Below are 115,343 nucleotides of genomic sequence, written 5' to 3' on the forward strand. Positions count from 1 at the left end.
CTGACACGCCGCTCGGCGAATGAAGAGCGCCCCGTCCACATTGGCCGGGGCGCTCTTTTTGTTGGCCGGGGACTGTCACGCGGCAGGGCTAGAGAAACTGCACCAATTCGATCTCATGCCCCTCCGGGTCATCGATCAGCGCGACGCGCGTGCCCGGAATATTGAAGGGCGCGCGCTTGATCCTCGCCCCGGCCTTGATCGCCCGCGCGACAGCAGCATCGGCATCCTGCGTGACGAAGCCGATGACGCCCGCCGCTGGCCGCTCATCCCCATTTCCACCGCTCTTCCAGTCCAGCAGACCCAGCATGAAGCCATGGCCATCCTGCCGCAGCAGCACTTCCTCGAAATCGGCCTCATCGATGCGGATATGAACCGCCATATCGAAAACCGCCGTATAGAAAGCGATCATGGAATCGAGATCGGCGACGTACAGCTTGATGAAGCTGAACTGCCCCGCGCTCATCGCAGCATCAGCACCCAGCTGAAGGCCGGCTCGGCGGCACTGGCATAGGATAGCGGCTCGCAGCGCTCGATCCCACCGATGGCCAATTCCGCAAACGCCTCCGGCCAGCGCCCGCCAGCCAGCCGCGCCAAGGTTGCAAGCGATGTCGCTTCGGGCACGCAGATCGGCACCATATCGCCTGCGACGCGATGCTGGATCAGCGAAATCCGGCGATAGCCCGCCTCCTGCGCAACCTCGCTCACCATCACCGCATCGGCATGACGGGATACGCCGAAGAAGGCGGCTGGCCGGGTTCGAACCAAGGCCTGCACCTGGCGCACCCGGTCGCCGTCCATCGGCTGAGCCGACCCGTCCAGCCTGCCGACATGGGCGGCAAAGCGCGCGCTTGCAGCGAGACTCGTATCATAGAGCAGCACCGGCTGCCCTTCATGGGCCAGCACGGGCGAACGTAGCGTCGCAGCGGCGGCCGCGGCAATGGCGGCACCCGCAACCAGGCCGCGCCTCGACACCGGCATCATTGCCCGCTCCCCTTTTCGGCCGAAAGATAATCGGCGATCTGCTTGAGTTCCGCATCGCTCGCCTCGCCGCGCGGGATCGCGGGCATATTGCCGATGCCCATCCGCACCGCTTGCATGACGAATTCGGACGTCAGGTCCGTGCGCTTTTCAAGCAGTGGCTGCTCCGTCCGCCGCGCCAGCAGGCCAGTGCCCATCCCTGCGGGGCCATGACACATGGCGCATTTGTCCAGATATAGCCGCTCACCCGGCCCGGCGTTGGGGCGGGATGATATCGTCTCTGGCGCCGGCATGGGCGGTGGCCCCTTGCTTTGCTCGGTCGCGACAACCTTGTTGTCCGCGCCGCTGCTGCACGCGCTGAACCCCAGCAGGATCAGTATCCCTGCCCGCCGTATTGCGCCCACGCCCATGCCGGTCATGCCTTCGCTCCCATCATCGACGTGGGCCAGATGCCGCTCTTGCCCGGCGCGATGATGCCCTGTGGATCGAGCGCATCCTTCACCGTGCGATTGAGCTTGGCGAGCGCGCCCCCATTGAAGTCATAGGTGTCCGCGACGGCATCCATATAATCGAGATGGGTGCGATACTCGCCATAGCCTTGCGCCTTGGCATCCGCGATCAACCGCTTAAGGAAAGGGTCGACCCGCTTCATCATCGCCGGATCATCCTTGTCCAGCAGCACCGCGTTCACATTGATGAGGTGGCGCTCGCCAAAGGCGAAGCTCGCCTGATAATCCATGCCAAACTCCTTGTAACAGGCATAGGTGCGCTGAAACTGCGCCAGTGCCGCCTTGCCTGATTGGGGCAGGATCGGCGAAAAGCCGATATGGCCGCCGCGCCCGCCATGCCAGTTGGCATTCTGCATCGGGAAGGTCAGCGGCGTGCCGGTCCAGCCGGTCGCCTCGATCGGCTCTCCGGTTTTCCAGGTGGTGGGGCGCAGGCTCATCGGCTTGAGCTTGCCCATCTCCCGCTCCAGCACCGCATAGGCCGCCTTGTTCATATCCTCGCGGCCATATAGGCGCAGGCTCACGCCCCACCAGCCAACAGCGAACTTCTTGCGGATCGCCGCAATGACCTCGTCAGACAGGGCGCCCGGCTTGTCCGTCCACTCGCCACGCGTCGTAAGGGTGGCCGCCGCGCGCAGCCAGTTGCCGATGGTCGGCGATTGCTGGAGCAGACCTTCACGCCGCAAGGGCGCTAGCGCATCGACCAACGGACCCAGATCCTCGGGCCGCTCAAATTCGATATCCATGCCCATCAGCGATTCCGGCGCGGGCATCAGCCACAGGCCCATCTTGGTCACGATGCCGAAGTTCGACTGTACGAACATCTGGTCCCATGATGGGCCAAAGCCGAATTTGTAGAGCTGCCATGTCGGCGCGCCATCGAGCGCGCCCATGCCGGTGCGCACCACCATCCCATCGGCCATCACCGCCTCGATGCCGCAAATCTTGGTCGTATGCTCGCCATAGGGCGTGTAGCCAACGCCGCGATCCAACGCATTGCCCAGCACCGACCCCCAGCTATTGCCCGGCACCGACAGCCAGTGCTTCATGCCTTTCGATTTCAGGAAATCATACAGATCATAGAAGCTGACCCCCGGCTCCAGCAAAACGGTGCCATTGGCCTCGTCATAGTCGATCTTCCGCATGCGCGAGAGATCGAGAATGACCGATCCCGCCAGCAAGGGCGCGCTGCCGCCATAGCCCAGATTTTTGCCGCGACTGATCGGCCAGAGCGGCAATTTGCGCTCGCTTGCCACTTTCAGGATCGCCTGGATTTCCTCGACGGTCGCTGGAGCGACAGCACCGGCGGGATGATGCAGGGCATCATCGACCGCGAACTTGTCCTGATAGGAGAGTTGATCCTCCTCATTGAAAAACACATGGTCCGCGCCGACGATCGCAGCGAAGGCTTGGCGTGCGGCGGCGGCTATGGCGGGGTCGAGCGGTTGCATGTCGGAACTGCCTTTCAGGTCAAATCAGGCCGGGGCCGTCCAGCGGGTGCGCGCCGGTGGCCGCGCCCCGCCATCGAGACGCAGCACCTCGGCATTGATGTAAGGATTGCGGATCAGGAACAGCGCCGCGTCTGCAAACTCTTCGGCACGCCCGGCGCGCTTGGGGAATTCAGCACCATCGACCAGTTCCTGCACCAGATCGGGCGGCAAATGGGCCGTCATCGGCGTATCGAAAAAACCGGGCGCAACGCCGACGCACCGAATGGCGTACCGGGAAAGATCGCGCGCCCAGACAAGCGTGAGCGCCGCCAACGCCGCCTTGGACGCGGTATAGCTGCCCATAGCCTCCTGCCCCTCGAACGACGCGATCGAGCAGGCGTTCACGATGATGCCCCGCTCGCCGTCCGCGCTGTCAGGCGCATTGCCGATCATGCGGTGCGCCACCACGCGCGTCACATGCATGGCCCCCATCAGGTTGACGTCCAGCACCCTACGGAAATCGGCGGCATTGCCTGGTGCATCCGGCGTCGCAATCGGACCGAGGCCGCCGATCCCGGCGCAATTGGCGAGAATGGCGATCGCGCCGTCCAGGCCGTCCAGTGCCTTTTCGACAGCCTGCGCGTCCGTGATATCACAGGCCAGAAATTGCGAACCCGCATTGGCCGGTGGGTGAACGTCCATCACGACCGTCTGCGCGCCCTCCGCCTGGAGTTTTGCAGCCAGCGCAGCGCCTAATCCAGACGCCCCTCCAGTAATGACCGCAAGCTTGCCCCTGGGATCCATCTCGCCTCGTTCCTTCGGTCATCGCCGACTCTTTTTTGATAACGATCGTTAGTATGTGAAAGGGCGCATGTGTGTCAAGGCGAGGTGGCCGGTCAGGATCAGACATGACCTCATGGAGAGATTTTCTGCCTGATCCACAAGGCGCAGTGGCCGAGAAGAAACGCTCATCTGATCTGCCCCCACCAAGCAGACCGGCTAGTTGGTAGCGAATATTACGCTCATCACTGCCATATCGGTGGAGCTTGAGCAAAGCGAAGCTGGAGGCTGCAGATGGAGTGAGGTGATTTCCACTCGTCACAGAAAGTGATCCGGCTGGAGGTGCTGATGTATGTCCGCTACCCGCTTAGCCTGCGGTGCGTAGAAGACCTGATCTTCGAGCGCGGCATCGATATCTGCAGACGCAATGGCTGCTTGCCGACAGGGGCCATGATGCCGACGAGTTCAATGATGCTTTGCGTCAAAGGGCATCAAGCCCCGCATTCCTGGCCGAAGATCCCCGAACCGCCCGACCACACCACAAACGCCTCAAGGCGTCTTGATCTTCTGGCTCTTGTCAACGAGCCTTGACCTGAATGAATAGCAATATATTGAAAAGTGGGCATAATGGGTGAGAAGGTGCCGTTAAGGTCGCGGCGGTGGACGGTTCTGCTCGCTATCTTGATCGAGGCGCGCTCCGCCGTTGCTTTGCGCGAGGAGCTTCGTTACCCCCGGCGGAGCACGAGGCGATCGACCGAGCGCTCAATTTAAGGAATAGGGATGTTGCGCGGTACAATGCCTGTTGAAAATAATAATCGAACAGCGATTTTCACGATCAGCTCAAATAATTACATGCCATATACTCGCACGCTGATAAATTCATCAGTCGCGGCGCATCCTGACGCTGATCACTTTCTCTGCCTCGCCGATGCCAAGGTAGGGGCAAAAGACTTCTACCCTGAGAAGTGTCAGATTTTGGAAGCATCCGAGTTAGGAATACCGGATTTTCCCGGTTTTGCTTTTCGGTACGATATTATGGAGATGAACACGGCGGCCAAGCCGTATATGTTTCTGCATCTGTTTGAGCAGAACTATGATCGGGTTGTCTATTTCGATCCAGATATCAAAGTATATCGCGAAATCACGCCTGTTTTCGACGCTCTCGATGCCGGAGCGCGGGCGGTGTTCACGCCTCATCTGACGGAACCTGCCGAGACAACAACGCCGCCTGATGACATTACCATTATGCGCGCCGGGATCTACAATTTGGGCTTCGCCGCGTTTCGCCGCAGCGAAGGCGTCGAAGAGGTACTGCGCTGGTGGGCGCGCCGTCTGCGATACCAGTGCATCAATGCCCAAAATGACGGCATCTTCGTGGACCAGAAGTTCATGGATTTGGTTCCTGGCTTCCTTCCTGATGTCGCTATTTTGCGTAATACGACGCTTAATGCTGCCTATTGGAACCTCTTCCAACGATATCTCGAAGAAGATGGTGACGAAGATTGGCTGATGGATGGAGAGCCACTTATATTTTTCCACTTTAGTGGATATGATCCTCGGAATTCTCAACAGCTTTCTAAGCATACGACAATGTTTTCTGAAAATAATGGCGATGCGTTAATAAGCCTGTTGCATGACTATAAGAATGACCTGAAGAGAAATGGATTATATTCCACTCCAAAGGCAAATTATGTCTACGATTGTTTCAAAAGTGGAGCGAAGATACCAACATTCGTGCGCCAATATTTTCGAAATCAGCATCTTACATGGGACGGAAATCCATTTGAAAATTTCCAAAGCTATTTGGAGCAGCCCTCTCTAGGTACAGCGGAGGCTCCCGACGGGTTAGTATGTACTAATCTCATGCACGCCCTTTGGCAGACATCAGACTATCTGCGAGCCACGTACGATCTCACCACGGCGTCGGGCGTAACTGGCCTTTCTCAATGGTTCGTTCGGCATAGCCACCAATCGGGCATTGATCCTCGCCTTACGCACGCAATCGTAGAGCGGGTCAGCAATGCACGCAGGTGGAAGCAGAAGAATCGTCCTCCCGCAGCCCACTCTTCAGACACTGACATATCCGTTATTGGTTACCTCACGGCCAACACCGGGGTGGGTGAGGTTGGAAGACTGACCCTTAAATCTCTTGCCGGTTCCGGTCGTCGGGTTGATGGCATGGACATTGATCTGAATGTCGCCTCTTCGCGCACTAACATGGAGGTGGAGGCCTTCTTGAGCGATAAGCCGGGCGGTCGTTTGCACCTATTTAATATCAATGCCGATCAACTGCCGTTGGTGCAGAGCAGCTATAACGACCGCTTAGGGAACGACGCATATCGCGTTGCAATGCCATTTTGGGAACTTGCCGACTTTCCCGATGCCTGGATTAGCTCTTTCGATCATGTCGACGAGATATGGGCTCCTTCCCGATTCATCCAATCGGGCCTTGTCATGAAGACAAATAAGCCGGTGATCCACATGCCTGTCTCGCTTGATTTTACGACTGACCAAATCTTTGATCGTAAATCCTTGAGGTTGCCGGAGGAACGCTTCATTTTCCTTTTCTCCTTCGACTTCCTTTCATTCAGAAGTCGGAAAAATCCTGAAGCTGTCATCGCTGCTTTCAGTGCAGCCTTCAAAGGAACTTATTATAGCGACCATGTTTCTCTGGTCATAAAATGCGTGAACTCGCATCATGTACCGGACGAATTGAAGCGTATCCGCGATGCAATAGACAATAGCCTAGACGTGCATATCCTGGAAGCGGAACTAACCCGCGCCGAGATGCTCGGATTGGTGCAGGCTGCCGATTGCGTTGTGTCCCTGCACCGCAGCGAAGGGTTGGGGCTGCTTATTGCCGAAGCTATGGCACTTGGCACGCCCGTCATCGCGACGGACTACTCGGCCACGACCGACCTAGTGACAACCGACACCGGCTATCCGGTCGAATATAAGCTCAAAGAACTAAAGGCCGGCGATTATCCGTTCGCGGCAGGCCAGGTATGGGCAGACCCGGACATCTCCCACGCTGCCTGGCAGATGAGGAAGGCCGTAGATGACGCGAACGACAATGATGAGATGTTGGAACGCGCACGAGCCAAAATCATTGCCAACCATGGAACTGAAGCGGTGATCCGCGCCCAAGAGCGTCGTTTGCAAGAGCTGGGATTGTAAGACAGATGACTAACGGCACAGGTCGATTGAACGATGGGAACAATGAAATTATGGATGAAGGCGAACGTAAAGGCGTGACCGTGCGCAGCGATACGTCAGATAAAAGCCCGACTATCTCGAAAGTCAAACAGGTGGGAGTAGACACACGCAGTCGGGAAGCGTTCGAGTTGCTTAAGCTTGGCGAAGCAATTTGCAACCTCCAGGTAGATCAGCGCAAGATGCGGCTGAACGCCGAGGACATGCGGTTTGAACGGGATCGTTACAAGGCATCGGCGGCGGCGTTTCAGGATAAATTGGCGGCCGCTTTGAATGAAAATGGTAGATTGCGTGATTTGCGTGAAGTGCTCGCGACCTTGTCAATCGAGACCAGTGCAGCCTTGGCGGAACGAGAGAATGAACGTGCCCGCCTGATCGCTGCTTTGGATGAAAGTGAAATGCGCCTTGCTATGATGCAGCAGGAGAATGAGCGTCTGCAAAGCGAGTTGATCGACTCCAGAGATAAGGCCGAAGTCATTCGCCAAAAATATATAGAAATGACAATCAATATTATAAAAGAGGCAAATTCAGGCGACGTCGATAGCTCTGATGGCCATGCCTCAAATTAGATTTCTGCGGGTATAAAATCTACCGCCAAAAAGGCAAATATAGTTATAAATATGAGGGCAGTGATATGGCCATGAGCCGTGAAGATGTGATTTGGATCTACAAAATTTTTCTCGGTCGCGAGCCTGAGAGTGAGGATGCAATCGCGCATCAATTGAATATCGGGACATCCCGTATTGAGATGATTGCGCAAATAATCGAAAGCGAAGAATTTGCAGGAAAACATATAGTACGGTGACCCTGACGGTAGATCTGTCGCACTAGGCTGTCGCTAGTGAAGGTAATCACGCCTTCAAAATATCTAGCAGATACTCAAATATCTAGCAGATTCTCCAGGATCGTAGTCATCATTGATTGCGCCGTGTGACAGGTCATCCACCGTAATAGGATTCATTAGTGCTGTATAGGGGTTTGCACTGGTAACAGAAATGGATTGCTGCGCCAGATGCGGCAGCCCTATTCCCACAAGGCTTTTTAGCAGTGCCGTAGATGATAATTCACATCGCACTCGACGGGTTTGTTAAAAATATATCTGTTTACGAATTATGCATTTCTGCATTATTTTATTTTTCATCCGATAAAATCGTTTAATTGATATTAGTATATAAATATTTCTATCTGCTAATTGATTATCAGGAAAATCAATGACAGTTCGCAAACATGATGATGAAATTTTCAAGCCGATATTCTTGCATTCATCATTCCGAACTGGAAGCACTTGGCTTTGGTCTAAGTTCAGAGAAAATCCCAAATGTTATTGCTACTATGAAATATTCAACGAAATTCTTGAAGATATAAATTTCAAGAATATTCTGCAATCTCCTTCGACTTGGAATTCCCACCACCCAGCAGGTGCGCCCTATTTTTCAGAATTCAGCCCACTTCTCAAGAAAGTCAAAGGCATAGAGGGCTTTGACCAAGAAATGGCGTTTTCAGATTTTTTTCTGGAATTCAATGGCGACCGTGACCGAGTTAATAAAACAAGCGCCTATCTTGCTTCTCTTGTGAATCTGGCACAGCAGAATCGCCGAGTGCCCGTTCTATCTTGTACGCGAAGCATCGCACGCGTTGATATGATAAAGAGCCAAATTGGCGGCACACACATTTTTATCAAGAGAAGCCTTCTTAACCAATGGTTTTCTTACTCAAATCAATCACAAAATTGCAATCCATATTTTTTTAAAACAATTTTGAAAACAGTAAATTCAAAAAATCAGAAAGATTTTATATTAAAAATCAAAAGTTTTTTGGCGGAAAATATTTCCGGTGAAGTTTATTCAAAAGACGATCATGATATCCTACTTATCGGTTTTTTATGTATTCATATTTACATGAACTTTAGATATAAAGATCATTTTGATATAAAAATTGACTTCAGCAAGTCCCCATCAAAATCTGATTTAGACATAGCTGAGCGTATGATCATGGGTCATACATCTTTAAGCGTCGATCTGTCTGACTACAGCGATATCATTTCAGCACCGCAAAGATTGATCGAGGACATAGATCGCGTCGTTAGCATGGTGCGCTCACTGTTTGCGCAAGGTATCGATGGCACCAATGACGATATGCTTCGCCTTGCCGTAGATAGCGAACTTGCAGCCTTTCGGGAAGGGTATGAGCAATATTGTCGCATAGCGGGATCAGCGCATCTTCAACTGGAAATGGGTGACGTTGCTCACAGGCATTTGCAGGAGCGTTTTAATGCCGTTACCGATGAACTGAATGAGACTCAGTCCGCCGCCAACCGACAAGCGGAGGAATTGGCGGCGCGGATAAAGACCGCATCAGACGATCTGGAAAATAGTGTCTTGCGCCTACAAGAAGCAGAACGGGATTTGCAGGCAGAGCGTGCGCTCCATCAATCGCTGACCGATCAATTGGCACAGGCCATGGGGCGGATTGAAACGCTGGAGCAAGAGTTGGCGCAGAGCCGGGCGTATTATGGCGAGCTTGATCGCCGATATGCGGAGAGCGAACAGGGCCGCATATCCGTCGCGGCAGAAATGCAGGCAGCCCAGGAAAAATGCGCTGCCCTCGAACATGATGTTCAGCAGGCAGCGAATAGAGCGCGGGCGCTCAGCGACCAGCTCGATGCGGCAGAGGCTGATAAGCAGGCGCACCATCAGTCGCTGACCGGTCAATTGGCACAGGCCATGGGGCGGATTGAAACGCTGGAGCAAGAGTTGGCGCAAAGCCGGGCCTATTATGGCGCGCTTGAACGCCGATATGCGGAGAGCGAACAGGGCCGCATATCCGTTGCGGCTAAAATGCAGGCAGCCTTGGAAAGATGTTCCGCTCTTGAACATGATGTTCAGCAGGCAAACCATGCGCTCGAACAGCAACGCGGAGAAATGCATCAGGCTCTCGCCGAAATTGAGTTTATTTCTAGCGGAAGGGCAGAAGAGTATGATGCCTTTGATCGCCGATGGTCTACTATGATGAAGAGAATTAGTAACAATTCGTCTAAATAATAATATAAATAGATGATAGACAAAAAAATACGTCATTTTGACGAAAGACTTGATCCATCGTTGTAGGGCAGAGAGATTGTAGACGCTCTCGAACGAGAGGGCAGTCTTGTTATAGCGGGTAGCGATACAACGCTGTTGATTGAGCACGCCCAACATTCGATCGACGCTATTTCAGTCCTTTTAGCGCCGATATCCGAGATGTTCAGGCAGCTTGCGGTTCAAGGTAACCGTCCGATTGTTACCGCGGCTTATGGGCCTTGAAGCGCGCGGCGAGCTCGGGATCGTCGATAAAGTCATCGAGGAATTGGTGCCAGGCCTTGGTCGTGAGACGTGCTTGGCTAAGCATGTCCGTCAGTTCTTCCACGCCGTGATCCGTCAGCGCGGTGATGGACTCGTCCAGACCGGTGTGGACGCTGACGATGGCGCCGTAGGTGAGGTTGTCGTCGTTTGAAACGATGGCTTCCAGCAACTCCACGTTCTCGTCGAGTATCTTGGCGACATAGTCGAGGGTGAGCAAGGAAGTGACGGCGGCCATCAGGCGGCCAGTGCTAGCGGGATGGTGAGCGGCACCCAGTTCCAGGGTAACAGCTCGTCGATCCTGTTGATCTTGTGATCGTGGATGCGATTGAGCAAGTCGGTGATGTATGCTTGTGGATCGAGACCGTTCATTTTGGCGCTTTCGATCAGCGTCATGGCGCGGGCGAGGGTTTCGGCGCCTGTTTCGGAGCCGGCGAATAACCAGTTCTTCTTGCCCAGGCATATGGGCCGGACAGCCCGCTCGGCAGCGTTGTTGTCGATGGCGACGCGTCCATCGTCGATAAAGAGGCTGAAGGCGTGCCAGCGCCCCAGGGCGTAGCGAAAGGCCTTCGCCAGGTCTCCCTTGGTCGAGATACGGGTGAGTTGCTTCTCGGCCCAGCTATGCAGGTAATTGGTAATTGCTCACGGGGTCGGCAATTGGTGGGCTGATCAGGCGACCATGAATCTGCCGTCGACGAGTTCGCGGATGGCTACGAGGGCCGATTTGCCGCTGAGACGAGCGGTTCCGGTGACGGATCGATATCCAGCGTGGATCTGGGCGCCCCAGTCGGACCGGAAGCCGTTGGTGACCTTGCGGAACACGACTGAGGGGCGGATCTCGCGCTCTGATATATTGTTGGTCGCAGGGACGTTGCGGTTGGTGAGGAAGATGAAGAACTTGCTTCGCCAAGCCTTGATTTGTTTGAGCAGAACACGTCCCGCAGGGTGCGCGACAGGCATCTGTACCAGGCGGGTCAGCAGATTGTCGGCCTTCGCAGCGTAGGCGGCCAGCGTTGTGTCCTTCAGGCTGCTTCGTCGCTTGCCGATGCGGATCGCCCAGCGCAGGTGGTCGCGGACTTTGGGGGCGAAGGCGGTATCCCCGCAGTCGATGGCATACTGAACATCGCGCAGGACATGCGCGAGGCAGACCTGATGCTCCTTGCCCAGTTCCTGCTGTCCAGCGTAGCGATCGGAGACCCACACATCAGGTTGGTGGCCGCCCAACACCTCCTCAGCAACACTGCGCGCCCGGCGCGGGGCGATCTTGTGCAGAACCGCGTCTTTCGAGAGGAAGACCCATTGCCAATGGGCAATGCCGTTGGTGCGCGTGGACGTCTCATCGGACGCGATAATCTTTGCCGTGAGCAACTTGTCGGTGATCGCCTTCGTGGCTGCTGTCATTCCGGCCTCCATACGCCTGAACGCGTTGGCGATCGCCCCTTGGGAGATCGTGAGGCCAAACAGCTCCGCAGCAATGCGCGAAAGTCGCTCGAAGCTGACATGGTGGCTGTGATGCAGATAGGCCAGCAGCGAGCGGATGCCGGGGCCAAACGGCGTGCCCGGCTCCATGCCCGCCGGTGCTGCGGCACGGTAGCGACGGCCACATCCCCCGCAGCGCGCACCAAACAATTCGATGCGGGTCACAATCGGACGGATCGGCGGCAGGTCGATATGATCGTAGCGGTGGCGGCAATGCTGGGCCTGCGAGGATATATCGGTCCCGCAATGGCAGCAGCTTGCCGCCATGATGCGTTCGGTTTTGTCCGGCGTCTCGGTCAATGGGCGGTGCTTGCCTTCGCGCGGCGGGCGCTTGCCAGCCTTGGGCTTACCGCCTTTGCCACCGCGCTTGCCAAAGTCGTCCTTCGATGGCGGAATATGCGAATTCCTGGATGTCTTGCGCGGCGTGCCGACCAGGGATTCCAACTCAGAAATCCGCGCTACCAGTCGCTCGATCATCTCGTGCTGCGCGAGCAGCAACTCGTTCTTCTCGGCTTCGGTCAGCACATGAAGCGGCGGCGGTGACATCCGTAGGGTGAATCAGCCAATCGACCTCCGCGCAATACTTTTCTGCCAACCCCGTGAGCAATTACGGTAATTGCTCACGGGGTCGGCAATTGGTGGGCTGATCAGGCGACCATGAATCTGCCGTCGACGAGTTCGCGGATGGCTACGAGGGCCGATTTGCCGCTGAGACGAGCGGTTCCGGTGACGGATCGATATCCAGCGTGGATCTGGGCGCCCCAGTCGGACCGGAAGCCGTTGGTGACCTTGCGGAACACGACTGAGGGGCGGATCTCGCGCTCTGATATATTGTTGGTCGCAGGGACGTTGCGGTTGGTGAGGAAGATGAAGAACTTGCTTCGCCAAGCCTTGATTTGTTTGAGCAGAACACGTCCCGCAGGGTGCGCGACAGGCATCTGTACCAGGCGGGTCAGCAGATTGTCGGCCTTCGCAGCGTAGGCGGCCAGCGTTGTGTCCTTCAGGCTGCTTCGTCGCTTGCCGATGCGGATCGCCCAGCGCAGGTGGTCGCGGACTTTGGGGGCGAAGGCGGTATCCCCGCAGTCGATGGCATACTGAACATCGCGCAGGACATGCGCGAGGCAGACCTGATGCTCCTTGCCCAGTTCCTGCTGTCCAGCGTAGCGATCGGAGACCCACACATCAGGTTGGTGGCCGCCCAACACCTCCTCAGCAACACTGCGCGCCCGGCGCGGGGCGATCTTGTGCAGAACCGCGTCTTTCGAGAGGAAGACCCATTGCCAATGGGCAATGCCGTTGGTGCGCGTGGACGTCTCATCGGACGCGATAATCTTTGCCGTGAGCAACTTGTCGGTGATCGCCTTCGTGGCTGCTGTCATTCCGGCCTCCATACGCCTGAACGCGTTGGCGATCGCCCCTTGGGAGATCGTGAGGCCAAACAGCTCCGCAGCAATGCGCGAAAGTCGCTCGAAGCTGACATGGTGGCTGTGATGCAGATAGGCCAGCAGCGAGCGGATGCCGGGGCCAAACGGCGTGCCCGGCTCCATGCCCGCCGGTGCTGCGGCACGGTAGCGACGGCCACATCCCCCGCAGCGCGCACCAAACAATTCGATGCGGGTCACAATCGGACGGATCGGCGGCAGGTCGATATGATCGTAGCGGTGGCGGCAATGCTGGGCCTGCGAGGATATATCGGTCCCGCAATGGCAGCAGCTTGCCGCCATGATGCGTTCGGTTTTGTCCGGCGTCTCGGTCAATGGGCGGTGCTTGCCTTCGCGCGGCGGGCGCTTGCCAGCCTTGGGCTTACCGCCTTTGCCACCGCGCTTGCCAAAGTCGTCCTTCGATGGCGGAATATGCGAATTCCTGGATGTCTTGCGCGGCGTGCCGACCAGGGATTCCAACTCAGAAATCCGCGCTACCAGTCGCTCGATCATCTCGTGCTGCGCGAGCAGCAACTCGTTCTTCTCGGCTTCGGTCAGCACATGAAGCGGCGGCGGTGACATCCGTAGGGTGAATCAGCCAATCGACCTCCGCGCAATACTTTTCTGCCAACCCCGTGAGCAATTACCTATGCAGAGCCTCAAGCTTGGGTCGGCTCAACTCCTGGCGTATTGCCTGGCGGATATCGGCAGGCTTGCCCGCGATCTTGCGCTCAATGTCGTAGAGTTGCCCGATACGCTCGAGCGCCTCGTGTGCGATCTCGGATTTTTGCGACGTCCAGATGTCATGAAAATCGCGTCGCCAATGCGCAAAGCAGGCCGCTTCCCGGAAGCGAGGCTCACCATCCGCGACGGGTTCGTAGAGCTTAGCATAGCCTTTGTAGGCGTCGGCTTGAAGAATACCGCTTGCGCTGCCCAAGTGCGCCAGCACGTGCTCGGCTTTCCAGTTGGGCGCATAGCGGTAGAGGACGCCAGGCGGCGCGGTGCCGGCCCAAGGCCGCTGATCACAGACATAGCCCCAGATCCGGCCTTGCATCACACCCTTGCCGATACCCTTGGCGCGTCGTTCCGGAGCCAGCACGCGGATCGGTGTATCGTCGGCGTGCAGGATGTCGCTGCCCAGGACCGAGGCCTCGATCCGGTCGATCACCGGCTGCAGGATCCGCATCGAGCGACCACACCAATCGGCCAGCGTGCTGCGTGGGATGTCGGCACCCATGCGCGCGATGATCTCGTTCTGCCGGTACAGCGGCAAATGGTCGTCAAACTTCGAGATCAGCACGTAAGCCAGGAGACTTCCTCCGGCCATGCTACCGGGGATCGGTCGGCTCGGGGCTGGCACCTGGACCATCTTCTCGCAGCAACGGCAGGACTTCTTCGGGCGGACGACTTCGATGACCTGGAGCTTTGCCGTGATCATCTCGAGGATCTCGCTCACGTCTTCGCCGACGAGACGCAGCTCGCCGCCGCACTCCGGACAGGTGCTGCCGGGGTCAAGTTCGTGGCGTTGGCGCGGCGTATCCGCCGAGACGCGTGGGCGCCGAGATGGACGCGGCCCAGGGGTGGTCTCGGCAGACGCGACCGCCGCTTGCGCCTCGGAATCGTCCAGGCCACTTGTCACGAGGCCCTGTTGCGCGACCGAAACAAGCACGTCTTCGAGAGCGAACTCGAGTTGCTCGATCTCGCGTTCGATCTTCTCGGAGGATTTGCCGAAAGCCTGCTTCCTGAGCCTGGCGATCTGCAAACGCAGTGCCTGGACGACCAGGTCATGGGCGCGCAGCGTCGTCGTCAGCTTCTTGTTCTGGGCCTGCAACTGGGCGATCAGCGCCTTGAGAAGGGCCGGGTCTTCGGGAAGATCGGATGCCGCGTTGAGCATGGCTTTTTATACAGGAAATCGGCCGCAAAGCCTAGCAGAACAGCCGCTTTTGCAGAAGAAAAGTTACCCCGCGCGTGTAGGCGGCGCACCCCAGTTCGGACGCCTCCAGTCGATCCCTTCCCACAGCATCGCGAGTTGGGCCGATGTCAGTCGCGCCGCCCCGTCAGCCGCAGAGGGCCAGGGAAAACGGCCGCGCTCCAGGATCTTGTAATAGAGGCAAAATCCCTGACCATCCCAGTAAAGCAGCTTCAGCCTGTCGCCGCGCCGTCCCCGAAAGGCGAATACGGCACCACTGGCCGGCTTCTGTCGCAGCACGGTCTGGGCCAGCATTGCAAGACCCGAAATCCCTTTGCGCATGTCAGTGACGCCGCAGGCGAGATAGACCCTTACGCCGGTGCCCGGTCCGATCATGCAGCTTCCACCGACCGGATAAGCTGGGTCAAGGCAGTAGCCTCGATGCCGGCATCGAAGCGCAGCCGCCGTCCTTGCGCCAGACACAGCTCGACGATCAAGGGCGAGACCACCACCCGGTCATCGAGCACGGGCTCCGCGCTCAGCATGGGCGCCCCGATATCAACCGGCAAAAAGGTCGGCCCGTCCGCCGCAGGCAGCAACCCTCGCTTCCTGAACAGATGGCGCCATTGATAGATCTGGCTTCGCGACACATCGTAGCGCCGCGCGACGCGCGCCAACGTCTCTCCGTTCATTCCCACAGCGGCGACGATCTCGAGCTTCTCCGCGTTGCTCCACCGACGACGCCGTTCCCGGCCCAATATCTCCACCGCCGTCCCTCGCTTTGGCTCAGGACGTCCATAACGACGTCCTTATGGACGTCTCTTACGCGCTCACATCACAGCAAGGCAGGCGGCCTCAACCGGTCGGTTACGGTTCAAGCGTGTCGAGACAGCTTTCCAATCAAGCGCAGCCCGTCTCAGCTAAAATCTGGGTTTCCAACCGGCGGCGAACTTTCAGCGCGCCATTGTCGATCCGCGCGCTGATCTCGATCGGCAGCGTCGCACCCGATTGCAGCACGGCTTCGATTGTTTCGATGGCATCGATGTCTTCGGGCTGGATGCGCGTACCCATTCCCAGGTTCATCGTGGCCAGGGCTGGATTGTCGAGGCCAAAATTGCGTGCGGTATTGACGAAATAGTGCAGCCGGGTCGGCGATGCAGGCGTGATCATGTGCAGAAAATTCTGAATGCCCAGCACGGTGCCACTAGCGGCGTCGCTTATAGCGCCACCGGTGCGGATCAGGCAGGGGCCGAGATATTCTGCATCAAACTGCTGATGGACCGGCCCTTTCTGGTGGGGGAATTGCATCTGGATCAACGGATTGAGCGGCAGGTTCTGACCGTTGCGCTGGACGGTAAGGCTGCGCTCGGTCTCGGCCAGCGTGACCGGAATTTCGACCACCTTGCTCCCGCCCGGAATGGTGTTGGCGTGAATGAAGGTGACATGGCTGAGATCGAGCAGATTTTCGATCAAGAGCGTGTAACGCGCATCGACGGTGGCAAGCGGATGCTGTTCAACGACCCAGTCGGGATGCATCCGGTTTGACTGCGGAACTGTTGCAGTGACCGCAGCAGCGCTGCTATCTGCGCGGTGTCGCAATGGATAGCGGTTCCCTTCTGTCCGACCTCGACACGAATGAGCAGCACGCGAGGGTGGCGCAGTCCCTGCCCCGCAGCTTAACCGAAATTTCCACGCTCATCCGCTCGACCGCGGGCAGCCTCTGGCGACCGATTGCAAGCTAGTCTGAATAGATATTTAGCACCAGAAGGAGAGCGCGGCGAGGTAGTTTTGAGGGATGCGATCATATCTTGTGGATCGTGCCCCACAACGTGGTGCAGGTTCGCTGGGTAGTCACAGCGACCTCCGTCTAAGCCGGATTGATCATGCTACCATGGCAGGCAACCTGATGATGGGATTATCGCTTAATTCTGAGACGCTTTCCAGCGTCATGTAGCGGCAGCGCTGCACGGCCCATTTGATGGCATGGACCACCCCCATGCAAACGATCATATTATATGGTGCCATTAAAGTGGAGGAAGCGCGATGTCAGTTGTTACGATTGGCCTTGATCTGGCCAAAACGGTTTTCCAAGTTCACGGTGTAGATGAGGCCGGCTTAACCGTGCTTCGCCGAAAGCTCTCTCGGGCCGATATGGCGGCCTTCTTCAAAAAGCAGCCGCCGTGCCTAGTCGGAATGGAAGCGTGTTCTAGCGCGCATCACTGGGCGCGCTTGCTTGTGGAGATCGGCCACACGGTCAAGCTCATTCCACCTCAGTACGTTAAGCCGTACGTGAAGCGGAACAAGACGGACGCCGCCGACGCGGAGGCCATATGCGAGGCCGTCGCCAAGCCGAACATGCGGTTTGTTCCTATCAAGACGAAGCAGCAACAGGCGGTTCTGGCTTTGCATCGTGTCCGCAGCCTGTTGGTCCGACAGCGAACGGCGACGATCAATGCACTGCGCGGACTGCTGGGCGAATACGGGCTTATCGCGGGCAAGGGCGTGCGACAGCTCGCGATATTGAGCGAGCGTCTTGCAACCTCGGACAAGACCGTCGTCCCGGACGAAGCGCGAGAAGCGTTGCGATGTCTTTTCCGGCACATCGACACATTAACCGATAAGCTTGGCGAGATGGAGAAGCGGATCGTCGCCTGGCACAAATCAAACCCGGACAGCCAGCGTCTGGCTACTGCTCCGGGCGTGGGCCCAATTACGGCGACAGCGATTGTGGCAGCCGTCGGCGATGGCAGTCAGTTCAAGTCTTCCCGTCATTTTGCAGCTTGGCTTGGCCTGACGCCACGGATTCGAGCGAGCGGGGGAAAAGAGAAGATTGGTCGGATCAGCAAAGGCGGCGATCGATATCTCCGAACGCTCTTGATCCATGGAGCTCGGGCCGTTGTAGGAACAACGTTCCGCAAGGACGTGACACCTCGGCCCTGGCTTAAAGCTTTGGTCGACAGGAGGCCCGTGAATGTAGCCTCAACAGCCGTCGCTCACAAGACGGCTCGCTCGATCTGGGCCATGTTGACCAGGAATGAGGTATACCGCCGTCCATCGCCTTTGCCGATGGCGGCCTAACCAGTTCGGCGCCGATGTGATGGTGCCGACTTGCGAGGGCAACGACAGAGTATGGCGAACCGGTATCACCGGGGATCGACAAAGGTCACTGAAATGATGCGAACCAATTTGAGTTCGTCCATTTGTCCGGCCGTCGATCCGCGGAAACCATAGGGGCCTGCGGCGTGTTATGCCGCACAACAAGGCCGGATACACGACCGCAAGATCCGAAATCGTCGAAATCTGTTGAAAAGCCTTGCAAGGTGGGGGTGGTCCATACACATCATTCTGTTCCAAGAGGATGGCACCGACAAGGCGGGTGATGGCTTCTTCGTTGGAGAAGATGCCTACGACATCGGTACGCCGTTTGATTTCGCCATTGAGGCGCTCAATCGGATTATTGCTATGCAGCTTGGTGCGATGCTGGGCGGGGAACGTCATATAAGCCAGCACATCTTCCTCGGCGCTGTCCATGAGAGCAGCCAGTTTGGGCACGGTGGGACGTAGTTGATCGGCGACACTGCGCCACTGGGCTTTTGCGGCTTTGGGCGTTTCCTGTGCGAAGGCGGTGGCGATGAATGCTGACACGACCCAGCGTCCGCTCCTGCCGACATGGGCCAGCGCATCGCGCATAAAATAAACCCGGCATCGCTGCCAGGTGGCGCTGAACACTTTGGCAACAGAAGCTTTTATGCCTTCGTGGGAATCGGAGATCACCAGCCTCACGCCACGCAGACCGCGACGGGCAAGGCTGCGTAGAAAATCGGTCCAGAAGACCTCAGCTTCGGAATGACCGATCGCCTGCCGAGCACTTCGCGCCGGCCATCGCTGTTGACGCCAACGGCGATGATGACGGCGACCGAGACAATGCGATCGGCCCGCCGCACTTTGATGTAGGTCGCGTCCATCCAGAGATAGGGCCAGTCGCCTTCGATCGGACGATCGAGAAAGGCCTTCACCCGCTCGTCGATCTCCACGCACAGTCGGCTGACCTGGCTCTTTGAGATCCCACTCATGCCCATGGCTTTGACCAGATCGTCCACAGAGCGGGTCGAGATCCCCTGGATATAAGCTTCCTGGATGACGGCCGTCAGTGCCTTCTCTGCCATACGGCGGGGCTCCAGAAACCCTGGAAAATATGTTCCCTTGCGCAGCTTGGGGATCCGCAGCTCGACCGTCCCTGCTCGCGTCTCCCAGTCCCGATCCCGATAGCCGTTGCGCTGCGCGAGGCGCTCAGGATCTTTTTCACCATAGGCAGCGCCGGTCGCACCGCCCACTTCCAGTTCCATCAGCCGCTGCGCGGCAAAGCCGATCATGTCGCGTAGAAAATCGCCGTCGGCTGTCTTCCCAACCAGAGCGTGCAGGTCCATCTTGTCATTGGTCATCGGTGGTCTCCGTAAGTTGAGCTTCGCAACTCCAACTTATCCGAAGTTCGCCGGTGACCACCCGCGACACTGACCGGCCGCTACAGCGCTTTATGGATGAGCGTGCGTCCGGTCAGCTTCGCTAACCCTCAAAACCTACACCACCACCAGCGACACGACCTATTTTGTGACAATGCGTCAAAGTTGTTTGAGACGTCCGATGGTGCGCTCGACGCGGCTTCGCATCCTGCATTTGCCGGGGCCGAAGGCGCGTTTGCGTAGCATGCAGGTCCGTTGCGGGATGATCGGCTGTGCGCCTGACGCTTCGATGTGGTCAAGGATGGCGTGGCTGTCATAGGCTTGTCCGCAAGGACATGGGTGGCATTGAGGCCGGTTAGAAGCGGGATGGCGGATCTGGCATCGCTGGCGTTGCCGCCTGTCAGGATGAAACGGGCATGGCGGCCGAACGTGTCGACCGCGATATGCCACTCGGTCGTCAATCCGCCTCGGGCGCGCTCCATAGCCTGATCGCACGCCCCCCTTTTTGGCCCGTCGCCGCTTGGGCGTGGCCACGGACGATCGAACTTTTGATCATCAGATACTCGCTGCTGCGGTCACTGGTGAGCAGGGTGAAGATGCGTTCCCAAACCCCGGCCTGTGCCCAGTAAGTGAAGCGCTTATGCACCGCCTTGCACTTGCCATAACGGTCCGGCAGGTCCGACCAGCGCTTCAGATCGAAGAACCCACAAACACCGTTGATAAACAAGCGATTATCGTATGCCGTCCGACCAGCATCAGAGGCCTTGCCCGGCAACATCGCTTCAATCCGATGCCACTGTGCTTCACTCAACTCGTACTGCTTGATCCCCATGATCCCTCCGCGATCGCGGAAACTCATGAATCAGGTATCAGCCCTCTTGGGAATCCTGAATGTCGATCCGGCCTAGTCATGTGAATCCGAAGTTCGGCTCATTGTCTTTTGGCAGAAGCGCCTGACGGCGGCGAGGATGTCGTCTGCGGATTTGACCCATCTGTAGGGTTTGGGGTTTTCGTTGTGCGCCTTGATGAATGCAGCGATGTCAGCTTCGAGTTCCGCAGTGGAGCGATGGACACCGCGCTGCAACTGCTTGCGGGTCAATTCTGCAAACCACCGTTCAACCTGATTGATCCAGGAAGCGGAAGTCGGCGTGAAGTGGACGTGCCAGTGTAGGCGGCGCGCCAGCCACGCCTTAATTTTCGGCGTCTTGTGAGTGGCATAGTTGTCCATCACGAGGTGGACGTCCGGCACCTCGGGCATCGCGGCGTCGATGCGCTTGAGGAAGTCGAGGAACTCGGTCGCCCGATGGCGTTTATAGCACTTGCCGATGACGGCACCGGTGGCGATGTCGAGCGCCGCGAACAATGAAGTCGTACCGTTGCGGATGTAGGTATGGGTGCGCCGCTCGGGCACGCCGGGTGCCATGGGCAAGACCGGCTGCTCGCGATCCAAGGCTTGGATCTGTGATTTTTCATCCACGCACAGCACGATAGCCCGATTCGGCGGTGACATGTAAAGGCCGACAATGTCCTGCACCTTGTCGACGAATAGTGGATCAGTGGACAGCGTGAAGGTCTCAGACCGGTGGGGCTGCAGGCCAAAAGCGCCCCAAATCCGGCGAATAGTGGTGTGCGACAGCCCGGCCTCAGCGGCCATGGGGCGGATCGACCAATGCGTGGCATCCTTTGGGGTGGTGTTCAGCGTGCGCTCGACCACCTTAGCCACCTGCGTGTCCGACACCGTTCGTGGCCGGCCCGCACGAAATTCGTCGGTCAGCCCGTCAATGCCATTTTGTACGAACCGCCGTCGCCATTTGCCTACCGTATGCTCATGGACACCGAGGCGTTCGGCAACTTCCTTGCTCTGTAATCCCTCTGCGCAAGCAGCACCATCCGGCATCGGTCCGATAGCGAACGTGGTGCTTTGCGGCGGCGAACCTGAGCTTCGAGAAAACAACGGTCGTCTGCAGTTAAGACAACCAAATCAGCCTGCCTACCCGCCATCACGCCCCCCATCATCGCCAGTGAGGGGTAAATACAATGATGCTTACTTCAGTTCCAGATGACTAGTGTCCTATCCTTCCTGCCCGAAGTGCATCCAGTTGCCCCGGTTCCACTGCGGCCTGACGTCTGCTTATCGGTCGATGTAGATCGGGTTGGAATAGAACCAGAGGTCATCCCAGGGATTTTCGCCCACGGGGTCGGGACCGGGTTCGGTTTGCGTCGTGTTCGTGCCGCGGATGCGGAGGTAGCGGGGCATGTCCTGTGCGCCGATCCGGTGTTCGACGACGTGATAATCGCCTTCCTGCTTCCATTGCTGGGCGGTGAAGCGGCGAATGACCTTGGTCGTCGCGTTGCGATCACCCGCCGTTGCGGAGGGGCCGCCTGCGATGAGGTCGACATGATCCAGCTTTGGCACGTCGCCATGGGCGTTCGCCGTGCGGGCCGGTCGCCATCGGATTGTCACGACGATGTCCTCGCCGCGCGGCACGGCGAGGACATCGCCCATGGCGGCAGGCGGACTAGGCATTCGCACGCGGGCGGCCGTAAAATCCAGTGCGTCGATAAGGTCGCCGGTCGCCGCGAAGACGCGCCCGCTGCGCAAGCCGTCCAGAATGTCCGCGCCGGTCGGTGTCGCCAACACCCATGTCTTGGCATATTCGCCGGGCCAGAAATCGGCCCCGCCCGCTGTCCAGTGGCCATGCGAATCCGACGTGGCCGTGATCGTCCAGTGCATCCCCTGGCCAAGCAGGGCATCCCATCCGCCGCCAAGCGTGGCGACCATCTGATCGAAGCCGCCCATCGTGGGATATCCGCCATAGAGGCCGCGCGACCCGTGGGCTGCGTCCAGTCCTGCCTTGGGGGCAGCCGCTTGATGCCCAGGGGCGCCCTCCATGCCGATCGCGACATGGGGCGCGGCATCATGCCAGGCCCGATATTCGGCGGGTGCATGAAGTCCCCATTGGCCAAGGCCCGTCGCCGTCCGTGACGGATGATTGCCGATGACGACAGGGGCATTCGGCAAGGCGGCCATATAGCCGAGCGCCGCGATCATGCGGGACTTGGTGTTGCGCGCCGGATCAGCCGGGAACGCCTCGCGCTTGCCGAAGCGCGATTCGATGGCGCGCAGCGTATCGCGCTCCTGCGCGTCGATCGGCAGGATCAGGCTTGCATGTTCGCCGCCGGGCACGTCGAACTCGGCACCGTAGAACAGGACCAGGTCCGACACGGCCTTGCGTGCCGCGACGACATCGGGCCAGGCGCGGTCATAGTTGAGGATCGAATGACGGGGTCCGCCATGGTCCGTCGACACCATCCATGACAGGCCGAAACGGCGCGCCATCCGGGCGTTTTCGACAATGGTGTGCGACGAATCGCCGCCGATGATCGGCGCGGGCGGCGCATCGGGATGGGCCGGGTCGGCACGATATTGCGCGCTGTAGATGCTATGCACATGATGGTCGCCCGCAAGCCAGCGGCGACCATCGGCGGGACTGGCCTGTACCGGCCCTGTCAGGGCGCCCAGGGCGAACGCCCCGATGATGAACATGCGGTCCATGCAGCTTCCTCGCCGAAAAATCCGTTTTGGGGGCGTGCCGCACCGTAACGAGGCGATGGCCCCGCCACGGTGCGGCAACAGCGGCCGGGGTCAGAATTTGGCGCGAACGCCGAAGTTGACCGTGCGGCCGAATGTGTGGATTTCGCTGACGTCCTGCTCCGTTCCGGCGAAGGACACCTGGCGCTGGTCGAACAGGTTCACCGCCTGCACGAACATCTCCACATTGGGCTTGATCTGATAGCTGGCGCCCAGATCGACGATACCGAACCCCTTTTGATAATAGGGCACGACATCTTCCGGGCTGGGCAGCGATGTGACCACCGCCCCGGCATCCGTCATATAATCGCTGCGATAGGTGTAGCTGAGGTTGATTTCGAACGGCCCGGATTCGAAGAAGGGCGTGATCGAATAGCTGACGTCGGACACGCCCTGGATACCGGCCGATTGCAGGCCGACGCCCGTGCGATCAAGCTCCAGCTTCGACGTGGCGAAGGTCGCGGTCGCCGTGACCCCCAGGCCGAACGGCAGCTTTTTCGTATAGCCGAACTCGATGCCGGATATGGTGGCATCCCCGACATTGGTCGGCGTCGACACCAGAATATCCACCGGCAGCGTCGAACCGTCGTTGACGGCAAAGGCTAGCGTGCGCGTCTCGAAATCCGACGCGACATAATCGCTGATGTCCTTGTGGAACGCCGCGACGGTGAAGGCGCCGAACTTGTCGAAATACCATTCGAAGGAAACGTCCAGGTTCCACGACGTATAGGGACGCAGGTTCGGATTGCCCGCGGCTGCGGTCAGGTTGAGCGTCGGGTCAGCGAGCGCGGCCGCGCCTTCGTTGAAGATGCTCGTCACGGTCACGCTGTTGGTGTTGATGGAATTGCGCAATTCCGACAGCGACGGCCGCGTCATCGTCCGAGCGACGCCGAGCCGCAACTGCATATTGTCCGCGATTTCGAACATGGCGTTCGCGCTGGGCAGGAACTCGCCATAGCTCGCCTTGGTGGTGGTCGGCGTCACCTGCGTCGTCACCCCGCCCGCGCCATCGGAAACGGGCGCTATCGTCGTGCCGCGAACATTGGTACGGGTGCGCACATAGCGCAGGCCGAAATTGCCGGTGACCGGGACGTTGCCGACAATCGATTCGAAGTCGAGCCGACCATAGCCCGCCAGGATCTTTTCGCCGATCCGATAGGAATTTTGGAGGTCGGCCGCGGTCGGATCAAGGTCGTACGCGCTAGGGCTGACGCCATCATATTCGCTGCCCAGCGTATAGGCCTGATTGAACAACGCCCAATCGACGCTGCCCCAAGTCTGGCGATTGGCGATCGATTGGTCGAAGGCGTTGCTGGCCACCGGATATTGCAGGAACGCATCCGTCCGGGTCGCGCCGCTCCGCAGGACGGCATTGTTGCGATCACGACGCTGATAATCGCGATAGCGATCGGAAAACTGGCCGCCGAAACGCAGCCGCGTGAAGGTCACGCCACCCAGGCCGAAATCGATGTCGCGCGCTATGTTGACGATGGCGCTCTTGTCTTCGTCTTCCGAATTGATCGGCCGGATCGCAAAGCTTTCGAACGGCATGACCGACGGATCGGTCAGGTCGAGATCGGTGTAGAGCGATGTGATGCGCTGATTGCCCAGCACGTCGCCGCGAAAATCGAAGGTCAGATTGCCGCCCGCACCGCTGCGGGTACGATATTGTACCCGCTGGATCGGCGTGTCGAGGCCGCTGCGCGCCCGCGCAGATCGTGTCCCACAGCGTGGTGTAGGTTCGCTGGGATAGCCACAGCGACCTCCGGCTAAGCCGGATTGATCATGCTGCCATGGCAGGCAACGTGATGATGGGATTATCGCTTAAACCTGAGACGCTCTCAAGTGTCATGTAGCGGCAGCGTTGGACGGCCCATTTGATGGCATGGACCACCCCCATGCAAACGATCATATTATATGGTGCCATTAAAGTGGAGGAAGCGCGATGTCAGTTGTTACGATTGGCCTTGATCTGGCCAAAACGGTTTTCCAAGTTCACGGTGTAGATGAGGCCGGCTTAACCGTGCTTCGCCGAAAGCTCTCTCGGGCCGATATGGCGGCCTTCTTCAAAAAGCAGCCGCCGTGCCTAGTCGGAATGGAAGCGTGTTCTAGCGCGCATCACTGGGCGCGCTTGCTTGTGGAGATCGGCCACACGGTCAAGCTCATTCCACCTCAGTACGTTAAGCCGTACGTGAAGCGGAACAAGACGGACGCCGCCGACGCGGAGGCCATATGCGAGGCCGTCGCCAAGCCGAACATGCGGTTTGTTCCTATCAAGACGAAGCAGCAACAGGCGGTTCTGGCTTTGCATCGTGTCCGCAGCCTGTTGGTCCGACAGCGAACGGCGACGATCAATGCACTGCGCGGACTGCTGGGCGAATACGGGCTTATCGCGGGCAAGGGCGTGCGACAGCTCGCGATATTGAGCGAGCGTCTTGCAACCTCGGACAAGACCGTCGTCCCGGACGAAGCGCGAGAAGCGTTGCGATGTCTTTTCCGGCACATCGACACATTAACCGATAAGCTTGGCGAGATGGAGAAGCGGATCGTCGCCTGGCACAAATCAAACCCGGACAGCCAGCGTCTGGCTACTGCTCCGGGCGTGGGCCCAATTACGGCGACAGCGATTGTGGCAGCCGTCGGCGATGGCAGTCAGTTCAAGTCTTCCCGTCATTTTGCAGCTTGGCTTGGCCTGACGCCACGGATTCGAGCGAGCGGGGGAAAAGAGAAGATTGGTCGGATCAGCAAAGGCGGCGATCGATATCTCCGAACGCTCTTGATCCATGGAGCTCGGGCCGTTGTAGGAACAACGTTCCGCAAGGACGTGACACCTCGGCCCTGGCTTAAAGCTTTGGTCGACAGGAGGCCCGTGAATGTAGCCTCAACAGCCGTCGCTCACAAGACGGCTCGCTCGATCTGGGCCATGTTGACCAGGAATGAGGTATACCGCCGTCCATCGCCTTTGCCGATGGCGGCCTAACCAGTTCGGCGCCGATGTGATGGTGCCGACTTGCGAGGGCAACGACAGAGTATGGCGAACCGGTATCACCGGGGATCGACAAAGGTCACTGAAATGATGCGAACCAATTTGAGTTCGTCCATTTGTCCGGCCGTCGATCCGCGGAAACCATAGGGGCCTGCGGCGTGTTATGCCGCACAACAAGGCCGGATACACGACCGCAAGATCCGAAATCGTCGAAATCTGTTGAAAAGCCTTGCAAGGTGGGGGTGGTCCATACACGTCGTTCTGTTCCAGAAGGATAGCGCCGACGAGACGGGTAATCGCCTCTTCGTTGGGGAAGATACCGACAACATCGGTGCGCCGCTTGATCTCGCCATTGAGCCGCTCGATCGGATTGTTGCTGTGCAACTTCGTGCGGTGTTGGGCTGGGAAGGTCATGTAGGCCAGCACATCCTCCTCGGCGCTGTCCATCAGAGTAGCGAGTTTTGGCACGGTAGGGCGCAATTGATCGGCGACGCTACGCCATTGGGCCTTTGCGGCCTCTGGAGTTTCCTGGGCGAAAGCGGTGGCGATGAATGCCGACACGACCCGGCGTCCACTCTTGCCGGCATGGGCCAGCGCATTGCGCATAAAATGAACCCGGCATCGCTGCCAGGTGGCGCTGAACACTTTGGCGACGGAGGCTTTTATGCCTTCATGGGAATCTGAGATCACCAGCTTCACGCCGCGCAGACCGCGACGAGCAAGGCTGCGTAGAAACTCGGTCCAGAAGACCTCCGCTTCGGAATGACCGATCGCCATGCCGAGCACTTCGCGCCGGCCATCGCTGTTAACGCCAACGGCAATGATGACCGCGACAGAGACGATGCGACCGGCTCGCCGCACTTTGATGTAGGTCGCGTCCATCCAGAGATAGGGCCAGTCGCCTTCGATCGGACGATCGAGAAAGGCCTTCACCCGCTCGTCGATCTCCACGCACAGTCGGCTGACCTGGCTCTTTGAGATCCCACTCATGCCCATGGCTTTGACCAGATCGTCCACAGAGCGGGTCGAGATCCCCTGGATATAAGCTTCCTGGATGACGGCCGTCAGTGCCTTCTCTGCCATACGGCGGGGCTCCAGAAACCCTGGAAAATATGTTCCCTTGCGCAGCTTGGGGATCCGCAGCTCGACCGTCCCTGCTCGCGTCTCCCAGTCCCGATCCCGATAGCCGTTGCGCTGCGCGAGGCGCTCAGGATCTTTTTCACCATAGGCAGCGCCGGTCGCACCGCCCACTTCCAGTTCCATCAGCCGCTGCGCGGCAAAGCCGATCATGTCGCGTAGAAAATCGCCGTCGGCTGTCTTCCCAACCAGAGCGTGCAGGTCCATCTTGTCATTGGTCATCGGAGGTCTCCGTAAGTTGAGCTTCGCAACCCAAACTTATCCGAAGTTCGCCGGTGACCACCCGCGAAACTGACCGGCCGCTACAGCGCTTTATCGATGAGCGCGCGTCCGGTCAGCTTCGCTACCCTCAAAACCTACACCACCTCCTGGGACACGACCCCCGCGCATAGCTGACCCGCGGTTCGATCTGCCAGCCGCCAAGGTCCAGCTTCATGGTCGCATTGAGCTGCAGATTCTGGTGCGACTGATCCATATTTTCGCTGTAGTTGCGGATGCGCGCGCCCCGGATCGTGCCCGCGACCAGCCGTCCATCCTCGACCACCGCACTGGACAGGTCGAGCCGCGACAATTCGTTGGGAATATAATAGGTCAGCCGCTGTTCGACCGTCTTGTTATTGAACTGCGAATAGAGGCCGTTAATGTCGATCTCGAACGTGGATGACGGACGCCATTGGACGCCCAGCACCGCACTGATCCGCTCGCGATCCTCAAGCTCCAGATAGGGCTGCGCATCGCCTGGCACGCGCAACTTGCCCAAACCCTCGACCTCCGCTTCCTGCCACCCCATGCGCAGGCGGTCGAACTGCACCTCGCGCCGCGAATAGGACAGCCCGCCCAGCAGGCCGAAGGTGCCGTCCGCGTTGCGCCAGCCGCCCGATATCGTGCCATTGGGATTGACCGTGTCGGTACGCTCTTCATACCCCGCATAGGCGTTGGCGGCGATAAAGGATGGGCGATCGAGCGGCTTGATCAGGCGGATGTCGACCGACGATCCGATCCCGCTTTCGACCAGGTCGGCGGTGGGCGACTTGACCACCACCACGCTGTCGATCAATGTCGCGGGCAGGATTTGCAGGCGGAACTGACGCCCGGATTGGCCCGAATTGCGGATATTTTCGTTATAAGCGAGCGGCATGCCGTCGAAGGTGACCGACTGGAAATTCGGCCCCAGGCCGCGCACGCTGATGAACTGCCCCTCGCCCGCTTCACGGACGATGGTAACGCCGGGCACGCGCTGCAAAGCCTCGGCCACGTTGAACGCCGGCAGTTTGCCGATGTCGGCCGCGACGACCGCATCCGCGATCGAATCTGCTTTGCGCTTCAAATCGAGCGACCGGCCGACGCCTTCGGAAAAGCTGGCCGTCACGACGATATTGTTGCTCGCTGCCGTATCAAGGTTGGCGCTTGCCGGCGTTTCTGCGGCCGCCGCCGTCTGAGGGCGAACGATCAGCGCCCCCGCGCGATCACGCACGACCACCAGCGACGTGCCCGCGACCAGCCGACGTGCCGCGGTTTCGGCGTCGAACATGCCCGACAACGCGGGTGACCGCAGTTACGCCACGGCGTCGCGCGTGAACAGGATGTCCTGACCGCTCTGGCGCGCCAGCTGTTCAAGCGCGCTGGCCATCGGCTGGGCGGCCATCGTCACGCGCATCTGGCGCGACTGGCCCTGCGTCTGGGCCTGCAGCGTGGCCGACATCGCCATGGAGGAAAGCGTGAGGGCGAGCGCCGCCGATCGGCAAAGCTGCCGTTTCAAACTGATCATAATGTGATGTCCCTGTTCGGCGTTCCCCGCGAGCGCCGCTTATATCCTCGTCGCTGGGGGTCGGGATTTCCCCACCCCCCGCATGCAAATAAAATCAGTACATGCTGGCGATGCGGACGGCGTCGGCCTGTGCGGTGACGCGAATGGGCAGCAGGACGGCGAGCGAGCGGGCGAAGGCTTCGGGATCGCCGACGCTGTAGACGCCACTGACGCGCATGGCCGCAGCCTTGGCGTCGGACACGACCAGTGCCCGTTCGGCGTAGCGGTTCATCTCCGCCGCCGCCTCGGCGACCGTTTGATCGCGGAAGGCCAGGCGACCGCTCTGCCACGCCGTCAGGTCTTCCAGTTCCGGCCGGTCGAGTTGATCGGGATGCCCGGCCGTCATGGCGATGCGATGCCCTTGCGACAGCAGGACCGGCGCCTGCATCGCCTCGACACGGGCGCTGCCCTGAATGGCCGTCAGCGTCACATGATCGTCATCGCGGCGCAGATCGAGCCGGGCCATGTCCGCCACCGCCCGCCTGTCACCCGCCTCGATGACGAAGGGACGCGAATCGCGGGCGATATCCAGGTTGATGCGACCCGTTTCGAGCGAGAGCAGGCGCATGGTTTCGCGCGCGCGGAACCGGATCTGCGTATTGGTGTCCAGCATGACGCGGGTGCCGTCATCCAGCATCAGGCGGCGCTGCTCGCCAACGCCTGTCCGGTACACGCCAGCCTGCGCCTGCTGCCATCCGACCGTCAGCCCCGCGGACAGGATGATTCCGACGCCCCCGGCCATGACGGCCCGGCGCGACAATCGCTGCGGCGCGGGCGCGCTGCGTGGATCGTCGCGAAGGCCTCCGACGGCGTCCCAGACGGTGGAGCTGTGATCGAAGGCCAGGGCATGGGACGGATCAGCATTCAACCAGGCGCGAAATGCCGCTTCGTCCTGGGTGGATCGGTTGTCGGCGTGTAAGCGCGCAAGCCAATCCGCTGCCTGCCGGTTCACATTTTCCGGCTTGCTGCGGAAGTTCACGTCACCAATGCTCCATCCATTCGGCCAGATGCGCCATCGCTTTTGCGATATGTTTTTCGACTGCGCTCTGGCTGATCCCCAACTCCTCGGCGATCTCGCGATATTTACGCCCGTCCAGGCGATACATCAAGAAAATCTGGCGGGTGCGGGGGCTGAGTTGCGCGACCCCGCCGCGCACATGGTCCAGACGTTCTCGCGCGATCATCACTTCGTCCTGCAGGGGGAAGCTGTCTGCGACGCTGTCGCTCGTCGTTTCCGCCACGATGGTCGATCCGACCCGCCGTTCCCGGCGATAGGCATCGATACCGCGATTGGTCGCGATCCGCGCAAGCAAGGCTTCGGCATTGTCGGCTTGTGTCCGCCGCGCCGCAACGCTGAGCCACGCATCCTGCAGCAGATCGTCGGCATCGTCGCGCCGGGTCATGCGCGCAATCTGATTGCGCAGCCTGACCCAGCTAAAGCCCAGCGCCCCGTCGCGCGTCGATGCCTTTGAACATTCCATCGCCGCGCGTCTAGGAATGGGGCGATACGATTTAATGACAGATCGGCGTCAGCACCATGACATGCACGGCGAAGAAAGCGCCTGTCGATGTGGGACATCACTGCGCGAGACTTTCGGCGGCAAGATCGATACTGTCTGAGAGCCAATCGAAACGCGATTGACCTATCGGGACGGTCATGCGGCATGACGTCGGTCCAGGTAACTAACAATTCGCATTTTAGCATCAGCGGTTTCAATCGGCAATCGACGCGAACCGCCGTTTAGACCGGCTCCCGCTGCACGGTATGCGGAATATCGAGTAACATCACACCGCATCCGCCTCCTGGGCTTCACTCACGCCGACGACGACCTTCTCCAAAACGCGCGTCGCCAGTTCCATCTCTTCTTTGCTGAGTTTGGCAAATACCGTCGATCGAATGTCCGACAGAACGGGCTGAACCTGCTCGACGACCGCCATGCCCGCTGGCGTGATCTCGATATGGCGTGATCGCTTGTCGTGCGGGTTTTCCGTCCGGCGGATCAGGCCATCGGCTTCCAGGGAATTCAATGTTCGGATCAGCGGTGGCCATTGAATGGCGAGGCGGGCCGACAAGAGCGATGTCGTGACCGGGGGCGTGGCGACGCTCAGGACGAAGAGGGTCTGCCATCGCGACCGGGACTGGCCCGTGGCGGCCAACATGCGATTTTCGACATGCGTCCCCCAACGGCGGGCCGACAGCGACAATATCCGGGTCAGCCGGAATTCGACGTCATCGCGCGATCCTTCGGGAAAATAGGCGCGATATTGCGCTGTGCTGCTGTCGAACGGATCGGCTGGATTCGGATCGTCGGAGGCCATGTCATTCCCATTGCAAAGGCGGGACAGTGGATTGCAGCCCGCATGCCATTCTTAGCGGCGCTGGTAAACAACTGCAAAATATCAGATTTCCCCCAAATTTTCCCCCTGAAAGGAGGGCGTTGACAATCTATGTATCACGATACATAAATTGTTCAGAGGCCGCAGCAGAAGGCCAGGAGAGGGAAATGAAGATGCGATTGAGCACCCAGCGCATGCGCGCAAACGCGAGTGTCTTGGCCATGATCGGGGTAGCGATGGCGCTGCCGACCGGTGTGGCCGCACAGGAGTCCGCCCCGGCTGATCCAACTACCGCCCCGCAATCCGTCGATGCCCAGACGACCGAAGGCGCATCGGGTGCCTTGCCCGTGACTGACATCGTCGTGACGGGCACGCGCCTGGGTTCCAATTTCAACGCGCCGACGCCGGTCACCTCGATCGGCGCTGAACGGCTCGATGCGCTGGGCATCACCAATGTCGGCGAAGCGCTGAACCAGTTGCCCAGCTTCCGCGCGTCGAGCGGTCCGGCGGCGCAGGCCAATCTGGGCGGCAATATCGGCGCTCGGCTGCTCGATCTGCGCGGGCTCGATCCCCAGCGCACACTCGTCCTGGTCGATGGCAAGCGTTTCGTGCCCAGCACCGTGCAGGGTTCGGTCGATACCAACCTGATCCCGTCCTCCCTGTTGCGCAGCGTCGATGTCGTGACCGGGGGCGCCTCGGCCGCTTATGGGTCGGATGCGGTTGCAGGGGTGGTGAACTTTGTCCTCGACCGCAAGAAAGAAGGCCTGGACGGCGAATTTGCCGCGGGCATGTCGCAGCGGGGCGATGACGGCAATCTGTTCGCCAGCCTGTCGGGCGGCATGCGCTTTGGCGATCGCATCCATGTGATCGGCGCGGTCGAATATGAAAAGCTGGAAGGGCTGGGCACCTGCACCAGCCGTAGCTGGTGCGACAGCCAGACCCTGATCCTGGGCAATACGCCCGGTGCCGGTGGCCTGCCCGCCAATCTGATCATCGGCGGGGTCAATACATCGACCATGTCACCGGGCGGCCTCATCAATCGGTCGTACAATGCGGCGGGTCAGGTGATCGGCACGACGGCGACCGATCCGTTGCGCGGCACCAAATTCCTGGCCGACGGCACGCCGGGGCAGTTTCAATATGGTTCGCTGGTCGGTCCGCTATTCATGCTCGGCGGCGAGGGTCAAGGGCGTAACGGCTTCATTTCCGCCCTGCGGCTCAAAGTGCCGCTGGAACGCGTGTCTACTTATGGTGCCCTGACGGCGGACCTGACCGACGATGTCACGCTGACCGCCGACCTGTCCTATGGCCGGGTCAAGGGGACCGTCGACGGCGCCATCTTCCGCGACTTCAACGGGACTTTGCTCGGCCGTATCAAGCGCGACAATCCCTTCATCCCTGCCGCCGTCGCATCGACGATGGATGCCAATGGCGTCGCCTCCTTCATCCTGGGCAAGGCCGCGTTCGACCTTGGCCCCGGCCGGGCGACATCGACCACGGAAACCTATCGCGGCGTGCTGGGCGTCGAGGCGAAGCTGAGCGACAAATGGACGGTCAACGGCTTCTATCAATATGGCCGCACCAATTTCACGCAACGGGCGACGAACCTCGTCAATCAGGCCAATCTTCTGAAAGCCGTAGACGCGGTGCGTTCCGGCGGCCAGATTGTCTGCCGCGTCAATGCCGACGCGATCGCCAGCAATGACGATGCGGGCTGCGTACCGTTCAACCCGTTCGGCGAAGGGCAATTCAGCCAGGCGTCGGTCGGCTATATCACTGGCAACGGCCTGCAGCGAACCGTCAATGAACAGCATGTCGCGGGCGTGGACCTGCGCGGCGAGCTGTTCGACCTGCCAGCGGGGCCGGTAACGGTGGCGGTGGGCGCGGAATATCGGCGCGATACCGTGGACGGCACCGCCGATCCCATCTCGGCGGCGAACGGCTTTTATTCGCTCAACGGCTCCGCTTTGTCGGGCGGCGTGACGGTGAAGGAAATATTCGGCGAGATCGCCGTCCCCGTGTTGCGCAATTCATCGGTCGGCTATGCGCTCGACCTCAATGGTGCGGCCCGCCGCACCGATTACAGCACCACAGGGTCGGTCACGACCTGGAAGGCCGGCCTCGTCTACGAACCGATCGAAGGCGTCCGCTTGCGCGGCACGCGGTCGCGCGACATTCGCGCGCCCAATATTTTCGAACTGTTCGGCCCGCAGACGCTGCGCTCGATCGGCCTGTCCGACCCGTTGAACGGCGGATTGCAGACCAACCCCTTCGTCGTCACCGGGGCCAATCCGAACCTCTCGGTCGAAAAGGCGGACAGCTGGACTGGCGGTTTCGTGATCGCCCCCCGGTCCGGCCTGCTCCAGCGGCTGCGCCTGTCTGTCGACTATTATAATATCAAGGTGGCCGACGCGATCGGTGCCCTGGGCGCGCAGACATTGGTCAATCGATGCGCGCAGGGGGCGACCAATTTCTGCAGCCAGATCACGCGCGACGCCAACAACCAGATTCTGCAGGTCCGCGACGTCATCCTCAATTCTAACGCCCTCAAGACCAGCGGCTATGACATCGAACTCCAATATCGCCAGCCGCTCGGTTCATGGGGTGAGCTGAACGGGCAGTTGATCGCGAACATCACGAAGGAACTGACGACCGTCGATGCCCTGGGCGCGGTCGATCGCGCAGGGCAGACGGGCGTGCGCACCGGGACGATTCCTGGCGTGCCCGATTATGTGCTGGATGGCGTGCTGACCTGGACGGTCGGCAAATTCCGGCTGACCGGTCATGGCCGCTATATTCCGTCGGGCATCTACTGGACCAATTTCGTTGGTCCCGATCAGGATGGCTATGCCGTCACCGCACCGAACAGCGTCGACAATAATAATGTGCCCAGCCGCTTCTACCTCGACATGACGGCGCGGGTGAATGTCGAAGCCGGCAATGGGCGGACCTTCCAATTGTTCGCCACGGTGAACAATCTGCTCGATCGCGATCCGCCCGCCATGCCCGGACCATCGGGCGGCACCAACCAGATCCTGTTCGATCCGGTCGGTCGCGCGTTCAAGGTCGGCGCGCGCTTCCACTTCGGTGCATAAGGCGCAGGAGAGGGACGAGCCACGATGAGCATGACCGCAACCGATCCATCGCCCCCCGTCGTCATCGAGGTGACGGACGTGATCGAACGTCAGCGGATCAATGCGTTCGTCATCCGCCTCGTCGCGATATCGTGGACCGTCACCTTTCTCGACGGTTTCGACATGCTCGTCATCTCCTTCGTCGCGCCCTATCTGCGCGACGGGTTCGGTGCGGACGTCATTTCCCTGGGCGAACTGTTCGCTATGGGTGTGTTCGGCGCGATGCTGGGCGGGATCGCTTTTGGTTGGCTGGGTGACCGCTATGGGCGGCGCCCGATCATCATCGCGTCGGTGGTGGCGTTCGGGGCGACCAGCATGGCCATTGCGCTCGCGCCCAATATGCAGGTGCTGCTGGCGCTGCGTTTCCTGAACGGCGTGGCCCTGGGCGGCTTGATGCCGCTCGCCTGGGCGCTCAACATCGAATATGTGCCGCGCCGCTATCGGGCGACCGTCGTGACCGTCATCATGATGGGCTATACGCTGGGCGGCGTTGTCGCGGGGCCGATGACGGTGTGGCTCGCGCCGCTTTATGGCTGGCAGTCGGTATTCATGGTGTCGGGCGTGGCGACGCTGCTGCTCGTCCCGCTCCTCTTTGCCCTGCTCCCTGAATCCGCTCGCTATCTGGCGGTGAAGGGGCGATCGCCCGACAAGATCGCAAAGGCGCTGAACGCGCTGGAACCGGGGCTTGGTGCGCGGCCGCAGGACCGCTTCATGGTCACGGACGAAACAGCGCCCGCCACAGGAAAGGGCTTCCGTATCGCCACCCTGTTCAAGGGCGATCTGCGGCCGATCACCAGCCTGCTCTGGCTCGCCTATATCGGCAGTTCGATGGCGGTCTATTTCAAGTCCAACTGGGGCCCGATCATCTTCGAGGATGTCGGTTTCACCCGGACGCAGGCGGCGATGATCATGTCCGTCAGCTCGATCGGCGGCTCGCTCGCGGGCCTGGCGCTCATGCGCTTTACCGACCGGCTGGGGCCGATCGCGATCGCTTTCTATCCGATGCTGGCGGCACCGCTGCTGCTGGTCATGGGCCTGGCCCCGGTCTCGCTGCAGGGTCTGGCCGCCTTCTCCCTTCTGAGCATGGCGATGATCAGCGGCACGCATTTCGGCATGCATTCCATCGCGGGCATTTTCTACCCCAGTGCCATCCGCGCCAATGGCGCGGGCTGGGCGACATCGGTGGCCAAGATCGGATCGATCTTCGCACCGCTGCTGGGCGGCTATCTGCTGGCGATGAACATACCCCCCCGCCTGCTGTTCGTCCTGCTTGCGGCGACGCCGCTGCTCTCGTGCGTTTCGCTGCTCCTGCTTGCCCGTGTCGGCAAGCGCCAGGCGGCCCGCACGCCCGTTCCCACCGACAACATCGTCCTTCCGGCGCATGCCGTGGCGACCAAGCCCTAACAGGAAATATGATCATGGCTTTGACTGCGACCCCCATCACCCCGCGCTTTGGTGCCGAGCTTTCCGGCATCGACGTCAGCAAACCATTGAGCGACGCCGATGTCGCCGCCATCAAGGATGCGATGAACCAGTGGGGCGTGTGCGTCATTCGCGGCACCGGTTTCGACAATGCCTCCCATGTCGCTTTCAGCCGCCATTTCGGTCATTTGGAAACGGCGCCATCGGTAAAGAACCGGCCGCGTCGTCACCCGGACACGCCGGAGATATTCGACGCCAGCAACCTGACGCCTACGGGCGAGATACTGGTCGACGAGAATATGGTTCTGCACAAGAAGGGCGACCGGCTCTGGCATACCGATTCCTCCTTCATGGACCTGCGCTCGGCCTATTCGCTGTTGCTCGCCTATGAAGTGCCCAAGGAAGGCGGGTTGACCTATTTTGCCGACATGCGGTCGGCCTATGAAGACCTGCCTGCCGACATCAAGGAAAAGGTCGATACGCTGCAGGCCGAACATTCGCTCTGGTATTCGCGCCTGCTCGCGGGTTTCCCGATCACCGAGGAGGAGATTGACGGCCGTCCCAAAGCCCGCCAGCCCATGGTCATGCACCAGGAAGCAACCGGACGCACCGCCATCTATATCGGCAGCCATGCGATGGACGTCGTTGGCCTGCCACGCGAGGAAGGGCGCGCGCTCATCAAATATCTGATCGAATTCGCCACCCAGCCGCAATATGTATTCGGCGTCTCCTACCAACCGGGCGACATCGTTATCTGGGACAATCTGGCGACCATGCACCGGGGCGGCGATTTCGACATCTATAAGGAAAGGCGCGACATGCGTCGAACGACCGTGCGCGAAGGCGAACCACCCGAACATGCCGACGATCCGTTCACAGCCTATTTCTCCGCTTCGGCACCGCAGAGCTGATCCGTGACGATGCCCGACAAGCCCCGTTTATTGGTGACGCGCAAATGGCCCGAACGGGTCGAGGCGCTGATCGCGGAACGCTATGATGCGACGTTCAACCAGGATGACATCCCGCTGACGCAAGCGGCACTGGCCGCGGCGATGCAGGACTATGACGCCATCTGCCCCACCATCACCGACAAGCTGCATGCCGGCATCGTCGGGACGGCGGGGCAACGCGCGAAGATCATCGCCAATTACGGCGCAGGCGTCGATCATATCGACCTGGCGGCGGCGCGCGGCGCAGGCATCGTCGTGACCAATACGCCGGGCGTCCTGACGGATGCGACCGCCGATATCGCCGTCACCCTGATGCTGATGGCCTCCCGGCGCGCGGGCGAAGGCGAGCGGGAATTACGCGCCGGGCAATGGGCAGGCTGGCGGCCGACCCATCTGCTTGGCACCAGCCTGCGCGGCAAGACGCTGGGGCTGGTCGGTTTCGGCCGCATTGCCCAGGCGATGGCCGAACGCGCCCGTTTCGGCTTTGGCATGGACATCGTCTATTATTCGCGGCGTCCCGGCGCGCAGGACGCAGTGCAGCGCCTGGATGCCCGCTATGTGCCATCGCTGGCCGAGATGGTCGCCCAATGCGATGTCGTCTCGCTGCATATTCCAGGCGGCGCGGAAACCCGCAACATCATCGATGCGGCTATCTTCGCGCAGATGGCGCCCCATGCGATCGTGATCAACACCGCGCGCGGCGACGTGGTCGATGAAGACGCGCTGGTCGATGCGCTGGAAGCCGGGCGGATCGGTGGCGCGGGCCTCGATGTCTTCGTCGGCGAACCCCATGTCTCCCAACGCCTGCGCGATGCGCCGAACACGGTTCTCCTTCCCCATCTGGGCAGCGCGACGCGGGAGACGCGGGAGGCGATGGGCCTGCGCGCGCTTGCCAACCTCGACGACTGGAGAGAGGGGCGGGTGCCCCAGGACAGCCTGTAGTGGCGACCGCCATCGACGATCTCATCGCCGCCGAGCGATTGCCGCCATCCTATGCGGCGATGGTCGATCGCTGGTGGCGGCCGCTCGCCCGACAGATAGCACATTGGCATGCGTCGGCTGGACGGACCCTCATCATCGGGATCAACGGGGCGCAGGGCAGCGGGAAATCGACGGTTTGCCGCTTTCTCCAGGCATCGCTGCTGCCCGAACAGGGGCTTTCGGCGGCGGTCGTCGCGCTCGACGATCTTTACCTGCCGTTGCAGGCGCGGGAACAGATGGCGAGGGACATCCACCCCCTGTTCCGCACGCGCGGGGTGCCGGGCACGCATGATGTCGATGCGGGTATCACTCTGCTGGAGGATATGGTCGCCGGTCGAGACACGCTGATCCCGCGGTTCAGCAAGGCGTTGGACGACCGGTTGCCGCAGGCCGACTGGACGCGCCATGCGGGCAAGGTCGATATCCTGCTGTTCGAAGGCTGGTGCGTGGGCGCGCGACCGCAGGATGCCGCCGCCCTGGAACAGCCGCTCAATGCGCTGGAGGCGCAGGAGGATCCAAACGGCATCTGGCGGCGTCATGTGAACAGGGCTCTTGAGACATGCTATGCGCGGTGGTTTGCGATGATCGATCATCTGGTGATGTTGAAGCCTCCGTCTTTCGACCATGTTCTGAAAAACCGACTGCTCCAGGAACATAAGCTGCGGGCAACCGCGCCGGATGCGCCGGGGATCATGGACGACGCCGCAGTCGCGAGGTTCGTCAGCCATTATGAGCGTGTGACCCGCCACATGGTCGCCGACCTGCCGGATCATGTCGACCTATTGTTCCAGCTAAGCGCCGGGCAGGACGTGATATCCTGTACGGGCCTTGCAAATGAGGATGCCCATGTCTCCTGAAGATGCCGTGCCCGCCGACGCCATTCGACCAGGGTTGGCGTTCGTCTATGCGGCCAGCGCCGAACTGGCCGCGCCCATTCCGATCGGGGAAACGCCCGATGGCAGCCGGCGGATCATCCCCATTCTGTCGGGGACGGTTGAGGGGCCGCATATCCGTGGCCGCATCCTTGGCGGAGGCAGCGATTGGCAACTTCTGCGGTCCGATGGCGTCACCGTCGCGGATGCAACCTATGGCATCGAAACCGATGACGGCACCATCATCCAGATCCGCAATCGCGGCCTGCGCCACGGGCCTGCCGAGGTCATGGCCCGCCTGGCAGCCGGTGATGCCGTTGACCCATCAGCCTATTATTTTCGCACCGTGCCGGAGTTCATCGCACCGCTCGGTCCCTATGCATGGCTCAATAGCAGCATCTTCGTCTGTTCGGGCGCGCGCTATCCCGATTCCATCCGGCTTTGGGTCTGGCGTGTCACCTGATCGGAGGCAATGGCAAGCAAGGCGCAATATGGCTCGCACGCATTGCGGCTGAGCAATTGTGGCGCGGTCCGGCACTGAAACTGACGCGCATTCAGGGCACCAACAACAGCTGTTTTTCGCAGCATTGGTCGCCGACGTGCTGACGGGCCCTGGACCGGGACGCGAATTTCCCGCGATTGCGGCAGAGCTATGCGTTGCAACGGCAGGTCGCGGCAAAGCCGCCTGCGCGTTGATTTCACCCGTCAGCGACCGGCGGCCTCCGCCGGTTGCACGCCACTCGCGTCAATCACGCGCTTTGCCTCTGCCGGCCATTGGTTTCCGACCACCGCCACATTGTCCGTGGCGCGATTGTTGAGATAGGCGCTCCATTCGCCGTTGAGCTTGCCGCTATTATACCAGTTGGCCGTGGCGACATTGTCCAGCGCCGTGCGTCGCGGCGCGATATGCGACTGGGTGTTGAGGTTGAGCCACACGCCACCGACCCGGTCGATGACATTGTGGCGCACGGTGACATAGCGCGACCCTTCGTCCAGATAGATGCCGATCCCGCCCGATCCGGCGATGTCGGATATGTAATTTTCCGCGATCAGCGCGCCGGGATCAGCGGACAGATGATAGATGGCACCGCCGTCGGGGAACCATTGTTTCACCCGGCTGACCCGGTTCCCCATGATCACGGTGTCGCGCAGCGTCGTGGGCGTATCATAGACGATGTTGCCGGGCTGGTCATAATAGCCGCGTTGCTTGCGCCAATATTCGGCGCTGCCACCCGGATCATTGGCACCCCACCCCCAGCCGACATCGATGCCGTCATAGGGCGCGTCGGAGACGTCGTTGTTCAGGATGAGCGTGCCGGACGCATAGGTGACGAGGATCGCCGACTGTTCCTTATAATCGCGCGATACCCCTTCGATCCGGTTGTTGCGGATGATGATGTCGCGCAAGCCCATTTCAGGCCGGGTTGGATGATGGGCGTCCGGCTGCACGCCGCCCGCCATGATGGCACCGCCAGCCAGATCGGCAAATTCGTTGTTCGTGATCTCGATCGCCGATGTGCCAAGGCCCACGCTGCTCTCATTGGCTTCCGGGTTGGTGCCGATGCCGAGCGCGATCTGCCCCAGTTGCGAAAAGCGGTCGTCGTCAAAGATGATGCGCCGGGCCGCAGCGACCTGCACCGCGGCGGGCTGCTGACTCCACCGGTTGCGCATCCGCTCGAACGATGCGCAACCCCAGCTGCAATCGCGGATCGGATCGGCCGGATAATCGACCAGTTCGCCCGCCAGATAGGCACCGCTTTGCTGGCTGGCATAGCCCTCCGGTCCCGATGGCTGCAGCCAGCTCGTATGGCTGAATTGCAAGCGGCGAAATTCGAGGTCGCGGACGGGTTCGTCATAGCTGCCCGCGATCGACACCAGATGTTCCAGCCGCGGCAGGACGATGTCGATCCGGCTCATATCTTCGCCCGGCCGGGGCTTGTAATAGAGTTGCCCGGCCTTCGGATCGACGAACCATTGGCCCGGCTCCCGCAGGAAGGCGAGGGCATTCACCAGGAAGAGGCGCGCGACTTCGGCCGATACCGGCCGTGCCATCGTGTCATAGCCGACCAGATTATTGCGCCACCCCGGTTGCTGCATGATGATCCTGTCGCCTTCGATACGGTCGACCATGGCATGGCGATGGGTGAACCAGCTCATGCCTTCCACTTCGATGCGGCTCTGACCGGGGAGTTGCGCCAGAAAGCGCCATGCCGCATCCTTGATCTCCAGTCCCCAAGGATGGAAAGCGACGGCGGTCCGCGGGATTTCGACCGATGCCCGTGGCGCGAGTTTCCCCGCGACGGTCAATTGCCGGGGGTCCGTGCCCGCAGGAATGCTGGCCGCCCAGATATTTCGCTGCTGGTCGACTTGCCGCCAGCCGGTGACCGGTTGACCGCCCGACAGGATGGCGCGTGTGCCGGGCACACCCTCCCACCGCACCGTATAGCCATTCTGACCGCCGTCCCCCGCGCCAAAGCGCAAGGGGGCGTTCAGGCGGTAGGTTCCCGCCGCCAAGGAGACCGTCACATCATGGTCGCGATTGAGGCTCCGCACCGCCTGCTGCGCGCGGACCAGCGAGGCGAAGGGCTTGCGCGCCGATCCATCGCCCTCGTCCGATCCCTGCGGCGACACATGCAGGATGATCGGCGTCGGTGCCGGGCGGTTCGGGATGACCACCCGGAAATGCCTGTCTTCGGGGCGCTCAGGTGGTGCCACGCGGGGAATGTCCGGCATGGCGGGCAATTGCGTCATCGCAGGACCGCTCGATCCTGCCGAGATGGCGAACAGACATAACCACCGCATCCGCATTCCTAGCATCTCCATCCTTTACCCAACGTCAGCGTCTAAGCGCGATCGTCACAATCGGCCAAGGGTAGCAGCTCAGCGGGCGGAGCCATAGGCATTGGCACGGCAGCGCGACAGAAAAAGGGAGAAACGCAGCCTGCGATGCGAATGGGGTTCAGGCTTCGACTGTAGCGAAGCCAACCGTCCTTCAACTGGCCCCACCGATCGCCCCCGGCGTCAGGATGAGCGTCAGGAGAATGAGGGCGATGCCGACATATCCCCAGGCACCCATGCCCTGCCAGGCGATCTTCAGGCTGCTGGCGTCGGATCGCGCCGATCTAGCCAGCCGCATCGCGTAGATCATCGTGCCGGTGACGGCCATCGCCGTCAGCAGCGCACCGAACAGGCACCAGAGGACTTTGGTCCACAGGCCGCCGAAGGTGCCGAAATGCAGCGGATCGGCCATTTCGGAAATGCGCTGATGCGCGCTCAGGTCGCGTCCATCCAGCTGCGCGACGACGCGCGACGTCGCCGGATCGACGATCACTGCGTTGGCGCGATCGCGCACCAGCCAGGCGGAGGACTGGCCGAGGAAGATGACGCCATTGTCGGGCGTGAAGCGGATTTCGCGAATATCGAGCGCAGGATCGGCGCGGCGCGCGACGGCGACCAGCCGGTCCAGCGCGGCCCCGGTCGGCATCGCACCAGCCGCCACTTCCGGTAATTTGGGCACCTTGGCGTTCCCGCCCAATGTCTCCACCAGATACCAGAGGCCCGTCAGCGTGATCAGCGCCACGAACCACAAGCTCCACAGGCCCATCAGGCGATGCAGATCGCCCGTCATCCGCCGCCCGTCCCCGCCGCGCGGCGCTCGGAAGAAGCCGCGCCACCATTTCTTGTAGGTGACGATGCCCGACACCAAAGAGGCCGCCAGCAGCAGGGCGAGCGAACAGACGATCGGTATGCCTATCTTCGTCGGCAGCATCAGGTGGCGATGGGCCTGCCGCAGGAAGCGGTGGACATTGGCCCAGCCATGCCGGCCTGTAACCTCCGCCGTCCACGGATCGACATAGACCCGCTCCGGCGCCCCCTTGCCGCGACTGACCCAGGCCTCGACCGCGAACCAGGGGTCGATCGGCGCATAAAGGGTCTGGAGCCGGGCATCGGGCGCAGCGCGGGCCGCCGCCTGCGCCAACGCCCCCCAGGATGCGACCGGTTCCGACCGGGGCGATACCCGCATGGCGGGCGTCGCCAGCCAGTCGATTTCATGCGCGAACACGGCAAAAGTGCCCGTCGCCAGGATGAAGGTCAGGAAGATCGACAGTTTGAGGCCGATCCAGCTATGCACCACCCACCAAAGCGACCGACCCTTTTTCACGCGCGCCTGATCCATGGTCAGAATTGAAAGCGCAGTTCGGCCAGGAATGTCCGCGGCTCGCCGGGGAAATGCCCGCTCTGCGCCGAAAAGCCCGATGCCGCATAGACCTTGTCGAACATATTATCGACGCGCAGCATCAGTTCGGCAAAGCCAAGCCCCTTGGTGATCGATGCGTCGAAGATCGTATAGGGTTTCACGGTCTGCCCCGACAGGCTGATGCGCTTCGACACATGTTCGCCGCCGACGGCAAAGGCGGCGTCGATCACCGGCACCTGATAGCGGGTCCAGAAGCCGACCTTATGCTTGGGCGCATTGGCGAAGCGATTGCCGACGGCGTTGGTGATCGCCTGACCCGCGATCGTGCCGGTGATCTTCGTGTCGTTATAGCCATAATTGACCAGCGCCACCCAATTGGCGGTAATGTCGGTCGATAGGTCGATCTCAAACCCCTTGCTTGTCACTTCGCCGATCGGGCGTAGCTGGTCCTGGCCGTTGACGGGCGGCAGGCTGGTATCGGCCTGGAGGATATTCTTGCGGACGATGCGATAGGCGGCCAGATTGGCCTGGAGCCTGCCGTCGAACAGGTCGGTCTTGATGCCGCCTTCAAACTGGTCGCCGGTGACAGGGGCGAAGGGGCCACCAACATCGCCATTCTGGCTGGCGGCCGTCTGCGGCTCGAAACTTTGCGACCAGCTCAGATAGAGGGAGACATCCTTGCGCGGCTTGTAGATCGCGCCGGTGCGGAAAGTGATGTCGTCATCTTCATAAGATCCGGCGTTGACAACCGCGTCCTCGAACTTGTCGTAGCGCACGCCACCGACAAGCATGAAGGCATCGCTCAGGCTGATCTGGTCCTGCAGATAAGCACCCTGACGCTTCGTGCGCGTATCCGTGACGGTAAAGGGCAGCAAAGCGGCCCGCGCCACGTCGCGCGCGCTGTTGGTATAGACGGGATTGCTGAGGCTGAGCGGCGTCACGCCCGCGCGCAAAATGCGCGAATTGAGCACGCTCGTCTCGTCATACCAATCCGCGCCGGTCTGGAACTTATGTTCCATGCCGAGCAGATCGACCCGCGCCGTCAGATTGGCGGAAAAGGACAGGCCATCGACATTGCGGATCTGGTCGCGAAACTCGCGCGCGACCAGATCGTCGCTACCCGCCACCAACCCGCGCGGCTCATGATATTGCTGCGTCTCGGTCGCCTTGAAATAGCGCACCCCCGCGTCGAACGTGACCCGCTCCCCGATCGCGGTCGCATAACGCGCCTGATAGGCCTGCGATTTAAGGTGGAGAAAGTCGGTGGGTTCGTTGGCATTCCAGCGAATGTCGGTGCGGAAAGTGCCGTCATCCCTAGTCAATATGCCGCGCAGGCGGTTGGCCTGGAGATCATTGTCATAGACCGTCGCCTGAAGCGTCAGCTTGCCGCCCTCATTGGTGTTGATCGCCAGGCCGCCATCTCCGATCAGCGACACATTCTTCGTATTGCGCCGATAGGGGTTCATCGCCTCATAAAAGCCGCCGAGGCGGTAAGTGACGATCCCGTCCTTATCCACCGGACCGGTCGCTTCGGCTGATATGCCGCGACGATCATAATTGCCCGCCGTCGCGACCAGGCGCATGGCGCTGATATCGCCGGGCACCTTCGACACATAGTTGATGATGCCGCCGGGCGAACCAGGGCCGAAGAAAAGCCCCGCCGGTCCCTTCAACACCTCCACCCGTTCGATATTGAACAACTGCGGCACGGAAAAGCCGATGAACGGATTACCGCGCATGCCATCATAGAAGGATTGGTCCTGGCGAAAACCGCGGAAGGTGACGCCCGCATAGCTGAAGAAGCTGACACCCGAAATATTGCGATAGATGTCGGTCGCGTCGCGCGCGCCTTGATCGGCAAACAGATCCTTGTTGATCACCTGCAAAGCCTGCGGAATATCGAGCGGATCTTCGGCGCTTTTGCCGACGGTCGTGGTTTCGGTGCGGTAGAGGCGCTGCGCGCGGCCCGTCACGATGATCTGATCGCTATCAGCCATGGCGGCATCGGGTGCCGCCGCAGGAACCTCCTGCGCAGAAGCCACCGACGCCCAAGCCGACAAGGAAACAGACGCAAACAGCGCCGCGCGGAAAATGGACAAGACAAACCCCCATATCAGTTTCGCTAATGATAGTGATTCGCGATAGTGGATTTGAATGATAGGAGCAAGCGGCCAGAGTCCGTTTTACGCATCGCGCCAACGGGACGGTTTACCCATTCGCATAGGCGCGATGCCGCAAAGCGACCGGAAACACTGCGCCCCACGCGAACTGCCCTGTGGAACGAGGCATTGGAGGCTAAGGCCTTGAAACGCTTGCCGGCGACCCTAGCTATAAGGTGTCGCTTCTTTCCCCCTTTGGAGCGACATCTCCCTGAACCTTGGCCCCGCCGTGAGCTAGCTCCGGCGGGGTTATTTTATACGCAATCCCCAGTCCAAAGGGTTCACCGCTAGGTCCGGCCTGAAAATAAGCCAGCCAAGCAAAATGCGTCTTGTTGGACATGGCATTGATGCAAAGGGCAGCGCCTGGATGTCCGACGTGGTAATGTCGCCGTGGTGGTTCTACGGACGATGCATAATCTTACGACATTCAGGTAGATGATGGCCCGCAAACATTCGAAACATGGTTCCTATGATGACTCGCCTGTCGAGGAGGAGGCACCTGCGCCGGTGGCTCCTTGCTGGCTGTGCGGTCGGCCGACGGGTAAGACCATCGTGTGGCATCATCCTGTGCCCAAGAGCAGGGGCGGGCGGGACGTCGTTCCCATGCACCCCATATGCCAGCAGACATTGATCGCGAATTTCACCAATTCCGAGCTGCAGCGCCACGGGATGGTGGTGGATGGTTTGCTGGACAATCCCAACATCCGCAAATTCGTCGATTGGGTGGCGAACAAGGATCCCGATTTCACAGCGACAATGGCCAAGAAACAGCGATAAGGCAGCGCCGCTGCGTCGGCGCGCCTGTTATTCAGTTAATCGGCCCCGGCGCGCCGGTTGCGTCAGGCGACCAGCGGGAAAGCCAGCGCGATCATGCCCACCAGCGTCATGACGATGCACACCGCCGCTGCGGGCAGCAGGGTGAAGCGCTGATGATCGGCCAGGTCGATACCGGCCAGGCTGACCAGCAAATAGGTGGACGGCACCAGCGGGCTGAGCAGATGGACAGGCTGGCCCATCAGCGATGCGCGGGCGATGGCCATCGGCTCCACGCCATAATGGGCACCCGCTTCGGCCAGGATGGGTAGCATGCCGAAATAGAAGGCATCGTTGGAAATGAAGAAGGTAAAGGGCAGGCTGAGCAGCGCCGTGATCGGCGCCATATAAGGGCCGAGCGCAGGCGGAATGAAACCGACGACTTCCTTGCTCATCGCCTCGACCATGCCCGTGCCGCCCAATATGCCGGTGAAGATGCCCGCCGCGAAGATGAGGGAGACGACGGACAGGACATTGCCGGCATGGGCAGCGATCCGCTCCTTCTGCTCGGCGACGCCCGGATAGTTGACGATCATGGCGATGGCGAAGGCGATCATCATCAGGACCGACAGCGGTAAAAGGCCCCAGACCAGCAGGGTGAGCAGCGCCACGACCAGCGCACCGTTGAACCAGATCAGACGCGGGCGGCGCGCCTGCGGATATTGCGAGACCGCCAGGTCGGCCATCGCGTGCGATTGCTGGACGCTGACATGGCCCAAGCGGCGGCGTTCCTTCCGCCCGAACCAGACCGCAAGGCCGACCAGAAAGGCGAGACCCGCGATCATGCCGGGGATCAGCGGCAGGAACAGCGTGGCCGGGTCCAGCTTCAGCGCGCTGGCGGCACGGGCGGTCGGCCCGCCCCATGGCGTCAGGTTCATCACGCCGCTAGTCACCATCAATAGGCAGCATAGATAGAGCCGGTTCATCCCGAACCTTTTGTACAGCGGCAGCAAGGCGGCGATGGTGATGATGTAGGTCGTCGATCCATCGCCATCGAGGCTGACGAGCGCGCACAACACCACGCTGCCGATCAGGATCAGCATTGGATCGCCATGCACGATACGGATCAGCCGCGCGACCAGCGGATCGAACAGGCCGGTGTCGGTCATGATCGAGAAGAAGAGGATCGCGAACAGCAGCATGACGCCGGTCGGCGCCAAATTCTTGATACCCTCGATCATCATGTCGCCCAGCCCCGCCGATTGCCCGGCGATGACGCCGAAGACGGAGGGAATGACGATCAGCGCGACCAGCGGCGTCATCTTCTTGGTCATGATCAGCGTCATGAAGGTGGCGACCATGAGAAAGCCGAGCAGGGCGAGGTTCATCGCTGCGTCCTTGAAAGAACTGGAGGAAGGGGGATCAGAAGGTCACGCCGACGCGGGCGGAGATGGTCTGGCCATCGTCGCTGCCGGTGTAAGTGCCGGCACGATTGTCGCTGTGCCACTGGATGCCGTTGAGCTGAAAGCGGGTGAAGCTGTTGAGATACCAGTTGACCCCTACGGTCGCGGCCCAACCCTCGCCGCCCAGGGCCAGATCGGTATAGTCGAGATTTTCATAGCGTGCGGTCAGCTCGATCGCACCGGTGCCGCCGTCGAGGACGGGATCGAGCACATTGGGCTGGCCGAAGCTGCCAAGGCGAGGGTTGTAAGGCGGCAGTTCGCCGGTCAGGAAAAAGCCGGTCGATATGCTCCAGGCCTTGCTCTTGAAATCAGGCCGACCGGCGTCGAGCCGGGCGATCCGCTGGCCCGCTTCGCCCATCACCCACAGGCCGCCGCTATAGCCGCCCAGTTCGACGCCATAGCCGGTGGTCGACCGGCCGCCGAGCAGGTCGCCCGTACTGACCCGCACCGCGCCGTTGAAGCGTCCGCCGATCACGGTGCTGCGCGTCAGGACGGTCGCGGCGTTCGACAAGGCTTCATCGAAGCCCCAAGCGCCCAGATGCAACAGGGTCTTGTCGGTCTTGACCGGGTTCCAGTGCGCGCGTGCCGACACGGTGCGGCTGTCGTTCGTCGCCTGCTGCCCGTCGACCCGGTCACCAGTGATGGCGACCGATGCGTGCCAATTGGGGCCGAACATCCGGCCCATGATGCCGATGCCGTAGAAGCCGCGTTGTGGAATGATGGCGGTCGATACCGTGCCACGCTCCAGGAATGGCGTGGAGTCGGAGCCGGTACTGCCTTCGAACGCGCGGTCGTTGAACAGGTGGCCGACGCGCACGTCATAATCGATATTGGCGCTGATCTTGTTGCGCCACCCCATGAAGGCGGTGACGATATCGACTTCATTTTCGGAGAAATCGGTTTCGAACTGGTAGAAGAAATGCGGGCCGACGCCGCCTTCAAGACCCAGGCGCAGCGCGCGCATGCCAGTGGTCGTGGTGTTGCGGCCGCCATAGCGCGAACCCATGGTGGAACTGACGTCCACAAGAATACGGCCGCGCGGCTTGTAGGTGAATATACCGTCGGCGCTGCGGAATACCGGCAGGCCCGCGCCCCATTCGGTTTTCAGGCCAACTTCGGCGGCGGCGATGGCGCGCGCTTGCGCCACGTCGATGTCGGCAGGACCAGGCGGCACGATCTGCGGGGCGAATGGGCTGACGATCATCGGCGGCGGCGTGGCCTGCTGCTGCGCCATTTGTGGCGCGGCCATGGCCTGTGGCGCGGCCGTGGCGGCATTCTGTCCTTCCAGCCTGTCGAGCCGCGCCCGCAGCACAGCGATCTCGGCCGCCTGGGCGCGCACCAGATCGGCCAGATCCTGATTGTCGGGCGTCTGACTGTCGGGAGCCTGGGCCAGAGCGGGCGTCGCGACGATCAGCGCCAGCGCGGCGCAACCGCCGCGCAGGAAGGACGAGGTCATTGGCTTTTGGCTCCAGACGCGAGGATATCGTTCCAATCGCGCAGGAAACGCTGGCGTTTGACGCGATCGAGATTGACGAGAAGCTGGGGGCCGACCCGGATCGGTCGGGCCTGGCCAGCAGGCAGGCGGCGGGCGCGGATGTCCGTCCGCACCGGCCACAGGCTGTGCTGGGCCAGCAGCGATTGCCCCTGGCGCGACAGCAGGAAATCGAGAAACAGCTTTGCCGCCGCCGGATGGCGCGCGTCGCGCGCGATGAAGGCGATGCGCGAGGTGACGATCGTATAATCCTGAGGGAAGACCACGCCGATCCGGGGATCGCGCCGTGCCCGCTCCAGCGCGTAGGAGCCGATGACATTATAAGCGATCGCCTGCCGCCCCTGCGCCACAGCCTGCAACATCGCTTCCGTCGTCGTGGCCAGCACGGGCCGGGTCGCGGCTATCGCCTCGGCCAGCGACCGGGTGTCGCGCGTGATCGCGAAATCTTCGGTCAGGTACAGATAGCCGACATTGGACAGCGCCGGATCGAAGGTGGTGACCTTGCCCGTCAGCGCGCGGCGGTCGCGCCGTAACAGCGCTTCAAGCGCGGCATGCGTGCGCGGCACCCGTGCCGCGGGGATAGCTTTCTTGTTGTAGACATAGCCGATCGGTTCGGCCGTGACGCCAAAGCCCATATTCTTCCACACCGCCGACGCGGGCAGAGCGGGCTTTTCCGGGCTGGCATAGGCCTGCGCGAAGCCATCGTTGATCAGCTTGCCTTGCAGGTCCATCGCCGACGACCAGACGAGATCGGCCGACGGCTTTCGCGCGCGTGTTTCGGCCATGAAGCGGCGGGAAATTTCGGCCGAGCCCAGGTCGGCATAATTGACGGTGACGCCGGGATAGCGGCGCTGGAAGGCGAGGATGATCGGCACCATCTCCGCCCGGTCGGCATTGGCGTAGACGCTGACCTGCCGCTCGATGCGGGCGGCGGCGATCAGTTGGTCATAGGAACGCGGATAGCCGGTCGGGCGCTGCTGTGCGTGCGCCGGGATGGCTGGCACGGCCAGGCTTGCCAGTATCGCTATCTTCAGAATAACCCATCGCATCGCTCCATCTCCTCGCTTTCCGCCTCTATGTTCGGATAAGATGCGAGGGTGGGATACAAAAGGAACCTGTCATCAACCTTTCAGCAACCGGTGCCCCATCCGCATTTTGATCATCGAGGACGACGCCGCGCTGGCGCGCAGCCTTTCGGCATTGCTCCGCGCAGGGGGCCATGCCGTCGATCATGTCGCGACCGGCGGGGATGCCTTGGCCGTCATCGGCAGCGAACCCTATGCGCTGGCGATACTCGACGTTGGCCTTCCCGACATCGACGGCTTCACGGTGCTGGCCGAATTGCGCAGGCGGGGCGCGCGCACGCCCGTCCTGATGCTGACGGCGCGCGACGCACTGGACGACCGCGTGCGAGGGCTGGATCTGGGCGCAGACGATTATCTGCGCAAGCCGTTCGAGCCGGAAGAACTGGAAGCCCGCGTGCGGGCGCTGGGGCGGCGGCGCGGCGGCGATCCGACACCCAAACTTGTCGTTGGCGCGCTGACGATCAACCGCTCGACCGGCATGGCGGACATTGCAGGGCGATCACTGGACTTGCGCCGCCGTGAACTGGCGGTGCTCGACGCGCTGGCGACCCGCGCGGGCCAAGTCGTGCCGCGCGAATTGCTGATCGGCGAAGTGTTCGGTTTCGACGAGCCGGTGGGCGGCAATGCGATCGAGGTGCATGTGACCCGGCTGCGCGGCAAGCTGGCACCCGATGGCCCCGGCATCCGCACGGTGCGGGGGGTTGGCTATATGCTCGATGCCGACTGAGACACGCCCTGTATCGCGCCCTGTACCGCGCCAGGCCATTGCGCTGCGCACCCGGCTGCTGGCGGCAATGCTGGGGCCGTTGCTGGCGGTGGCGACGATTGTCGGCATCGGCGGCGCGACGCTGATCGCCGATGTCGTGCGCCGCACCAATGACCGGGTCTTGGGCGGCGCGCTGGGTGCCATAGCCGAAACGGTGCAGGTTGAGCGGGGCGAAGTGACGCTGGACCTGCCGCCCGCGGCCTTTGGCATGCTGGAAAATGGCGAACGCGACAATGTCTATTACCGCATCGCCGTGGGGGGCGAATTGCTGACCGGCTATGCCGACCTGCCCGCACCCGATCCCGAAACGTTGGTGACCGACCAGCCCCGTTTTCGGTTCGCCCGCTATCGTGACCAGGACATCCGCATCGGCGAGGTGAAGCGGATGCTGCCCCGGATCGATCGTCCCGTCATCGTGCAGATCGCCGAAACGCTCGACAATCGCAAGGCGTTGACCAACCGCCTGCTGGGCGCGCTGCTGCTGGCGGAATTGGCATTGGTCGGGATGGCGGCCCTGCTGCTGCGTCCGGCGCTGGGGTGGAGCCTGCGTCCGCTTGCCCGGTTGCGGGAAGCGATCCAGTCGCGAGAGCTGAGCAGTCGGCCGGATTTTTCACCGCTCGACAACGGGCCGTTGCCACGGGAGTTGCAGCCACTGGCAACGGCCTTCAACCAGTTGCTGGCGCAACTCGACACGGCGACCGGCGGCGTGCGGCGCTTCACCGCCGATGCATCGCACCAGATGCGCACGCCCTTGTCCGTGCTCAAGGTACAGGTCGCGCTGGCCCGGCGCGGATCGAGCGGCGCGCTCGACGAAATCGGCGATGCCGTGTCGCGGCTTGAACGGCTGGTGACCCAGCTTCTCGCGCTCGCCCGCGCCGAGGAAGCGGGTGTGTCCGCCCCGCTGGAGGCCGTGGACCTCAAGGAAGTCTGTTCCGCCGTGATCAGCCGCCTGATCAACCAGGCGATCATGGCCGGTGTCGAGTTGGACCTGGAGGCGGATGACGGGGTGGATTATGGCATATCCGGCCACCGCACATTGGCTTTCGAGATCATTGCGAACCTTATCGACAATGGCATCCGCTACAACCGTCGCGGTGGCACCGTATCGATCACATTGTTGCGGCGGCAGGGCGAAACGCTGCTGACCGTCCGTGACGACGGCCCCGGCATACCGCCCGATAAGCAGGAAGCGATATTCGAGCGTTTCGTCCGGCTGGGCGGCGCGCAGGGGCCTGACGGCACGGGCCTTGGCCTGGCAATCGTCCGATCCGCCGCACAGCGCATGGGCGCCCGCGTCGCATTGGGTGATATGCGGGTCGGGACGGCGATCGTCATACGATTTCCGGATGACGCCCATAAGCGAGCGTTAACCATATAACGAAATGAACGTGGCACATGCGGAGCCCTCGCGCATTGATGCTGACGATCCAATTCGCGATAGGAAGGCCGATGCCTCCCCTATCGGCGTCCAAACTAGAACCTAATCAAACCGGCGAAACACGCCTAGTTTATAATGCGGGCAAAGGCCGCCACACCGTCGATTGTCGGTGCGGGCAAGGATGTCGGTTCGACGGTCGGCAAAGGCGGTGCGCCATCGCCCGCGAATATCGCCTCGATCGTGCGGACGCACAGCGCAACGCCATCGTCGGCAAGCATGTACCAGACCTGCTTGGCCTCCTTGCGGTTCTGCACCAGGTCGGCGCGGCGCAGTTCGGCCAGTTGCTGGCTGAGCGCGGGCTGGCCGATGCCGGTGATCTCGGCGATCTCGCCGACATTGCGTTCGCCGCGCAGCAGGCAGGACAGGATCATCAACCGCTGCGGCTGGGCGAAGACCTTGATCTTTTCGGCCGCCAACGCCGCGGCATCGCGATCCACATAAAGCGCGCTCACGTGGACGCCTCGAACCGGCAGAACCAGTCGGGTGCCGCATCGGTCCCGTCGGCGGCGGGCAGCAATAGCGGCTGACCGTCCGTCCAGCCTTCGGGCGTCAGGTGGCTTGCGCCATCGACCCGCTGCAGCGCGCGCAACAGGCGCAGCATCTCGTCCACCGAGCGACCGACATTATGCGGATAGCAGGTGGTTGCCCGGATGACCCCCTGCGGATCGATGAAGAAGGTCGAGCGCATGGCCATGCTGTCGACGGCGGCATCATCGATCATGCCATAGGCACGGCCCACCGCCATGCTGGGATCTTCGATGATGGGAAAGTCGATTCCCACGTCGAACAGATCGCGCAGCGCGCGGACCCAGGCGAGATGGGCATAGAGGCTGTCCACCGACAGGCCCACCAGTTTGCAATCGAGCGCATCGAAATCCGCCTGACGCCGCGCCAGCGCGGCGAATTCGGTGCTGCATACCGGCGTGAAATCGGCGGGGTGGGAGAAAAAGATCACCCATTGGCCACGCAGCGCCGAGAGTTGAAAATCGCCCTTGGTCGATCGGGCACGGAAATCTGGGGCCGTGTCGCCGATCCGCACCGGCCGCCGTCCATCTGTCATCACTTCGTTCATGCCTGTCGTCCTGCAATCCTGGCCACCATGAGGCAACCCCTTGACGGCCCGTCTCTATACATATACATGATTCATGTAAATATGAAACCAAAGGAGAGTCGCATGTCCGACCCCGCATTGACCAAAGCCCAGACGCAGATCCTCGCCGCCCGCGAAGGCGTGCCCGTGATCAAGTCCTTCTTCGATCCGCCGACCTTCACCGTGACCTATGTCGTGCATGACGCGCAGACGCGCCGCGCCGCCGTGATCGACAGCGTGATGACCTATGACCCCGCCTCCGGCCGCACGAATGTCGAATCCGCCGATCCGGTGATCGCCTATGTCGAGGCAGAGGGGCTGACCGTCGATTGGCATCTGGAAACCCATGCCCATGCCGATCATCTCTCGGCGGCTCCCTATCTCCAGCAGAAGCTGGGCGGGAAGATCGCGATCGGCGCGCATATCTGCGAAGTGCAGCATATGTTCGGCAAGCTGTTCAACGTCGGCGCGGAATTTCCGCGCGACGGATCGGACTTCGACCATCTCTGGGCCGATGGCGACAGTTTCGCGATCGGCACCCTGTCGGTCACGGTGCTGCATGTGCCCGGCCACACCCCCGCCTGCGTCGCCTATGTGATCGGCGATGCGGTGTTCGTGGGCGATACCATGTTCATGCCCGATTATGGCACCGCGCGCGCTGACTTCCCCGGCGGCGACGCCCGCACCTTGTTCCGGTCGATGCGCCGGTTGCTGGAACTGCCGCCCGAAACCCGGCTTTTTCTGTGCCATGACTATCTGCCCGCGGGCCGCGACCATTATGTCTGGGAAACGACCGTCGCAGATCAGCGCCGGGCCAATATCCACGCCCATGACGGCGTAACCGAAGACGAATTCGTCGCCATGCGCGAAGCGCGCGACCGCACGCTGGACATGCCGCGCCTCATCCTGCCCTCGGTGCAGGTCAATATGCGCGCGGGCCACCTGCCGGTCGCCGAGGATAATGGCGTCGCTTATCTCAAGATACCGGTGAACCAGCTATGATCCCCGGCTTTCCCGATGCCCAGCCGGTCGCGGGCCTCATCGGCGGGCTGATGATCGGCGTGGCGGCGGCGATCATGCTGCTCGGCCTCGGCCGGATCGCGGGCGTCAGCGGGCTTGCGGCGCGGGCCGTTGGCTTCACGCAGGGCGGCGCACCACGCAGCGTCGCGATCGCCTTCATCCTTGGCTTGCCCTTGGGTGCGCTGGTCGTGGCGCTGCTGTCGGGCGGCGTCCCGGCCAGCTATCCCGCGCCCGGCCTGCTGATCATCGCGGGCCTGATCGTCGGGTACGGCACGCGGCTGGGGTCCGGCTGCACCAGCGGCCATGGCGTATGCGGCGTGTCGCGCCTGTCGCGCCGCTCGCTCACCGCCACCGCTTTGTTCATGGGCAGCGGCTTTGCCACCGTGGCGATCATCCGTTTGGCGGGACTTTTGTGATGCGGGTCATCCTTGCGCTACTGTCCGGTTCGCTGTTCGGCGCGGGCCTTGCCCTATCGGGCATGGCCGATCCGATGCGGGTGCGCGCCTTCCTCGACCTGTTGGGACCATGGGATCCGACGCTGGCCTTCGTCATGGGCGGCGCGATGATCCCGATGGCGCTTGCCTGGCTGGTGCAGAAGCGGATCGAGCGCCCCATCGCCGATCAGCAGTTCAACTTGCCCGAAACCAAAGGGATCGACGGGAAGCTCGCGCTCGGCGCGATCCTGTTCGGCATCGGCTGGGGCATAGGTGGCCTGTGCCCCGGCCCCGCTCTCGCCAGCCTGGCCCTCGCCCCGGCGGCGGTCGCTCCGTTCGTGCTGGCCATGCTGGGCGGCATGGCGCTGCACCGCGTCACGTCAAGACCATAACCGGCACGCCGGACCAAGGAGGATCATCATGGATATCAAGCGGCTGACCCCGGCCTTTGCCACCGCCCCGCAACTGACGCCGCACGATGTCGAACAGGCCGCGCGCCAGGGCTTTCGCGCGATCATCTGCAACCGCCCCGATGGCGAGGAGGATGGCCAGCCGACCGCTGCGGACATCGGTGCCGTCGCCAGAGCCGCTGGCCTCGCCTTCGCGCACATCCCCGTAACCCCCGGCGCGATGACCGATGCCGATGCGCAGGCGATGCGCCACGCGCTCGACACGCTCCCCGGCCCAGTGCTGGGCTATTGCCGGTCGGGGGGCCGCGCCGAAAAACTGGCGGCGATGGCGGACGCACTGGTCGCCGGACAGGACGCCGCCTCTTATGATATACTGATCATCGGCGGCGGCAGCGCCGGGATCGCCACGGCCGCCAGCATCCTCAAGCGCCGCCGGGGCATCCGCCTCGCCATCATCGAACCGAGCGACGATCATTATTATCAGCCTGGCTGGACGATGGTGGGCGCGGGCGTGTTTGACAGCGGCTTTACCCGGCGCAGCGAGGCGCACCTGATTCCGAGCGGCGCGACCTGGATCAAGGGATCGGTCAGCCATTTCCAGCCCGATGACAAGCAGGTGCTGCTCGATGACGGGCGGCGGATCGGCTATGGCGTGTTGATCGTCTGCCCCGGCATCAAGCTCGACTGGAACGCCATTCCGGGCCTCGTCGATGCGCTCGGCCATGATGGCGTCACGTCCAATTATCGCTACGATCTGGCCCCCTATACCAATCGCCTGGCCAAGGCGTTCAAGGGCGGACGCGCGCTCTTCACCCAGCCGCCGATGCCGATCAAATGCGCAGGCGCCCCGCAAAAGGCGATGTATCTGTCCTGCCACCGCTGGGAAAAGGCGGGCGTGCTGGCGCAAAGCGACGTGCAGTTCCACACCGCCGGTCCAGCGCTGTTCGGGGTGGCCGCCTATGTTCCGGCGCTGATGGACTATGTCGATCGCTACGGCATTCACCTCAATTTCGGGTCGAAGCTGGTGGAGATTGATGGCCCGGCCAAGACCGCCATTTTCGAGCAGGCGGACGGCGATGGCGTCAGGCGCGTGGCGGAACGCTATGACATGATCCATGTCGTCCCCCCGCAGGTTGCGCCCGACTTCATCCGCAACAGTCTGCTCGCCGCCCCCTCCGGCTTCGTCGCGGTGGACGAGGCGACGCTGCGCCACCCGCGCTACCCCGATATATTCGCGCTCGGCGATGCCTGTTCCGCGTCCAATGCCAAGACGATGGCCGCCGCGCGCAAGCAGGCGCCGGTGGTCGCGGTGAACGCCCTGGCCGCGCTTGATGGCCATCCCCCGGTCGCCGCCTATGACGGCTATGGCAGTTGCCCGCTGACTGTCGAGGCCGGCAAGATCGTGCTGGCCGAGTTCGGCTATGGCGGCAAATTGATGCCCAGCTTTCCCAACTGGCTGATCGACGGCACCCGCCCGTCGCGTCTGTCCTGGCTGCTCAAGGATACCATCCTGCCGCCGGTCTATTGGCATGGAATGCTCAAGGGCCGCGAGTGGATGGTCAAGCCCCAGCCGATCGAGTCGCGGTCATGATGGACCTGACCCAATATCTGCTGGGCGGCCTGTCGGGCAGCCTGGTCGGCTTCGTGCTGGGCCTGGTCGGCGGCGGCGGGTCCATCCTGGCCGTGCCGCTGATGGTCTATCTGGTCGGCGTGCCCAACCCGCATGTCGCCATTGGCACCAGCGCGCTCGCGGTCGCCATCAATGCCGCGACGGGCCTGGCCAGCCATGCCCGCGCCCATCATGTCAAATGGCGTTGCGGCGGCATCTATGCCGCGGCGGGCATCGTCGGCGCGCTCGCCGGATCGACCTTTGGCAAGATGGTGGATGGCGACAAATTGCTGGCGCTGTTCGCGCTCGTCATGCTGCTGGTCGGCGTGCTGATGCTCAAGGGGCGCGGCAATGCGGGCAATCCGGGCGCAGAATGCAATCGCGAAAAAGCGCCCAAGGTGGTGGGCTATGGCCTTGGGTCGGGCTTGTTTTCCGGCTTTTTCGGCATTGGCGGCGGCTTCCTGATCGTGCCGGGGCTGGTCGCGTCGACGGGGATGCCGATGTTGATGGCGGTCGGCACGTCGCTCGTCGCCGTCACGGCGTTCGGCCTCACCACGGCGGCCAACTATGCCTTTTCCGGGCTGATCGACTGGCCGCTCGCCGCGGTGTTCGTGGCGGGCGGGGTCGTCGGCAGCGTCGGCGGCACGCGGCTGGCCGAGCGGCTGGGGGCCAAGACCGGGCGGCTCACCACCGTCTTTGCAATCCTGATCTTCGTCGTCGCCCTCTACATGCTCTGGCGCAGCGCCGCTGCCTTCCTGCCCGGCCTCTGACAATCTGACCTATCTCTTTATCCCTGCCCATCTGGTACAAGATCGGGCGAAAGGACATTTCCAATGTTCGACTCCTTAGACGCCCTGATCCTCGCCCGCGCCCAGTTCGCCTTCACGGTGAGCTTCCATTTCCTCTTCCCGGCCTTTTCGATCGGCCTCGCCAGTTTCCTGATGGTGCTGGAGGGGCTGTGGCTCGCCACCGGCAAGGGCGTCTATGCCAATCTCTTCCGCTACTGGCTCAAGATTTTCGCCGTCGTCTTCGCCATGGGCGTCGTGTCGGGCATCGTCATGTCCTATCAGTTCGGCACCAACTGGTCGGTCTTCTCCGACAAGGCGGGTCCGGTCATCGGACCGCTCATGGCCTATGAAGTGCTGACCGCCTTCTTCCTGGAGGCAGGCTTTCTGGGCGTCATGCTGTTCGGCATCAACAAGGTCGGGCGCAAGCTGCACTTCACCGCCACCTGCGCGGTCGCCATCGGCACCTTCATCTCCGCCTTCTGGATATTGTCGGTCAACAGCTGGATGCAGACACCCACGGGTTTCGAGATGGGAGCGAACGGCCAGTTCTTGCCCGGACCCAGCTGGATGGCAATCATCTTCAACCCCAGCTTCCCCTATCGCCTGGTCCACACCGTCCTGGCCGCCTATCTGACCACCGCCTTTGCGGTCGGCGGCGTGGGGGCCTGGCATCTGCTCAAGGACCGGACCAACCCCGGCGCGCGGACCATGTTCTCCATGGCGATGTGGATGGCGGCGATCGTCGCGCCGATCCAGATTTTCGCGGGCGACATGCACGGGCTCAACACGCTGGAGCATCAGCCGGTCAAGGTTATGGCGATGGAAGGCCATTATGACAGCCATCCCGACGGCGCGCCGCTGATCCTGTTCGGCATTCCCGACAGCGCCAACAAGCGGGTCGATTATGCCGTGTCCATTCCCAAGGCGTCGTCGCTGATCCTCAAGCATGACCTCAATGCGCCGATGAAGGGCCTCGATACCGTGCCGCAAGCCGATCAGCCGCCGGTCGGGATCGTCTTCTGGGCGTTTCGCGTCATGGTCGGCATCGGCTTTGCAATGCTGGGGCTGGGGCTGTGGAGCCTGATCGCGCGCTGGCGCGGCAAGCTGAATGACTGGCCGTGGCTGCATCGCGCCGCGCTGGTGCTGGGGCCATCGGGGTTCGTCGCCGTGCTGGCGGGATGGATCGTGACCGAAGTCGGGCGGCAGCCTTTCACCGTCTATGGCCTGCTGCGCACCGCACAAAGCGCCTCACCGCTGGATGCGCCCGCGGTTGCGGCCTCGCTGCTGGCCTTCGTCATCGTCTATTTCAGCGTGTTCGGCATGGGCATCTGGTATCTGCTGCACTTGATGAAGAAGCCGCCCGAAGCGCATGAAAGCACGCTGGACGGTGCGCCGATCCGCACCGCCGGCATAACCCCCGCACCCGCCATCGAAGGAGGCGACGCATGATCGACCTGACCGTCATCTGGGCTGCCATCATCGGCTTTGCGATCATCGCCTATGTCGTGATGGACGGGTTCGACCTCGGCATCGGCCTGCTCTTCCCGCTGTTCAAGGTGGGCAAGGATCGCGACACTGCGATGAACAGCATCGCGCCGGTGTGGGATGGCAATGAAACCTGGCTGGTGCTGGGCGGCGGCGGGCTGCTCGCGGCCTTTCCGCTCGCCTATGCCATCATCCTGCCCGCCCTTTACGCGCCGCTGATCGCGATGCTGCTCGGCCTCGTGCTGCGCGGCGTAGCCTTCGAGTTTCGCTGGCGCGACCCGGCGCACCGCGCCTGGTGGGACCGCGCCTTCACCGGCGGGTCCGCCGTCGCCACCTTTGCCCAAGGGATCGCGCTGGGTGCCTTGCTGCAGGGCATCAGCGTCGAGGGCCGCGCCTATTCAGGCGGCTGGTGGGAATGGCTCTCGCCCTTCTCGCTGCTCACCGGCTTTGGCCTGATGGTCGGCTATGCGCTGCTCGGCGCCTGCTGGCTCAACTGGAAGACGGAGGGCGGCTTGCAGCGCCAGGCCGTGACCTATGCCGGGCGGCTGGGCATCGTCATGCTGGTCGTGATCGGCGCGGTCAGCCTCGCCACGCTGACGCTGGAGGGCAGTTATCAAAGCCGCTGGCTGGCATGGCCCGGCGTGCTGGCCACCGCGCAAGTGCCGCTGGCGACGATCATCGTCACCGCGCTCTTCTACCGCAGCCTTTCCCAACGCAAGGATGCGCAGCCCTTCCTCTGGGCGCTCGCCTTGTTCGGCCTATGCCTGCTCGGCCTTGGCATCTCGATCTGGCCCTATGTCATCCCGGAACGCGTCACCATCTGGGAAGCCGCCGCCCCCTATCGCAGCCAGCTCTTCATGCTGGTCGGCGGCGCGGTCCTGGTCCCGATCATCCTCGCCTACACCGCCTGGGCCTATTGGGTATTCCGCGGCAAGGTCGGCAGCGATGGCTATCACTGATGCGTAAACAGCTACGCCAAATCGGCTGGTTCATCGGCATCTGGGCCGCGAGCATCGCGGCCCTTGGGCTGCTGTCCTTAGGCCTGCGCCACTGGCTGCTCTGAGGATTTGAAGGGAGCGACGACCTGATATCGATGGGACAAAATATAGCCGGTTAACGCGGATATCCGTGGCTATCGATCGTCGGCAACGCTGAGCCAGTCCAATATTTCATCGCGATGTTCATCCAGTCGGGGCGGCATTTGGCCCTCCTGCGCGCCTGGCGTCAGGCGAAAGCCAGCACCCGGCGCGCGGATCGCGCCATCCGGCCCGCCGAGGCCATCGAACGACAATAAGGCGTCCGGCCGCGCCAGGGCTGCGGCTTCGTCCACGCGGCGGACCATGCCGCAGGGGATGCCTGCCGCGCTCATGCCCGCTTCCCAATCGGCGGCGTCGCGGGTGGCGATGACCGCTTCCAACTCCGCCTTCATGGCGTCGAAATTCGCGCGTCGCGCTTCCGGCGTTGCAAAGAGCGGATTGCTCAGCCAATCCTCGCGGCCGGTGAAGCGGGCGAGGGCGGCGAACTGGTTGGGCTGCACGACGCCCAGCGACACTTGGCGGCCGTCCCTTGCCGTGAACAGTGATGCGGTCGGCAGGCCGCTATAGCCGGTATTGCCCATGCGCGTCATCGCGCGCCCCGTCACCAGGAAGGGCGTCACCGCCGATGTCATGAACGCCAGGCTGGCGTCGAACATGGAGACGTCGATGAAACTGCCGCCGTCACCCTGCATGCGCCGGATCAGCGCAGAGAGGATGGCGAAGGCGGCAGTCTGGCCGGTCAATGTATCGACGATGGGAAAGCCGACGCGGACAGGCGGATCGCCCTCTTCGCCGCTCAGCATCATCATGCCGCTGGTAGCCTGGACGATATTGTCGATCGCGGGCCAGTCCCGTTGCGGACTGTCCTGCCCATAGCCCGATACCGAGCAGAAGATGATGTCCGGGTTCAACGCGCGGACGGCATCATAGCCAAGCCCCAGACGATCGATCACACCGGGCCGGAAATTTTCGAGCAGGACGTCGCAGCGCGCCACGATACCCTGGGCGATCGCAAGGTCGTCGGCCTGTTTCAGATCAAGGGCGATCGATTTCTTTCCCGCATTGGCGGCGATGAACGCTGGGGACATGCCCTCGAACCGTGGATCGACATTGTAGGACCGGAAGCTGTCGCCCTGCGGCGGCTCGATCTTGATCACCTCCGCCCCCATCAGACGCAAAAGATGCGAGGCGTAGGGACCGGCCATGACATGGCTGAAATCGGCGATGCGGATGCCCGCGAGCGGCTTGTTCATGGTTGCTCCGGGAATTGCTTGCGGATGATGGACCAACTGGGGTCTTGGCAAAGGGTGCAGTCTGCACCGACGAACATCGCGGCGGCACCGGCATCCTGCTTCAATTGCCAGTCGAGCCACCCGACCGCGACCCGGCCATAATCCCCGCCATTGACGAGCGAAAATGTGCCGCCATGCCCCGTATCTTTGTTCGCATAGAAGACAGGGACGTGCGATAGTCGCGCCACATCGTCGCTCCCATTGGGGTAGGCGATGTCGGATGGCCCGCCCAATATATAGGCAACGGGCGTGTGCAGCTTCTTCAAATCATCCTTGGTGATCCAGACACCGCTCAGACCGCCGCCGGGCCGGTTATAGACCCCGCTGTTGAATGCGACGACCGTGTCGATCCTCGGATCGGCGCCTGCGGCCAGCGCCTGCAATCCGCCGCAGCTATGCCCCATCACAGCAATGCGCTGTGCATCGACATGATCGCGATGGATGCCCTGCGTCGCCCAGTCGATCGCCGCCAGCATCTGGCTCACCTGCGTTTCGTCGGCCTTGGCCGGGGGCGGCCCCGCAGGTGCAGGCGCATCATCCTCGTTCGGCAAGGCTGTCAGCGGCGGCTGTTCTTCGCGTGGGGCGCCATTGGCGATCACGATATAGCCGTGACTGGCGATTTCGCGCAGGAAATGGCTGGCCGACAGGCCATTGTCGCGGCAGCCGCCATTGCCCCACAGGACCAACGGCAATCGTTCGCGCGGCCATGTGGCGGGACGGTACAGCGTATAGCCGGGCGCGTCGGCAAAGCCTTCCGCGACCGCAGGCCATCGCCCCGTGCCTGCCGGATCGCCGATCCGGCGCGCGACCTTGTCCTGCGTTGGCTGCGCCGATGCGGTGCCGACGATCATCATTGCCATGGCCGCGATCACGATCAAAGGCGTCATATTTTCCCTCCGCACTGTATATCGTCGCGCCCGCGTACTGCTGCGCGCGCCGTTCGGAACGCCTGCATCCCGTCGATGCCAAACCGCGACAGGCTGCGGGCATTGCCTTCGGAATCGCGCAGATACAGCGCGTCGAAGCGCGCCTGTTCCTGTGCGGACATGCCGGAGATCGTCACCTTCTGCGCCTTGGCTTCCTCCAGCCCCTTGACCAGCGCCGCATGGATTTCGCGCGACAGCGCATCCTCCCACACCGCTTGCGACTGCGTCAGGATCGCCCGCTCCGCCTCGCTCAACCGGTTCCATCGTGTCAGTCCTATCGCTCTTGCCGGATAGGCACCACGCGGGATGGCGAGATTGTTATATTGGCTGGCCACTTCCGCGAAATGCAGCGACTTGAACGTGTCGCCCGGCGCGATCACGCCGTCGATCACCCCCTTGGCCATCGCCGAATAGACATCCGCCATCGGCATGTTGACCGGGTCCGCGCCCAGCGACTCCAGCACCGTGAGCAATTCGGTGGGCGCGCGCAGCCGCAGCCCGCGCAGGTCGGCCAGGTTGCGCACCTGCCGGTCGGTCGTGACGATCCCAGCGAGCGAGCCGCCCTGGACCGCCAGTACCTTCAGCCCATGCAGCTCATGGCCGATCTGCGGGTTGGCCGCGGCGATGCAGCGATAAAGTTTCAGTTGTGAGTCGATGCTGTCCGCCCCGCTGTAGAAACCGGTCTGGATGCGGATCAGATGGGTGCCGCCGCGCACATAGATGGGCGTGATGAGGCCGACATCGGCCACGCCATGGCGCAATTCCTCCATCGACATGTCCGACGACAGCAGCGCGCCCGACCAGATCGGACGAATGCGGATGCGCCCTTGTGACTTCTGTTCGACAAATTCCATCCATGCCTTGTCCGCTTTGCTGAACGGATGGTTCGGGCTGTAGGGCGTCGCATAAGTCAGTTCGGTCACGCCGGGCGGTAGCGGCCGGGCGCACGCCGCCATCAGGCACAGCGGCACCAACAGGGACAGCAGCGCGCGGAGCGTCACGCTAGCCCCCGCGCGGCCAGAAAGTCGGCAACCATCGCGACCATCGCGTCATGGTTCCAATTGGCCGCATCCACCATGTCCGCGTCGATCGCCAGCACCGGAACGCCCGCTGCTTCCAGCGAAAGCGCCGTCAGTTTCGTGCCCGATTGCGACAGGCGGTTGTCGGGCGGCAGCAGGATGACGCAGGCGTCGATGCCGCACCGTTCCGCTTCGCTGGTCATCCACCCGTTCATCCATGGCGGCAGATGCAGCACTTCGTTCATCGAACAGATGCGGCTGGCCAGCGCATCCATCGGCTGGCCCTGCAGCTCGCGAATATATTGCGGCCCGGCAAAGGGCATATACATCGACCAGACGAAGACCGCGCCCAGTCGCTCTTCCAGCGCCTGATAAAAGCCCGGATCATGCCACACGCCCGCACCGATCCACATCAGCCTTATGCGTTCATTGTCGGCCGCACCCGCGCCGCTCGCCACTCGTTCCATGACTTCGTCGCGAAAGCGCCTGGCATGGGCGACGGCCCAGTCCGACCCGCGATGCCATTGCGGAATCATCGTATTGGGCATCTGCTCGGCGATCGACACCGGGCAGGGGCGCGCGCTGCCGATCGCCTGCGCGGCTTCCCAGATATAGCCTTCCTGTTCGTTGATCCGCTCCATCAGGTGATGCAGCTTCGCCTCGTCGAAGCGGCGGCCGGTGCGATTTTCCAACAAGGTAATGAGATCGCGCATTTCCGCGACCATCAGCGCGATGCGATCCGGCTCATAGACCCGTCGCCACGCGCTGCGGCTGTGCTGGAACCAATGGGCTTCCTTATGCTCCCATGCTGGCGCTTCCATCGGGAAAAATTCGCTGCCCAGCGCCTGTGCCCATTGGCCAAAGACATGCTGGATGCAGTCGCAGGTCAGGCGTGCGACCAGCACGGTTGGCTTGGGCAATCCGCCCCAGGGCGCGGTCTTTGGATCATTCGCCAGCGTGCAGGCGAGGCCAAGCGAGCAATATTTGCAACTATTTTCAGGATAGCCATGCCGCGCCATCACGTCGAAATAATGGCCCGACAATTGTTTGGCGGAGATATAGGCCGACCACCATTGGTTGGTGATGATGGGGATGTCCATCACATGGAAAATCTCGTGCGGCGTGTCGGCCTGGACGATGGCGAAGGGTTCGCCTTCGTCCACGACCCGCCGTTTGAGGTCCGCGCCAAATTGCTTCTGATACGCGCTGGCGACGGCGGTGCAGGCCAGATCCTTGCGGCTGCGCTGGCCGGTGGCGCGCGGAGCTATTATGTCGTTCATTGAAAAACTCCTGCCGCTTCCAGTTCGGCGATGCGCGCATCATCAAGCCCGCACAGGGTCCGGGCGATGGCATGGGCATGCTCGCCCATGCCGGGCGCGCGGAAGGGCGCAAACCTGTCGCGGGAAAAGGATATGGGCGTCGCGATATGGCCGAACGGTCCCAGGATCGGATGATCGAGCGTCACCAGCGCGCCGCGTCCGGCCAATTGCGGATCAAGGTCGATCATATCCTCGCAATCCTGCACCACGCCGCAGGCGATACCCGCCGCTTGCAGCGCAGACGCGATGGCATGATCCTCGCGCTGCGCGGTCCATGCCCCGACATCGGGGCCGGTCATAGCGTGCAGGCGCACACGATCGTCTTCATCGAACAGGCTGATCGCGATCCAGCGGTCTTCGCCCCGTGCCGGAAACACATCCTGAAAGAAGACGCCCGGATCGGCATTGCCCGACCGTTGCGGTCGCTCGCCGCGCCGCGCCGCGGACAGGCTATCGCGCATCTGCTGCACGCAAATTTCGTACATGGATGCGTCGATATGCGCGCCACGTCCCGTTTCGCGCCGATGCTGGAGCGCGGCCGCCACGGCGCCTGCCATCACGAACGGCACGATCACATCGCCATAGGGCACAGCGCCGGGTATCACCGGGTCGCGCGTCGGATAGCCGGTCAGGAAGGTGCGCCCCGACAACGCGCCACCCGTGCCATCGACGCCCCATTCCTGCGCCAGCGGCCCCGTCTGCCCGAACACGCTGCCCGACACCATCACGATGCCCGGATTGCGTTGGCAAAGCGCGTCATAGTCCAGCCCCAGCTTCTTCATCGTGCCCGGCGAGAAATTTTCGACCACCACGTCCGCCCAGTCGATCAGCGGATCGATGAGTTCGCGCGCCTCCGGCTTCTTCATATTGAGCGACAGGCTGTGCTTGGACGAGTTGAGATGGGCGAACCAGGGCTTGTCGTCCCAATTGCCGGGCTGCGATGCGGACACCTGCACATCCAACCGGGCAAGATCCGGGCGCGTGCGGCTTTCGATCTTCACGATCTCCGCGCCCAGGTCGCCCAGCGTCTTGGTCGTGATCGACCCGACCAGTGCCCAGGCGAAATCAAGTACCCGGACACCTGCCAATGGCCCCGGCCGATCGCCTGTATGAATGGCAGGCGCGGCAACCGCCGAACCCGCGCGGATCGCGGCAAATCGTTCCGGCAGGCCCGATGGCGTGTCGAAAAAGCCGCGCGCGGCGAGATGCCGGTCTGCCAGCACATCGGCCGGTTCGTTCGCGACACAGGCATTGATCCCCCGGCGCAGCCCTTCGGTCGCGATCTCCGCCTTGGTGCGCGACCGGAAGAAGGCGTCGATGGCTGCTTCCCACACCGCGCGCGTGTCGGCGGGCAGGGTGGAACGGTTATAGCTGAGCCAATCGGTGCCGTGCAGCGGGTTGGGTGCGCCGACCGCATCCATCCAGTCGGACAAGGCCTGGTTGGCGGGCGCACCCAGTCGCCCTGTCATCAGCGAATGGAAACACCATCCATCGGCCAGCCGCCAGATCGCGCGCACAGTCGCCTTGCCATAGGCAAGCGCGCCGCCCACCCGTTTCAGTTTGCGCCGGTCGAACTGCCAGCACAATATCCCGTTGAAATTGCGGCTGAAGGCCACCTGCTGAATGGATATGTCGACATGCTGCCCCTTGCCATGGGTGCCTCGTGCATAATGAGCGGCCATCGCACCACTCGCCGCGACCATGTCCGCATGGAAGGTGCAGGCATCGCTCGCTTCCTTGACCGGCGGCAGGTCGGGTTCACCCGTCACCCGCAGCGCGCCGCCCATGGCCGACGCGACGAACTCGCCACCCTTCCAGCCGGATCGCGGCCCGCCCGACCCGAAGGTGGTGACCGAGACATGCACAGCCGTCTCCGGTATCGCGACGTCTTTCAGGCTTTCCAAGCCGAGATCGTCGATGACGAAGGACGCGCCTTCGACCGCTCCGCCCAGTTCAGCGCCCAGCGACGCCAGGAAGCGCGCCAGTGGGCGATCCGCCATGCCGCCCAATGTGGCGACGCGATGACCTGCAAGCGGGGTCATGCCTTTAACTCCTTCAAAAATGTCGCAATCTCCTCTGCCACCCCATCGTTCGCGCGCCAGTCGCGGCGGGTGAGGATGAGCGTCGGTATATTGGCGTCGGCCAGTGCGTCCCGCTGCGCGGGCAAGTGCCAGATGCGTGCCTCATCCTCTTCCGCGAACCATAACAGGACCGCCGATGCGCGGGTGTGCCGCGCTTGCGCCGCCAGTGCATCGGCATGATCGCGAAAGGCCCGGCTGCCTTGCGCGGCCTCATGCAACTGGCGCGCGATCGCAGCGCACGGATCGCCGCTGCCTTCGTCCACGCGAAGGTCGCCGGGATTCTGCCAGCTTTGCGCCAGCGTGGGTCCGGCCGCGCGCCATCCGGCCGCCTCGATCATCGCATGGATGCGGGCATCGGGCGGCGGTGTTCCCGCCAGCAGGCACAATGGCGCGCCGCCGCCGAATTGCGGCGCAGCAATCCGCAGCGCGTTGGTCGCCACAATCCCTTGCTCCAGCGCGTCATCGTCGATGCCGAGGTGCGCGGCCAGTCGTCTGATCGCCTTGCCCATATGCGCGACGCTGCTGGCGCGCTGGATTGTGGCCGTGTCGAAGATCATCGGCTCGGGACCAGCAATCTCGCCCCGCTGCCGCAATTCGCAGATATAATAATAGAGCCGCTGCGCCGCATCGTCGCCGCGCGAGAAGAGTACGGCGTCCAGCCCATTCAGCGCGCCATCCGCCCAATCCTGAAGGATGGACCGCGTCCAGAGCGGAAATTTGCTTTCCAGCCAGCGATCCGCCGCCGGAAAGGGCCGATCGACATTCCATCCCACCGGGCCGGAACAGGCACCCGTGGCGGTCAGCACATCTTGCGGCAGGTCGGGGCCGACATAGGCAATCATGGTCATTGTCCAATAACAGTGGGCAGCCACAGCGCCATGGCCGGGAACAGGATGATGAGGAGCAGGTGGATGAGATCGCTGCCGAGGAAGGGCAGCACGCCCTTGAAGATCCGTCCCAACGGCACGTCCTTCGCCACCCCCTGGATGACATAGAGGTTCATCCCCAGCGGCGGGTGGACGAAGCCGATCTCCATGGCGCGGGTGATGAAGATGCCGAACCAGATCGGCGACATGCCCACCCCTTCGACGATCGGCAGCAGGATGGGCGTGGTCAGCAGCATCAATGCCAGCCCGTCCAGCACCGATCCCAGCAGCAGCAAAAGCAGCGCGACGACCAGCAGGGTCGGGATGGTGCCCATGTCCATGGCCGACAAGACAGTACCGACCGCTTCGGTCAGCCCGGTCACGCTGATGAAGACCGAAAAGATGATCGCGCCGATGATGACCAGGAAGATGAGGCCCGTCGTCCGCAAGGTTTCGGAAAAGGCGCGGAACAGCACCTCGCGGTTGAGCCGCCCCCGCCATGCGGTAATGGCCAGCGCGCCCGCCGTACCGATAGAGGAGGCTTCCGATGGGCTGAACCAGCCCAGTACAATCCCGCCCAGCACCACGGCCAAGAGCAGCAGCATGTCGGCGATGCGCAACATCGCCCGGCCGCGCTCTGCCCAACTCGCCCGCTCGCTCGGCGGGGCAATCGAAGGACGCCAGCGCACGAGAAGCCACACAACCAGGCAATAGAAGAGCATCTGCGAAATGCCGGGAATGAGCGTGGCGGTGAACAGCGTGCCGATCGATTGTTCGGCAATGATGCCATAAACGATGAGCGCTCCCGATGGCGGCAGCATCTGGCCCAATGTGCCACCGGCAGCGACGGTGCCGGTCGCCAGCGCATCGCTATAGCCGCGCTGGCGCATTTCGGGCAGCGCGACCAGGCCGATGGTCGCCGCCGTCGCCAGGCTGGAACCGTTGATCGACCCGAAACCGGCACATCCGCCGATCGACGCATAGGCCAGGCCGCCGCGCCGATGGCCAATCATCTTGGCGGCGGCATCGAACAGATCCCGACTGGCATTGGCCGCAAAGAAGAGATGCGCCATCAGCATGAACAGCGGCAATGTGCCCAGTTCATAGCGGGTCAGCGTCTCGACCACGACGACGCCCGCCTTGATGAGCGCGCCCTCCGGCCCAAGCGCGACCATCAGGCCACCAACGCCGACAAGGCCCAGCGAAACGCCGATCGGCACGCCGCACAACAGCATGGCGAACAGGGGGATAAGGCCGATCAGCCCGGTTTCGGGCGTTGCGAGGATCATGGTCGGCGCCCTTCCACCAGTTGGCGGACAAGCAGCGCGATGATGACGACCAGCGTTATGTTGAGGAAGGCGCGCATCGCCCACCAGGGCACACCGACCAGTTCGCTCACCTCCTGGCTGCCCCACAAATCCGCGGCCAGCCAGCAGGAGCCGCCGAGCAGCATCAGGTAGAACAGGATCGACAGCGCGGTGCAGACCCATTCGGCGACATCGCGGTTGCTGCCGGTCAGCCGATCGAGGATCAGGTGAACGCGCGCATGGTTGCGGCCCAGCGTCGCGGCGACCAGCGCCAGCGATCCGCCGATGAGGACGACGACCTGCACCAGTTCGATCGCGCCCTTGAGCGGCAGGCCGGTGTGCCGACCGATCACCGCCAGCAGATTGAGCGCGGCGGCGATGATCAAGGCGACCCCGCCCGTCCATATCATCATGGTCCTGGCAGCATTCATGCAGTCACCTCTTCGACCCGGCCGTCGTTGCTGATTGTGATCGCCGGTAGCCCGGCAGCGTGCGTGATCTGTTCGACATAGGCGCAAATCTCCGCCGCGCGCGTCGCCGACGCTAGTGTTGGACGACCGGGCGGCTCGACATCGACCGGAATGATGCGGACCCCGATGGTCCGGTCCGCATCCCATGTGACATGGCCCAGAAAGGCATTGACCGCTTCGGGGTGAAAAGGCGCGAGCGGATAGGCCGGGTCGGGTTCGAACCCGAACAAAGTCCGCCGCCGCGCCGCCCATTCCGCCCGCGCCGGATGGTCCTGCGCCGGGCTGAGCGCGCTCGTCACGACGCAGCCATTGCCAAGCCCGTGGAAGATCGGCTTGCCCCGGTAAAATTCGATGCCCCGCACGATATGGGCGTGATGGCCGATGACGACATCCGCGCCCGCATCGATCGCGGCATGCGACACCGCCCGCTCATAGGGCGCCAACTGGACGGGGGTATGGACGATGCCCTTGTGTAGCGCGACCAGCACGATGTCGGCCTGGTCCCGAACGGCGGCAATGTCGCCCTTGAGCATGGCGCGTGCCTCGTCCGTCAGCGTGGCGAGCGCAGCCGCTGGCGCGATCGGCGCGCCGTCGGCCGTCTCGATCCGCAGCCAGGCGCATCCGGCTTTATCCTTGCTCGCCCAGCTTGCGACCGGACCCACGCAATTATAGCTGAGCAGTGCGATCCGATGTCCGCCACGCGTGACGATGGCCGGTGCGCGTGCGGCGGCGAGCGTCAGCCCCGCGCCGCAATGCGCCACGCCCAGCGCATCCAGTCCCGCTATCGTATCGGCTATGCCCTCCGCGCCGCAATCGGCGATGTGATTGCCCGCCAAGCTCAGCATGGCAAAGCCCGCATCGGCAATGGCGGCCAGATTTTCGGGCGGTGCGCCGGGTGCGGGGACATCGCCTTTCAACTCCGCCCCGCGCACCGTATGCGGCACCTCCAAATGGCCGATCGAAAGGTCCGCAGCGCGCAGCGCGGGCGCGATCCCGGCCAGCCAATAGGCGCCATCCGGCTCGTCCAGAACCAGATCGCCTGTCAGCACGATCGAGATCGCATCCTGTGTCACGCTGTCATCCGCTCCGCGTCAGAAGGACTTGCGCACGCTGACCGCGAACAGCCGCCCGATCGGGTCGCTCGCCGTCGCGTCATAGCCGCCGCCGCCATTGCCATTGGGCGCCAGGTTCACATAGGGCGGCGCGATATCGAACATGTTGCGCACCTCCAGCCCCAGCACGAGTCCCTTTTCGAAGAAGCCGTCGGCCTGTTGATCGCCAACCTTCCAGTTCAGCGTCAGATCGACCGGCGTATAGCTTTTTACCGACTGCACCGGCCTCGACAGATTGTTGCGATAGCCCCCGACATGGGTCGCCAGCACTCGTGCGCTGAACGGGCCATGATCCCATGTCACGCTTGCGCGCGCTTTCAGCTTCAACGGGTTGAAGATGATATTGCGCCGATCGACCAGAGGCGCCGCAGGTGTCACGGCGACATTATATTTGGTCAGATAGGTGCCGGATATATTGACCGTCAACGCGTCCTTCGCGCCCAGCCGGGTGTTCCAGGTGCCGGTAAAATCGATGCCGCGCGTCACCGATACGCCCAGATTCTGGCTGCGCCCATCGACGAACAGCGTGACGTTCGCCGGATCGCCGCCGGGGAAGGAGCCGCCTGCCAGCGCCACGCCCTGCGTCAGCAATTCCTGTACTCGCGCCGCCGCGGCCGCCCCGCGCAGGATGATGTCGGTCCCGGCATATTCCGCTTCATTGCCGAGGATGGTCAGGTTCGACAGATTGGCGAGCACCTGATTTTCATATTTGACGTCCCAATAGGTGATGCCAAAACGCAGGTTGGGCAAAGGATCAAAATCCGCACCGATCGACCAGGTCGTTGCCGTTTCGGGTTTCAGGTCCAGATTGGGACCAGACAGAGCATAGCCCTGCAGCGGCGCGCCACCGGCCGGATTCTGGTAGCTCTGGCCGAAGATATTGTTGGAATTGCCATAGATTTCCGGAATGGTCGGCGCGCGGAAGGATGTGCCGTAACTGGCGCGCAGCTTGGCCCAGCGCACCGGTTGCCAATTGATGCCGAATTTGGGGTTAGTGGTCGATCCGACGTCGCTATATTTGTCGTGGCGCACCGCTGCGTTCAGTTCCAGCCGCTCGAACCCCGGCATCGCATTGTCCGCGCCGAAAATGGGGATGTAGAGTTCGCCATAGACCGAATCCACCTTGCGGCCGAAATGGCGGAAGGTGATCGGGTTGGTCGGCGCGCCTCGCGCAGACCCCAGGGCAACGGTGAAATCCTGCCGTTCATAGCCCGTCGCCAGCTTCACCGCGCCGCCGGGCAGGGTGAAGAGCGGTCCGTTGAGCCGGGCCTCATAGGTTTTCAGGCGACCATTGGTGGGGGCGAGGAATATCTGGTTGGCGATCGTCGCCAATAGCGTCTCGCTGGTGCGTCCCAGCCCATAGGGATCGAACGCCGTGGCAGGATCGCTGCTCGCCAGTGCCGCGTTGAGCGCTGCATTGTTGATGCCATGATAGGAACCGGAAAAATCATTGGTCTTGCCATAGCCGAACAAGGCTTCGGCTTCCCAATCATGGGGCAGCTTGGCGCGCACGCCGGGCGTGATCTGCCAGCTTTCGGCCGATCCGAAACTGTCATTGGTCGGCACGTCGTCGCGGAAATTATAATCGAGCGTGTAGCTGGTGCCGGTAAAGCCTGCGGGCCGCACGAAAAAGGCATTGGTCTGCGGTACCGTCAGCCGGGCGTTGGAATAGGCCGACTGGCGATAGAAGTTCCGCTTGGAATAAAAGCCATCGTAGAAGACGCTCAGCCAATCGTTAAATTCGAACCGGCCCGTGCTGTTGACCGAGTCATAATTCTGTTCCGGCATCAAATCCTGATTGGCCAGCTCATCGCACCGGTTGATCGTGCCTGCCGCCAGCGATCCCGCATTGGCCTGCGTCACGCCACCTGTCGGAATGGCATAGGTGGTGCCATTGGCGTTGATGTTGCCGGGTGCGCAGCGCGCGATCCGGTAATCGCCGCCGCCTGACGCCCGCTGGTCACTGGTGAAGAAGGACCGATCATCGCCGCTCAGGTTCGATCGTTCGACATGCTCATAGGCGACCATGATCTGCCCGCGGTCGAACACTTTGCCGATGGCTGCGCCGAGCGTCGTTTCATGAAAATCGCCGCGTGAGGCGATGCCCGACCGGGCAAAGACTTCGCCCCCGTCCAGCGACCGGCGCGGGATCAGATTGACCACGCCAGCCACGGCATCCGACCCATAGACGGCCGATGCACCATCCGCCACGACCTCGATCCGCTCGACCCCCAGAGAGGGCAGGACCGAGGGGTCGATCGACCGGCTGTTGTTGGTCACGCGATGACCGTCGATGATGACCAGCGTGGCATAGGGGCCGATGCCGCGCAGATTGACCGAGTTGCCATAGGTGATGTTGCCGCTGCCGCCCGATTGGCCGCGTGAATTTTCCGACACGCCAAGGTCAAAGACCTGCGGAATTTCCTTGATCATGCGATCGACCGTGACGGCGCTGGACGCTTCCATTTCGGCCCGGCCGAGCGTTGTGACGGTGGAGCCGACGGGGGCCGCGCCGCGCACGCGGCTGCCGGTGACGACGATGTCGGCGGTGCTCGCCTCCTCCTGCGCTGCCGCCACAGCTGATAGACCTACAGCGATCCCGCAGCAGCCGATCTGCAAAGCGGCCCGCAGGCTGATCCCACCTTTACGATTCCTGTTCATGCCATCCTCCCTTGCCGCGTTGCGCGGCCATTATCATTGCGCCGTCGTTCAATCCGCGACCGGCAGTTCGATCCACGATGCCCTCGTTCCGCCCCGCTGCACGGTGATGACCGGTGCGGGTTTCTGTTCGATATCCTTGAGGTTGCGCTGGCGCGGGTCTGCACCCGCGATCGTCACGCGCAGCCGCGCCCCGGCCGGCACGACCCGCGACACCGGCGTCAGGTCGATCGCCAGGTCCGCCTGCTGCCCCGGCGGCAATGGCGCGACATCAGCGCACAAACCAGAATGCCAGGGCAGGCCCATCGTCTCATAGGGTGGCTTGCCCGTCTTGCGATGCGACAGGGCCAGTCGCCCGAAGGCGACGACTTCCGTCGTGCCATCGGCAGCCACCTGGTCGAGATAGGCAAAGATATTGGCGTCGGGCTTGTCCGCCGAAACGCGTAACCGCACAACCGGATAGCCGATCAGCTTGGTCGCCTCGGCCAAGGGCGCGCTGGTATAGCTCAGCCCCTTGTCATCCATCGGCTTGGCCCAGAAGGCGAAATAGTCGGCGGGCGGCAGGTCGTAGCGCACGGTAAACCGGTCTGTACCTGCCTTGCCCGTCTGGGTGCCCAGTTGTCCGTCATTGACCGACCGGGCCGTGCCGCTCCGCCCCGCGTCGAAAAACCAGCGGATCGGCTTGGCGCTTTCGCCCGGCAAACTGTTGGACCGCACATAGCCGCCCTTGCCGTCCAGCCCCTCGACCCAATAGGTCGCGCGCGGTTCGGCGGCGATGCCATTGGCGACGCCTTTGAGATGATGGTCGAAATAGCGCACGACCTCTCCGGTAAAGTCGAACCCCGGCGGCGGCACGCAATGGCTGCCCGGCCCGGCCAGGAACTTCGATCCCGCCATGTTCGCTGCGCTCAGGATCGACTGGGCGGTTGGTTCGTCCTGCCAATTGCTCCAGAAATAGGTGGCGATCCCCGCCTGCCGGATCGCATCGAGATAGCGATAGACGCCGACCTCTTCCCAGAAGGCGTTCCCGGTCAGCGGCGACACGCTGTCGCGATACGGCATGCCATACCATAGCGCCGCCATCGGCGTGTTCTTCGCATGTTGCTGCACCGCCGCCTGCAATTGCGCGCCGTCGCGGTCGCCATCGACCGGCAGGCTCGCCAGATCGTCGCTCAGCGGCTCGTCCGGACGGGTGTTGAATTGCGCCGTGATTCCGCCGCGCCGAACGAAGGCATATTTGTCGAGGTCGGACGCGCCGACGAACACCGCCTTGAGCGACGGCGGCGCGGTGGTGGCGGTGTGGAAGGTGGTGCCGCCCAGATAGGAGCAACCGATCATGCCGACCTTGCCACTGGAAAAGGGCTGGCGCGCCAGCCATTCGACCAGATCATGGCCGTCGCGCGCTTCGGTCCTGTCCTGAAAACCGTGACGGCGACCAGAGGACGCGCCCTTGCCGCGAATATCCGCGACAGCGACGACATAGCCCGCCTTGATCAACGATCGTAATGCCAGCCGATCGTCGAGGGCGACTTCCTTGATCGCGCCATCCTTGTCCCGAAACCGTGCCCGATAAGGGGTGAAGACGAAGATCACCGGCAGCTTATCGGCCGCGACCTTGTCCTTGTCGCTGGGGCGATACAGGTTGACGGCCAGCTTCGTGCCATCGCGCACCGGCACATAGACCGAACTGCGCTGCACATCGGCATAGTCCCTGGCCAGCCCCGGCATGGCGACCCCCAAGGCCGCCAGCATTGCGATTGATCGCGCCGCCTGCATCGCTCTCTCCTATTGTTGACAATTTCATCAGCGATCAGGCAGGCCGATGCAACCAAAAACTCGCTGACAATATTGTTGACAATATTGTCCGATGGCGAGACTATCTGCCCATGGACGGTATGGAAAAACGCGCGCCAACGGGCGTGGAAGTGGCGGACTGGGTCCGCAACCGCATCAGAAACGGGCGTTTTTCGCCGGGACAGCGGCTCGTGGAGGTCGACATCATCCGCCAGACTGGGGCCAGCCGGTCAAAGGTGCGCGAGGCGCTGCAACGTCTGGAGGGGGAAGGCCTTGTCCAGATCGAGGAGTTTCGCGGTGCCTCCGTCAAGAGCACGGGCCTGGAGGAAGTCGCGCAAATCTATCGCGCTCGCATTGCGTTGGAAGGGATCTGCGCCGCGGATTTTGCGCGCAATGCCTCGGACGAAGATAAGCGCCAACTATGCGCGGTGCAGGACCAACTGGACCAGTGCGTGATCGATCGCGCGCCCGACCGCTTTGGCCGGTTGAATCTCGAATGGCATCGGATCATCGTGCAGGGGTCCGGCAACAGCGTCATCGCCGAATTGCTCAAGCGCCTGAACGTCCCCATCCACCGGCTATTGTTCGAAAGCTTCTACGACGAAAGCCGCCTGCGCACCGCGAACGCCGATCACAAGAAGATGGTCGCCTTGCTGCTGGCGGGCGATGCGGAAGGCGCCGAAGCCGCCATGCGTGGCCATATCGCCGATGGCTTCGACACGCTTTCGAAAATCGAGAGCGAATTTTACGGGTGATCGTTCGACGGCCTCCACCATGCGCGACGGAGACGGCGTTATTTTAAACATCTTGTCTTGGTAGCTGCGCACAGCCCATGGGGATTAAAAGCCAGGAACGGCGCGATGGATATGTGGACATAATGACTGAGACTTTGGAAGAGCTTGGATGGCGGTCCTTTTTCAGCACCCAGATGGCGACCCATGAGGCTGCGGAATGCCATCCCGTCCGAGTCATGGCCGTTCATCGCGGCAAGATCGCGGTGGCGGGTGAGCGAACGACGCGGCTGATCTCCCCCTATATCGCCGACGCCACGATGGCCGAAGAACATCCCACGGTCGGCGACTGGCTGCTGATCGACAATGCCACGTTTGAGATCAAGCATGTCCTACAACGCGCCAACTTGTTCAAACGACGCGCGGCCGGCCACGATAAAAGGACGCAATTGATCGCCGCGAACGTGGATACGCTATTTGTCGTTGCTTCCTGCAATCAAGATTTCAGCGCTCCGCGGCTGGAACGCTATCTTGTGCTGGCACGAGAGGTCGACGTGCAACCGGTCGTGATTCTCACCAAGATCGACCTGACGGACACGCCAGACGCTTTCGTTGCAGCCGTGCGGGATTTGCAACCGGGGTTGGCGGTCGAGGCCATTGACGGGCGGGATCGGGATAGTGTCGCGCGTCTTTCCAGATGGTGTGGAAGGGGACAGACAGTCGCGCTTCTGGGGTCATCGGGCGTCGGCAAATCGACGTTGGTGAACAGCCTTCGCGGTTCCGATAGCATAGCGACGCAGGCCATCCGCAAGGGCGATGATACAGGGCGGCACACGACCACAGTACGCGAGATGCACCGGCTGGAAGGTGGCGGCTGGTTACTCGACACGCCTGGCATGCGGGAATTGCAATTGGTCGATGCGGGAACGGGCATTGCGGAGGTTTTCGACGACATCGTCGATATGGCGGACCATTGCCGCTTTTCCGACTGCACCCATGATGTCGAACCGGGCTGTGCGGTTCAGACCGCTATCGCCAGCGGACAGCTTGAGCGCACACGTCTGGAGCGCTGGCGCAAATTGGCGAGCGAAGAGACCTACAATAGCGCAAGCCAAGCCGAACGCCGCGCCCTCGACCGTATCGCGGGCCGGGGCGCGGGCAAAAAAAAGTGAGCGGTCCGCCCTCACCCATCAAGTGATCATGGGCCGACAGTCCATCACGCAAAAAAGCGGCCCGTTGCGGGGCCGCTTCTTATGCCGAAACGAATCGATGAAATCAGGCGGCGGTGGCAGCCTGCTTCTTGACGATATCGCGCTTGAGGCGACGGGCCTTGAGCGACAGCTTGTCGTCGCTGGTCTTGACCAGCCAGTTGTCGAGGCCGCCATTATGTTCGACCGAACGCAGACCATGGGTCGACACGCGCAGCTTCACGCTGGATTCCAGCGTTTCGGAGATCAGCGAAACATTCTGCAGATTGGGCAGGAACACCCGCTTGGTCTTGTTATTGGCGTGGGAAACATTGTGACCCACCTGGCGACCCTTGCCGGTCAGCTCGCAAATGCGCGACATAGTCAATCAACCTTGTAATTCGGGTTCGTTCGGAAAGTCGCGCCGATAATGGGATTCGTGGCTCCCGTCAACCCGCGCGCGTCGGATGCAACCCTTTGGGTGAGGCCTGCGTTGAGCCGTTGTTATCCTAAGGGAGGTCGAAATGCGATTCATTGGTGGTCTACTCGTCATTATCCTGCTGGTCCTGGCCGGGGGCATCGCCACGGGCTTTATCGACCTGCAAAAGACGCGCGACGGTCAGCTGCCGCAGATCGCGGTCAAGGAGGGCACGCTGCCCAAATATGAGGCCAATGTCGCCAAGGTCGATGTCGGCAGCCGCACCGAAACCGTCGAAGTGCCGACGGTGGACGTGAAGAAGCCCTGATTCTTCCCCTCCCCCGCCTGATCCTGTAACGGGCGGAGCCATGGCTCCGCCCTTTCCCTTGCCCGCCCCGATGCGCCGCGCGCTCGATCTTGCCAGTTTGGCCGAGGCGGCGGGCGAAGTGCCGATCGGTGCCGTCGTAACAAGGGACGGCGTGATCATCGGCGAGGGCGAGAATCGCAACCGGCGCGATTGCGATCCGACCGCCCATGCCGAAATCGTGGCGATGCGGGCGGCGGCGGCGCATCTCAATGACTTTCGCCTGACGGGGTGCGACCTGTGGGTGACGCTGGAGCCCTGCCCGATGTGTGCGGGGGCAATCTCCCACGCGCGAATCGCCCGGCTCTATTATGCGGTGGGCGATCCCAAGGGTGGCGCGATCGAGCAAGGGCCGCGCCTGTTCGCCCAGCCGCAATGCCTGCACCGCCCGGACGTCTATGGCGGCTTGGCGGAAGCGGAAGCCTCAGCGCTGTTGCGGGACTTTTTTGCCGCCCGGCGCTGAATAATCGATGCGGTAGAGTTGATAGGGCAAGGTCATGCCCGTGTTGAGCGGCACCGGCACCAGCCAGTCGGGCAGTTTGTCGCGCATCAGGTCGGCATAGAAACCTGTGGGATTGCGCGACTGATAGATGGTGCCTTCGGGGAACCAGGGACAGACCAGCAGATAGGTCGCATGATGCTTCGCCGCGATAGCGCGGAAGTCGCGCGCCGGGCCGTCGAACGCATGGTGGATGTCGAGGATCGTCGCGCCATTGCGGTGATAGGGTCCGGCGAGCGCGCTATGATGTGTGGTCGCGATCAGGCGCGGCCCCAGATCGACCATGGTGAAGATGGTCGCGGGCGGGAGTTGATCCAGCACCGCGAGCGCAGGCTGGGTCCGGCAGCGCCCGTTCGCTTTCTTGATCGCATCCGTGCGCGCCACGGCGGACGGGCGCCAGGGACGCGGCGTCTTACCGGTCGCCTGTTGATAGAGTTTCACGACTTGCGGATAGAGCGGATAGGCGCAGGCGATCGCTACGAGCAGCGCCGCCCCTGCCCCGCCTGCAATCTTCGCCCGGCGCGATCCGGTCAGGATGGCGGCGACCAGCCGATGCGCGGCCCAGGCGGCAGGCGGGATCGCCAGCAATTGCGCTGCTGGTCCTGCGCGCAACTGCCAGAAGAGCAAGGCGATGGCGAAGATCATCATCAGCCCCACGGTGGCCCAGGCCCAGAGCCGCTCAGCGTCGCGCCGCGCATCCCACAAGGCCCAGAGCAGCCCGACGAGCCCGGCGAGCGGAATCGCCAGTAACGGCACCACCATCGACTGGGCCTGCGCGGTGATCGGCTTGGCCTCGCGGATGTTGGCGAGCCACAGCCGCTCCAGTTCGGGCGAAATCTGATAGGGGCTGAGGCATTGGGGCCAGTTGAGCCAGAAGAACAATGCCACCGCGCCGCCCACGATCACGCCTGCGCCCAGCCGGGCGATCCAGCCGCGCAAGGGCGCGAGCGCCAGCAGCACCATGCCCGCCGACGCCGCGCCGAATATCGCGACCCAGATCGGCGAGAGCGCATCGCAGACCTGTTCGCGGTTGGCGGTGCTGGCAAAAACCAGATAGCAGAGCGAGGTCGCGCCACCGAGGCTGAGCGCATAGGGCAGCATCCGCCGCTCCGCGCCGTCGCGAAATACCCAGCGCAGCGCAATCAGCCCGCCGCCCGCCGCCAGATAGACGATCATCTCCATGCCGATCGTGATCGACAGCGCGCTGCTAACCCCGGCCATGATGCCACCGCGCAACCGGTTGGTGTCGATCACCCCGGCCAGCATCGTCAGCGCCAGCGCCAATTGCCAGCCATGATGGTCGATCCGCATCGGCGCATACATGCCAAAGCCCATTTGCGCGGCGAGCGGCGCCAGTACGGCCAGCAACCAGCCATTCGGCCCCGCCAGCCGTCGCCCGATAAAGCCGAGGCTGAGCATCAGCAGCAAGAGCGGCAGCAAGGGCGCGACCCCGCAGGCCAGCCGATCGGCCATGCCCTGATCGACGAAGGCACGGAAGAACAGCATCAGTCCGGCGAGCGGAATATCAACCAGCCGCGACCAGTGGATATTCGCCCCGCCCGGCGGATCGAGCCGATATTGGCGCAGGTCGTACCAGCCCTGCCCCGCCAGCCAGTCCTTGACCTGGACATAGCGGATATTGTCGTCGGTATCGCCCAGCACCAGCCAGTGAATGGCGGACCAGCGCGTCGCCACCATCGTCACGGCAATGGCGATCCAGATCAGAAAGGTCAGCCATTTCCAATGGCGTGCGCCATAGGCGGACAGGAAGGCCGCGATATGGCAGGCGCGGGCGCGCAGGGTTTCGCCGCTATGCAAGGTCATGCCCGTGGATTAGAGGCTGCGCATCAAAGCGCAACGGGGGCCAGCCATGAAATTCGCGCAACGCGTGTCGCCGCAGCACCGGGCGCTATTCTGGCAGGTCGTGCGCTATGGGCTGACCGGCCTGTTCGTCACCGCCTGCCAAGCCGCGATCTACTGGTCGCTCGCCACCTATGCCGGGCTGCATGTCCAGATCGCCAATCTGATCGGCTATGGCGCGGCGGTCGTCATCGGCTATGTCGCGCACAGCGCTTTCACCTTTCGCGGTCAGGGGGCGAATGACGGCCATGCGGCGCGCGGGGCGAAATTCGTGGCGGTGTCCTTGGTCAGCTATGCACTCAATGCGCTGTGGGTGTGGTTGTGCGTCACCCATATGGGCTGGCCCGCCTGGTCGCCGATCCCGGCGATGCTGTTCGTGACGCCGGCTTTGGTGTTCGTGCTTAATCGGCAGTGGGTGTTTCGGTGATCGGTAATTCTCCCCTGTAAGGGGAGGGGGACCGCCGAAGGCGGTGGAGGGGTGTCGCCCTATCGATGGGGCGACACCCCTCCGTCTGGCCTACAGCCAGCCACCTCCCCTTACAGGGGAGGATTTTTGGGGTGTTGCGCCAGCACCGCGTCACTCCGCGCCAGGACCACCAGTGGCAGGCCCGCCGCCGCCGCGCGGTCTGCTGCCAACTGGGTTGGGGCGGAGATGGTGACGAGCAACGGACAATTGGCCAGCACCGCCTTTTCCACCAGTTCATAGGAACAGCGTGAGGAGAGCAGGGCGAAGCCGCCGTCCCAGTCCGCCCCCCTGCGCGCCATAGCGCCGATCAGCTTGTCGAACGCATTATGCCGCCCGACATCCTCGCGCACCAACCGGATCGCGCCGTCCGCGCCGACCCAGGCGGCGGCATGGACCGCGCCGGTCGCTGCATTTAACGGCTGATGATCGCGCATCGCCGCCAGTGCGCGGAAGATCGCCGCCCGGTCGGCCCTGCCCTGCGCCGTCACGCGCGGCAGCGGCCGGATCGCCTGTTCCAGATTTTCGATGCCGCACAGGCCGCAGGAGGAATCCGAAGCGCGATGGCGCACCCGGTTCAGCAGCCGCTCGACCCGTTCGGGCGGCAGGGTGGCGCGCGCCACCAGTCCCTGCAGCGTTGCATGGACATCGACCGCGAACGCCCCGTCGCCCGGCTCGATCAACCGTTCGGCCAGCGCAAAGCCCAGCACCAGATCATCGATGTCCGCGGGTGTCGCCATCAGCACCGCATAGCCGATGCCGCTCAACTCGATCGCGACCGGGACTTCCTGTGCCAGCACGCGATCAATCGGATGCGTCGCGCCATCGGGCGTCAGCCGGTCGAACCGCATCGTCCCATTGTCGGCTGGCCTGTCCATCATCGGGTGGGGGTAGCGATGGTCAACCCGCGTCGCAATGCCCGGCTTCATTCACCGCGTTGAATGGCGTCGCCTGATCCTGCGGCACCGGCCTGCCGCCTGCAAGTCGGGCGACGGCCGCCGCGACGACAGGCGAAAAGCGATCAGGCTCGTCCTGCGCCATGGCGATGATCCGCTCTTTCATCCGGGGATCCCAGAAGCTCGCCAGATGCTCGGCCAGGGTTTCGGTCGCCTTGGCCTCGCCCATCGTCGCCAGATTGCGGGCGATCTGATGCGCCATATAGACCAGCCGATCGGCTGTGGACATGATCTGGGGTTCGTCGCTCATCGGCCTGGTCCTATTCCGCCGCTTCCAGCGGCGCGATGCGACGGCTCCTCTGCGCCTGGCTGGCATAATCCTGCTGCCAGTCGCTGGGGCCGTTGGATGGCATCACCTGCACCGCCGTCACCTTATATTCCGGGCAGTTAGTGGCCCAGTCGCTATAGTCGGTGGTGATGACGTTCGCCTGCGTCTCTGGATGGTGGAAGGTCGTATAGACGACGCCCGGCGCGACCCGCTCGGTCACTTGCGCGCGCAAGGTCGTCTCGCCCGCGCGGCTGCGCAATGTCACCCAGTCGCCATCCTTGAGGCCGCGATTGTCGGCGTCGGAGGGATGGATTTCCAGCCTGTCCTCCGGGTGCCAAGCGGTGTTGGCCGTCCGCCGCGTCTGCGCCCCGACATTATAGTGGGACAATATGCGCCCGGTGGTCAGCAGCAGCGGGAAGCGCGGGCCGGTCTTTTCGTCGGTGGGCACATAATCAGTGACGACGAACTTGCCCTTGCCGCGCACGAAGCCATCGGCATGCATGGTCGGCGTGCCGTCGGGCGCGGCGTCATTGGCGGGCCATTGCAGCGACCCTTCCGCTTCCAGCCGGTCATAATGGACGCCCGCAAAGGTCGGGGTGAGCGCGGCAATCTCGTCCATGATCTGCGCAGGGTGATCATAGGTCCAATTGAGGCCCATGGCGTTGGCGACCAGTTGCACGATTTCCCAATCGGCATGGCCGTTGAGCGGGGCCATCACCTTGCGCACCCGCTGGATGCGGCGTTCGGCATTGGTGAAGGTGCCGTCCTTTTCCAGGAAGGTCGATCCCGGCAGGAAGATATGCGCATAATTGGCGGTTTCGTTGAGGAACAGATCCTGCACCACCACGCATTCCATCGCCGCCAGGCCCGCCGCGACATGATGGGTATTGGGGTCGGACTGAAGGATGTCCTCGCCCTGCACGAACAGCCCCTTGAACGTCCCGTCGGTCGCGGCGTCGAGCATGTTGGGGATGCGCAGGCCGGGCTCGGCGTCGAGCGACACGCCCCAGGCCCGTTCGAACAGGCTGCGCGTGGCCGTGTCGGACACATGGCGATAGCCACTGAATTCATGCGGGAAGCTGCCCATGTCGCAGGCGCCCTGGACATTATTCTGGCCGCGCAGCGGATTCACGCCCACGCCTTCGCGCCCGACATTGCCGGTTGCCATGGCGAGGTTGGCGATCGCCATGACGGTGGAGCTGCCCTGACTATGTTCGGTGACGCCGAGGCCATAGTAGATCGCGCCATTGCCGCCGGTGGCATAGAGGCGGGCGGCCGCGCGCACTTCGTCCGCCTTCACGCCGGTCAGCGGCTCGATCGCTTCGGGCGAGCGGGCCGCTTGCGACACGAACTCCGCCCAGTCGGCAAATTCGTCCCAGTCGCAGCGTTCACGGATGAACGCTTCGTCGTACAGTTTCTCGGTCACGATCACATGCGCCATCGCGGTCAGCATCGCGACATTGGTGCCGGGGCGCAGCGGCAGGTGGTGATCCGCCTCGACATGGGGCGATTTCACCAGATCGGTGCGGCGCGGGTCCATGACGATCAGCTTTGCGCCTTGGCGCAGGCGCCTTTTCATGCGGCTGGCGAATACGGGGTGGCCGTCGGTGGGATTCGCGCCGATCACCAGGATCACATCGGCCTGCATCACGCTGTCGAAATCTTGCGTGCCGGCCGAGGTGCCGAAGGTCTTGCTCAAGCCATAGCCGGTCGGCGAGTGACAGACGCGCGCGCAGGTATCGACATTGTTGTTGCCGAAGCCCTGGCGAATCAGCTTTTGAACCAAAAAGGTTTCTTCATTAGTGCAGCGGCTGGACGTGATGCCGCCGATCGAACGGGTGCCATATTTCGCCTGGATGCGGCGAAATTCACTGGCGGTATGGGCGATGGCCTCGTCCCACGATACTTCGCGCCAGGGTTCGCTGACCGACGCGCGGATCATGGGATTGAGGATGCGGTCCTGATGCTGGGCATAGCCCCAGGCGAAGCGGCCCTTGACGCAGCTATGGCCGCGATTGGCCTTGCCGTCCTTCCATGGCACCATGCGGACCAGTTCCTCGCCCCGCATTTCCGCGCGGAAGGTGCAGCCGACGCCGCAATAGGCGCAGGTGGTGACGATGGCGCGATCGGGCGTGCCGACCTCCACCACCTTCTTTTCGATCAGTGAGGCGGTCGGGCAAGCCTGAACGCAGGCCCCGCAGGAGACGCATTCGGAGCCGAGGAAATCCTCGCCCTGCGACGCGGCGACCTTGGAGTCGAACCCCATGCCCTCGATCGTCAGCGCGAACGTCCCCTGCACTTCGTCGCAGGCGCGGACGCAGCGGGAGCAGACGATGCATTTGCTGGGATCGAAGTCGAAATAGGGGTTCGACTGGTCCTTCGCCTGGCCCATATTGGTCGCGCCATCATAGCCATAGCGCACGTCGCGCAGGCCGACGGCGCCTGCCTGATCCTGCAATTCGCAATCGCCATTCGCGCCGCAGGTCAGGCAATCGAGCGGATGGTCGGAGATATAGAGTTCCATGACCCCGCGGCGCAGCTTTTTGAGCCGCTCGGTCTGGGTGCGGACCACCATGCCTTCGGCGACCGGCGTGGTGCAGGAGGCGGGATAGCCGTTGCGGCCCTCCACCTCGACCAGGCACAGGCGGCAGGAGCCGAAACTCTCGACATTGTCGGTCGCGCAGAGTTTCGGGATGGAGCCGCCGAGCAGCGAGGCGGCGCGCATGATGCTGGTGCCTTCGGGCAAGGTCACGGCCTGCCCGTCGATGGTCAGCGAGACGCTTTTGCCCGTGGCGACTGCCGCCGGGGTGCCATGATCGGTTTCGCGGGTGTAGGTCATTCCGCAGCCTCCTGAACGGACTTGGCCAAGCCAAAATCCTCTGGAAAATAGTCGAGAGCGCTCAGCACCGGATAGGGGGTGAAGCCCCCCAGCGCACAGAGCGAGCCATATTTCATCGTATCGCACAAGTCGCGCAGCAGGGTGGTCTGTGCGTCGAGGGAGGTGTCGATGCGGGATGGGGAACGGGAATAAAGGGCTTTATCGATATACCCCTCCCCCGTTCGCCCTGAGCCTGTCGAAGGGCCTTCCTTTCTTGAAGAAAAGGACAGGGCTTCGACAGGCTCAGCCCGAACGGATTGAGAGGATGGTCGCGCCGCCATGATCCGATCGACAATCTCCACCCCGCGCGTCGATCCGATCCGGCAGGGCGTGCATTTGCCGCAGCTTTCCGCGGCGCAAAATTCCATCGCGAAACGGGCCATATGCGCCATGTCCACGCTATCGTCGAACACCGTGATCCCGGCATGGCCGATGAGGCCACCCGCTGCCGCAAAAGCTTCATAATCGAACGGCAGATGGAACATGCTGGGCGGGAAATAAGCGCCGAGCGGCCCGCCCACCTGCACCGCGCGGACCGGACGACCGCTCGCCGTGCCACCGCCAATATCGTTCACCAACTCGCCCAGCGTGATGCCAAAGCCGATCTCATAGAGGCCCCCATGCCGAACATTGCCCGCCAGTTGCACCGGCATCGTCCCGCGCGACCGGCCGAAACCGACGCCCGCATAGGCCTCCGCCCCTTCCGCCAATATGAACGGCACGGCGGCGAGGCTCAGCACATTGTTGATGACGGTCGGCTGGCCGAACAGGCCTTTCAGCGCAGGCAGAGGCGGCTTGGCGCGCACTTGGCCGCGCTTGCCCTCGATCGAATCGAGCAATGCCGTTTCCTCGCCGCAGACATAGGCCCCCGCCCCCTCGCGCACTTCCAGCGTGAAGGGCGCGATCCGCTGCGCCGCGCGCTCGATCGCCAGCCGCATCGTGTAGATGGCGAAAGGATATTCGGAGCGGATATAGATATAGCCATGGTGCGCGCCGACGGCATGGGCGGCGATCGCCATACCCTCGATCAGGCAATAGGGGTCGCCCTCCATCAGCATCCGGTCGGCGAAAGTGCCGCTGTCGCCCTCGTCCGCGTTACAGACGATATATTTTTGCGTACCCGGTGCATCCAGCACTGTTTGCCATTTGATCCCGGTCGGAAATCCCGCCCCGCCGCGCCCGCGCAGGCCCGACGCCTTGACCGCATCGACCACCGCCTGGGGGGCAAGCGCGCGCGCCGCGTCCAGGCCCTTCCAACCACCATGCGCGGCATAATCGTCCAGGCAGACCGGATCGATTACGCCGCAGCGGGCGAAGGTGAAGCGCTGCTGCCCGGCAAAGAAAGGCAGCGCGTCGATCGGTCCCAGCCGGTTGGGGTGGGTGCCGTCCAGCACCGCCGCCACATCGCCCGGCCCCACCGGGCCATAGGCAATGCGGCCGTCCGCCCTCTCGACCTCGACCAGCGGTTCGATGCTGAACAGCCCGCGCGATCCGGTGCGGGTCACCGCGCAACCGGCTTCGGCGAAGGCGTGGGCGACGTCATCCGCGCCCAGCGCGACCGAGGCCATGTCGCGGCTTATATAGATTTTCATGCCGCCACCTCCGCCGCGATCCGCTCCAGCGCCGCACCGTCAATCCGCGCCACCGGGCGGCCATCGACCAAAGCATTCGGCCCGATCGCGCAGAGGCCCAGGCAATAGACCGGCTCCAGGCTGACCGCGCCATCGCCGCGCGTTGCCCCCATCGCCACGCCGAGCCGCTGCGCCGCCGCCACCTCGATCGCCGCGCCGCCGCGCGCCTGACAGCTTTCGGCCCGGCACAGCTTGACGACATGGCGGCCCGAAGGGGTCCGGCGGAAATCATGGTAGAAGGTGACGACGCCATGCACATCGGCGCGGGACAGGTTGAGCGCGCGCGCGATCAGCGGCACGACAGCGTCCTGAACATAGCCCGCCTCTTCCTGCACCGCATGGAGCAGCGGCAGCAACTGATCGCGGGTCGCGCCATGGCGCGCGGTCCAGCCTTCGATAAACTCGTCCATTCCGATACCCTGCCTTTTGGCCCTATTTTTACGCGATAGTGCGGCGGCAGGGCGCTTCGGTCAAATCGAAGCCAGCCATGCTTGATAGGGATTGTCTATCAAATCGGGCCAAAGCCCGGCGGCAGGCGCAACCCGCGCACGACCGCCAGCACCGCCTGCGCCAGCGGTCCCATCGGCGCGCTGTCCGACACGATGACGCCGACCCGGCTGCCCTCCCCCATGTCCGGCAGCGGCGCGGTGCGAGCCCAGCGCAATCCGTCCAGCAAGGCGGCATGGCTGTCGGGAATGATCGAACAGAGCCGCCCCCGCTGCACCAGCCCCAGCAGTGCGACATAGCTGTCCGCCGTGACCAGCGGTCGCAGCGCCAGCCCGCGTGTCGCCAGCCGCGCGTCCAATATCCGCCGGTTCTGCATCCCCTGATGCAGCAGGCAGAGCGGCAGGCCGGCGAGATCCGCCCAGTCGATGACGGCGGGGATCGGCACGCCGCCCACCGCGCTTACCAGCATCGCCCGCTCGGCATAGAGCGGCACCGACAGCGCATGGGCGGGCGGCTCGAAATCGAGATAGGTCAGCCCTGCGTCCAGCTCGAACGCCGCCAACTCGCGCTCGATCTGGCGCGAGGTCAGCGCCCGCACCGAGATATTCAGCCCCGGATAGCGTTCCAGCATCGCTGTCGCCAGGCAACCGATGGCGGGCATGGCGGCGGGGATCGCGCCCAGCCGCAACTCGCCCTTCAATGGTCCGCGCGCGGTTTCCGCCGCCTGCCCTAGCGCCTCAGCCGCAGCCACCAGTTGCCGCGCCCAGGGCAGGATCGCTTCGCCTTCCGGCGTCAATCCGCCATATTTGCGATCGCGGCGAATCAAACGCTTGCCCAGTTGCGTCTCCAGCGTCGCAATCCCCGCCGACAGCGTGGGTTGCGACACATGGCATAGCGCCGCCGCCCGCGCGAAATGGCCTTCGCGCTCCAGCGCCAGAAAATATTCGACAAGGCGGGTCTGCATCGCTTTGCTATAAGCTTTATAGAGCGAAGCTATCAAGGAAGCGCTATGGCGGCAGGACGGATATTGGGCGCGGTGCTGGCGGGGGGGCGGTCCAGCCGCTTTGGCAGTGACAAGGCGCTGGCGCAGATGCCCGATGGCCGCACCCTGATCGACCATGCCATCGCGGGCCTTACCCCGCATGTCGCGCAGGTGGTGATCTGCGGACGCGCGGGTGGCCTGCCTGATCGGCCCGCGCCGGACATGGGGCCATTGGGCGGTCTCAATGCCGCGCTCCATCATGCGCAGAACCACGGCTTTGCGGGGGTTTTGACGACGGGGTGCGACATGCCACTCTATCCGTCGGAGCTGCCCGCCATGCTGATCGGCGAAAGCGCAGCGATCTTGAAGGGGCAGCAATTGCTCGGCTGGTGGCCGGTATCGCTGGCGGGCGCATTGGACGCGCATCTCGCGGCGGTCAATAACCGCTCCATCCATGGCTGGCTCGACCGCATCGGCGCGCGGGTGGTGGAGAGGCCGGGAATGATCCTCCCTAACATCAACCGGCCGGAAGATCTGGAGGGGTTGTAACGCTCAACGCCCGTTCGTTTCGAGCGAAGGGAGTTAAGCTGGCAAAGCCACGCTCGCCGCAATCTCCGCCAACAGCCCCGTCCCCGCCACCGCCTCACCGATCAGCAGCAGCGTCGGATCCTCATCACTGATCGTGGCCACCAGAAAGGCCAGCGCCGACAGCTTCCCCCGGATCAGCCTTTCGCTCGGCAGCGAGACATTCACCGCGACCATCACCGGCGTTTCCGGGTCGCGCCCCGCCGCGATCAACGACCGGGCAATCTCGCCCGCCGCCGCCCGACCCATATAGATGCCGATCGTCCCGCCCGGTTGCGCCAGCGCGGCCCAGTCGAGCTTCAACGGTTCGCCTGCCTTCAAATGCGCCGTCACCAGCGTCAGCCCGCGCGCCTTGCCGCGCAGGGTGAGCGAGGCATGGCCGCTCGCCGCCGCCGCGCTGGCCGTGGTGATGCCGGGGCAAATCCGCACCCGCACGCCGCCTTCGCCCAGATGCGCCATCTCCTCCGCCGACCGGCCGAAGATCGACGGATCGCCGCCTTTCAGCCGCACGACACGCTTGCCCGCCCGCGCCGCGGCCAGCAGCAGGTCGTTGATGCTCTCCTGTTGCTTGCTGTGCCGCCCCGATCGCTTGCCGACGCTCACCCGTTCGACCCCAGCGGGGATCAGCTCCAGCACGCCCGGCCCCACCAGCGCATCGTAAAAGACGACATCCGCCGCGCCGATCAGCTTTTCCGCCTTGCGCGTCAGCAGGTCCGGGTCGCCCGGCCCCGCGCCCACCAGCCAAACATCACCCGGCGCGATCAGGTCATTCGGCTGCATGCAACGTCTCCTGCGAGGTCTGGGTCAGAATATTGGCGAGCGCGGGACGGCACGATCCGCAATTGGTCCCCGCGCCGATCGCCTTGCCGATCGCGGGCACATCGACCAGTTGCTGGTCGCGGATCGCCGCGACGATCTGGTTAAGGCCGATGTCGAAGCAGACGCACACCACCGCGCCCTTGTCGAGCTGGCTGCCCGGCCCCCGCGCGGCCAGCACCGAAGCGCCGACGCCCTCGACCGCGAGTTGCCCGATCAGCCAGTCGCGTGTCGGCAAAAGGCCACTGCGCGTCACGATCAGCACGCCCGCGAGTTTCCCTTCGCGGATGATCGCCACGCGCCGCGTACCGCGCGTCTGGTCGATCGCCTCGACCCGGTCGCCCTTGGGCAGGCAGGCTTCCAGCCGCGCCGGATCGCCATTGCCCGCCACTTCATACAGCGCGCCGCCCGGCACGGCTATCCGCGTGGCCCACAGGCACGGCACGCGCACGGGTTCGGCCCCGCGCAGGATCAGGAATCCCCTCCACTCCGTCTTGACCTTTTCGACCCGAACGGGCGTGGATTTGAACCCCGGCTGGCCCGAATGGGGATCGACCAGCGGGCGCGGCAACAGGCCGGTGCGGCCGCCGCTCGATTGCTGGTCGGTCCAGTGAATCGGCGTAAACACTTCACCGCGGCGCTGCCCCTCGCTGATCCGCGCGCGGAAGAGGCTCTCCCCCTGTGCCGTCGCGACGCGTGCCAGATCGCCATCCGCGATCTCCAACGCGGAGGCGTCTTGCGGATGCAACTCGACCAAAGGCTCCTCGCGATGCCGCGCCAGTTTCGGCGACAGGCCAGTGCGCGTCATCGTATGCCACTGGTCGCGATAGCGGCCGGTGTTGAGCGTCATCGGCCAGTCGCGCAGCGGTCCCTGCAACGCCATCTGCGTCACCGGCACCAACCGCGCCTTGCCATCGGGCGTTGGAAACCGCCCGTCGGCAAAGGGCGTGCCGCCCCAGCGGAACGGTTCCATCGCTTCATAGGCCTCATTGCCGATCGTCGCCTGCGCACGCAAATTGAGCAGCCGCGCGCCATCATTCTGATAGGCGGTCAGCCGCGCATGTTCGCGCCAGATGTCGGCGGGCCGGTCATAGGCGAAGGCATTGCGCCACCCCATCCGCCGCGCAACCTGGGTAACGATCCACCAGTCGGGCTTGGCCTCGCCGGGCAGCGGCAACAGCGCCCGCTGCCGGCTGATCGTCCGGTCGGAGTTGGTGACGGTGCCATCCTTCTCGCCCCAGGCGGCGGCGGGCAGCCGCACATGGGCATGAACGGTGGTATCGGTGGTCGCCATCACGTCCGACACGACCACGAACGGGCAGGCCGCCAACGCTTCGCGCACGCGCCCCGCATCAGGCATCGAGACGGCGGGATTGGTGGCCATCACCCACAGCGCCTTGATCCGCCCCTCATCGATCGCGCGAAACAAGTCGACGGCCTTCAGCCCCGGCTTGCTCGCCACGTTCGGCGCGGCCCAGAAACGCCCGACCCGCGCGACATTGTCGGGTCCAAAATCCATATGCGCAGCCAGCGTCGTCGCCAGCCCGCCCACCTCGCGCCCACCCATAGCATTGGGCTGTCCGGTGATCGAGAAAGGCGCCGCGCCGGGCTTGCCGATCCGCCCGGTAGCGAGGTGGACGTTGATGATCGCATTGACCTGGTCGGTGCCACGGATCGACTGGTTGATCCCCTGGCTGAACAGCGTAACCGTGCGCGGGGTCGCGGCAAACATCTCGTAAAATTGCTGTAATTCGGTGGGCGGCAGATCGCACGCCTTGGCCGTCGTCCATAAATCATGGCCCGCGCGGATCGCGTCCCAGAAGCCATCGGGCGCAGCAACGCTATCGCGCAGAAAGTCCGCATCCAGTTGCCCCGCCTGATCCATCCAGGCCAGCAAGCCGTTCATCAGCGCCACGTCGCTGCCGGGCTTGAGCGGCAGATGCAAGTCCGCCCCTTCGCAGCTTTCGGTGCGACGCGGGTCGATCACCACCAGCTTGGTGCCACGCGCGGCCCGCGCCGCCTGTATCCGCTGATAGACGACCGGATGGCACCAGGCGGTGTTGGACCCGACCAGCACGATCAGGTCGGCCTCATCCAGATCGCCATAGCTGGCGGGAACGACATCCTCGCCGAACGCGCGCATATGCCCGGCCACCGCGCTCGACATGCACAGGCGGCTGTTGGTGTCGATATTGGCCGACCCGATGAACCCCTTCATCAGCTTGTTGGCGACATAATAATCTTCGGTCAGCAACTGGCCGGAGACGTAGAAAGCGACGCTGTCTGGCCCATGCTTGGCGATCGTCTCGCGAAAGCGCTTGGCCACCAAATCGAGCGCCTTGTCCCAGCTGGCCCGTTTCTCGCCAATCATCGGGTGGAGCAGTCGCCCTTCCAACCCGACCGTCTCGCCCAGATGCGTGCCCTTGGAACAGAGCTTGCCGCCATTGGCCGGATGCGCTGCATCCCCCGCGATCGTGACGGCACGCGGCCCGGTGGGCGTCGCGGAGATGCCGCACCCGACGCCGCAATAGGCACAGGTGGTGCGGATGGGTGCCGACATTATAGCCCCTCCCCTTTAGGTTCAAACGAGTCACGTGCCTCGTTTGAAGGGTTGGGGTGGGGGCGTGCCCCAAGCATCAGGCCAAGACGATAGCCCCACCCCCCGACCCCTCCCCTGAAGGGGAGGGGTGATTTCAGTTCGACCCTCACGCCGCGCGCTTCCCGATGACGGCATCGCGCAGCAGGAAGATGCGCCCGGCATCGACCTTGAGCGGGATCACCGGCACGCACCCCTTATCCTCGCCAAGCGCCTCGCCGGTCTTGAGCGAGATGTTCCAATTGTGCAGCGGACAGGTGACGACCCCGCCATGGACGATCCCTTGGCTGAGCGGCCCATGTTTGTGCGGGCAGCGATTGACGAGGGCATGGAAATCGCCGCTCGTCGTGCGGAAGATCGCAATCTCCTCGCCGCCCAGCACTGGCAGGGTGCGGGCATTGCCCGGCGTGATCTGATCCACCGAACCGATATCGAGCCAGTCTCCGGTCATCATACGGTCTCCAACGGGCGCACTTGCGCGATATGCTGATGCAGTTCGGCATGCTGGCCCGCGGCGCGCTCCGCCCACGGATCGTCCTGCATAAACTGTTGCGAAAAGAGGAAGCGCGCGCGCAGCGCTTCGCGGCCTGCGTCATCCTCGACGATGCGCGCCTTCACATAATCGACTCCGACCCGCTCGATCCACGGCGCGGTGCGCTCCAGATAGCGGGCCTCTTCGCGGTAAAGCTGCGTGAAGGCGGCGCAATAATCGAGAGCCTCCTGCTCGGTCGCCACCTTGCACAGCAGGTCGGTGACACGGACATGGATGCCGCCATTGCCGCCGACATGCAGCTCATAGCCGCTGTCGACGCAGACGATGCCGAAATCCTTGATCGTGGCTTCCGCGCAATTGCGCGGGCAGCCCGACACCGCGATCTTGAACTTGTGCGGCATCCACGATCCCCAGGTCAGCCGCTCGGCCTTGACGCCCAGGCCCGTGCTGTCCTGCGTGCCGAAGCGACACCATTCGGACCCGACGCAGGTCTTCACCGTGCGCAGCGACTTGCCATAGGCATGGCCCGACACCATCCCCGCCGCGTTGAGATCGGCCCAGACAGCGGGCAGATCCTCTTTCTTGATCCCGAAAATATCGAGCCGCTGGCCCCCGGTGACCTTGACCATCGGCGCGTTGAACTTCTCGACCACGTCCGCGATCGCGCGCAATTCGCGGGGATTGGTCAGGCCGCCCCACATGCGCGGCACCACCGAATAGGTGCCGTCCTTCTGGATATTGGCGTGCATCCGTTCATTGACGAAGCGGCTTTGCTGGTCATCGACATAGGCACCGGGCAGCGCGCAGAGCAGATAATAATTGAGCGCCGGGCGGCAGGAAGAACAGCCGTCGGGCGTGGACCAATGCAGCTTCTGCATCACTTCGGGGATCGACGTCATGCCCTGCGCCACGATTTCGCGGCGCACATCGTCATGGCCGAAACTGGTGCATTTGCACATCGTCTTCGGCCCGGACTGGACATCCTCACCCAACGTCAGTGCCAGGATATTTTCCACCAGCCCGGTGCAGCTTCCGCAGCTTGCCGATGCCTTGCACCCGGCCCGCACCGCGTCCAGGCTGCACGCGCCTGCGTTGATGCAGGCGACGACCTGACCCTTGCTGACGCCGTTGCAGCCGCAAATCTCGGCATCGTCCGAGAGCGCTGCAACGGCCGACTTAGGGTCCAGCGCGCCCCCTCCAGAGGCGAAGGCTTGGCCAAAGATCAGCAGGTCACGAATGTCGGCAACATCTTCGCCGCGCTTGAGCAAGTCGAAATACCAGCCGCCATCGGCCGTATCGCCATAAAGCACCGCGCCGATGACGCGATCCTCCTTCACCACGACCCGTTTATACACGCCCCGCGACGCATCCCGCAGGACGATGTCCTCACACCCCTCGCCGCCCGAAAAGTCACCGGCGGAAAAGACGTCCAAACCGGCGACCTTCAGCTTGGTCGATGTCACCGACCCCTTATAGCCCGTATGCCGGTCAGTCAGGCCATCGGCCAAACTGCGGCACATGTCCCACAGCGGCGCGACCAGGCCATAGACATTGCCGTCATGTTCGACACATTCACCGACCGCCAGAACATCGGGATCGCTGGTGACCATATGGTCGTCCACCTTGATCCCGCGCCCGATCTCCAGCCCCGCCGCCCGTGCCAGCGCGACGCAGGGGCGGATGCCCACCGCCATCACCACCAGGCTGGCGGGGATCAGCGTGCCGTCCTTCAACCGCACGCCCTCGACCTTGCCATCGCCGCAGATTTCCGCCGTGTCGGCCCCGGTCAATATCGTCTGGCCGCGCGCTTCGAGCGCGCTCTTGAGCAGCCAGCCGGCCGCCTCGTCCAATTGCCGTTCCATCAGCGTCGGCATGATGTGCAGCACCGTGACCTTCATGCCGCGCAGCGTCAGGCCATGCGCCGCTTCCAGCCCCAACAGCCCGCCGCCGATCACCACCGCGTCCCCGCCGCGATTGGCGGCGTCCAGCATCGCATCGACATCCTTCATGTCGCGAAAGCTGATGACGCCCGGCAGATCCTTGCCCGGCACCGGGATGATGAACGGGTCGGAGCCGGTCGCGATCAGCAGCTTGTCATAGGCGACCGTGCGGCCCGACTGGCTGGTGACGGTCTTGGCGCTGCGATCGATCGCCATGACCGGATCGGCGACGATCAGGTCGATGCGATTGTCCGCATACCAGGCGCGATCATTGATGATGATCTCGTCAAACGTTTTTTCGCCCGCCAGCACCGGCGAGAGCATGATGCGGTTATAGTTCACATGCGGTTCCGCGCCGAAGATGGTGACGCGATAGCGCCCCGCATCGCGCGCCAGCAGTTCCTCGACCGCGCGGCACCCGGCCATGCCGTTGCCGATCACGACCAGATGCTCGCGCGCCTCGTCGGCAGGGACGAAGATCGCCGCCTCGCTGCCCGCCATCGGCTCCGTTCCGATCTGAAATTCCATATTCGTGACTCCAGAAAACAAAAAAGCCGCCATCCTGACCCCCGGTGAGAACCGGAAGTCAGGATGGCGGCTTTGCCATCATATGCGCCTTGTCGATCCGTCCCTGGATCGCTTTGGCTATGGTTGGAAGGACAGCTTTGTCCTCTTGCACTGCACCATAACAGAATCGCCCGATGCCTCAAGCGATTCCTGTCCATGGCCCCATCAATAGGCCCAGTCGGCCTGCACCCATAATTTCTGCGTATCGGTCGCCATCGTCTTGGCTTCGTAACGTGCATAGCGGACCGACAGCGCGGTCTTCCTGACCTTCGCCGAAGCGATCAGGTTGATCTCATCACCATAATGCTGGTCCAGCCGGTCGCTATCGAATCGATGCCACACCGCCTGCACCGATACGGTGCTCAGCGGCCCCACCTGTTTCCAGCCATAGCCGCCGCCGACATAGAGGTCGCGAATGCCATTGGCGGGCGTGGTCAGGAACTTGTCGGCCCAACCCTGAAACTTGAAATTGGTGCCAAGCGGCGTCTGGAAACTCGTCAGCGGCGTGCCGCTGCTCGCGCCCAGCACCTCATAGCCTGCATTGAGCTTCCAGCCCTTCACGTCCAACGTCAGGTCCGCCAGCCAATAATCCGCGCTATAGCTGTTGGGATTGCGGTGATAGTCCGACTGGCGCGCATAGCTGAGCTGGTAGCTGAGCTTCGCCGCCCTGGACAAAGGCCGCGCCCCCGCCAGCCGCACGCCATAGGTCTGGCTCGACAGCCGATAGCCCTGCATCGCCGCCTCATCCTGATCGACCAGATAGGCAAAGCCCGTCAGGGCGCCGACCGGCGTGGCATAGGAGATGTTGGCGAGGATCGTGTCGCCGCCCACCGCCTGCTGCCGCGCACCGCGCCCCTGAAAGCCCCAGATCGTCCGCACGCTCCACACATAGGACAGGTCGAGTTTCAGTCCCTTGGCCGGGGTCAGTTCGGCGCGCACAGCATCGAACGTCTGGCCATTATCACGAAAGGCGACATTGCCGACGAACCGCTCGTCATCCAGCACGATTCTTTGCCGCCCCCCGGTCAGCGTCACCGCCTTGGTCTTATATTGAAGCTGGGCGATATAGAGCGCGATATTCTCCGGGTCGGCGATGATCGGCCGAGTCGCGGCCCCGTTCAGCCCGTCATAATAGTCATCGATGGCAGCCAGCGACCCCTGCCCCACGGCCATCGCGGAAATGGCACCGCTGCTGGCCGACAGCCCGGCCCGCGCCCGGATGGTGAGCGCATCGGATGTCTCGGTCGCCAGCCCCGCCTGATCGGCCTGTTCATAGCGCAACCGCGCTTCGGCGATCGGTTTAAGCGTCAATTCCTGGGCACAAGCGGTCCCTGCGACGGCCAGAGAGGCCGCCGTTGCGAATAGATAATGCATGGAAATCTGTCCCCCTCGGACTTCGCGATAACGACTTGGGGCGGCCTGGCTATGCCGGTCCGCCCCCGCCCCTCCAAAGTCAGATGCGCGCGCCGCTGGTCCAGGTCGCCCGCCACCGCGCCTTGACCAGCGCGACGCCGACAAAGGCAACGACCGCAAGGCCAGCGAAGATCAGGAACCCGGCCGAAAAGCTGCCGGTCAATTGCTTGGCAAAGCCGAGCGAACTGGCGAGGTAGAAGCCGCCGATACCGCCCGCCATGCCGACAAGGCCGGTCATCACGCCGATTTCCGCCTGAAACCGCTGCGGCACCAGCTGAAACACCGAACCATTGCCCGTGCCCAGCGCCAGCATGGCGAGGACGAAGAGGCCCAACGCCGTCACCAGCGTCGTGGCAAAGGCGACGCCCGCCAGCGCGATCGCGGCAACGATGTAGACGATCATCAGCGCCTTCACGCCGCCGATCTTGTCGGCGAGCGCCCCGCCGATCGGCCGAACCAGCGACCCGGCGAACACGCAGCCTGCGGTGCAATAGCCCGCCATCACCGGCGTTAGGCCGAACTGGTCGGTGAAGTAGATCGGCAGGCTGGCGGCGAGGCCAACAAAACCGCCAAAGGTCACCGCATAGAAAGCCATCAGCAACCAGGCATCGGCCTGTTTCAGCGGCTGGAAATAGTCGATCATCTTCTTGGGTGGCGGCGCGTTGGGCGCGTCCTTCGCCATGACCATATAGACGATGAACACGATGGTCAGCGGGATGCAGGCGAGGCCCAGCACCGCATTCCAACCGAATAACTTGGCCAGCCCCGGCGCGAACAGCGCTGCCAGCACGGTGCCCGAATTGCCCATGCCAGCCAGCCCCATGGCCTTGCCCTGATGCTCAGGCGGATACCAGCGGCTCGCCAGCGGCAGCGCGATCGCGAAACTGGCCCCCGCAAAGCCCAGCACGACACCCAGCGCCAGCGTGCCTTCAAAGCTGCTGACCCCCATCAGCCAGGCCACAAACAGCCCGGCGATCACGATCAACTGGCTGATCGCGCCCGACATTTTCGGCCCGATCCGATCGACCAGCAGGCCGTTCACGACGCGCAGCAGCGCGCCCATCAGCGTCGGCGTGGCGACCATCAACCCTTTTTCGGCCGGGGTCAGCGCCAATGTCTGCGCGATCATCGGTGCGAGCGGGCCGAGCAGCACCCACACCATGAAGGCGAGATCGAAATAGAGAAAGGCGGCGATGAGCGTTGGCGTGTGGCCGGCCTTCCAGAAGCTGATAGCGGCGGCGGGCTGTTCACCCTCCTTGTCGCGATCCCAATAAGCGGTAGCCATGATACGTCCCCCAATAAACGGAAATGGACACGAAAAAAGCCGCAGGCCGGACGCACGCACGAAGGGCGTAGTCCGGTCAGCGGCTTTGCTGCGATGTGGATGGGGATGGCGGTCCCGTCCTTGGGAGAGCGCATCCAAATATAGGCGCGCTTCATCGCGCGACGCCTATACTATCTCCCGATTCGCATCATGTTGCAAGGCACAATTTTGCGCCTGCTTTCAACGTAGCGGCGTAAAGCTCGCGAGAAACTCGTCGATCCGTTCGGGGTCGAACACCCGCCCGTCGAAGAATCGATCCGGCCCCAGCGTCAGCTCGCCCCGGCGCGATCCCACTGCCAGCGGCATACCCACCGCCCCCTCCAACTTCATGCTCGCACCCGGCATCGGCACATCGCTGTCGGCCAGCGCGCGGCGGAAGATATCGGGCCGGAACACCGCCGCCGCCTTCGCCACCGTTGCCGGATCGTGATCGACCATCCCCCAACGCACCAGTTGCGAATAGATCCACAGCGCCTGGCTGCGCCACGGAAAGGGCGTCGCCTCACGCGCGAACAGCATGAAATCGGGACTGGCGATCGGCGCTTCACCCGCCCGCGCGACGATCTGCCCCGACAAAGCCCGCGCGATCAGATCGGCGGGTTGATCGACATAGGCAGGCGCCGCCAGCAACCCGGCCAGATCGGCATGATTGGCGGGATCATCGCACCAGGCCGCCGCCCGCACCAGCGCACGCAGCAGGCGATCGACCGTATCGGGATTTTCCTCCGCCCACGCCTCGCGAAATGCCAGCACCTTCTCGACGCCCCGCCGCCAGATCCGCTCGCCGATCGCCACGGCTTCGGCCAGACCCGCCTCGACCGCCGCGCTGCCCCACGGTTCGCCCGCGATAAAGCCATCAATCTCGCCCGCCTGCATCGCCTCGACCGTCAGCGACGGCGGCAGCACGCGCAGCACCACGTCGCGATCCGGGTCCACCCCCGCGCTTGCCAGCCAATAGCGCAGCATGATTGCATGGCTGGAAAAACGATGGACGACGCCGATCACCGGCTTGCGCCGCCACAGCCCGATCGCGGCGGCGAAATCATGCGCCGTCCCCAGCGGATCGGCCAGCCGCGCCGCCACATCGGGCTCCAGCGCAGCGGCAAAATCGCAGGTCATAACCAGCATATTGCCGTTGACGTTGAGCTTGTAGGGCGCGGCCAATGCGGCGGGCTGCTGGCTCAGCCCCAGCGTCACCGCAACCGCCAGCGGAGCGAGCATATGCGCCGCCTGCACCTGGCCATAGACCAGCCGGTCGCGCAACGTCGCCCAGCTTGTCGTCCGCACCAGATCGAGCGCAATGCCCTCGGCCTCCGCAAAGCCCCGCTCGCGCGCCGCGACCAGCACGGCCGCATCGGTCAGCGGCAGGAAGGCGATCCGCAGGCTCGTCGTCATACTCCCCCTCCCAACAACTCGCTGGCGGTGATCAGCGCCTGTGCCACCTCCACGATCTTCTTGCCCTGGTTCATCGCCGCCGACCGCAACAGCGCATAGGCATCCTGCTCGCTCAACGACCGCTGGTTCATCAGGATCGACTTGGCGCGGTCGATGATCTTGCGATCCGACAGCGCCGTGCGCGCCTCGTCCAACTCGCTCTGCATCTTGGCAAAGGCGTTAAAGCGCCGCACAGCCAACTCCAGCACCGGCTTGACCCGCTCCTTGCGCAACCCGTCCACCACATAGGCGGACACCCCGGCATCGATCGCCGCGCCGATCATCGCATCGTCGGACTGGTCCACGAACATCGCGATCGGCTTGGCCAGCGCCCGGCTGACGATGAGCATTTCTTCAAGCGTATCACGGCTGGGGCTGCCCAGATCCATCAGCACGACATCGGGCGCCATGCGTTCGAGCCGCGCGACGAAAGCGCCGCGCGGTGGCACGATATGAATATCGTCATAGCCCGCCTCGCGCAGCCCCTCCTCCAGAACCGTCGCGCGCAGCCCGCTGTCGTCGATGATGACGATTCGCATCAATCCAAAGCCTCTTCGCCCCTGAGTGACGCCAATGCTGCACCGCGTCAATCGGGGTGGAAAGCGGAAGGCTCGGTTGGTGGCGGCGTTAATTAACAAGCTACCGTTAGAGACGGGGTTCAGGCCGCTTTGCGGGTGGCGAAAGTTCAGCCTTTTCTTATTGTGAATGATGGAAATTATGAGTCCGGGTTGCCCGTCCTGAATGTCGATCTTGGCTCCCAACTGATCGGCGAGAGCTTCGACAATACTTGTTCCAAGTCCTGATTTCGCGTCACCCAATGTATCGACTGTGCCGATGCCGTCGTCGCTGACGGACAGATTCCAGTCCGATCCTCGGAATGATAATCGACTTCGATCTTGCCCTGCCGGTCTCCTGGGAAAGCGTGCTTGAGGGCATTGATGACGAGTTCTGTGACGATCAGGCCAAGGCTCACGGAAATATCCGCACTCACCCGGCTTTCATCGACGGTGACACCCAGCGACAGTCTTTATGATCGTGGATCATCGAAGCGCCAAGGCTCTGGCAAAGTTGGGTAAAGTAGCTGCGCAATTCCACCTCCCCAATCCGCGAGGCCGTGAGCTGTTGCTGAACGGTCGCAATCGACATGACACGGTTGTGGGCGTCGGTCAGATGGCCGCGTGTTTCCTCGGATTGCACCTGACGCGCGCTTTGCATCAGGACACTCGCGATGATCTGGAGGCTGTTGGCGACGCGATGCTGGATCTCTTGCAGCAATATGGCTTTTCGCGCAGCAGATCGTCTTTGAGCTTCTCACTGATCCGTGCCTCCGTGACATCGGTGATGGTCAGCAGAAGGAGGGTTTGATCGGCACTGCCATAATCGAGCTTGCGGGCATTCAACACGAGGCGGCGCGGGTGCCCGATCCGAAATCCATCTCATAGGCCTCGATCCTCGCATAACCGCCAAGGGTCGCATTCATGAGCGATCGAAGCTGCGGCACGTCCCATTCGCCTGCCCCAACTCAAAAGGCTGTGTCCGGCGACCTTTTCAGGCTTCAAAGGAAAGGCGAGATAGAATGACTCGCTGGCACCGATGACGCCCATGTCGCCATTCAACAGAAGGGCAGGTGCGTTGGAACAGGCAAGAAGAGCCAAGCCTAAATTCTGCGTCAGGTCGGGATGGTGGTCGGTCGTCATATCATTCCCATTGCGCCTGACCGGCAAGCTTGCGGAGGTGAAAGCTGATCCGGGAGTGGCGCTTCTTCAGGAAACGCTTGTCGACTTGCGCCACTCCTATCATGAATTCGCAACAAGCGTTGAGTATTTTGAAATCGCTTCCCCTCATCCGTTGCGGCTTAACATGTCGCGCTACCCTCCGGCTGGCAGGAGGGATTGGGGATGGAGGTCCGCAACGCCCACGCTGCGGACCTCCCCTTCCAATGTAGGATTTCCTCTGCTTTATCCTGGCCGATGAAGCAGCATGACCCACCCTTCGTCCGCGACCGTCCAGCCCGATCGCGCCCATTGGACCCGGCCCGGCAGCGCCTCTTTCTCGCGGCGCTGCTTGAAACCGGTAATGTCTCCCGCGCGGCGCGAGCGGCGGGCATGTCGCGGTCGACGCGCATCGCCTCCGCGCGCGGCTGGCCGGGACCGTTTTCGAACGCACATGGGACAAGGCCCTGGCCCTGCACGCCGATCGCATGGCCGATCCCTTCGCCACTGGCGCCGTTCCCGACACCCGCACAAAGCGCGCTGATGCCTGTCGCGTCCCTGGCGCCAATGGGGCGCCCCTGTCGCGCTGGTGTCGCGCCGCCAGTACGTACCCGTGACTGCCCTGCCGCTTCCTGTCCCAATTTCTGCGATCGGCCCGACCACCCCTGACGACGGTGTGAACTTCGCCCTGTCGCGTCCCTACGTCCCCGCCGCAGGACAATCAGCCCTCTTTCCTTCCCCGCCCTCGATCCCCATAGAGATCAGCCATGACTGACAGCCCGCCCCCGCCCCACCCCGCGATCGCCATTCGCAACCTCACCAAAGTCTATAAGGGCGGCAAGCGCGCGCTGGACGGGATCAACCTGTCGATCCCGCGCGGGCAGATTTACGGGCTGCTCGGCCCCAATGGCGCGGGCAAGTCGACCACGATCAACATATTGGCCGGGATGGTGAACAAGACCGCCGGGTCGGTCAGCATCTGGGGCTTCGACATCGACGCCAATCCGCGCAACGCGAAGAACAGCATCGGCATCGTGCCGCAGGAAATCGTGTTCGATCCCTTCTTCACGCCGTTCGAGACGCTGGAAAATCAGGCGGGCTTTTATGGCGTGCCCAAGGACAAGCGCCGGTCGATGGAATTGCTGCGCGCCGTCCATCTGGAGGACAAGGCCAACGCCTATGCCCGCACGCTGTCGGGCGGCATGAAACGCCGCCTGCTGGTGGCCAAGGCGATGGTGCATAGCCCGCCGATCCTGGTGCTGGACGAACCGACCGCTGGCGTAGATGTGCAATTGCGCCAGCAGCTTTGGGACTATGTCCGCGAATTGAACGCGCTCGGCGTGACGATCGTGCTGACGACCCATTATCTCGAAGAAGCCGAGCAATTGTGCGACCGCATCGGCATCATCAACCATGGCCAACTCATCACCGACAAGCCCACCCGCGAGTTGCTGGCGATGGCGCAGGAAAAGGTGGTGCAGGTCACGGTCGACCGCGACGTGACCCTGGTGCCGGATGCCCCCTGCTTCGAAAAGATCGAACTGACAGGCGAGCGCACGCTGACCATCACCTACCTCAAGGACCGCGCCAATGCGGGCCAGGTACTGAGCGCCGTGCAGGCGAGCGGGCTGGCGATCGTCGACGTGGTGACCCGCGACCCGGATTTGGAAGATGTGTTCCTGAATTTGACGGCGGCGGCGTGACAGGCGAGCCACCTCTTGTTCCCCCTCCCGCAGGCGGGAGGGGGCTAGGGGGTGGGCCAGCGCGACCGTTTAAGCAGCGCGCAACCCTTCGCGCCAAGGCATTACGCAATAGCTCTACCACGCCGGAACAATTGCTTTGGCAATGTTTGAAAGGGCGAAAATTAGGGCAGAAATTCAGCCGCCAAATGCCGGTTGGGCCTTATTTCGCTGACTTTCTCTGTCGAGAACTGAAATTCATCATCGAACTTGACGGCACGAGCCACGATCAAAACGTCCATCGTGACATACAGCGTGATGCTTATTGCCGTTCACTCGGCTTCCAAATCTTGCGCATTTCCAATGACGATGTGATGACAAACCTCGAAGGCGTGGTGTCGCACATCAAAGCGATCCTTGCGCAAGCCCACCCCCAACCCCTCCCGCCTGCGGGAGGGGAGTAAGTAAGAAGCAGCAAGAACGCTTATGCCCATCACCACCTACGACGTCGTCATCATCGGTTCGGGCGCGGCGGGCCTCACGGCCGCCATCAACCTGGCGCAGGACCGCAAGGTGCTGGTGTTGGCCAAGGGCGCGTTGGATGGCGGGTCGACCAACTGGGCGCAGGGCGGCATTGCGGCCGTACTCGACGCCGGTGACAGTTTCGAGGCGCATGTCCATGACACGATGGTTGCGGGCGCGGGCCTCAACGATCGGGCGACGGTCGAATTCGTCGTGTCCGAAGCGCCCGCCGCGATCGACCGGCTGGCGGCGCTGGGCGTGCCCTTCAACGGCGGCGAGGAATTTGGCGAACGCTGGCATCTGACGCGCGAGGGCGGGCATAGCCACCGCCGCATCATCCATGTCGACGACGCGACCGGCCATGCGGTGCAGGTCGCCTTGCTGAAGGCCGCGCGGGCCAATCCCAACATCACGCTGATGGAGGATATGGTCGCGATCGACCTGATCACCTCCCGCCATGGCGAGCGTTATTCGGGCGCCGGCCATGTCTGGGGCGTCTATGCCTTCAACAAGGCGACGGGGCGGGTCGATGCGCTGCTCGGCCGCGCGACCATCCTATGCACCGGCGGCGCGGGGCGCACCTATCTTTTCTCCACCGCGCCGCGCGGCGCGACCGGGGACGGCATCGCCATGGCCTGGCGCGCGGGATGCCGCGTGTCGAACATGGAGATGAACCAGTTTCATCCCACCTGCCTCTACAATTTGGAGGTCAAGAATTTCCTGATCACCGAAGCGGTGCGCGGCGAAGGCGGGCATTTGAAGCTTCCCCCCGGCGTGCCGGGCGGCGGCGAGCGCTTCATGCCGCGGTTCGACCCGCGCGAGGAACTGGCCCCGCGCGACGTGGTGGCGCGCGCCATCGACCATGAGATCAAGCGGCTCGGCCTCGACTATGTCCATCTCGACATCAGCCACAAGCCGCCGGAATTTGTGAAGCATCACTTCCCGACCATCTATGCCCGGCTGCTGGACCTGGACATCGACATCACCAAGGAGCCGATCCCGGTCGTGCCCGCGCAACATTATACCTGTGGTGGCGTGGTGATCGACCTGGACGGCCGCACCGACCTGCCCGGCCTTTATGCGGCGGGCGAAGTCAGCGAGAGCGGCCTGCACGGGGCCAACCGCCTCGCATCCAACTCGCTGCTCGAATGTTTCGTGTTCGGGGAAGCGGCGGCCAAGCATATCCGCGCCAATTGGGACGAGCTGCCCGCCCCGCCGCCGATCCGGCCGTGGGACGAAAGCCGCGTCACCAATGGTGACGAGGAAGTCATCGTCCAGCACAACTGGAAGGAAATCCGCCGCTTCATGTGGGATTATGTCGGCATCGTCCGCACCACCAAGCGGCTGGAACGCGCCCAGCATCGCATCGACCTGCTCTCGCGCGAGGTCGATGATTATTACGGCAATTTCCGGGTGACGCCCGACCTGATCGAACTGCGCAACCTGCTGGAAGTCGCGCGGCTGGTGGTACGTTCGGCGCTACATCGCAAGGAAAGCCGCGGCCTCCACTATACGCTCGACTATCCCGACATGCTGGACGCAGCGGTCGATACGGTGCTGGCGCCGTAAAAAAGCGGCGCGGTCGCCGGGGGGCGCCGCGCCTTGAGGGGGAGGGGAACATGCTGAAAGCCTGTCCGGGATCTTCGGTGTACCCCGTGGCCCTCTCCTCAGCTTTGACGCCCGTCAAATGCGCTTCAAAAAATCACCCAGTGCGGCATGGAAGCGCGCCGGTTGATCGGCCATCAGCATATGGCCGCTGGGACCGATGGCGCGCAGCAGCGCATCCTTCTTGGGCGCATAGGCGGTGCGGAAGCGGCTGGCGATGGCGGCGGCCTGTTCGCGATCCGATCCGATCGCATAGACGACCTCCAGCGGCACACTAAGGCGCGGCAGTTGCGGGCCGAGATCGACATGGGCCAGATCGCGCAGCGCCTGGGCGATGACATCGGGATCGCTGCCCTTGGCCCCTGGCGTCTGCGCCACCATCTGCCCCAGATAGCGCCGCCCCGCCGCCGTGCCGGTCAGATAGCCACCGATCTGGTCGGCGAGATAGCCAAGACCGCTCGCCGTGCCGCCGACCATGGCGGCCCCGGCAGGCAGCATGTCGACCACCATGACCCGGCTTGCCAGCCCTTTGAGGCCCAGCAGCATGGCCAGCGTGCCACCCATCGAATGGCCGACGATCGCCGGACGCTTCAATCCCGTGGCGCTGGCATAGCGCGCAATTTCATCGGCGATCGGCTGGAGCAGCGCATTGCCACCCGCATTGGCCTCCGCCGCCAGCCCGGCAAAGCCGCGCACATGGACCAGGTGAAAGCGATAGCCAGGAACCGCCGCCAGCACGCCGTTCCAGATGCCGGGGCCGCTGGCGAGGCCGGGGATGAGCAGCACGTCGCGACCCGTGCCCCGCACCGTCACGGCGATCCGGCGCGAGGCAAAAGGTGCGGCCTGCGCGACGCCCGCCCGGAGCAAGCCGCCGGTGGCCAATGCGCCGAGCAGCCAATTGCGCCTGTTTATAGCTTTCATCGTCATCCGCCCGCTATTGCCCGCCATCGGCTGAACCGCAACTGAGCGATCGCGCTCCTAATCAAAGGGTTGCATCCATCGGGCTCCTATCATCGCATTTGTGGACTCATTCGTCGCATCGCTCTTGCTCGTCCGGGCGGTGGCCGCCCCTATGCTCGCTCAAAGTGCGGGGATTATATGGCATCGAATGACAACCGGGGCGGGGTCGCGCGCCTGGTCCTTCTGGTTATGGCCCTGTCGGCCTGTGTGAGCGCGCCTGATCCACGCCCGGCCCAGGCGGCGGCGAGCCCGCCCCAGACGTCGCGACCGGCGACCAACAGTTGGCCGATCCGCCAGGTGCCCAATCCACCGCTGCCCTATCGCGCGGTCAGCCAGAATGATGCGCCATCGCCGACCCTGGTCAGCGCGATCCGCAATCTGGGCCAGGGATTTCGCGGCAAGGTCGGCATCGCAGTCCGCCGGATCGATGCCGACTGGACCGTCGCCTGGAACGGCACCGCCCTGTTCCCGCAGCAGAGCGTATCGAAATTCTGGGTAGCGCTGACGTTCCTGGACGCGGTGGACCGGGGCAAGCTGCGCCTGACCGACACGACCACGATCACGAAAAACGACCTGACACTGTTCCATCAGCCCTCCGCCGCGATGGTGAAGGCGGGCGGTTGGACTACCAGCTATTCCGACCTGATGCGCCGGGCGATGACGCAGAGCGATAATACCGCCAACGATACGCTGTTGCGGGCAGTGGGCGGCCCGGAAGCGGTGCGCAGCTATTTGGCGCGGCGGATGATCAAGGATGTTCGCTTCGGCCCTGGCGAGCGGCTGTTGCAGGCGACGACGGCGGGCCTCGACTGGCGGCAGGATTATTCTATCGGGCGCAATTTCTACACCGCGCGATCGCGGCTGCCGATGGCGGCGCGAGTCAAGGCGCTCGACAATTATCTCGCCAATCCGCCAGACGGCGCGTCCCCCACCGCGATCGTCGGCGCGCTGGCGAAGCTGAAGCAGGGCGACATGCTGTCGGCTGAGTCCACCCGCCTGTTGCTGACCGTCATGGCCGAAGCAAAGACCGGGCCGCAGCGGATCAAGGGCGGGGTGCCGCCGGGCTGGTCCTATCTGCACAAGACCGGGACGGGCCAAGATCTCGCCCCGCGCTCGACCGGCTATAACGACATCGGCATCATGACCGCGCCCGATGGCACCAGCTATGCCGTGGCCGTGCTGATCGGGTCGACCACCGTGTCGATCCCCGAACGTTGGGCCTTGATGCAGGGCGTCGCGAAGGCGGTGGCGGCGAACCATCAACGCTGAGGATGATCGATCGGTGAGGGATGGTGTGTTTGTGCTATCGCGGGATAGGTTGGCTATGACGCGCTTGCAGGTATGGCGAAGCCGATGGTCAACGCGATCCGCAGTGTCGCTAGGAGTGGGCCTTTCGCAAACGAGCAAACTCGGAAGCTAAGACCGCCGACCTAACATTTTCGTAAGCGGAAGTTGCGATACCATCATGCCAATTGCGCCGGGCATCACCAATACCTTCACGACGCCGAACAGCGGCCTCGTTTGTGCTTCATTGGTTGCTGCGGCGGCTATGAGAATTCCTCCCCAGAAAGCGATCGTCGAATAGATTCCGATCTCGCCTTCTATCCAGTCGTCTCCCAAAACTGCATGGAAACGCGGTCGGTCCGACACGCCACCGGCGATCCAAGCGATGGATGCTACGGCGACAACTATCGCACTTACTATTGCCAATGGATAATATTGAGCCGCCGCCGCCGTCACGATCAAAAGAACCGCATTCAAAATCCAGAAGGTCGGTCCGCGCATAAACATCGCTACTGTCTGCCATGAGGCATTTATAAATTCCAGCGCAACCTTTTCCTGAATTTCAGTTGGAGCGCGGACTGACCGCAACCCACCCCTTCTCCCCGCCGGGGAGAAGGATATGCAGCCTTGGTGCCGAAGGCACTTAGGCGCAGTTGGATGAGGGGGGGCGACGCTGAGGCGGCGCGACTCCTCGATGGTTCGCTTACGAATGGCGCGGTTACCGCGCTACTGGAGCGGGGCAGCGTTACCGGCTATCCCCTGCCCCATGACCCAGAATCACCTCTATCTCGTCGATGGCAGCGGCTATATCTTCCGCGCCTATCATCAGTTGCCGCCGCTCACCAACCAGCATGGCCAGCCGGTCGGCGCGGTCTATGGCTATACGACGATGTTGTGGAAGCTGGCCGAGGAATTGGGCAAGGCGGAAGGGCCGACCCATATGGCGGTGATCCTGGACAAGGGGTCGCACACGTTCCGCAACGACATGTATGACCAGTATAAGGCGAACCGTCCGCCCGCGCCCGAAGATCTGGTCCCGCAATTCCCCATGATCCGAGACGCAACCCGCGCCTTCTCGCTGCCCTGTATCGAGGAGGCGGGCTATGAGGCGGACGATCTGATCGCGAGCTATACCAAGGCGGCGGTCGCGGCGGGATGGCATGTCACCATCGTCAGTTCCGACAAGGATCTGATGCAGCTGATCCAGCCCGGCGTCGACATGTACGATACGATGAAGAATGAGCGGCGCGGGGCCGACTATGTGGTCGGCAAGTTCGGGGTGCAGCCTGAGCAGTTGGGTGATGTCCTTGCGCTGATGGGTGACAGTGTGGACAATGTGCCGGGGGTGCCGGGCATCGGCCCCAAGACGGCGGCCAAGCTGATCATCGAACATGGCGGGCTGGAAGCCGCGCTGGATGCCGCGCCGTCGATGAAGAAATCGAAGATGCAGGAAAATCTGATCGCCCATGCCGACATGGCGCGGCTGTCGCGGCGGCTAGTGGCGTTGCACGACAGTATGGACCTGCCCGAACCGCTTGAAGATTTGGCGTTGAAGGGCATTCCCAAGGAACCGTTGCAGGACTTTCTGACGCATCATGGCTTCAAGACGCTGCTCAATCGGCTGGGTGCGCCTGCGGCTGCGGTGGCCGTTGCTGCTGCCGCTGCGGGCGTGGCCGAGCCTATCGCCGCGCCGGTTGCGCCGCAAGCGCCGCCGATCGACCGCAGCCTCTACGAAACGGTGGTCAGCGAAGAGGCGCTCGACCGCTGGATCGCGCAGGCGCGGGCCGAAGGGGTCTTCGCGGTGGACACCGAAACCGACATGCTCGATTGCGTGTCATGCCAACTGGTCGGCATCAGCCTCGCCACCGGCCCCAACCAGGCCTGCTATATTCCGGTCGGCCATGGCGGACGCGACATGTTCGCGGAAAAGCCCGTGCAGCTCGACAAGGCGCTGGTGCTGGCGAAACTCAAGCCGCTGCTGGAGGATGATGCGGTCCTCAAAGTCGGCCAGAACCTTAAATATGACATGACCGTGCTGCGCCGCCACGCCATCGAGATCACCCCTTATGACGATACGATCGTCATGAGCTTCGATCTCGACGCCGGGCAAAGCCTGTCGGGCCATGGCATGGACGAGGCCGCGCGAACGCATCTTGGCCATGACTGTATCAGCTTCAAGGAGGTGGTGGGCACCGGCAAGAACCAGATCAGCTTCGGCGAAGTGCCGCTCGACAAGGCGACCGCCTATGCCGCCGAGGATGCGGACGTGACGCTGCGGCTGTGGCGCCTGTTCAAGACCCGCGTCGCCAATGAAGGCGCAAACCGGGTTTATGAGCTGGTCGATAGGCCGCTGGTATCCGTGATCGCGCGGATGGAGCTTCGCGGCATCAAGGTGGATCGCGAGCATCTGGCGCGGTTGTCGGGCGAGTTCACCGCGGGCATCGCGGCGCTGGAGACGGAGATCCACGAACTGGCGGGGCAGCCTTTCGCGATCGGATCGACCCAGCAACTGGGCGCGATCCTGTTCGACAAGATGGGCTATAAGGGCGGCAAGAAGGGCAAGTCCGGGGCTTATTCCACCGATGTCACCATATTGGAGCAGTTGCAGGCACAGGGCGCGCCGATCGCCGCCAAGATATTGGAATGGCGGCAATTATCGAAGCTAAAATCGACCTATACCGATGCGTTGCAGGCGCAGATCAACCAGGATACGGGCCGCGTCCATACCAGCTATTCGCTGACCGGGGCGCAGACCGGGCGACTGTCCTCCACCGATCCCAATCTGCAGAATATCCCGATCCGCACCGAAGTCGGGCGGCAGATCCGCCATGCCTTTGTCGCCGAACCCGGCAATGTCATATTGGCAGCGGACTATAGCCAGATCGAATTGCGACTGGCCGCGCATATGGCTGACGTGCCTGCATTGCGCGATGCGTTCGCGGCGGGCGAGGATATTCACGCCGCGACCGCCAAGGAACTGTTCGGCGAGGTCAATCGCGACACGCGCGGCCGGGCAAAGACGATCAACTTCGCGATTCTGTATGGTATTTCGCGCTGGGGACTGGCCGGACGGCTGGAGATCAGCGCGGACGAGGCGCAGGACATGATCGCCAAATATTATGAGCGCTTCCCCGGCATCAGCATCTACATCAACGAGACGATCGAAAAGGCCCGCGCCTGCGGTTATACCGAGACGCTGTTCGGGCGAAAGACATGGTTCCCGCGCATCAAGGCATCGGTCCAGCATGAACGGCAAGGCGCCGAACGCGCCGCCATCAACGCGCCGATCCAGGGGACGAGCGCCGACATCATCAAACGGGCGATGGCGCGCATGGAACCGGCGCTGGACGCGGCGGGGCTGTCGGGCGTGAAGATGCTGTTGCAGGTCCATGACGAACTGGTGTTCGAGGTGCCGGAGGGGGATATTGAGGCCGCCAGCGCGGTGATCCGGCGCGTCATGGAAAGTGCGGCTGAGCCGATCGTGAAGTTGAGCGTGCCGCTCGGCGTGGAGATTGGGACCGGGCCGAGTTGGGGCGCGGCGCATTAACAGGCGAGTTCAGTCGGTTACCTGCGCCGTCCATGTAGGAATCCAGTGCCAGACGCCACGGCATTCGCCCATGCTGGTCGCTTCGACCAGACGGAAACGGGTGCCGTCCCAGACATAGGCTTCGCTACCGCCGCAGTCGCCGATGCCGCGGCCCTTGGCGAAGCTGTCGAGGCGGGATTTTTCCGGGGTCCAGCCGACATTGACCAAGGTGGGATGCTTGTCATCGCTGAGCCAGCCGGGCGCGGCGTCGAAGGGCGCGAAGCGGAAGGTGCGACGACCGGCGATGCCGGTGGCGATGACCGGAACCGAGGTGAAATTATAGGCACCCGATCCACAGGGCACGAGAATTAAGGTTTCGGTCTTGCTGAGGCGATGCAATTCCGGCGTCTGGTCGCTGCGCATTTCGTGGGCGCAGCCCGTGAAGGTCACGAGTTTGGCCAGTTCCTCGCGCCAGAGCGGGGCTGGCGCTGTACCGCCGGGCACCGGTGCGCGACGGATGACCGGGGGGGTGGGTGCAGGCTTGACCGCCATCACGCCCATGGGACCGGTCGCGACCAGCGCGGTCATCGTACCCGCCCTGCCCTGACGCGCGTCCATGTAGCGCAGCGCAGCGCCTGATCCGGCCAGCGAAGGCGTGCCCCATGACCGGTTTACGGCGCGGACGTCCATCGTGGTGCCGCGTGCCATGGCGATGGCCAGGGCGGAGGCCTGCGGTCCCCGGACCTTTGCCTCGCCATCGCGGGCGCGGGCGGTTGCCACTGTGCGGCCATCGACCAGGAAGCTGACATCCGCCACGCCCTTGCTTTCACGGCTGATCCAGACTTCGGTCGCTGCGTCCGGCCCGGCCTCACGCGCAACGCCGATCATCAGCGGAACCTCCGGCCAGTCGGCGCCTTCGGGCATCAGCGCGACCGCCTCGCATCGGTTGCGATTGTCGCAGCCGATGGTCCAATCCTTGTAGGTTTCAAGCGCGCCCGGTTTTGGCGCCTGCGCCAGACTAGGCGACGATGCCAACAGAGCCGCTAGTGCGGCTGCGGAAAGTGTCTTTGCCCCCATGGGTTAACCATAACCGATTTGGGCGGGCGATGGTAGCATTTCCGTTACGATAGCAAAAGGACTGCCCCTTAGCGCAGGCTGAGCATCAGGCCGGCAAGCGCGGCGCTCATGAGGTTGGCGAGGCTGCCTGCCACCAGCGCCTTCAGCCCCAGACGTGCGATCATCGGCCGTTGATTGGGCGCGAGGTTGCCGGTCACCGCCATCTGGATCGCGATCGAGCTGAAATTGGCGAAGCCGCATAGCGCGAAGGTGACGATGGCGATGGTCGCGGGCGACAGCGCGCCCTGCACCTGGCCAAGGTTGATATAGGCGACGAATTCGTTGAGGACGACCTTCGTCCCGAACAGGCCGCCCGCAACCTGCGCTTCTTCCCAAGGGATGTTGAGCAGATACATGATCGGCGAGAAGACATAGCCAAGCAGCATCTGGAAGCTAAGGTCAGGATAGCCGAACCAGGCACCGATGCCGCCCAATATGCCGTTGGCGAGCGCCACAAGCGCGACGAAGGCCAGCACCATCGCGCCGACCGCGACAGCGAGTTTCACCCCGGTCTGTGCGCCCTGCGCGGCAGCCATGATGAGGTTGGCGGGCTTTTCCTCGTCATGGCTGGCGACCGGCATGGGTTCGCCCGGCGTGCCTTCGGGGAGTAGCGCGGCCGGGCCGACGCCGCTGATCCGCGTTTCGGGCAGCGGGACATCGGGCGTGTCGCCGAGCGGCAATTCGCCCTGCACAGGGACACGCGGATCGGGCATCATGATCTTGGCCATCAGCAACCCGCCGGGTGCCGCCATGAAGCTGGCGGCGAGCAGATAGTCGATGCGGATGCCCATGGAGGCATAAGCCGCCAGGATCGTGCCCGCGACCCCAGCCATGCCGCTGGTCATCACGGTGAAGAGTTGCGAAGGGGTGAGTGCGGCCAGATAGGGGCGGATCACCAGCGGGCTTTCGCTCTGTCCCACGAAGATATTGGCCGCCGCGCAGAGGCTTTCGACCTTCGACACGCCCGTCACGGCTTCGATCGCGCCGCCGACCCAGCGGACGATGAATTGCATCACGCCCAGATAATAGAGGATCGACACCAGGCTGGCGAAGAAGATGATGACCGGCAGCGCTGCGATGGCGAAGCTGGCGCCGCCGATTTCGGGACTGGCGAGCGGGCCGAAGATGAAATCGGTGCCCGCCTGCGCATAGCCCAGCAGGTTCGACACGCCCTTCGACATGCCGCCGATGATGGCGCGACCGGCAGGCACATAGAGGACCAGCAGCGCGATCCCCGCCTGCAACAGAAAGGCCGCGCCGACGACGCGCGGCTTGATGGCGCGGCGATCGGACGAGAGGGCGAGGGCAACGGCAAGAATGAGCAGGATGCCGGCTAGGCCGATAAGAAGATGCATGAAGCGCTTTCGCGGGGGAGGACAATCAGGCGCGACTATATGAGCGGGGCAGCGGCATGGCCAGCCGCTTTGCCGTGCGTGTGGATCATAATAAATGAGATACTATAGTTTTTTCTCCAATTACTTGGCATCATCCGCCACAACGACGGACGCGAAGCGAGAGAGGCAGGACCATGGCAGAGACAGGCGCAGCAATGACGGCCGGGGCGGAATGGCGGCGGGCGCCGATCCTGCCGATCGCGGCCGGGCTAGGCTACGCCACCAGCGTCATCCATATCTATGGACTTGGCCCCTATATCGAGCCGATCAGCCAATCCTTTGGCTGGTCGCGGACGCAAACCACCATCGGCCTGACGCTGGCGACATTGGTGCAAGCGCTGTTTTCGGTGCCGATCGGGCTGATGGTCGACCGGCTGGGACCGCGCCTGTTCGGGCTGGTCGGTGTGGTCCTGACCTGTGCTGCCTTTGCCATGCTGGGGACAGCGACCGGGGACAAGGCCCAATGGCTGATGCTGTGGAGCCTGTTGGCCTTGGCGACATTGCCGGTGCAGGCGACGGTGTGGACCAGTGCGGTGGCGACCCGCTTTGCTGCGTCGCGGGGGCTAGCGTTTGCGGTCACATTGTGCGGCGCTTCTTTGGCCGCCGCCCTGTTTCCGCTGCTGGGTAGCTGGCTCATCGCGCGCCATGGCTGGCAGACCGCGGCGCCGATCCAGGCGGCGATCTGGGTTGCAATCGCCTTTCCGATGATCTTCCTCTTCTTTCGTGGCGCGCACGACCGACGGGCGAAAGTCGCACTGGCGGAACGGCCGACGCTCGAGGGCGCGACGCTGGGCGAAGGCGTGCGCTCTTCCATCTATCATCGGCTGCTGCTCGCCAGCCTGCTCTTCACCTTCACCATCATCGCGTTGGTCGTACATTTCGTGCCCATCCTGACCGATCGCGGCGCGGAGCGCATGGAGGCTGCGGGGATCGCGGCGCTGGTGGGCATCTTCTCGGTCATCGGGCGGCTGGCGACGGGGCTGCTGCTCGATCGGTTTCGCGGGTCGATGGTGGGGGCGGTCGTGTTCCTGCTGCCGGCCATCGGCTGCCTGCTGTTGCTGATGGGCGGGGATAGCTGGGGCGCGCAGGCGGCCGCCGCCGCTATGGTCGGGCTGACATTGGGCGCGGAGGTCGACGTGATCGTCTATCTCACCACCCAGCATTTTGGGCTCAAGACCTTTGGCGGGCTTTATGGCGGGTTGCTGATGGCCTTGTCGGTCGGCACCGCGACCGGGCCGCTGGGGGCTTCGGTGCTTTATGACGCGACCGGGGGCTATGGCCCGTTCCTGTTGCTGACCATCGCGCTGATGGTGGCAAGCAGCCTGACATTGGCGAGCCTGCCGCGTCCGGCTTATGCGAACGGTAAGCCTTAGCCATGACGGGAATCATCATGACGCGACGTTTGCTGTTCCGACCAAGCTTGCGTGAGGAGCAAACGAGTGACGACTATAGCAGATGCCCATGATCACGGCCTGATCCATGACCTGAGCCATATGAGCGTTCTGTCCCGCCAGGCAATCGGTCGGCGGCGCACTTTGCGGCTCCTTTTGTCGGCGGGCGGTGCAGCGATGGTCAGCGCCTGCGGGGGCAGCGACGCCAGCGGCTCGGTGGAAACGACCAGTTCGACGACAACCACCACAAACACCACGACGACATCGACAACCGGAACGACCAGCACATCCAGCGAAAGCTGCATCGCCGATCCGACCGAAACCAACGGACCATATCCGGCTGATGGGTCCAATAGCGTCAATGGCAGTGTGGTCAACGCTCTGGACGACAACGGCATCGTTCGCGCCGACATCCGCTCCAGTTTCGGCACGGCGTCCGGCACGGCTGCCGGGATTTACATGCAATTGACGATCACTGTCGTGAATGTGAACAGCGGTTGTGCGCCGTTGGCTGGTTATGCAGTCTATCTGTGGCATTGTACGCGCGATGGCCAATATTCGCTATACGATATCCCTGGCGAGAATTATCTGCGCGGTGTCGGCGTGACCGATGCCAACGGACAAGTGACTTTTACCAGCATCTTTCCAGGATGTTATGCTGGACGATACCCGCATATCCATTTCGAGGTCTATCCCAGCCTAGCGCGTGCGACGACCTACGCCAATCGCGTGCTGACGTCCCAATTGGCGATGCCGACAGCGGCCTGTACCGCCATCTACGCCACAAGCGGCTATGCCAGCAGCAGAAGCAATTTCTCCAGCACGACGACAGCCAATGACAATGTGTTTGGCGACAACACGGCAGAGCAGATCGCAGCGATGACGCCCGCCATGACCGGCGACATCACCAACGGCTTTACCGGGTCGGTGATAGTCGGGCTGGCTATCTGATCACAAGGGTGCCTCAGGCGCCCTTCGCGTCCTGCTTGGCCTTGTGCGCGGCCAGCAGGGCGTCGATTTCGACGATGCGCAGGCGTTGGGGGGTGTCCTTGGCCAGCCCCTTGAGACGGCATTCGGCCCAGAGCGCGCGGCGTTCGGCGGTGAGGGCCTTGAGATAGAGGTCGGCCATTTGGGGCTCCTGTAAAAAGATCGGGGGCGGTGCGTTGCCGCCCGCCCCCTCCACCATCGGCTGTACCGATGGTTCCCCTCCCCGTACCGGGGAGGAATTATCGTCAGGCTGCCTTCGAGCGGCTCATGCGCTTGCGCTCGTTCGGATCCAGATAGCGCTTGCGCAGGCGGATCGTCTTAGGCGTGACTTCGACCAGTTCATCATCGTCGATATAGGCAATGGCCTGTTCCAGCGTCAGCTTCCAGGGCGGGGTCAGGCGGACGGCGTCGTCCTTGCCGCTCGCGCGGAAGTTGGTCAGCGCCTTGGACTTCATCGGGTTGACTTCGAGATCGTCGGGCTTGGCGTTCTGGCCGATGATCATGCCCTCATA

General features: G+C 62.8%; 100 protein-coding genes and 7 pseudogenes (2 of these 107 only partly in view). 39 read left to right on the forward strand and 68 right to left on the reverse strand.

All coding sequences use genetic code 11. From position 1 onward, the window contains the following. A protein-coding gene (locus OVY48_RS08280; protein WP_313922468.1) for a TonB-dependent receptor domain-containing protein crosses the window boundary here: on the forward strand, positions 1-4 show its final stretch. Its footprint begins 2,315 nt before the window's first position; the window shows 4 of its 2,319 coding nt (coding positions 2,316-2,319); its start codon lies beyond the left edge, outside the window; its stop codon occupies positions 2-4. Positions 5-88: 84 nt separating this feature from the next. Here OVY48_RS08280 and OVY48_RS08285 read toward each other — a convergent pair whose 3' ends face one another. From OVY48_RS08285 to OVY48_RS08305, 5 genes are read right to left on the reverse strand one after another with little or no spacing between them, the layout of a single operon-like run. After that, a complete protein-coding gene (locus tag OVY48_RS08285) occupies positions 89-463 on the reverse strand; it encodes a VOC family protein (RefSeq protein WP_313922469.1) in 375 nt (124 codons plus the stop codon). Beyond that, the gene (locus OVY48_RS08290; protein ID WP_313922470.1) at positions 460-981 is read right to left on the reverse strand and encodes a hypothetical protein; all 522 of its coding nucleotides are present in this window, start codon (positions 979-981) and stop codon (positions 460-462) included. The genes OVY48_RS08285 and OVY48_RS08290 overlap by 4 nt, the downstream gene beginning before the upstream one ends. Next, positions 978-1,397, reverse strand: a complete 420-nt coding sequence (locus tag OVY48_RS08295) for a cytochrome c (RefSeq protein WP_313922471.1) — start codon at positions 1,395-1,397, stop codon at positions 978-980. Before OVY48_RS08295 ends, OVY48_RS08290 begins: the two co-directional genes overlap by 4 nt. Further along, positions 1,394-2,935, reverse strand: a complete 1,542-nt coding sequence (locus tag OVY48_RS08300) for an FAD-binding oxidoreductase (protein ID WP_313922472.1) — start codon at positions 2,933-2,935, stop codon at positions 1,394-1,396. Before OVY48_RS08300 ends, OVY48_RS08295 begins: the two co-directional genes overlap by 4 nt. A gap of 24 nt (positions 2,936-2,959) precedes the next feature. Further along, complete coding sequence (locus tag OVY48_RS08305; RefSeq protein WP_313922473.1) at positions 2,960-3,718, reverse strand: SDR family NAD(P)-dependent oxidoreductase; 759 nt, start codon at positions 3,716-3,718, stop codon at positions 2,960-2,962. Positions 3,719-4,113: 395 nt separating this feature from the next. Between OVY48_RS08305 and OVY48_RS08310 the strand changes: the two are divergent. From OVY48_RS08310 to OVY48_RS08330, 5 genes and pseudogenes are all read left to right on the forward strand, one after another. Beyond that, positions 4,114-4,226 (forward strand): annotated as a pseudogene (locus OVY48_RS08310) (IS5/IS1182 family transposase); the annotation flags it as partial. Positions 4,227-4,474: 248 nt separating this feature from the next. Next, a complete protein-coding gene (locus OVY48_RS08315; RefSeq protein WP_313922474.1) occupies positions 4,475-6,871 on the forward strand; it encodes a glycosyltransferase in 2,397 nt (798 codons plus the stop codon). Between the two features lie 5 nt (positions 6,872-6,876). Then, a complete protein-coding gene (locus tag OVY48_RS08320) occupies positions 6,877-7,476 on the forward strand; it encodes a hypothetical protein (RefSeq protein ID WP_313922475.1) in 600 nt (199 codons plus the stop codon). 71 nt (positions 7,477-7,547) lie between these two features. Continuing rightward, entirely contained in the window at positions 7,548-7,712 is a 165-nt protein-coding gene (locus OVY48_RS08325; RefSeq protein ID WP_237748795.1) for a DUF4214 domain-containing protein, read from the forward strand. 406 nt (positions 7,713-8,118) lie between these two features. Continuing rightward, the gene (locus tag OVY48_RS08330; protein ID WP_313922476.1) at positions 8,119-9,948 is read left to right on the forward strand and encodes a hypothetical protein; all 1,830 of its coding nucleotides are present in this window, start codon (positions 8,119-8,121) and stop codon (positions 9,946-9,948) included. A gap of 238 nt (positions 9,949-10,186) precedes the next feature. Here the strand turns inward: OVY48_RS08330 and OVY48_RS08335 are convergent, their stop codons facing one another. The 9 genes and pseudogenes from OVY48_RS08335 to OVY48_RS08370 all read right to left on the reverse strand — a co-directional run bounded on the left by OVY48_RS08335 (position 10,187) and on the right by OVY48_RS08370 (position 16,653). Then, entirely contained in the window at positions 10,187-10,483 is a 297-nt protein-coding gene (locus tag OVY48_RS08335) for a hypothetical protein (protein WP_313921605.1), read from the reverse strand. Next, positions 10,483-10,872, reverse strand: a pseudogene (locus OVY48_RS08340) (transposase); the annotation flags it as partial. The pseudogene OVY48_RS08340 and the gene OVY48_RS08335, both read right to left, overlap by 1 nt. 42 nt (positions 10,873-10,914) lie before the next feature. Then, positions 10,915-12,270 carry an IS66 family transposase gene (gene tnpC, locus OVY48_RS08345; protein WP_037477692.1) on the reverse strand — a complete coding sequence of 452 codons (1,356 nt, stop codon included), beginning with the start codon at positions 12,268-12,270 and terminating at the stop codon, positions 10,915-10,917. Positions 12,271-12,371: 101 nt separating this feature from the next. Next, complete coding sequence (gene tnpC / locus OVY48_RS08350; RefSeq protein WP_037477692.1) at positions 12,372-13,727, reverse strand: IS66 family transposase; 1,356 nt, start codon at positions 13,725-13,727, stop codon at positions 12,372-12,374. A 76-nt stretch (positions 13,728-13,803) separates the two neighbouring features. Continuing rightward, positions 13,804-14,718, reverse strand: a pseudogene (gene tnpC, locus OVY48_RS08355) (IS66 family transposase); the annotation flags it as partial. Between the two features lie 12 nt (positions 14,719-14,730). After that, positions 14,731-15,039 (reverse strand): annotated as a pseudogene (locus OVY48_RS23880) (transposase domain-containing protein); the annotation flags it as partial. A gap of 63 nt (positions 15,040-15,102) precedes the next feature. Next, positions 15,103-15,450 carry an IS66 family insertion sequence element accessory protein TnpB gene (gene tnpB, locus OVY48_RS08360; RefSeq protein ID WP_096064158.1) on the reverse strand — a complete coding sequence of 116 codons (348 nt, stop codon included), beginning with the start codon at positions 15,448-15,450 and terminating at the stop codon, positions 15,103-15,105. Then, positions 15,447-15,821, reverse strand: coding sequence for an IS66-like element accessory protein TnpA (gene tnpA, locus OVY48_RS08365; RefSeq protein ID WP_313921603.1), 375 nt, complete (start codon positions 15,819-15,821; stop codon positions 15,447-15,449). Before tnpA ends, tnpB begins: the two co-directional genes overlap by 4 nt. A 133-nt stretch (positions 15,822-15,954) precedes the next feature. Further along, on the reverse strand, positions 15,955-16,653 hold the full coding sequence (locus OVY48_RS08370; protein ID WP_313922477.1) for a hypothetical protein: 699 nt from the start codon (positions 16,651-16,653) through the stop codon (positions 15,955-15,957). A gap of 444 nt (positions 16,654-17,097) precedes the next feature. Here OVY48_RS08370 and OVY48_RS08375 point away from each other — a divergent pair, with 444 nt between their 5' ends. Beyond that, the gene (locus tag OVY48_RS08375; RefSeq protein ID WP_107126479.1) at positions 17,098-18,132 is read left to right on the forward strand and encodes an IS110 family transposase; all 1,035 of its coding nucleotides are present in this window, start codon (positions 17,098-17,100) and stop codon (positions 18,130-18,132) included. A gap of 261 nt (positions 18,133-18,393) precedes the next feature. Here OVY48_RS08375 and OVY48_RS08380 read toward each other — a convergent pair. The 5 genes and pseudogenes from OVY48_RS08380 to OVY48_RS08400 form a co-directional block, all read right to left on the reverse strand. After that, a pseudogene (locus OVY48_RS08380) lies at positions 18,394-19,496 on the reverse strand (IS256 family transposase); the annotation flags it as partial. A 475-nt stretch (positions 19,497-19,971) separates the two neighbouring features. Beyond that, entirely contained in the window at positions 19,972-20,346 is a 375-nt protein-coding gene (locus OVY48_RS08385) for a transposase (protein ID WP_313922478.1), read from the reverse strand. 72 nt (positions 20,347-20,418) lie between these two features. Beyond that, positions 20,419-21,515, reverse strand: a pseudogene (locus tag OVY48_RS08390) (IS630 family transposase). Positions 21,516-21,645: 130 nt separating this feature from the next. Beyond that, positions 21,646-23,070 (reverse strand): phosphoesterase, encoded by a 1,425-nt coding sequence (locus OVY48_RS08395; protein WP_313922479.1) that lies wholly within the window; start codon positions 23,068-23,070, stop codon positions 21,646-21,648. A gap of 90 nt (positions 23,071-23,160) precedes the next feature. Beyond that, positions 23,161-24,927: a TonB-dependent receptor gene (locus OVY48_RS08400; protein ID WP_313924721.1), complete on the reverse strand. Its 1,767-nt coding sequence runs from the start codon at positions 24,925-24,927 to the stop codon at positions 23,161-23,163. A gap of 124 nt (positions 24,928-25,051) precedes the next feature. On the opposite strand from OVY48_RS08400, the gene OVY48_RS08405 reads away from it, so the two are divergent. Next, positions 25,052-26,086, forward strand: a complete 1,035-nt coding sequence (locus OVY48_RS08405; protein WP_107126479.1) for an IS110 family transposase — start codon at positions 25,052-25,054, stop codon at positions 26,084-26,086. Between the two features lie 261 nt (positions 26,087-26,347). Here OVY48_RS08405 and OVY48_RS08410 read toward each other — a convergent pair. The 6 genes and pseudogenes from OVY48_RS08410 to OVY48_RS08435 form a co-directional block, all read right to left on the reverse strand. Then, positions 26,348-27,451: pseudogene (locus OVY48_RS08410) on the reverse strand (IS256 family transposase); the annotation flags it as partial. A gap of 127 nt (positions 27,452-27,578) precedes the next feature. Beyond that, complete coding sequence (locus OVY48_RS08415) at positions 27,579-28,760, reverse strand: TonB-dependent receptor plug domain-containing protein (protein WP_313922480.1); 1,182 nt, start codon at positions 28,758-28,760, stop codon at positions 27,579-27,581. A gap of 24 nt (positions 28,761-28,784) precedes the next feature. Then, on the reverse strand, positions 28,785-28,997 hold the full coding sequence (locus tag OVY48_RS08420) for a hypothetical protein (protein WP_313922481.1): 213 nt from the start codon (positions 28,995-28,997) through the stop codon (positions 28,785-28,787). Positions 28,998-29,091: 94 nt separating this feature from the next. Further along, positions 29,092-30,015: a FecR family protein gene (locus tag OVY48_RS08425; protein ID WP_313922482.1), complete on the reverse strand. Its 924-nt coding sequence runs from the start codon at positions 30,013-30,015 to the stop codon at positions 29,092-29,094. Between the two features lies 1 nt (position 30,016). Further along, the gene (locus tag OVY48_RS08430) at positions 30,017-30,517 is read right to left on the reverse strand and encodes an RNA polymerase sigma factor (protein ID WP_313922483.1); all 501 of its coding nucleotides are present in this window, start codon (positions 30,515-30,517) and stop codon (positions 30,017-30,019) included. Positions 30,518-30,821: 304 nt separating this feature from the next. After that, a complete protein-coding gene (locus tag OVY48_RS08435) occupies positions 30,822-31,355 on the reverse strand; it encodes a MarR family winged helix-turn-helix transcriptional regulator (protein ID WP_037476121.1) in 534 nt (177 codons plus the stop codon). Positions 31,356-31,540: 185 nt separating this feature from the next. Here OVY48_RS08435 and OVY48_RS08440 point away from each other — a divergent pair, with 185 nt between their 5' ends. From OVY48_RS08440 to OVY48_RS08465, 6 genes are read left to right on the forward strand one after another with little or no spacing between them, the layout of a single operon-like run. Next, a complete protein-coding gene (locus OVY48_RS08440; protein ID WP_313922484.1) occupies positions 31,541-34,468 on the forward strand; it encodes a TonB-dependent receptor domain-containing protein in 2,928 nt (975 codons plus the stop codon). A gap of 24 nt (positions 34,469-34,492) precedes the next feature. After that, positions 34,493-35,911 carry an MFS transporter gene (locus OVY48_RS08445; RefSeq protein ID WP_313922485.1) on the forward strand — a complete coding sequence of 473 codons (1,419 nt, stop codon included), beginning with the start codon at positions 34,493-34,495 and terminating at the stop codon, positions 35,909-35,911. A gap of 14 nt (positions 35,912-35,925) precedes the next feature. Then, positions 35,926-36,840 carry a TauD/TfdA family dioxygenase gene (locus OVY48_RS08450; protein ID WP_313922486.1) on the forward strand — a complete coding sequence of 305 codons (915 nt, stop codon included), beginning with the start codon at positions 35,926-35,928 and terminating at the stop codon, positions 36,838-36,840. Positions 36,841-36,849: 9 nt separating this feature from the next. Next, on the forward strand, positions 36,850-37,821 hold the full coding sequence (locus tag OVY48_RS08455; RefSeq protein ID WP_313924722.1) for a D-glycerate dehydrogenase: 972 nt from the start codon (positions 36,850-36,852) through the stop codon (positions 37,819-37,821). Then, a complete protein-coding gene (locus OVY48_RS08460; RefSeq protein ID WP_313922488.1) occupies positions 37,821-38,717 on the forward strand; it encodes a kinase in 897 nt (298 codons plus the stop codon). Before OVY48_RS08455 ends, OVY48_RS08460 begins: the two co-directional genes overlap by 1 nt. Then, positions 38,707-39,195 carry a DUF3237 domain-containing protein gene (locus tag OVY48_RS08465; RefSeq protein ID WP_313922490.1) on the forward strand — a complete coding sequence of 163 codons (489 nt, stop codon included), beginning with the start codon at positions 38,707-38,709 and terminating at the stop codon, positions 39,193-39,195. Before OVY48_RS08460 ends, OVY48_RS08465 begins: the two co-directional genes overlap by 11 nt. 242 nt (positions 39,196-39,437) lie before the next feature. On the opposite strand, the gene OVY48_RS08470 is transcribed toward OVY48_RS08465, so the two are convergent. The 3 genes from OVY48_RS08470 to OVY48_RS08480 all read right to left on the reverse strand — a co-directional run bounded on the left by OVY48_RS08470 (position 39,438) and on the right by OVY48_RS08480 (position 45,029). Beyond that, positions 39,438-41,534, reverse strand: a complete 2,097-nt coding sequence (locus tag OVY48_RS08470; protein WP_313922491.1) for a right-handed parallel beta-helix repeat-containing protein — start codon at positions 41,532-41,534, stop codon at positions 39,438-39,440. A gap of 190 nt (positions 41,535-41,724) precedes the next feature. Beyond that, positions 41,725-42,894, reverse strand: a complete 1,170-nt coding sequence (locus tag OVY48_RS08475; protein ID WP_313922492.1) for a PepSY-associated TM helix domain-containing protein — start codon at positions 42,892-42,894, stop codon at positions 41,725-41,727. A 17-nt stretch (positions 42,895-42,911) separates the two neighbouring features. Beyond that, a complete protein-coding gene (locus OVY48_RS08480; RefSeq protein WP_313922493.1) occupies positions 42,912-45,029 on the reverse strand; it encodes a TonB-dependent receptor in 2,118 nt (705 codons plus the stop codon). 498 nt (positions 45,030-45,527) lie between these two features. Between OVY48_RS08480 and OVY48_RS08485 the strand changes: the two genes are divergently transcribed. Beyond that, on the forward strand, positions 45,528-45,866 hold the full coding sequence (locus tag OVY48_RS08485; protein WP_313924723.1) for a hypothetical protein: 339 nt from the start codon (positions 45,528-45,530) through the stop codon (positions 45,864-45,866). A gap of 62 nt (positions 45,867-45,928) precedes the next feature. On the opposite strand, the gene OVY48_RS08490 is transcribed toward OVY48_RS08485, so the two are convergent. From OVY48_RS08490 to OVY48_RS08500, 3 genes are read right to left on the reverse strand one after another with little or no spacing between them, the layout of a single operon-like run. Next, positions 45,929-47,230 carry a CitMHS family transporter gene (locus tag OVY48_RS08490; protein ID WP_313922494.1) on the reverse strand — a complete coding sequence of 434 codons (1,302 nt, stop codon included), beginning with the start codon at positions 47,228-47,230 and terminating at the stop codon, positions 45,929-45,931. 34 nt (positions 47,231-47,264) lie between these two features. Beyond that, the gene (locus OVY48_RS08495) at positions 47,265-48,761 is read right to left on the reverse strand and encodes an OprO/OprP family phosphate-selective porin (RefSeq protein ID WP_313922495.1); all 1,497 of its coding nucleotides are present in this window, start codon (positions 48,759-48,761) and stop codon (positions 47,265-47,267) included. Beyond that, positions 48,758-49,846 (reverse strand): ABC transporter substrate-binding protein, encoded by a 1,089-nt coding sequence (locus tag OVY48_RS08500; RefSeq protein ID WP_313922497.1) that lies wholly within the window; start codon positions 49,844-49,846, stop codon positions 48,758-48,760. Before OVY48_RS08500 ends, OVY48_RS08495 begins: the two co-directional genes overlap by 4 nt. A gap of 97 nt (positions 49,847-49,943) precedes the next feature. Between OVY48_RS08500 and OVY48_RS08505 the strand changes: the two genes are divergently transcribed. Together OVY48_RS08505 and OVY48_RS08510 are read left to right on the forward strand one after the other, a co-directional pair. Next, the gene (locus OVY48_RS08505) at positions 49,944-50,609 is read left to right on the forward strand and encodes a response regulator (protein ID WP_409593653.1); all 666 of its coding nucleotides are present in this window, start codon (positions 49,944-49,946) and stop codon (positions 50,607-50,609) included. Next, positions 50,599-52,026 carry a sensor histidine kinase N-terminal domain-containing protein gene (locus tag OVY48_RS08510; RefSeq protein ID WP_313922498.1) on the forward strand — a complete coding sequence of 476 codons (1,428 nt, stop codon included), beginning with the start codon at positions 50,599-50,601 and terminating at the stop codon, positions 52,024-52,026. The genes OVY48_RS08505 and OVY48_RS08510 overlap by 11 nt, the downstream gene beginning before the upstream one ends. 125 nt (positions 52,027-52,151) lie before the next feature. On the opposite strand, the gene OVY48_RS08515 is transcribed toward OVY48_RS08510, so the two are convergent. Then, positions 52,152-52,538, reverse strand: coding sequence for a metalloregulator ArsR/SmtB family transcription factor (locus tag OVY48_RS08515; protein ID WP_313922499.1), 387 nt, complete (start codon positions 52,536-52,538; stop codon positions 52,152-52,154). Further along, positions 52,535-53,158 (reverse strand): peroxiredoxin, encoded by a 624-nt coding sequence (locus tag OVY48_RS08520; protein WP_313922500.1) that lies wholly within the window; start codon positions 53,156-53,158, stop codon positions 52,535-52,537. Before OVY48_RS08520 ends, OVY48_RS08515 begins: the two co-directional genes overlap by 4 nt. Before the next feature lie 102 nt (positions 53,159-53,260). Between OVY48_RS08520 and OVY48_RS08525 the strand changes: the two genes are divergently transcribed. The 8 genes from OVY48_RS08525 to OVY48_RS08560 all read left to right on the forward strand — a co-directional run bounded on the left by OVY48_RS08525 (position 53,261) and on the right by OVY48_RS08560 (position 59,985). Next, complete coding sequence (locus tag OVY48_RS08525; RefSeq protein ID WP_313922501.1) at positions 53,261-54,178, forward strand: MBL fold metallo-hydrolase; 918 nt, start codon at positions 53,261-53,263, stop codon at positions 54,176-54,178. Beyond that, positions 54,175-54,612, forward strand: coding sequence for a YeeE/YedE family protein (locus OVY48_RS08530; protein ID WP_313922502.1), 438 nt, complete (start codon positions 54,175-54,177; stop codon positions 54,610-54,612). Before OVY48_RS08525 ends, OVY48_RS08530 begins: the two co-directional genes overlap by 4 nt. Next, entirely contained in the window at positions 54,612-55,022 is a 411-nt protein-coding gene (locus OVY48_RS08535) for a DUF6691 family protein (RefSeq protein ID WP_313922503.1), read from the forward strand. The genes OVY48_RS08530 and OVY48_RS08535 overlap by 1 nt, the downstream gene beginning before the upstream one ends. Before the next feature lie 28 nt (positions 55,023-55,050). Then, entirely contained in the window at positions 55,051-56,631 is a 1,581-nt protein-coding gene (locus OVY48_RS08540) for a TIGR01244 family sulfur transferase (protein ID WP_313922504.1), read from the forward strand. Then, a complete protein-coding gene (locus tag OVY48_RS08545; RefSeq protein WP_313922505.1) occupies positions 56,628-57,419 on the forward strand; it encodes a sulfite exporter TauE/SafE family protein in 792 nt (263 codons plus the stop codon). The genes OVY48_RS08540 and OVY48_RS08545 overlap by 4 nt, the downstream gene beginning before the upstream one ends. Before the next feature lie 63 nt (positions 57,420-57,482). Continuing rightward, positions 57,483-58,886: a cytochrome ubiquinol oxidase subunit I gene (locus OVY48_RS08550; RefSeq protein ID WP_313922506.1), complete on the forward strand. Its 1,404-nt coding sequence runs from the start codon at positions 57,483-57,485 to the stop codon at positions 58,884-58,886. After that, positions 58,883-59,881, forward strand: coding sequence for a cytochrome d ubiquinol oxidase subunit II (cydB, locus tag OVY48_RS08555; RefSeq protein WP_037474943.1), 999 nt, complete (start codon positions 58,883-58,885; stop codon positions 59,879-59,881). Before OVY48_RS08550 ends, cydB begins: the two co-directional genes overlap by 4 nt. Then, complete coding sequence (locus tag OVY48_RS08560; protein WP_076605484.1) at positions 59,881-59,985, forward strand: DUF2474 family protein; 105 nt, start codon at positions 59,881-59,883, stop codon at positions 59,983-59,985. Before cydB ends, OVY48_RS08560 begins: the two co-directional genes overlap by 1 nt. Before the next feature lie 69 nt (positions 59,986-60,054). Here the strand turns inward: OVY48_RS08560 and OVY48_RS08565 are convergent, their stop codons facing one another. Genes OVY48_RS08565 through OVY48_RS08615 form a run of 11 tightly spaced genes read right to left on the reverse strand, consistent with a single transcriptional unit; the run spans position 60,055 to position 74,785 of the window. After that, positions 60,055-61,212, reverse strand: a complete 1,158-nt coding sequence (locus tag OVY48_RS08565) for a CoA transferase (protein WP_313922507.1) — start codon at positions 61,210-61,212, stop codon at positions 60,055-60,057. Beyond that, positions 61,209-62,138, reverse strand: a complete 930-nt coding sequence (locus OVY48_RS08570; RefSeq protein ID WP_313922508.1) for a hypothetical protein — start codon at positions 62,136-62,138, stop codon at positions 61,209-61,211. Before OVY48_RS08570 ends, OVY48_RS08565 begins: the two co-directional genes overlap by 4 nt. Then, positions 62,135-63,178, reverse strand: a complete 1,044-nt coding sequence (gene dctP / locus OVY48_RS08575; RefSeq protein WP_313922509.1) for a TRAP transporter substrate-binding protein DctP — start codon at positions 63,176-63,178, stop codon at positions 62,135-62,137. Before dctP ends, OVY48_RS08570 begins: the two co-directional genes overlap by 4 nt. Further along, the gene (locus OVY48_RS08580; RefSeq protein ID WP_313922510.1) at positions 63,175-64,476 is read right to left on the reverse strand and encodes a 2-hydroxyacyl-CoA dehydratase family protein; all 1,302 of its coding nucleotides are present in this window, start codon (positions 64,474-64,476) and stop codon (positions 63,175-63,177) included. Before OVY48_RS08580 ends, dctP begins: the two co-directional genes overlap by 4 nt. Continuing rightward, complete coding sequence (locus OVY48_RS08585; protein ID WP_313922511.1) at positions 64,473-66,557, reverse strand: CoA transferase; 2,085 nt, start codon at positions 66,555-66,557, stop codon at positions 64,473-64,475. Before OVY48_RS08585 ends, OVY48_RS08580 begins: the two co-directional genes overlap by 4 nt. Continuing rightward, complete coding sequence (locus tag OVY48_RS08590; RefSeq protein WP_313922512.1) at positions 66,554-67,438, reverse strand: hypothetical protein; 885 nt, start codon at positions 67,436-67,438, stop codon at positions 66,554-66,556. The genes OVY48_RS08585 and OVY48_RS08590 overlap by 4 nt, the downstream gene beginning before the upstream one ends. Positions 67,439-67,440: 2 nt before the next feature. After that, positions 67,441-68,751 (reverse strand): TRAP transporter large permease, encoded by a 1,311-nt coding sequence (locus OVY48_RS08595; protein ID WP_313922513.1) that lies wholly within the window; start codon positions 68,749-68,751, stop codon positions 67,441-67,443. After that, positions 68,748-69,182 carry a TRAP transporter small permease gene (locus OVY48_RS08600; protein ID WP_313922514.1) on the reverse strand — a complete coding sequence of 145 codons (435 nt, stop codon included), beginning with the start codon at positions 69,180-69,182 and terminating at the stop codon, positions 68,748-68,750. Before OVY48_RS08600 ends, OVY48_RS08595 begins: the two co-directional genes overlap by 4 nt. A 14-nt stretch (positions 69,183-69,196) precedes the next feature. After that, the gene (locus OVY48_RS08605; protein ID WP_313922515.1) at positions 69,197-70,312 is read right to left on the reverse strand and encodes a CapA family protein; all 1,116 of its coding nucleotides are present in this window, start codon (positions 70,310-70,312) and stop codon (positions 69,197-69,199) included. An 18-nt stretch (positions 70,313-70,330) separates the two neighbouring features. Further along, positions 70,331-73,012, reverse strand: a complete 2,682-nt coding sequence (locus OVY48_RS08610; RefSeq protein ID WP_313922516.1) for a TonB-dependent receptor domain-containing protein — start codon at positions 73,010-73,012, stop codon at positions 70,331-70,333. A gap of 48 nt (positions 73,013-73,060) precedes the next feature. Further along, on the reverse strand, positions 73,061-74,785 hold the full coding sequence (locus tag OVY48_RS08615; protein WP_313922518.1) for a CocE/NonD family hydrolase: 1,725 nt from the start codon (positions 74,783-74,785) through the stop codon (positions 73,061-73,063). Positions 74,786-74,895: 110 nt separating this feature from the next. Here OVY48_RS08615 and OVY48_RS08620 point away from each other — a divergent pair, with 110 nt between their 5' ends. Further along, the gene (locus OVY48_RS08620) at positions 74,896-75,558 is read left to right on the forward strand and encodes a GntR family transcriptional regulator (protein ID WP_313922519.1); all 663 of its coding nucleotides are present in this window, start codon (positions 74,896-74,898) and stop codon (positions 75,556-75,558) included. Between the two features lie 122 nt (positions 75,559-75,680). Then, entirely contained in the window at positions 75,681-76,706 is a 1,026-nt protein-coding gene (gene rsgA / locus OVY48_RS08625) for a ribosome small subunit-dependent GTPase A (protein ID WP_313922521.1), read from the forward strand. 103 nt (positions 76,707-76,809) lie between these two features. On the opposite strand, the gene rpmB is transcribed toward rsgA, so the two are convergent. Then, complete coding sequence (gene rpmB / locus OVY48_RS08630; RefSeq protein WP_043151934.1) at positions 76,810-77,103, reverse strand: 50S ribosomal protein L28; 294 nt, start codon at positions 77,101-77,103, stop codon at positions 76,810-76,812. Positions 77,104-77,245: 142 nt separating this feature from the next. Here rpmB and OVY48_RS08635 point away from each other — a divergent pair, with 142 nt between their 5' ends. Together OVY48_RS08635 and OVY48_RS08640 are read left to right on the forward strand one after the other, a co-directional pair. Continuing rightward, positions 77,246-77,467 (forward strand): hypothetical protein, encoded by a 222-nt coding sequence (locus OVY48_RS08635; protein WP_043151936.1) that lies wholly within the window; start codon positions 77,246-77,248, stop codon positions 77,465-77,467. A 40-nt stretch (positions 77,468-77,507) separates the two neighbouring features. Beyond that, positions 77,508-77,966: a nucleoside deaminase gene (locus OVY48_RS08640; RefSeq protein ID WP_313922523.1), complete on the forward strand. Its 459-nt coding sequence runs from the start codon at positions 77,508-77,510 to the stop codon at positions 77,964-77,966. Here the strand turns inward: OVY48_RS08640 and OVY48_RS08645 are convergent. After that, on the reverse strand, positions 77,928-79,826 hold the full coding sequence (locus OVY48_RS08645) for a hypothetical protein (protein ID WP_313922524.1): 1,899 nt from the start codon (positions 79,824-79,826) through the stop codon (positions 77,928-77,930). The genes OVY48_RS08640 and OVY48_RS08645 overlap by 39 nt on opposite strands. 46 nt (positions 79,827-79,872) lie before the next feature. Here OVY48_RS08645 and OVY48_RS08650 point away from each other — a divergent pair, with 46 nt between their 5' ends. Next, a complete protein-coding gene (locus tag OVY48_RS08650; RefSeq protein WP_313922525.1) occupies positions 79,873-80,289 on the forward strand; it encodes a GtrA family protein in 417 nt (138 codons plus the stop codon). Between the two features lie 110 nt (positions 80,290-80,399). Here OVY48_RS08650 and fdhD read toward each other — a convergent pair whose 3' ends face one another. The 6 genes from fdhD to OVY48_RS08680 all read right to left on the reverse strand — a co-directional run bounded on the left by fdhD (position 80,400) and on the right by OVY48_RS08680 (position 87,469). Continuing rightward, entirely contained in the window at positions 80,400-81,203 is an 804-nt protein-coding gene (gene fdhD, locus OVY48_RS08655; protein ID WP_409593655.1) for a formate dehydrogenase accessory sulfurtransferase FdhD, read from the reverse strand. A gap of 22 nt (positions 81,204-81,225) precedes the next feature. Further along, positions 81,226-81,531 (reverse strand): formate dehydrogenase subunit delta, encoded by a 306-nt coding sequence (locus tag OVY48_RS08660; protein ID WP_313922526.1) that lies wholly within the window; start codon positions 81,529-81,531, stop codon positions 81,226-81,228. 10 nt (positions 81,532-81,541) lie between these two features. After that, positions 81,542-84,388 (reverse strand): formate dehydrogenase subunit alpha, encoded by a 2,847-nt coding sequence (gene fdhF, locus OVY48_RS08665; protein WP_313922527.1) that lies wholly within the window; start codon positions 84,386-84,388, stop codon positions 81,542-81,544. After that, positions 84,385-86,019: an NADH-ubiquinone oxidoreductase-F iron-sulfur binding region domain-containing protein gene (locus tag OVY48_RS08670; RefSeq protein WP_313922529.1), complete on the reverse strand. Its 1,635-nt coding sequence runs from the start codon at positions 86,017-86,019 to the stop codon at positions 84,385-84,387. Before OVY48_RS08670 ends, fdhF begins: the two co-directional genes overlap by 4 nt. After that, complete coding sequence (locus OVY48_RS08675) at positions 86,016-86,468, reverse strand: NAD(P)H-dependent oxidoreductase subunit E (RefSeq protein WP_313922530.1); 453 nt, start codon at positions 86,466-86,468, stop codon at positions 86,016-86,018. Before OVY48_RS08675 ends, OVY48_RS08670 begins: the two co-directional genes overlap by 4 nt. Before the next feature lie 98 nt (positions 86,469-86,566). After that, the gene (locus tag OVY48_RS08680) at positions 86,567-87,469 is read right to left on the reverse strand and encodes a LysR family transcriptional regulator (protein ID WP_313922531.1); all 903 of its coding nucleotides are present in this window, start codon (positions 87,467-87,469) and stop codon (positions 86,567-86,569) included. Positions 87,470-87,514: 45 nt separating this feature from the next. Here OVY48_RS08680 and OVY48_RS08685 point away from each other — a divergent pair, with 45 nt between their 5' ends. After that, positions 87,515-88,036, forward strand: coding sequence for a molybdenum cofactor guanylyltransferase (locus OVY48_RS08685; RefSeq protein ID WP_313922532.1), 522 nt, complete (start codon positions 87,515-87,517; stop codon positions 88,034-88,036). A 33-nt stretch (positions 88,037-88,069) separates the two neighbouring features. On the opposite strand, the gene cobA is transcribed toward OVY48_RS08685, so the two are convergent. The 8 genes from cobA to OVY48_RS08725 form a co-directional block, all read right to left on the reverse strand. Further along, positions 88,070-88,852: a uroporphyrinogen-III C-methyltransferase gene (gene cobA, locus OVY48_RS08690; protein ID WP_313922533.1), complete on the reverse strand. Its 783-nt coding sequence runs from the start codon at positions 88,850-88,852 to the stop codon at positions 88,070-88,072. Then, on the reverse strand, positions 88,839-91,448 hold the full coding sequence (locus tag OVY48_RS08695) for a molybdopterin-dependent oxidoreductase (protein ID WP_313922534.1): 2,610 nt from the start codon (positions 91,446-91,448) through the stop codon (positions 88,839-88,841). The genes cobA and OVY48_RS08695 overlap by 14 nt, the downstream gene beginning before the upstream one ends. 145 nt (positions 91,449-91,593) lie before the next feature. Further along, positions 91,594-91,935, reverse strand: coding sequence for a nitrite reductase small subunit NirD (nirD, locus tag OVY48_RS08700; protein ID WP_037477883.1), 342 nt, complete (start codon positions 91,933-91,935; stop codon positions 91,594-91,596). Then, positions 91,935-94,445 (reverse strand): nitrite reductase large subunit NirB, encoded by a 2,511-nt coding sequence (gene nirB, locus OVY48_RS08705; RefSeq protein WP_313922535.1) that lies wholly within the window; start codon positions 94,443-94,445, stop codon positions 91,935-91,937. The genes nirD and nirB overlap by 1 nt, the downstream gene beginning before the upstream one ends. Positions 94,446-94,649: 204 nt before the next feature. Beyond that, positions 94,650-95,858, reverse strand: a complete 1,209-nt coding sequence (locus tag OVY48_RS08710) for a hypothetical protein (RefSeq protein WP_313922536.1) — start codon at positions 95,856-95,858, stop codon at positions 94,650-94,652. Between the two features lie 79 nt (positions 95,859-95,937). Continuing rightward, a complete protein-coding gene (locus OVY48_RS08715; RefSeq protein ID WP_313922537.1) occupies positions 95,938-97,182 on the reverse strand; it encodes a nitrate/nitrite transporter in 1,245 nt (414 codons plus the stop codon). A gap of 219 nt (positions 97,183-97,401) precedes the next feature. Then, positions 97,402-98,616, reverse strand: coding sequence for a CmpA/NrtA family ABC transporter substrate-binding protein (locus OVY48_RS08720; protein ID WP_313922538.1), 1,215 nt, complete (start codon positions 98,614-98,616; stop codon positions 97,402-97,404). Further along, positions 98,613-99,194, reverse strand: a complete 582-nt coding sequence (locus OVY48_RS08725; protein WP_310221194.1) for an ANTAR domain-containing response regulator — start codon at positions 99,192-99,194, stop codon at positions 98,613-98,615. Before OVY48_RS08725 ends, OVY48_RS08720 begins: the two co-directional genes overlap by 4 nt. A 338-nt stretch (positions 99,195-99,532) precedes the next feature. Between OVY48_RS08725 and OVY48_RS08730 the strand changes: the two genes are divergently transcribed. Further along, on the forward strand, positions 99,533-99,688 hold the full coding sequence (locus OVY48_RS08730; RefSeq protein WP_313924896.1) for a hypothetical protein: 156 nt from the start codon (positions 99,533-99,535) through the stop codon (positions 99,686-99,688). Here the strand turns inward: OVY48_RS08730 and OVY48_RS08735 are convergent. Next, the gene (locus OVY48_RS08735) at positions 99,643-99,870 is read right to left on the reverse strand and encodes a histidine kinase dimerization/phosphoacceptor domain -containing protein (protein ID WP_313924728.1); all 228 of its coding nucleotides are present in this window, start codon (positions 99,868-99,870) and stop codon (positions 99,643-99,645) included. The genes OVY48_RS08730 and OVY48_RS08735 overlap by 46 nt on opposite strands. Positions 99,871-100,091: 221 nt before the next feature. Next, on the reverse strand, positions 100,092-100,352 hold the full coding sequence (locus OVY48_RS08740) for a hypothetical protein (protein ID WP_313922539.1): 261 nt from the start codon (positions 100,350-100,352) through the stop codon (positions 100,092-100,094). Between the two features lie 782 nt (positions 100,353-101,134). On the opposite strand from OVY48_RS08740, the gene OVY48_RS08750 reads away from it, so the two are divergent. From OVY48_RS08750 to nadB, 3 genes are read left to right on the forward strand one after another with little or no spacing between them, the layout of a single operon-like run. After that, the gene (locus OVY48_RS08750; RefSeq protein WP_313922540.1) at positions 101,135-102,070 is read left to right on the forward strand and encodes an ABC transporter ATP-binding protein; all 936 of its coding nucleotides are present in this window, start codon (positions 101,135-101,137) and stop codon (positions 102,068-102,070) included. After that, a complete protein-coding gene (locus tag OVY48_RS08755; RefSeq protein WP_313922541.1) occupies positions 102,067-102,510 on the forward strand; it encodes an endonuclease domain-containing protein in 444 nt (147 codons plus the stop codon). The genes OVY48_RS08750 and OVY48_RS08755 overlap by 4 nt, the downstream gene beginning before the upstream one ends. 22 nt (positions 102,511-102,532) lie before the next feature. Further along, positions 102,533-104,137 carry an L-aspartate oxidase gene (gene nadB / locus OVY48_RS08760; RefSeq protein WP_313922542.1) on the forward strand — a complete coding sequence of 535 codons (1,605 nt, stop codon included), beginning with the start codon at positions 102,533-102,535 and terminating at the stop codon, positions 104,135-104,137. A gap of 114 nt (positions 104,138-104,251) precedes the next feature. On the opposite strand, the gene OVY48_RS08765 is transcribed toward nadB, so the two are convergent. Then, positions 104,252-105,100, reverse strand: coding sequence for an alpha/beta hydrolase (locus OVY48_RS08765; RefSeq protein ID WP_313922543.1), 849 nt, complete (start codon positions 105,098-105,100; stop codon positions 104,252-104,254). 171 nt (positions 105,101-105,271) lie between these two features. Between OVY48_RS08765 and OVY48_RS08770 the strand changes: the two genes are divergently transcribed. Further along, the gene (locus OVY48_RS08770; RefSeq protein WP_313922544.1) at positions 105,272-106,402 is read left to right on the forward strand and encodes a serine hydrolase; all 1,131 of its coding nucleotides are present in this window, start codon (positions 105,272-105,274) and stop codon (positions 106,400-106,402) included. 147 nt (positions 106,403-106,549) lie between these two features. Here OVY48_RS08770 and OVY48_RS08775 read toward each other — a convergent pair whose 3' ends face one another. Next, positions 106,550-107,005, reverse strand: a complete 456-nt coding sequence (locus OVY48_RS08775; RefSeq protein ID WP_313922545.1) for a hypothetical protein — start codon at positions 107,003-107,005, stop codon at positions 106,550-106,552. Between the two features lie 178 nt (positions 107,006-107,183). Here OVY48_RS08775 and polA point away from each other — a divergent pair, with 178 nt between their 5' ends. After that, positions 107,184-109,964 carry a DNA polymerase I gene (polA, locus tag OVY48_RS08780; protein WP_313922546.1) on the forward strand — a complete coding sequence of 927 codons (2,781 nt, stop codon included), beginning with the start codon at positions 107,184-107,186 and terminating at the stop codon, positions 109,962-109,964. A 9-nt stretch (positions 109,965-109,973) separates the two neighbouring features. Here the strand turns inward: polA and OVY48_RS08785 are convergent, their stop codons facing one another. Both OVY48_RS08785 and OVY48_RS08790 read right to left on the reverse strand, forming a co-directional pair. Then, positions 109,974-111,020, reverse strand: coding sequence for a DUF1176 domain-containing protein (locus OVY48_RS08785; protein WP_313922547.1), 1,047 nt, complete (start codon positions 111,018-111,020; stop codon positions 109,974-109,976). 68 nt (positions 111,021-111,088) lie between these two features. Beyond that, positions 111,089-112,414 carry a NupC/NupG family nucleoside CNT transporter gene (locus OVY48_RS08790; protein WP_069065952.1) on the reverse strand — a complete coding sequence of 442 codons (1,326 nt, stop codon included), beginning with the start codon at positions 112,412-112,414 and terminating at the stop codon, positions 111,089-111,091. Between the two features lie 173 nt (positions 112,415-112,587). Between OVY48_RS08790 and OVY48_RS08795 the strand changes: the two genes are divergently transcribed. Together OVY48_RS08795 and OVY48_RS08800 are read left to right on the forward strand one after the other, a co-directional pair. Then, the gene (locus OVY48_RS08795; protein WP_313922548.1) at positions 112,588-113,826 is read left to right on the forward strand and encodes an MFS transporter; all 1,239 of its coding nucleotides are present in this window, start codon (positions 112,588-112,590) and stop codon (positions 113,824-113,826) included. Between the two features lie 120 nt (positions 113,827-113,946). Further along, positions 113,947-114,795, forward strand: coding sequence for an intradiol ring-cleavage dioxygenase (locus tag OVY48_RS08800; RefSeq protein WP_409593657.1), 849 nt, complete (start codon positions 113,947-113,949; stop codon positions 114,793-114,795). Between the two features lie 13 nt (positions 114,796-114,808). On the opposite strand, the gene OVY48_RS08805 is transcribed toward OVY48_RS08800, so the two are convergent. Together OVY48_RS08805 and typA are read right to left on the reverse strand one after the other, a co-directional pair. Continuing rightward, positions 114,809-114,973, reverse strand: coding sequence for a hypothetical protein (locus tag OVY48_RS08805; RefSeq protein ID WP_171899246.1), 165 nt, complete (start codon positions 114,971-114,973; stop codon positions 114,809-114,811). Positions 114,974-115,076: 103 nt separating this feature from the next. Next, a protein-coding gene (typA, locus tag OVY48_RS08810; RefSeq protein ID WP_069065948.1) for a translational GTPase TypA crosses the window boundary here: on the reverse strand, positions 115,077-115,343 show its 3' end. The gene runs 1,554 nt beyond the window's last position; only the last 267 of its 1,821 coding nucleotides appear in the window; the start codon falls outside the window, past its right edge; it ends in the stop codon at positions 115,077-115,079.

The organism is Sphingobium sp. SA2, assembly GCF_032227065.1.
Taxonomy (GTDB): domain Bacteria; phylum Pseudomonadota; class Alphaproteobacteria; order Sphingomonadales; family Sphingomonadaceae; genus Sphingobium.

Bases quoted from the DNA above. Each gene is read 5' to 3' on its own strand.
- OVY48_RS08285 (WP_313922469.1), bottom strand. From the start codon at position 463: ATGAGCGCGGGGCAGTTCAGCTTCATCAAGCTGTACGTCGCCGATCTC.
- OVY48_RS08290 (WP_313922470.1), bottom strand. From the start codon at position 981: ATGATGCCGGTGTCGAGGCGCGGCCTGGTTGCGGGTGCCGCCATTGCC.
- OVY48_RS08295 (WP_313922471.1), bottom strand. From the start codon at position 1,397: ATGACCGGCATGGGCGTGGGCGCAATACGGCGGGCAGGGATACTGATC.
- OVY48_RS08300 (WP_313922472.1), bottom strand. From the start codon at position 2,935: ATGCAACCGCTCGACCCCGCCATAGCCGCCGCCGCACGCCAAGCCTTC.
- OVY48_RS08305 (WP_313922473.1), bottom strand. From the start codon at position 3,718: ATGGATCCCAGGGGCAAGCTTGCGGTCATTACTGGAGGGGCGTCTGGA.
- OVY48_RS08315 (WP_313922474.1), top strand. From the start codon at position 4,475: ATGTTGCGCGGTACAATGCCTGTTGAAAATAATAATCGAACAGCGATT.
- OVY48_RS08320 (WP_313922475.1), top strand. From the start codon at position 6,877: ATGACTAACGGCACAGGTCGATTGAACGATGGGAACAATGAAATTATG.
- OVY48_RS08325 (WP_237748795.1), top strand. From the start codon at position 7,548: ATGAGCCGTGAAGATGTGATTTGGATCTACAAAATTTTTCTCGGTCGC.
- OVY48_RS08330 (WP_313922476.1), top strand. From the start codon at position 8,119: ATGACAGTTCGCAAACATGATGATGAAATTTTCAAGCCGATATTCTTG.
- OVY48_RS08335 (WP_313921605.1), bottom strand. From the start codon at position 10,483: ATGGCCGCCGTCACTTCCTTGCTCACCCTCGACTATGTCGCCAAGATA.
- tnpC (WP_037477692.1), bottom strand. From the start codon at position 12,270: ATGTCACCGCCGCCGCTTCATGTGCTGACCGAAGCCGAGAAGAACGAG.
- tnpC (WP_037477692.1), bottom strand. From the start codon at position 13,727: ATGTCACCGCCGCCGCTTCATGTGCTGACCGAAGCCGAGAAGAACGAG.
- tnpB (WP_096064158.1), bottom strand. From the start codon at position 15,450: ATGATCGGACCGGGCACCGGCGTAAGGGTCTATCTCGCCTGCGGCGTC.
- OVY48_RS08375 (WP_107126479.1), top strand. From the start codon at position 17,098: ATGTCAGTTGTTACGATTGGCCTTGATCTGGCCAAAACGGTTTTCCAA.
- OVY48_RS08385 (WP_313922478.1), bottom strand. From the start codon at position 20,346: ATGGGGATCAAGCAGTACGAGTTGAGTGAAGCACAGTGGCATCGGATT.
- OVY48_RS08395 (WP_313922479.1), bottom strand. From the start codon at position 23,070: ATGGACCGCATGTTCATCATCGGGGCGTTCGCCCTGGGCGCCCTGACA.
- OVY48_RS08405 (WP_107126479.1), top strand. From the start codon at position 25,052: ATGTCAGTTGTTACGATTGGCCTTGATCTGGCCAAAACGGTTTTCCAA.
- OVY48_RS08415 (WP_313922480.1), bottom strand. From the start codon at position 28,760: ATGTTCGACGCCGAAACCGCGGCACGTCGGCTGGTCGCGGGCACGTCG.
- OVY48_RS08420 (WP_313922481.1), bottom strand. From the start codon at position 28,997: ATGATCAGTTTGAAACGGCAGCTTTGCCGATCGGCGGCGCTCGCCCTC.
- OVY48_RS08430 (WP_313922483.1), bottom strand. From the start codon at position 30,517: ATGGAATGTTCAAAGGCATCGACGCGCGACGGGGCGCTGGGCTTTAGC.
- OVY48_RS08435 (WP_037476121.1), bottom strand. From the start codon at position 31,355: ATGGCCTCCGACGATCCGAATCCAGCCGATCCGTTCGACAGCAGCACA.
- OVY48_RS08440 (WP_313922484.1), top strand. From the start codon at position 31,541: ATGAAGATGCGATTGAGCACCCAGCGCATGCGCGCAAACGCGAGTGTC.
- OVY48_RS08445 (WP_313922485.1), top strand. From the start codon at position 34,493: ATGAGCATGACCGCAACCGATCCATCGCCCCCCGTCGTCATCGAGGTG.
- OVY48_RS08450 (WP_313922486.1), top strand. From the start codon at position 35,926: ATGGCTTTGACTGCGACCCCCATCACCCCGCGCTTTGGTGCCGAGCTT.
- OVY48_RS08455 (WP_313924722.1), top strand. From the start codon at position 36,850: ATGCCCGACAAGCCCCGTTTATTGGTGACGCGCAAATGGCCCGAACGG.
- OVY48_RS08465 (WP_313922490.1), top strand. From the start codon at position 38,707: ATGTCTCCTGAAGATGCCGTGCCCGCCGACGCCATTCGACCAGGGTTG.
- OVY48_RS08470 (WP_313922491.1), bottom strand. From the start codon at position 41,534: ATGCGGTGGTTATGTCTGTTCGCCATCTCGGCAGGATCGAGCGGTCCT.
- OVY48_RS08485 (WP_313924723.1), top strand. From the start codon at position 45,528: ATGGCCCGCAAACATTCGAAACATGGTTCCTATGATGACTCGCCTGTC.
- OVY48_RS08490 (WP_313922494.1), bottom strand. From the start codon at position 47,230: ATGAACCTCGCCCTGCTCGGCTTTCTCATGGTCGCCACCTTCATGACG.
- OVY48_RS08495 (WP_313922495.1), bottom strand. From the start codon at position 48,761: ATGACCTCGTCCTTCCTGCGCGGCGGTTGCGCCGCGCTGGCGCTGATC.
- OVY48_RS08500 (WP_313922497.1), bottom strand. From the start codon at position 49,846: ATGCGATGGGTTATTCTGAAGATAGCGATACTGGCAAGCCTGGCCGTG.
- OVY48_RS08510 (WP_313922498.1), top strand. From the start codon at position 50,599: ATGCCGACTGAGACACGCCCTGTATCGCGCCCTGTACCGCGCCAGGCC.
- OVY48_RS08520 (WP_313922500.1), bottom strand. From the start codon at position 53,158: ATGAACGAAGTGATGACAGATGGACGGCGGCCGGTGCGGATCGGCGAC.
- OVY48_RS08525 (WP_313922501.1), top strand. From the start codon at position 53,261: ATGTCCGACCCCGCATTGACCAAAGCCCAGACGCAGATCCTCGCCGCC.
- OVY48_RS08530 (WP_313922502.1), top strand. From the start codon at position 54,175: ATGATCCCCGGCTTTCCCGATGCCCAGCCGGTCGCGGGCCTCATCGGC.
- OVY48_RS08535 (WP_313922503.1), top strand. From the start codon at position 54,612: ATGCGGGTCATCCTTGCGCTACTGTCCGGTTCGCTGTTCGGCGCGGGC.
- OVY48_RS08540 (WP_313922504.1), top strand. From the start codon at position 55,051: ATGGATATCAAGCGGCTGACCCCGGCCTTTGCCACCGCCCCGCAACTG.
- OVY48_RS08545 (WP_313922505.1), top strand. From the start codon at position 56,628: ATGATGGACCTGACCCAATATCTGCTGGGCGGCCTGTCGGGCAGCCTG.
- OVY48_RS08550 (WP_313922506.1), top strand. From the start codon at position 57,483: ATGTTCGACTCCTTAGACGCCCTGATCCTCGCCCGCGCCCAGTTCGCC.
- cydB (WP_037474943.1), top strand. From the start codon at position 58,883: ATGATCGACCTGACCGTCATCTGGGCTGCCATCATCGGCTTTGCGATC.
- OVY48_RS08560 (WP_076605484.1), top strand. From the start codon at position 59,881: ATGCGTAAACAGCTACGCCAAATCGGCTGGTTCATCGGCATCTGGGCC.
- OVY48_RS08565 (WP_313922507.1), bottom strand. From the start codon at position 61,212: ATGAACAAGCCGCTCGCGGGCATCCGCATCGCCGATTTCAGCCATGTC.
- OVY48_RS08570 (WP_313922508.1), bottom strand. From the start codon at position 62,138: ATGACGCCTTTGATCGTGATCGCGGCCATGGCAATGATGATCGTCGGC.
- OVY48_RS08580 (WP_313922510.1), bottom strand. From the start codon at position 64,476: ATGAACGACATAATAGCTCCGCGCGCCACCGGCCAGCGCAGCCGCAAG.
- OVY48_RS08585 (WP_313922511.1), bottom strand. From the start codon at position 66,557: ATGACCCCGCTTGCAGGTCATCGCGTCGCCACATTGGGCGGCATGGCG.
- OVY48_RS08590 (WP_313922512.1), bottom strand. From the start codon at position 67,438: ATGATTGCCTATGTCGGCCCCGACCTGCCGCAAGATGTGCTGACCGCC.
- OVY48_RS08595 (WP_313922513.1), bottom strand. From the start codon at position 68,751: ATGATCCTCGCAACGCCCGAAACCGGGCTGATCGGCCTTATCCCCCTG.
- OVY48_RS08600 (WP_313922514.1), bottom strand. From the start codon at position 69,182: ATGATGATATGGACGGGCGGGGTCGCCTTGATCATCGCCGCCGCGCTC.
- OVY48_RS08610 (WP_313922516.1), bottom strand. From the start codon at position 73,012: ATGAACAGGAATCGTAAAGGTGGGATCAGCCTGCGGGCCGCTTTGCAG.
- OVY48_RS08615 (WP_313922518.1), bottom strand. From the start codon at position 74,785: ATGCAGGCGGCGCGATCAATCGCAATGCTGGCGGCCTTGGGGGTCGCC.
- OVY48_RS08620 (WP_313922519.1), top strand. From the start codon at position 74,896: ATGGACGGTATGGAAAAACGCGCGCCAACGGGCGTGGAAGTGGCGGAC.
- rsgA (WP_313922521.1), top strand. From the start codon at position 75,681: ATGACTGAGACTTTGGAAGAGCTTGGATGGCGGTCCTTTTTCAGCACC.
- rpmB (WP_043151934.1), bottom strand. From the start codon at position 77,103: ATGTCGCGCATTTGCGAGCTGACCGGCAAGGGTCGCCAGGTGGGTCAC.
- OVY48_RS08635 (WP_043151936.1), top strand. From the start codon at position 77,246: ATGCGATTCATTGGTGGTCTACTCGTCATTATCCTGCTGGTCCTGGCC.
- OVY48_RS08640 (WP_313922523.1), top strand. From the start codon at position 77,508: ATGGCTCCGCCCTTTCCCTTGCCCGCCCCGATGCGCCGCGCGCTCGAT.
- OVY48_RS08645 (WP_313922524.1), bottom strand. From the start codon at position 79,826: ATGACCTTGCATAGCGGCGAAACCCTGCGCGCCCGCGCCTGCCATATC.
- OVY48_RS08650 (WP_313922525.1), top strand. From the start codon at position 79,873: ATGAAATTCGCGCAACGCGTGTCGCCGCAGCACCGGGCGCTATTCTGG.
- fdhD (WP_409593655.1), bottom strand. From the start codon at position 81,203: ATGGACAGGCCAGCCGACAATGGGACGATGCGGTTCGACCGGCTGACG.
- OVY48_RS08660 (WP_313922526.1), bottom strand. From the start codon at position 81,531: ATGAGCGACGAACCCCAGATCATGTCCACAGCCGATCGGCTGGTCTAT.
- fdhF (WP_313922527.1), bottom strand. From the start codon at position 84,388: ATGACCTACACCCGCGAAACCGATCATGGCACCCCGGCGGCAGTCGCC.
- OVY48_RS08670 (WP_313922529.1), bottom strand. From the start codon at position 86,019: ATGAAAATCTATATAAGCCGCGACATGGCCTCGGTCGCGCTGGGCGCG.
- OVY48_RS08675 (WP_313922530.1), bottom strand. From the start codon at position 86,468: ATGGACGAGTTTATCGAAGGCTGGACCGCGCGCCATGGCGCGACCCGC.
- OVY48_RS08680 (WP_313922531.1), bottom strand. From the start codon at position 87,469: ATGCAGACCCGCCTTGTCGAATATTTTCTGGCGCTGGAGCGCGAAGGC.
- OVY48_RS08685 (WP_313922532.1), top strand. From the start codon at position 87,515: ATGGCGGCAGGACGGATATTGGGCGCGGTGCTGGCGGGGGGGCGGTCC.
- cobA (WP_313922533.1), bottom strand. From the start codon at position 88,852: ATGCAGCCGAATGACCTGATCGCGCCGGGTGATGTTTGGCTGGTGGGC.
- OVY48_RS08695 (WP_313922534.1), bottom strand. From the start codon at position 91,448: ATGTCGGCACCCATCCGCACCACCTGTGCCTATTGCGGCGTCGGGTGC.
- nirD (WP_037477883.1), bottom strand. From the start codon at position 91,935: ATGACCGGAGACTGGCTCGATATCGGTTCGGTGGATCAGATCACGCCG.
- nirB (WP_313922535.1), bottom strand. From the start codon at position 94,445: ATGGAATTTCAGATCGGAACGGAGCCGATGGCGGGCAGCGAGGCGGCG.
- OVY48_RS08710 (WP_313922536.1), bottom strand. From the start codon at position 95,858: ATGCATTATCTATTCGCAACGGCGGCCTCTCTGGCCGTCGCAGGGACC.
- OVY48_RS08715 (WP_313922537.1), bottom strand. From the start codon at position 97,182: ATGGCTACCGCTTATTGGGATCGCGACAAGGAGGGTGAACAGCCCGCC.
- OVY48_RS08720 (WP_313922538.1), bottom strand. From the start codon at position 98,616: ATGACGACGAGCCTGCGGATCGCCTTCCTGCCGCTGACCGATGCGGCC.
- OVY48_RS08725 (WP_310221194.1), bottom strand. From the start codon at position 99,194: ATGCGAATCGTCATCATCGACGACAGCGGGCTGCGCGCGACGGTTCTG.
- OVY48_RS08730 (WP_313924896.1), top strand. From the start codon at position 99,533: ATGATAATCGACTTCGATCTTGCCCTGCCGGTCTCCTGGGAAAGCGTG.
- OVY48_RS08735 (WP_313924728.1), bottom strand. From the start codon at position 99,870: ATGCAAAGCGCGCGTCAGGTGCAATCCGAGGAAACACGCGGCCATCTG.
- OVY48_RS08740 (WP_313922539.1), bottom strand. From the start codon at position 100,352: ATGACGACCGACCACCATCCCGACCTGACGCAGAATTTAGGCTTGGCT.
- OVY48_RS08750 (WP_313922540.1), top strand. From the start codon at position 101,135: ATGACTGACAGCCCGCCCCCGCCCCACCCCGCGATCGCCATTCGCAAC.
- nadB (WP_313922542.1), top strand. From the start codon at position 102,533: ATGCCCATCACCACCTACGACGTCGTCATCATCGGTTCGGGCGCGGCG.
- OVY48_RS08765 (WP_313922543.1), bottom strand. From the start codon at position 105,100: ATGACGATGAAAGCTATAAACAGGCGCAATTGGCTGCTCGGCGCATTG.
- OVY48_RS08770 (WP_313922544.1), top strand. From the start codon at position 105,272: ATGGCATCGAATGACAACCGGGGCGGGGTCGCGCGCCTGGTCCTTCTG.
- polA (WP_313922546.1), top strand. From the start codon at position 107,184: ATGACCCAGAATCACCTCTATCTCGTCGATGGCAGCGGCTATATCTTC.
- OVY48_RS08785 (WP_313922547.1), bottom strand. From the start codon at position 111,020: ATGGGGGCAAAGACACTTTCCGCAGCCGCACTAGCGGCTCTGTTGGCA.
- OVY48_RS08790 (WP_069065952.1), bottom strand. From the start codon at position 112,414: ATGCATCTTCTTATCGGCCTAGCCGGCATCCTGCTCATTCTTGCCGTT.
- OVY48_RS08795 (WP_313922548.1), top strand. From the start codon at position 112,588: ATGGCAGAGACAGGCGCAGCAATGACGGCCGGGGCGGAATGGCGGCGG.
- OVY48_RS08800 (WP_409593657.1), top strand. From the start codon at position 113,947: ATGAGCGTTCTGTCCCGCCAGGCAATCGGTCGGCGGCGCACTTTGCGG.
- OVY48_RS08805 (WP_171899246.1), bottom strand. From the start codon at position 114,973: ATGGCCGACCTCTATCTCAAGGCCCTCACCGCCGAACGCCGCGCGCTC.